This window comes from Burkholderia sp. 10_S31 (genome assembly GCF_056930375.1).
The window spans coordinates 3,672,032-3,754,339 of record NZ_JBXOWK010000003.1; the positions used below are offsets into that span (position 1 = coordinate 3,672,032).

Genomic DNA, 82,308 nt, shown 5'->3' on the forward strand with positions numbered 1-82,308 from the left:
GATCTTCGCGGGCGACGGCGTGTGCACGGAGAAGCTGGCCGACCTGGCCGGCGACGCGACCGACAACGTCGTGTGCTCGGAAGCGGGTGCTTCGCTCGAGAAGATGCCGGGCGGTGCCGCGTTCAAGGCGAAGTACGAGAAGCGCTTCGGCCAGCCGATCCAGATCTACGCACCGTTCACGTATGACGCCGTGTACATCATCGTCGACGCGATGAAGCGCTCGAACTCGACGGATCCGGCGAAGATCCTCGCGGCAATGCCGGCGACGAACTACACGGGCGTGATCGGCAAGACGACCTTCGACTCGAAGGGCGACCTGCAGCACGGCGTGATCTCGCTGTACAACTACAAGAGCGGCAAGAAGACGCTGCTCGACGAAGTGAAGATGTAAGCCGACAAGCGGCCGACAGAAGGGGTGAAAGCGCGCCTGCGGCAACGCGGGCGCGCTTTCTTTTTGGTGGCCCGCGGCAGGCGGGGGGGCGCCGCGGGTCAGATCTTCAGGTGCGCAAGCACCTTCGGCGCGACGGCCGCGACGAGCGCCGCGCACAGCGCGACGACCGACAGGCCGACCGTCAGGTTCGCGGTTTGCGCGACCGCGCCGATCACGACCGGACCGAACAGCAGCCCGAAATACGCGAGCCCGGCTACGTGCGCGAGACCTTCGGCCGCATGGATGCCTTTCACGCGCGCGGCGGCGGCGAACAGCACGGGCATCATGTTCGCGAGGCCGAGGCCCATCAGCGTGAAGCCTGTCAGCACGGCGATCGGATTCGGCAACAGCAGCGCACCGACCATCCCGGCGCACGCGAGCGACGCGCTCGCAAACACGAGCTGCGGCGCGCCGAACCGCGCGCGCACGGCGTCGCCCGCGAAACGCGCGATCGCCATCCCGCCGGAGAATGCCGCATACGCGGCGCTCGCGAGCGCGGGGCTCGCCGCGACGACGTCGCGCATGTAGACCGTCGCCCAGTCGTACATCGCGCCTTCGGCGATCAGCGCGATCAGCGCGATGCCGCCGAGCATCCACAGCGCGGGCGAGCGCCAGCGGTTGCCGCCGCCGTGCGCGTGTTCGTGATGCGGGACGTGCGGCAGCACGGCCGGGCTCGCGGCCAGCAGCACCGCCGCGTTGATGGCGGCTGCGAGCGCGAGATGCACGGCCGGTGCCATGCCGGCGGACAGCAGCGCGCCGCCGATCGCCGCCCCCGACATCCCGCCGATGCTGAACATCCCGTGCAGCGACGACATGATCGGCTTGCCGAGCGCGATCTCGACCGCGCTCGCCTCGGCGTTCATCGCGACGTCGAGCGTGGCCATCGAGAAGCCGAACAGCGCGAGCACGACGAGCAGCATCCAGTAGTCGGGCACGACGAGGATCAGCGCCGCGCACGCGGACATCACGAGCCCGCCCGCGAGGCATGCGGTGCGCGAGCCGACGCGCGCGATCCAGCGCGCGATCGTCAGCATCGCGGCGATCGAGCCGCCCGCGACCGCGAACAGCGCGATCGACAGCAGCCCGGGGCTCAACGCGAACTTGTCGCGCACGGTCGGCACATGCACGCCCCACGACGCGTACATCATGCCGGCGACGAAGAACAGCGCCATCGTGGCCGTGCGTGCGCGCTGGCGAACCGGCAAAGCCAGCACGCGGTGCGCGTCGGGCGGTGCGGCGAAGTTGGACGAGGATCGGGAGGAGGATTCGGACACGGAACGCTCTTGAATGGACGATGCGCGGGCGCGTCGCGCCCGTCGGATTCGTCCGATTCTATCGAACCGCTTACGGACTTGCCGGCGCGCCGGCCGTCCGGCCGATCGCGATCGCCGCGACGCCGTTCGCGCGGGTCGCGTCCGCCATCCGGCCGATGCCCGGCGGGACGCCGCCACAGGTAACATCGAAGCGCGGGCGGCGTGCCCGAAGCTTGCCCGTGCCGGGCGCCTTCGCCATCCTTGCCGCCGCCCAGGCCTTCCGACCGCAGGAGTCACCGTGAACATCGATCCCGCCCTTGCCCTACACCTGCTGCATCGCTGCGCGCTCGGCACGCTCGCGACCCACGCGCGCGATCCGCAAGGTTTTCCTTATCCGACGGTCGTGCCGTTTGCACCCGATGCGAATCATCGGCCCGTGATTCTCGTGAGCGGCCTCGCCGAACACACGCGCAACCTCGCGGCCGATCCGCGCGCGGGCTTCCTCGTCGTCGACGCGCCCGACGGCGACGTGTTGAACGCCGAGCGCGCGACGCTGCTCGGCCGCTTCGTGCCACTCGGCGACGATCCGCACGTCGTCGCGCGCTACACGCGCTACGAACCCGACGCGGCGCGCTATCTCGCGCTCGGCGATTTCACTTTCTGGGCGCTCGACATCGAGCGGCTGCGCTATATCGGCGGGTTCGGCCGAATGGGCTGGGTGGAGGGCGCCGGGCTCGATACGCTGCCGCCGCTCGGGTTCGACGACGAACGGGCGTTGTGGGACGCGTACGACTCGAGCGACGCGCGCCGCGACGGGTTCGACCTGCTCGGTGTCGACCGCCACGGCGCCGACTGGCGCTGCGACGGCCGCCGCGTGCGCACGCCGTTCGACCCGCTGCCGGGCGACGCCGGCGCGTTGCGCGAGCGATTGATGGCCTGCGCGCGCGATGTGACGTGACGCCGCGGATGCCGTTTTGTCCGTTTAGCGAATCGCGCCATACGATTTATGCCAACTTGTCACCTGATGAAAGCTTTGATTTTTCCGCATGCAGGGTAATTGCGTAGACTGATAGGCCTATTACCGGATCGGTAATGTCCTAATCTCTATGCAAGCGCATGAAAATTTGAGATAAGGCCGTGGCCGGTCGGAATGACATGCGCGAATTACAATTGGTCTCAGGATTTTCATGAATCCCGCTTCTATCAAATCTTTTTTGTGCTAATCTCTGCCTTCGAAAATCCGAGGCACCAATACTCAATGAATGGTGAGCCGGCTGCAGACCGGTGCCATTGGTCATATAGAAAGGGAAACTATGTCTTCTTACAAGGACCTGCTGGCTCAGCGGGAGAAGCTGGAGAAGCAAATCGAAGAAGCGAAGTCGCGCGAATACGCCGAAGTGCTGAATGACGTGAAGCAGAAAATTGCCGACTACGGCTTTTCGCTCGCCGACCTCGGCCTCAGCCGCGCGAAAGCCGGCAAGGTCGGTCGCCCGCGCGCAGGCGTGGCAGCCAAGTACCGCGATCCGGAAACGGGCGCGACGTGGTCGGGCCGCGGCAAGCCGCCGCGCTGGATCGCCGGCAAGAACCGCGAACAGTTCGCGATTTAAACGATTGTTTAAGTCGTCGCTTCAAAAAGAGCCGCGTATCCGTCGAGGAGCGCGGCTTTTTCGTATTCCGGCGTCGATGCCTATGCGCGTTGTCATGAAAATGTCAGAAACGGCGCGTGAATGAAAATGCGACCCGTTCGCATAAGCGATTGATTTAAATGGAAAATTTGAGGTTATCGGAATGCCTCGCGGGGTTCGTTTGATAGAATTCCGTATCCCAACCGATATCTCGTATTTCATGTCCACGTTTTCTGGCGACGCGCAAAGCGCGGATAAGCATGCGGTCGCACGCAAGAGCACCTTCGTCAGTATCGTGCTGAATGTCGTGCTCGCGACGTTTCAGATCGTCGTGGGTGTGGTCGCGCATTCGCAGGCATTGATTGCCGACGGCATCCATTCGATTTCCGATTTGATCTCGGATTTTGTCGTACTGGTTGCGAATCGGCATAGTGGTGCATCGCCGGATGCCGATCACAATTACGGACACAGCCGTTACGAGACCGTCGCGTCGCTGTTCCTCGGCGCGATCCTGATCGCGGTCGGCATCGGCATGCTCTGGCGCGCCGGCAACCGTCTCGTGAACCTCGAGAACATCCCGGCCGTCCATTTTTCCGCGCTGATCGTCGCGCTGACCGTGCTCGTGTCGAAAGAGGCGCTGTTCCGCTACATGCTGCGCGAGGCGCGGCGCGTGCGCTCGGCGATGCTCGTCGCGAACGCATGGCATGCGCGCTCGGACGCCGCGTCGTCGCTCGTCGTCGCGATCGGCATCGTCGGCAGCCTCGCCGGCGTGCGGCTGCTCGACCCGATCGCCGCCGCGATCGTCGGCTTCATGGTCGCCCGGATGGGCTGGACGTTCGGCTATGACGCCCTGCAGGACCTGTCGGATCGCGCACTCGACACCACCGCGTCGGCCGAGATCCGCGCGCTGCTCGCGGCGACGCCGGGCGTGCGCGACGTGCACGACCTGCGCACGCGCAAGATGGGCGATGCGGCGCTCGTCGACGCGCATATCCTCGTCGATCCGATGATCTCCGTGTCCGAAGGGCACTACATCGCGGAAACCGCGCGTGCGCGCGTGCTGAGCGATCCGCGCGTGCTCGACGCGCTGATCCATGTCGACCCGGAGAACGATGCGGCGCGCCGTCCGGCGCTCGCGCTGCCGCCGCGCGACGAGATCACGGCGCGGCTCGAGGCCGCGCTCGCGCAGCGCGGGCTGCATCCGGCCGCGATCAACCTGCACTACCTGAGCACGGGGCTCGAGATCGACGTGACGCTGGACGCCGGCGCAGGCGAGACCGACGCGGCGCTGGCCGGCCGGCTCGATGTCGACACGCTGAAGCGCCAGTTCGGCGCGCGCCGGATCGGCTTCACGCGCGGGCTGCCTGCGCAGGCGTGAGCGGTGCCGTCGAACGCGGGGCGTGCGTTACAGCGGCAGTTGCGTGTCGAACTTGATTTCGCGCAGCACGACGCTCGTGCGCACCTGCGACACGGCCGGGATCTTGAAGATCCGTTCGTGCAGGAACACGTCGTACGCCTTGATGTCGGGCGCGACGATCTTGAGGATGTAGTCGGCTTCCCCGGTCGTGCTGTAACACTCGGTGACTTCCGGGCAGGTCGCGATCTCGCGTTCGAACTGCTCGACGCCGCCTTCGTTGTGGCGGGTCAGGTGCACGTGCGCGAGCGCGCACACGTGCAGGCCGAGCTTCTCGCGATCGAGCAGCGCGGTGTAGCGCTGGATCACGCCGGACTGTTCCATGTCCTTGATGCGGCGCCAGCACGGCGTGCTCGACAGGCCGACCTGGTCGGAGATTTCCTGCACGGAGCGGCGCGCGTCGAGCTGCAACAGGCGAAGGATTTTTTGCGAAAAGGAATCGAGCGTCACCTGCGCCTCCATGCGGCAGCTACAACACGCTGAATGTTAGAGGGCCGGGGAAGGAAAGGCAATCTGGCAGCGTGCCGGTGAGCGAGATTCGCTAATTTGCGCGCGGATCCGTTGGGTTTTGTCCCGCCCCTGCCTGTTCCGACCGGTCGGTGTCGGCCACCGCGAGGCCCGCGAGCGCTGCCTGCTGACGGCGCAGGTCGGCGAGCATGTTGCAGAACAGCGCGCCTTGCTCGATCGCGTCGTCGAGCGCGACGTGCGTGTGCGGATGGTCGTCGAACCAGTGCTTCGGAAAGCGCGGCTTGATCGCCTTGCGGTACGGCAGGCCCGTCATCGCGAACGCGAGCGTCTTGATGTCGAGCGCCGACCACGAGAACGGGCAGCGTCCGGCGAAGCGCATCATGTACCAGAACATGAACGTGAAATCGAAGCCGGCCGGCATCGCGACGAACACCGGCTTGCCGGGCAGCGCCTCGACCCACTCGACGTACGCGACGAGCGCGGCCTCGGGCGCCTGCAGGTCGCGCCGGCATGCGGCCCACGCTTGCGGCTCCGTCTTCCACCACGCTTCCTGCACCGGATGGGCCTGGGCGCCGGGCAGCGTCTCGAGGTTTGCCGAGAACGTCGCGATCAACTGCTTGTCTTCGGTATAGGCGGCCGACGCGAAGCTCAGCATCGAGTGCGGGCCGGGAATCGGGCCGTCGGCCTCGACGTCGGTGCTGACGTAGATTTCGGGGATGGCGGTCTGGTTCATCCGAACACCTTGTCGGACACGAACGGATTCGTGCGACGCTCGTCGCCGAACGTCGACACCGGGCCGTGGCCCGGCACGAACGTGACGTCGTCGCCGAGCGGCCACAGCTTCTCCTTGATCGAGCGCACGAGGTCCGCATGGTTGCCGCGCGGGAAATCGGTGCGGCCGATCGAGCCGGCGAACAGCACGTCGCCGACGATCGCGACGCGATGCGCGCGGCTGAAGAACACGACGTGGCCGGGCGTGTGGCCCGGGCAGTGATAGACCTCGAGCGTCTCGTCGCCGAACTGCACGGTGTCGCCGTCGTTCAGCCAGTGGTCCGGCTCGAAGGCTTCGGCGGCCGGGAAGCCGAAGCGCTGGCTCTGCATCGGCAGTTGCTCGATCCAGAAGCGCTCGTCTTCCTGCGGCCCCACGATCGGCACGCCGTAGTGCGTCGCAAGCGCCTTCGCCCCCGCGCAGTGATCGACGTGGCCGTGCGTAAGCAGCACCTTCTCGACCTGCACGTTCTGCCGCGCGATCTCCTGTTCGATCCGTTCGAGATCGCCGCCCGGATCGACGACGGCGGCACGGCCGGTCTTTTCGCAGACGAGCAGCGAGCAGTTCTGCTGGAACGGCGTGACCGGAATGAGCGTGACTTTCATGGAGGCACCGGCGGCTAAAAGGAGCGATTGTACCGGTCGCGCGGGCCGCTTGTCGGTCGCGCGACGCACGCCCCAGCGTACGGCTACGGGCATTCCCGGAGCATGTCGATTGTTACGGCCATAGTGAGAATCAATGGTCCGAAGGGGGTGCTTTTCGGGGCGACCTTTTGGTTTATGTATAATGCGCCCCATTGAGCGTGAGTTTCACGCAATTCGCTGGTGTTTCGGCCCCGTTAAAAAGGGGGCGTCGGAAGCACCGTCAAGCATCAGCCGCCGGGGAGTCCGGCGGTGTATCCAGCACCGAATATTCGGTGCTCACGTCTTGTCCGGCCGGGTGCTGCGCGCCCGCCAGCGGCCCTGCTGCCGCGCCGCCGGATGAGGCCTGTGCCGCCGTTCCTGTGAGTCGGTCGTTTCGACGCGCGCGAACGTGAAGCCATGTTCGATGGCGGCATGTGGGGTCTGGTCAGGCTGCCGGGGACAGGTTGCGCCAGACGTGAAAACTAATCAGGACGGTTGCGGCAGAGACGAAAGCCGCGCCCATGCTAGCCGCCTGCTCGCATCCGAGCGGGGCGTGCACGCATTTGCCGTCCGGGCCGCGTATCTGCGTTGTTGAGCAGCGTTGTAGCGTGCGGCCCGAACCAGAAGGCGACACGTCGATGAATTTTCGTTTTCCGACTCGATTCGGGACCATCGCATTATTTTTTGCGCTGACGGGCTGTGCGGTGCCACCCAGCCAGACCACCGGCAGCGCCAACCAGAAGAACGCGGTCAACAAGACGGCCGCGGCCGCCAAGGCGGACGACGACAAGCAACTGAATTTCGATTCCGCGCTGGCATCGATGCCGGCTGCCGACAGCAAGGACGCGAAGAAGTCGTCGCTGGCGGACGCCGAGCCGATCGACGGCAAGGACGTGTCCGACTTCCGCCAGACGGGTCGGGCGTCGTGGTATGGCCGGGATTTCCACGGCCGCCGCACCGCGAACGGTGAGCGCTTCAACATGAACGCGCTGACTGCCGCGCACCGCACGCTGCCGCTGTCCTCGTACATCAGGGTGACGAACGCATCGACCGGCAAGTGGGTCGTCGTGAAGGTCAACGATCGCGGGCCGTACAAGCGCGGCCGCGTGCTCGATCTGTCGTATGCGGCCGCCAAGATGATCGGCCTCGTACATGCCGGCACGGGCCGCGTGAAGATCGAAGGGCTGTCGCCGCAGGAAGCGCGCGAGGCCCGCGACGAAATGTTCGCGTCGCTGTCGTCGAAGTAACGCGGCGGCTCGTCCGCCCATGCAAAAGGGCTGCCTTCGGGCAGCCCTTTTGCATTTTCGCGGGCCGGGCGGCGGGTGCCGCCCGCGCTCGCCCGTCAGCCGTCCTTCAGCACGAGCGCGCGTGCATACAGCGCGTTGCGCGATGCGCCCGTCAACGCGGCCGCGAGCTTCGCCGCGCTCTTCACCGGCACTTCTTCCAGCAGCAGCTTGAGCAGCGCGTCGTGCGCGGTGTCGTCGGTTTCGCCGCCGTCGGCCGGCGCGCCTTCGACGACCAGCACGAACTCGCCGCGCTGCCGGTTCGCATCGCCCGCGAGCCAGCTCTGTCCTTCGGCCAGGGTGCCCTGGAACAGCTGCTCGTGTAACTTGGTGAGCTCGCGCGCGATCAGCAGCCGGCGCGCGGGGCCGAACGCGTCGGCGAGTGCGGCGACGGTCTCGGCGATCCGGTGCGGCGCTTCGTAGAACACCAGCGCGTACGGGTGCTGCACGAGCGCCTGCAGCGCGCTCGCACGCTGCTTCGCCTTCGGCGGCAGGAAGCCCGCGAACGTGAACGCACCGGCCCAGTCGCCCGCCACGCTCAGCGCGGTCACGGCCGCGCTCGCGCCCGGCAGCGGAATCACCGCGAAGCCGGCCGCGCGCACGGTGTCGACGAGCCGCGCGCCCGGGTCCGAGATGCCGGGCGTGCCGGCGTCCGACACGTACGCGACGCGTTCGCCCGCGCGCAGCAGCTCGATCACGCGCAGCGCCGCTTCGCGTTCGTTGTGCTCGTGCACGGCGACGAGCGGTTTCGAGATGCCGTAGCGGGCCAGCAGCTGGCCCGTGTTGCGGGTGTCTTCGGCTGCGATGCGGTCGGCGAGGCCGAGCACGTGCAGCGCGCGCAGCGTGATGTCGGCGGTGTTGCCGATCGGCGTCGCGACCACGTAGAGCGCGGCGTCCGGGTAATGCTGCGTTTGCGCGAGTTCGAGGAGGGCAGTCATGGCAGGCAATGCGCGCAATCGCGGCGCAAGCGGAACAAGGACGGCATTGTGCCACGCGGAGCCGGTCGCGCCGGGCGACGGGTGCGGTTCGCCGCATGGTAGCGGCAACTTTTCCTGCCCGGCGCGATCCAGATCGGTGGGGGCGACATTCGAGCAGCGCGCGCGGCAGTTCCTGGAACGCCGCGGTCTCGCGTTCGTCGCGGCGAACGTGACGATGCGCGGCGGCGAGCTCGATCTCGTGATGCGCACACCCGACGGCACGCTCGTGTTCGTCGAGGTGCGCGCGCGGCGCAGCACGCGGCACGGCGGCGCTGCCGCGAGCGTCGGCTGGCGCAAGCGGCGGCGCCTGGTCGCGGCCGCGCTCCATTTCTGGGTGCGGCACGGTGCGGGTGCCGCGTGCCGTTTCGACGTCGTCGCGTTCGAGGCCGGCCGGCTCGAATGGCTGCGCGACGCATTTCGTGCCGATGATGCATAGCCGCGAGCTGTGACGAGATGTAAAGAGTTCTTGCCATACCCTCGGGGAGTGTGCCGGAGTGCGGTAAACTCGCCGCACCCATGACGTTGCGCGCGGCGTGCCACGCGCCCAGTTCACCAGGAATCGATGTCAGTCGAACGTATTCAGCAACATTTCCGCGACAGCGCCGCGCTTCACGCCGAAGCGGCCGACGCGCTGCCGCTGCCGATCGCAGCCGCGGTCGACGCGATGTTCGCCGCGCTGGCGAACGGCAACAAGATCGTCGCGTGCGGGGACGGCCCGTCGGCCGCCGCCGCGCACTACCTTGCTGTGTCGCTTGTCGGCGGCTTCGAGCGCGAGCGTCCGGGCCTGCCCGCGATCGCGCTGGCCACCGATGCGTCGCAGGGCGGCCTCACGGGGGCCGCCGCTGCGGACCAGCTGTTCGCGCAGCAGGTGCGCGTGCTCGGGCAGACCGGCGACATCCTGCTGGTGCTCGACGCGAGCGGCGCGTCGCCGCGCGTGCTGGCCGCGATCGACGAGGCGCACGAGCGCGAGATGACCGTCGTCGCGCTGACCGGCGGCGACGGCCACGCCGTCGAGGCCGCGCTGTCCGACACCGATATTCCGATCAGCGTGCCCGCCTCGCGCGCGGCACGCGTCCACGAAGTCCATCTGCTGACCATCCACTGCCTGTGCGACGGCATCGACGCGATGCTGCTGGGTGAGGATTGAACGAAGGAGAGCCGTCGATGAATCAAAGCCGCGTCAAACAGACGCTCGTCAGAACCACGTTGCTCGCCGCGCTGACGGCGGGCCTCGCGTTGTCGCTGCAGGGGTGCGTGCTCGGCGTGCTCGGCGCGGCGGCCGGCGGCGGCGCGCTGATCGCGACCGATCGCCGTACGCTCGGCGCGCAGACCGAGGATCGCGAGATCCAGGTCAAGTCGCTCACGCAGATCAACAACGGGCTGCCGGACCAGTCGCACGTGAACGTGACGGTGTTCAACCGCCGCGTGCTGCTGACGGGCGAAGTGCCGAACAATGCATCGAAGCAGCGCGCCGAGGAAATTGTGCGCGGCATCAACAATGTGAACGCGATCGTCAACGAGCTGTCGGTCGAGCCGGCATCGTCGCTGTCGTCGCGCGCGAACGACTCGTACCTCGAAGGACGCGTGAAGTCCGAGTTCATCGCGACGAAGGGGCTGTCGGCGAACTACTACAAGGTCGTCAGCGAGCGCGGCAACATCTACCTGATGGGTCTCGTGACGGTCGACGAAGGCAATCGCGGTGCCGATGCGGCAAGCCAGGTGCCGGGTGTCGAGAAGGTCGTGAAGGTGTTCCAGTACATCCAGCCGCAGGACGCGCAGGCCTTGCAGGCTGCGTCGCCGAGCGATGCGTCCGGCGCGCAGGCCGCCGCCGCGCCCGTGGATTCCGCGACGGTCGGTGCGGTGCCCGATGCGTCGGTCCAGTCCACGCCGCTGCAACCGCCCGCGCCGATCTCGAATTCGTCGAGCGTGCACCCGGGCAACCCGAAGGCAACGCCGCAATGAAGTCGACGCAGATGAAGTTCACGCAATGGATGGTGCGGGGCGCCGCGGCCGCGGCGCTCGCGGCTGGTGCGCTCGGCACGGCGCATGCGGATGTCGGCGACGGCCTGAAGGTCGCGCGCAGCAACGCATGCATGGGCTGTCACGCGGTGGACCGCAAGCTCGTCGGCCCGTCGTTCAAGGATATCGCCGCCCGCTATAAGGCCGATCCGCAGGCCGTCGCGAAGCTGTCGAAGAAGGTGAAGGACGGCGGATCCGGCGTCTGGGGTGCGATTCCGATGCCGGCGCACCCGCGCATGAGCGACGCGGATCTGCATTCCGTGGTCGAATGGGTGCTGGCCGGCGCGCCATCGAAGTGACGCGTCGGGGTGACTGAAACCCTATTGCCAAGCGCGGAAATGGATGTGTATGATGGTTGTCTGTTGGGGCGGTAGCTCAGCTGGGAGAGCGTCGCGTTCGCAATGCGAAGGTCGGGAGTTCGATCCTCCTCCGCTCCACCATTCGATATACCTAGCAGTTCCAAAGAAGTCCGCAAACCCCGCAACCAGTAAGGCTCGCGGGGTTTTTTGTTTCCATTCCAGGATCATGGGTTCCGTTGACAGCCGGGGGCATTTCGGAGCACGGTTGGGGAAATCAGGTCATTTTCTCGCCCTTGGCGAGAATTTATGCCCCCCACAGACCGGGAGAGCCCCATGCCACTTACGGATCTGGAAGTTCGCCGCGCGGTTGCCAAAGAGAAGACGTACCGAATTTCGGATGGCCGCGGGATGTATCTGGAGATTTCGCCGTCTGGCGGAAAGTACTGGCGCCTGAAGTATCGATTCAACGACCGGGAGAAGCGGCTGGCGCTGGGCGTTTATCCGGATGTCACGCTCGCTCACGCCCGCAGGAAACTCGACGAAGCTCGCGCGATGCTCGCGGATGGTATTGACCCCGGCCAGGCTAAGAAAGACAAGAAGCGCATGGCGCGGCTCAACGCCGCCTGCACGTTCGAGGCCGTGGCGCTCGAGTGGTTCGAAAGGCAGGAACCCACTTGGGCAACAAGCCATTCGGAAAAAATAATGGGGCGCCTTAAGAAGGACGTTCTTCCGTGGCTGGGTCCTCGTCCGATCGCGGACATCACCGCGCCTGAAGTGCTCGAAGTGCTGCGCCGAGCTGAAAAGCGCGGGGCGAATGATACTGCGCATCGCATCCACCAGAACTGCGGACAGATCTTCCGTTATGCGGTCGCGACTGGCCGTGCGCTGCGTGATGTGAGCGCCGACTTACGTGGGGCTCTGCGGCCCAACCAGCATACCCATTTTGCGTCGATCACGGACCCCGAGAAGGTCGGCGAGATGCTGCGCTCGTTCGATAGTTTTTCGGGCACGTTCGTCGTGCGCGCTGCGCTCCAGTTGGCGCCGCTGCTGTTCGTGCGGCCCGGTGAGCTGAGGCAGGCCGAATGGATGCAGTTTGACTTGGAGCAGCGCGAGTGGCGTTATACCGTTTCGAAGACGAAGACCGAGCATCTGGTGCCGCTGGCAACGCAGGTGGTCGAGATACTGAAAGAGCTTCAGGCACTGACAGGACAATGGCGCCATGTTTTTCCGGGGCGCGATCGCAGAAAACCAATGAGCGGCGCGGCGATCAATGCTGCGCTCCAGCGGCTCGGCTATGACACAAAAACCGAAATCACCGGTCACGGTTTTCGGGCGATGGCGCGAACCATCCTTCACGAGCGCCTCCGCTTCCCAGCCGAGGTCATCGAGCACCAGCTAGCCCACCGAGTGCCAGACGCACTCGGTAGCGCCTACAACCGGACCCGGTTTATCGACGATCGGATCTTGATGATGCAGGCATGGGCCGATTACCTGGATCGGCTGAAGGAGGGGGCGAACGTGGATCAGCAGAACAGCCGTTAATTCACTCCGTAGTGGCCGTTGGGACCGCCGATTGATTTTCGCCAACGGATCGCTCAGCCTGATGCAGGGCGATACCTTGGAATTCCAGTTGATATGGCAACTTCAATCAAGCTCGATGCACTCCTGCAGGAGCGAGTATGGCATTTGGCCAAGCGGCCCCGGCGCACGCCGCACTGGATCATGCGCGAAGCAATCGCACAGTATGTCGAGCGGGAAGAAAACCGCGAGTCGTTCAAGCAAGAAGCGATGCAGACGTGGCAGGCCTATCAGGCGACCGGCCTGCACGTCACTCACGAGGAAATGGACGCTTACCTTGCTAAGCTCCAGGCCGGTGAGGACGCGGAGCCGCCCGCATGCCTCGAGTGATCTGGAGCCGAACTGCACAACACACGATCGCTCGCCTCCAAAGTTTTGTTGCCTACAAGGTGCTGCGCAGCCAGGCGCAATCCAATCGATTCGCGCCGGCGTTAACGTGCCGATTCGCCCGCCCCGGCTAACCGCCCTGTTCATGATCTCGACGAGGCCTTCCTGAATGGCTTATCGATTGGCGACGGCCAGTATGAGGTCCGGTACCGTGTCGATACCGAAGCCGTGACGATCTTGATCATCCGGCGTCAACGCGAAGCGGATATGGAAACGGAACAAGTCGTCATCGCGCGCGTTGACATCGACGTGGAAAATTCCCTTTTCTGTGACGTTCACATCTGCACGCTGCTGGATTTCAACCACTGGTGGAGAACCACTATGAAACGCAGCGAAGCCAATCACAAAGCCAACCAGAGCAATCCGAACAATAAGACTCACCAGCAGGCGAGGGACAACACGGCGAATCAGCGCAATCCGCAGCATCGGACGTATCAGCAAAGCCGGGTTGGCGGGAAGTCGGGCTCGGATCGATAACATCGCGGATACGGGGGCGTGCAGGCGCCCCTTTTACGGAGGCTCAATGGCTAATAAGAAAGATCCGAACGGAGTTCTCGCGACGATTGAACGGTTGACCGGACAGGCACCGTGTCCGGATGGCCTGCGCGTTACCTTGGTCAAGTATCTCTGGGAGGGGGAACTGTTCGAAGGCGGCTGCAAAACGCCAGAGAAACAGCAGGGCAAGTTGGAAAGAGGGAAGACCGACGCCTTGGTGATGAATGTCCTCAACCTAGACGAAATCTTCGTTGGCAGCACACAAATCGTCCGCAAGATCGTGTTGGGCGAATTCTCCGATGCCGACTTGACCGCTCGACTGAAGTTCGCCGCTGACAACTTGCAGCGGCGCCGCGATGCCTACGATTACTGGGCACGGCGCATGGATGCGCTGAGCGCCCTGCTCGTCGGTGAGAAGCCGGACTTGAGGAAGGTGCGCATCGACGACGCGCTTCGATCGGTGCCGGAGTTCGTCGAGTCGCGTGGCGCGTTGCCGTTCGCGCTGCATGCGGTGCAGCGTCTCGAGCGTTTGGAGGAACGCGGACGCCTCGGCGCACCATCGGCTAATGAACTGACTGAGCAGGCCGACGCGTATTTTGCGCTCGGCGACTATGTTACTGCGAACGAGAAAGCGATGCGTGCAGTAGAGATCGATCCGAAGCAGTCGCGGGCTTGGTTCATCCGCGTGATGGTCCTATTGCGGCAGCGCAAAGCCGCCGTCAGCCTGATGCGGCGTCATGAAATCAATGCGGTCGAAATGGCCGAGCCGATGTCCGCACACGAATCAATGGAGCGCGAACTTGCCGACGAAGCCGGTTCCAGGGCGTACGAAGCTCACGTCACCTTAAACGAGGTCGTGCCTAGTGCCCTACTGAACTGGCCAAAGACCGATGACGGCGCGTTGTCGTACGAGCACGAGGATCGGTTGAGCATGATCCGTAACCTGTTCGTTGATGCCGTGTTCACCAAAGTTGTGGGCCAGCGCGGGGCCTTGCTGGACTCGGTGCCTGAGGCCATCGAGGTGAGCTCGTCGCTAAGGCGGCCTTGCGACTACTGGCGACAGGAAGATGCGGAGAGCGGGAGCGTGCCAGTGCTGACGCCGTTCGAACAACAGGCGCTCGAACTTTTGTTCGACGAGCGGCGGCGTCACGTGGGACGCTATACCGAGATGCGCACGTACATGGATACCGCGCGCGAATTCAAGCTGCTACACCTGAGTTGGGCATTACGGCTCGACGGCTACGACGCACAGTGGGAGAGCCTCCGCGAGCGGTTCGTGACTTGGAAGTCGGTCGACTTCAGGAAGCACATCCTATCCGACGACATGATGATTCGCCTGTGGCAATTCCATGCGGTGAATATCGACGGGATGCGTGGCGTGCTGGCGTCGCTGGATCACTGGCATGCCACATCGCTGGAAGAACGGAAGACGCGCAGCGACTCGCTCGGACTGCGGACGCTGGCCTACCTATTCCACGATCGTCTCGTGCGCGGCGAACTCGCTCAGTGCGCGGACATTGCGTTGCACGCGCAATCGTTGACCAGCGAAAAGACGGGCATCATTGGTTACCAGCAGGCCCGCATGGAGAGCCCGGACGACGATTCGTTAGGGATGCCCATCGGCTGCGAGCTCTACTGGAAGTATCTTGAAGCGCTCGCTGTTGTGTTGATGCCGCCAGCGCAGGCCGGCGATCGTGCGCTGTCACTGCTGCTGGATGCGGAGCGATGGATGGCTGACTTCCGCGACACGGGGCGTTGCTTCTGGGTCTGGGAGGATTACGACTTTCCGGGCGAATGCGAATCCGCGCCGTACGAGGTTGATCTTCGGGACACGGAACCGTGGTTACGGGCGGTCAGGGCCTACGTCGAGGCGTTCCCGGAGCGCGACGATATGGAGCGTTTGTGCGGGGTGATCGGGAGGCTCGAAATCGCTGAGCGTCCCTTCGCACCGAGGGAGCTGACAGTCTTTGATCCCGAGAACCCGGAGCACTGATGTTTCACGTCGAGACGATTTCGCCGCGTTATCTGCGCATGGCGTCCAAAACCGGCGCAAGCCAATCCTGCCATCACTTCTGCAATACCGTTTTTTCGCCAAGAAGCGCGATATTTTCTGCATGGTCAACGTGTTGAGTCTGTGAGGTCATTCGTGCAATTCCTTAGTCTCTTGCCGAAAGTCCGCGAGCATATTCGGTCGATGCAGATCATTGTGCCGGCCGAGATTGCTAGAGCGATAGTCTTGGTATGTTCGCTCGAGGGTTGCAGTTCGCGAGATCCCGCAGACGAAATTTCAAAGGAGAAGACTGTGCGTCGCTTCGATCGGCAGACTCAGTTTGACCGGTAGCGATCAGATGTCCGCTCGTCCGCGTATCTCAGTTTGTGATGCGCGCGTAAGCAGCCCGTGGCCGTATCCGACTAAGTCTCTCTGTCGGCATGCGTAAGTTCGCCAGCGTCTCCCTTAACGATTGTGCATTCGGCGATCTTGGATTCTGCGTGTGTGGTGCCTGTGGTAACTCATCACTATGCGGTAGTTTGTCGAGTCACTCGTCCGATTCTGCGGCTCGCGTTCTTCGAAGCACGTTGCTCGGACGGGACGTCAAAAATATTTTCTGTTCCACCTATTTCCTTCGCGTTCCGAGCGCATCCGAGCATACAGATTGAGCGTTGGTGAGGGTATTGACGAGCTGTCTTACCATTCGCATGATGACCTCGACGGCGATGTTTGGGAGCGAATCGTGCCGGGTGCAAAGAGCTATACGCGCGCGCAGTGGGATGAGTTTGTCCATGCGCTCGAGGCATTGCCGGTAAAGCCACGAAACGAGCAACGCGTCACGGTCAGCGATGCGATGAGGGAGATGCGCGCGCAGATCGCTGACACACAGGCGAAGGGCTATACGCTCGACGAGATCGTCAAGGAGGCGGGACGTAATGGGCTCGATGTCAGCATTGGTGCGGTTAAATATGCGCTGTATCGTCCAGCGCCTGCCAAGACCAACTCCGAAGCGACCGACCGACGAGGCAAGAACGGAAGCGAATCGTCTTCCGGTCAAAAGAAGCCTGCAAGGCGAGCGAACAACGCGCGCGATGATGGACGACAAACTGGGGGAAGGAGTGTAAGCCAGCCGGGCGCAATGCAGACTGAGGATGCGTTCTCGTTTGAGATCCGCCCTGACATCGAAAACCTGTAGGAGGTCGAGCATGGACGTGAGCCAACCCATTTATCTGGTCGGGGGTAGCAAGGGCGGCGTGGGAAAAAGCATGGTGACACTCGCGCTAGCCGATTATCTGCAGCGGCACGATAGCCGTGCCGTAATGGTTGAAACCGACACATCGAATCCCGATGTCATGAAAGCGCTTCGGGATGAAATGATGTGTGCCGCGTATGACCTCGACGATGCGGACGGCTGGATCGGATTCGTTAACTTCTGCGATACGCACCGGGGGGCAGCCGTGATCGTCAATACGGCGGCGCGCAATCAGACAGGGGTTGCACGTTACGGCGGAACACTAGCGCGGACGCTCGATGAACTGGAGAGGCAACTCGTCGTGCTGTGGGTGATCAACCGGCAGCGCGACAGTTTGGAGTTGTTGCATATTTTCGGGCAGACGTTCCCGAATACCGTGACACATGTGGTTCGTAACGGCTATTTCGGGGCGCCCGACAAATTCACGCTGTATCAGGAATCGCAGCTTCGCAAGTCGATCGAGATGAAGGGCCGGTCGCTGGATTTTCCCGATCTCGCGGATCGCGTTTCGGATGAACTGCGTAGCCAGCGTCTCTCTGTCCATAGGGCGGTGGAGACCATGCAGATCGGGCAGCGTGCGGAGCTGTTCCGCTGGCGGGAGTTGTGTGACGCCATGTTCTCGAAGGTGATCAGCGCCGAAGGGGCAGCCCATGAGCAATAAGCGGTCGAGGCCAGTCGACCCGCTGATCCGCCTGTTTCACGAAGTGTCAGGCGATGTTCCGGACGAGGCCATGGGGTGCTGCTGTCTGCTGAGTCGCTTCCTAGGCTCAGGGGCTGAAGTTGCGCGATGCGAGGGTCAGGTTGCGCCGCGTTCAGCATAGTGCGGTTGGGAAGGGCCGCGTCGGCCGTTCGGTGTGGGTAGTGCAACGCGCTTCCGAGTAACTCGGTGTGTTGTTGACGTGCTCGTTGCCGTTGCCGGAATTCGGCTCAGGGGCCTCGTTGTCCTGTATGCCCCGCAACAGGGCGTGACGCGATGGGGGCATGGCGCAATGGCTGACAACCGAGGCGGCGCGGGTGCGCCGCCCCTAGGGCGTTATGCTTTCATCCGGAGCATCGCGTCCGCGAGCATCCACAGAGCACGGTTGAGTTTCACATTCTGGTCAATGCCGGTGATGGGGCGCGTGGACATGGAGCGGCCTGCGCGCGAGCGTCCATGCAGGCCGCCCTTCGTGAGGTTTTCCTGCACGCGGTTGAAGACGGTCCAAAGGTCGTCGCGGCGATCCTCGAAGCGACGTGGGGTGAGCACTTGACTTTCGGTGACTGGAGCGGGTGCTTCGGCGTCGTTCGGGTCGTAGCGCAGTGCAAGCGTGGAGCGGGCAAACTCGTACTGTTCGTCGCGGTCGAGCATCACAGCGCGCATGCCGTCCTTCTGCTCGCTGATCAGCGCGAAGCCGTCGAGCACATCGAACGCGCCATTGATCACGTTCTGGACGATGTTGCCTTTGTGCGGCACGCGGATATCGGCGATGTTGTCGCCCGCAACCATGCCGTTCTGGCACACAAACCGGAACGTGCCTGCGAGCATCTGGTAAATGCTCGCTCTATCATTGCGAGGTCAGCAGCACGATTTGATTGGCTTCCTCGCCAGTGAACTGGTCCGCTTTGCTGCCGCAATGCTCCCGGGTTCCAGCCCGTGCGACTGTTGGAGCCGACGGCGGGCAGGTGTCAAGGAAAGAGGTGAGGGAGGGGGCGGGGAACACGGTCCCTCGCCCCTTGACGCCTGTCCGCCGTCGGCTACGATCGCGGGTAAAGGGCGAGAAGACGGGAGTCGGGTGCGGGCCATGGGCCGGGTTCGCGAGGCAGGGAAAAGCGCGACCACAGGCGCCAACGCCGGTCGCGCGTGGAGAAAGAGTTGGCTGACCTTGGATGAATCGCTGTCGTCAGCGTTGATGGGCGACGGGAAGGGAAGCACTGTGCAATTCCACAGGATCCGGTGCGGATACGTTCGACAAGCAAGCGCCTTCAATCTGGATCAGAATCGTGGCTCCTAACCTACTTTCTGTTGGCGACTGCGCGCGTTGGCCGGGATGATCAGCCCTGACCAGACGCGCGGGCAAACCGCGTAGTTGGGCTGTCGAGCGGCCGTCACTTGGTCTTACATCGCTTTGGCTGCAAAATCACTTTTTCTAAAAGAAGTCAGTTTCAGCCTTCTGCGCCGGTGGGTAGCGCCCGCCGGAAACGGGGGAAAGCGGCGAGAGTTTTGCCAAACGTTTTCAGATTCTGCGAGCTGCACTTCTGCTGGTTCAGGCCAGCAATTCGTTCTAATATAACGACCATCGCGATGACCGGTTACTGGTCTGGGACGATTTGTGAAAAAGTAAATAATAAGGGGGGCCGCAGGTGAACAGTGAGCAATGGATTAACTTCCTGAGGCAATACGGGCCCATTCCCACAAAAGATAACCTGTACGACGAGAACCTTCGGCGTCGATCGCGCAAGGCGGGTATCAAACCGATACTCTTTGCACATCCGTACGAGAACCGAGTTGTGCGATGGTTTCAGGCGGGGGCGTTATCTAGGTCTGTCATCCTCACCGGTACCGCCGGTGACGGCAAAACCTTTCTTTGTGGACGGGTCTGGGAAGGTCTTGACGGCGACCCGGATCAATGGGCGACGCAAGAACCCTATCTCTCTCTTCAGATCCCTGTTCATCAGCAAAACGATCGACCCGCAAGAGTGGTTATCTTACACGTTCTTCGCGATCTTAGCGCATGGGTGCCCCCCCAAGGCAGCGATTGGCCAGAAGGCAAGCTGTCGTTGATGATGCAATTTTGCAATTCCATTTTCGATCCAGACGCGAACGACATCTTCTTGGTGGCCGCGAACGACGGGCAACTGGCAGAAACCTTGAGGCGACTTCCACCTTCGTCAATCGCCACGCGGGCGAAAGACATCGTTGAAGAATTGCTGGTTTCGGAACGCGAAGAGATTGATGGGAGTTCGCTGTCATTGTTCAATCTGTCACGCGGGAGTTCAGCCGAACTTTTTGACTTGGCACTGGATTCCTTTCTTGCGCACGAAGGGTGGGACAAATGCCGGCAGGAAGCGGGTGCCGACGACCAGCTTTTTGGTGCTGAATGTCCTATCAAGCGCAATGTGGAGCTGCTGGCCGAGCCTCTGGTGCGCAATAGGTTGCGTGCGCTCCTCGAGCTTTGCGACCAGAACGGACTTCACGTACCGGTGCGGCAGATTCTGATTTTGCTCACCAACGCTGTACTCGGGCACCCCAACGCCAAGGATCACTTAATGTCCGCGGCAGACGTGCCTCGCATCATTGCCGATGGCGAGCGTCGGCACGCCAGCGTATATAGCAATATTTTTGGACATAACATTCCATCGGGGCGACGTGGGGGGAGTGCGATATTCGAATACTTGGAGCGTTTCCAGATCGGCTACGAGACGACTAATCGTATCGATAACATTCTGATATTCGGTGAGTCGCACGAGCGACTGCAGCAACAGTTTGAGACCTTGGTGAAAGCCGATGATTTTTACGGTGCTGACAATGCGTATATCGCCGCCAGGCGCGAGTACATCGAAGGAGGCGGTGAGGGCAATGATACCGGCGAAGAATTTCTGAATCTGCTCGTAGCGCAACGTCAAGCGCTATTTTTCAAGGTGCCTGATTCTCAGGTGGACGAGGTATGTCTGTGGGATTTGACCGTTTTCCGCTATGGTGGAGAGTATCTGGATCAGGTCCTGAGCCCGTTGCGAGAAAGCAGGACAGTGAAGCGAGGGTTGATCGGCAGACTAGTCAAAGGCATAAATCGGATTTTTACCGGAATGCTAATGACCTCAGAAAGAGAACTCTACCTGGCCTCCAGTGCATCACTATCCCAGGCGAGAGTGTCGCGATTCCTGGAGGAGCGTATATCCGTTCCGCCAAAACACACCGGTGAGTCGGTGGACTTAGTCTTCGATGGACGACAGCCCGCGCTACGCGTGTCCTTAGGCAACGGTCGGTCGACCGATTTTACGATGACGCTTACGCGATACGAATATTTAAGTCGGGTGGCAGAGGGGGCGATGCCCAGTAGTTTTTCGAAGGAATGTTTTGAGGACGTGATGGCTTTCAAGAGTCAACTAATGCGCGAACTACAGGGCAGAAATGGACAGCTCACGCGTGATGGCGAGATTACATTTACCACGCTTGAGCTAGACGCAACAGGGGCGGCGAAGGATCGTCAAATTGCGGTGCTGATATGAGCTACACACCCACAAATAAAGCTCCCACGTCCACAAATGGCGACCGTGATCGTGAGGACATATGGCTCGAAGAGCAATATTGGGGACATCGACTCTGGGATCAACAGTCTCCCTGGCTCACGTTCCTGGAATTTCTAGGCGTGGCCGCGTCTGCGCATCGTACGGGTCACCTGTTTGATTTCGATCAATCGCAATACCCTTCGGATTATGTCGCATTCGGCAGAGTCCACTTGCGCAATATTCTGTTCAATAACGAACAGCAAATTGGACGCATTGCCGATACGTATGGAGATAATTCAAGCGCCTGGGAGAAGTGGCTCGAGTGGATCGAAGCAAATGCCCGCGGACTTGATGCGGCTCAGCGTTCGTTCCGGTACCTGCGTGACCGGTTTGAGTCATTTCACGATTTTGCGACGCTGATCAAAGCACTCCGATCGTGCATTGTTGAAGGCAACACCAATAAGCGTTGGAGTTCGCGTTTCATATTCCCTTTTGGGCCTGCTGCCATCTTTGAGGATCTATCAATCAAGGATGAGGTGATCTCGCGGGACTATGTCAATTTCGGCAGGAGCGGTGAGCTGCTCTATCACATGATTGCGCGCTCGAGCCGCCGTGAGGAACTGTCGGCGATCTTTTCCTCGCGCGTACTTGACGGCAGCAACAAATGGAATCTGCTAATCGATCGATTGCAGCCGAACGGTCAGGAGACCGGTAGCCGTCGCGGAGCGGCAACTTTTCTTCCATACGATAGCCATCCGGTTTTCGACATGATTTCGGAGGACTGGCTTCGGTTGTTGCAGCTTCGACTGCCAGGATTCGACGTTATGCCTTATATGGTAACGGCGGGCGCATTCGGCTTGCTGTTATATCAACTTCATACAAGCGCATACATTCTCGGTGGTCCGGACAAGCCACCAATCATCTGCGAGATAGTTGCGCCGCGCAAAGGCCTTGTTCGTGAACTGTCAATCGATAGCTTCGAAGATAACAGTTTCTTGTCGCTTGAGGCCATCGAAAAGTTGATTTCTGGTGTAGAAAGTGAGACTGGGTGGAACATCGAAGGATCGCCCATGGAGCGGTTGAACAGTCGATACGCGCTGCTGCGGCAGCGATTCCGCTGGAGCCCCGACAATGCGGTGAATGACCCCGACGATGTTTTGAAGCAGTTCCGTCAGGAAGCAAAAGAGCGTCACCGCCGGCACTTCGGCCAGGTGCACCGTAGTTTTGGTCGCGGAGTAGGACTGGTTTCTCGTCGCGGGACGAACCGCTTCCGCTATGCTCCGTCCGACCATTTTCTCAAATGCATGATCTTTTCGAACGTCAGTAAACGGATTGAATTTCGCGAGTTTCTGGCAATGCTTTACGAGAGATACGGGCTCGTATTCGGGGAGCGCGAAGCAGGGCAGGCGAAGTCGCAACTGGCAATCGATAAGAAGCCGTTTCAACAAAATGCTTTGAGACTCGAGCATCGGCTGGGGAGTCTGGGGTTACTGAAACGCTTGTCGGACGCTTGCGCGTACGTAGAAAACCCTTACGCGGGCTAATATGAAGACCAACGAACTGATTGGGCGCGTGGCTGCAGCCTGCCTTACCGAGCAGCTGGACAACGCAGATGCAACAGCGACGGCTCGTTATCTGATCGACTCCCTGTCGGCGGAGCAAACGGCCGCGGTTGCAAACGCGATACTCGGATCCCCGAACCTCGCGTCTCGCATCGAAATAAAACTCCCTGAACAGTGGCTAGCCGGATTTGGATTGCCAATCGAGTGCCTGACTTCGGAGCGGGCTACGTATTTTCGAAATGCCGAATGCAGCAAACCAGCTATGCTGCTTGCTACACCGGGCGACGACGAGAGGCAATCTCTCGCTGATTTGACCGTCATTGATACAACGCTTCTACGCTCTCAGGTGGAATTGTGGGTCAAGGAGGCTTCGGCTGGACTGCCAATAACGGACCAGCAGCGCAGAATATGGATTGCCGCATTGCAAGGCCTGCACGACGTCGCGCCCGTTACTCTTGATGTATTTGCATCGTATGTGCTTCGTGTGCGAGACGAGATCGATGCGGGAAACGTTTTTCCGGATGTAATGGGCATCTCGCTGCCAATACTACAGTGGCCAAGAAATCCAGCGCTTTTTCGCTCTCTCAATGAAAAGACCGTAAATCACCCCAGCAAATGGAAGCTGCTATTCGCGTCTGTGCAAAAAAAGCAGTCCTGTTACCTCAAAAAATACACACCAAACAATCAGGTACTTTCCGTCGATGACCTAGGGGCAGCGTTCGAGAAGGTTAAGGATGCCATTCCTCAGGTTCACCACGATGTGATCCTCGCTTTCATTGCAGCACCAAGTAAATGGAATCCGCAAGCCGAGAAACTCGCCAATATCGATTGGGAGCTGGTTAAGCCACTTTTTGATGGACTGAGGCCAGAGAAATTCAATCTTGGACGGGCGACGCTGGATTTCTTTGACGAGCAGGAGGCCGACTCCCTGACCAAGGATGAACGGGCTTATCTTGAGGCGCTTGAGAGGCGGCGCTCTTCCCAGGCGATCGCGGATGATGTGGCCTTCTATCGCGCTCATCGGCTTGACCTCAAGGACGATCCTCGCCTGAAGTCAAAATGGGATCGCTACGTTTTTGGATCACCTATTGAGTCAACGGATTTCCTCAGCGGCCTCGCCTCCTGCCTCGAATCCTTGTTCGACCAAAATCTCCCTGAAGGTTCGACCCGGGCATTGCTGATTTCGTGCGATCGGCGCACTAAGGCAGATTTAAGAAAGCTCAACGTTGACGCGGGAAAATACTTCGCATTCCGATATCGTGGGATCCGGGACCTGATTGGCCGCGGCCGATTTGAAGTAGGCGATCTTTTCGAGTTTGACCACATTCACGATGAATGGCTGCGCGATGCACGGAACGGTAAGAAAAAATACAAACCGAACGACTCCACTGCTCGAGCAGCGCTCGAGATCAAGTTTTACGTTTACCTGAGCGTCGACGATGGGGAGATCGAGAATCATCGCCAATTGATCTGGCGATACGATCCGTCGTCGATTAGTAGTGGGTTCGTTTCGGATTGGGAGCGACTTGCTGATCACGCACTCCCTCTCAGTGAGGTTGCCCGTGAGGTGGTGGGTTCGAAAGGGCAAGCGCAGGTATTGGATCTGTGCGATATCCGGACTTTTGCGGCAGCCTTTGGGCAGGATCGCGGCTCGCTTGTGCGGGCCTATCGTAAAGAATACGACTTGACCATGCAGTGGGAAAAGGATCTCAAGACGCTTTTAGCGCAGGGGTCGATAAGCGATACTGTTGCGGGGGAGCTTCGCCAGCTGTTTTCGGAATTCGAGCAGAGTTATTCGGGCGCAATAGATACCTTCAAGAAGGTAGGCGTTGCAGCAACCGAAATTCGTGAGCAATATGAGAAATATGGCAGATTAATCGATGCAGTGACGATCAAAGCACGGGGGGACCGGCTTCGGGACGCGTTGCTTAAGCCGTTGCTCGCAATTGGTGTTGTGCCCGTCGTTGGAGCAGCGCCAGCCGCGATTGTTGCGCCATGGAATCCCCTGCGGATGATGGCGATGTCGGTAAAGGCTGACAGGCTTGCGCGGCTCCTGAAACATCTGCTCAAGGCGCCAGCAATTCTGTTTGGTGACCCCGCGCTCTATTTCAAAGAGCTGAAAGACGAGCTTGTGCATCCTTATTTTCCGGAACTCGCTATCGGTTGGCGGGAGCGCAAACCAGAACTATTAAGTCTTACTGATACTGTAGCTGATTACACCCTACACGAACTCCCGTTGCGCGGTACTTCTGAAGAGTCGGAGACAAACGAGAGTCCCCTTCAGACTGCAAACCAGATTGTAGACATGGTGCAGCGCTATGTGGAATTGTTTCCGCACGAGCGCGCAAATCTGTCGACCGTCTTGTACAACTGTGACTCCGCTAGCCTGCCCCAAGCTGTCGTTGACCGAATCAGCGAATTGCACGATGAAGAGGAGGACATGCGGTGCGAGGTTGTACTCAGGCACAGAGATAAAGAGAAGCTGCATCGACTGTATGAACAGATATTGGAGGCATCCGATGCGGATGCTGACGGCTTTATCGCCAGCGAGGCGAGCCGGGACTTCATGGCCAGGCTGCGTATCGGAATCATGGCTGACGAAGCTCCGGTTCCCGATCTGAAGGATGGTCCGAGCAAGGACATCGTATTCCTTCATGATGTGATTTCCCGCCATGCGGTGCTTGAATGGTATCGCGAGGATGCGACGCCAGTTACCGTCGATGAGGTGGTGCCAGCGCAATGGTCTCGGCGGCGACCATCTGCGCGGGACGAGGAAAAGTCGATCGTCTATCTGACATGTCCGGTTCAGACGCCCGAAGGATGGGCCTATGTCACCGCCATTACGAGTTTCTTCCGGCCCGACTGGCATGAGGATCTCAGCCGTCGTTATCTTCCAGCGAGGCAGCTCGACTTCCATGATCCGTCGACCTCTAAGATTTTTGAGGAAACACACAATCTCGGTAATTGGGTGGTCAATTTTGATGAACTGCTAGATCGGCGACAACTCATCAATCAAGGTGTTCGAGTCATTCGCTATAAGCAATCGGCGTCGCAGGGGCGCAATCTTCTTGTGTCCTCTAACGCGTCTCTTGGGCTGCTGCAGATGATGATCATTGGACGGATCAAAGATCTTGCGCCTGAGCTGCCTGAGCAGAGGATACGAGAACTCGCGAAACGGTTCATCGATGATGCCAATCAGATATCTGGAGATCTCGTACTTCGGGCCGCAAAGAGGGGCCGGAATGCAAGCGAGCTTATGGGCGTGGTACTCAGCTACTTCCTTGTGCGCCAGGAGTTAGGGGAAGATCGGCGAATCGGTTGCTATTTTCTCGACGACTACGCAGAGTGGCTTGGCGCCGACGGGCAGCAAATAGCTGATCTCATGCTGATAAGTCCGGAGATTCTGCCGAATGGCTCCCGCCAACTTTCCGTAATTATTACGGAGTCGAAATACATCGGGGAAAATTCACTGGCTGACAAGCGAAAAGAGTCGCAGAAGCAAGTACGCGATAGTATCCGCAGGATCGAGCAGGCGCTTTTTGCTAATCCGCCCAGACTGGATCGCGAATTGTGGCTGGCTCGTTTTTCCGATCTTCTTCTATCCGGAATTCCGTACTCTGCTAGCGATCCGATCGATCTTGTCGCATTCCGCCGGGAGCTTCGCGAGGGGCGGTGCCGTGTTTTCCTGCGGGGATATTCGCACGTTTTTGTGTCAAGTCCGGGATCTGAAGAGGTTAGTGACTTTGCGGTAGTTGCAAATTGCGATGGTGCATATCAGGAATGCTACTCACGCGCGAAAACGCGACTTCTTCTTTTGGCTTACGAGGAAAGGGCACGATCTGACGCAGTACGCTTTTCGGTTGCTCAACAGTCGCTCGTCCAGAAGCGCGAATACAAGGCGATCGGCAATGACGAAACCTCCCGCCCCACGGTGCAGCGTTCGTCTCACATCGATGGCGCCGGTTCGCGGCACCAAATCGACAGCGACAATGGAGCGGAGGCCACATTGTTGAATGTGCCTGCGCCCGCGCCAACCCGGGCAAGAGCAACTGACCAAGAATCGGGGGCGCACGAGAGTGCGTCGGGCCGTGGGTCCGTAGAAGGCGCTCCGCAACAGGAAGCCCCACATCAGAAGGGTTGGAGTACTGACGCCATTGAGAGGATCGTGGCTGGCCGGCAAACGACGTCGGCAGTGTCAGAGACCGACGCCGCGTGGTTGCGCGAGGTGACAATGGCAACCCGAACCGCGCTGCAACAGTTCCAGTTGGCCGCAAAGGTTATCGGCGAACCGCGACTCACCCCGAACGCTGCGATCATACGGTTCCAAGGGGCGGCGAACATGACAGTTGAGCAGGTCCTGAAGCGTCGATCGGAGATGCTGACTACACACGCGCTCAACATCATATCGGTGCGTCCCGAGCCCGGCGCTGTTTCGATCTCGATCGAGCGTCCGCAGCGGCAGACGCTGCATACACTCGATGTATGGAAGCAATGGGCGCCACAATCAGCAAGCGGGAATCATCGATTGCTCGTCGCAGTTAAGGAGGACGACGGCAGTCTTCTGTTTGTCTCGCCTACGGAAAACGCACCACATACGCTCATCGCGGGTTCAACCGGCAGCGGGAAGTCGGTGCTCATGCAGAACATCATATTGTCCATCGCCTGTACCAACACGCCGAAACAGGCTCGCATCATCCTAATTGATCCAAAGATGGGCGTGGACTACTTCGCCTTCGAAGGGTTGCCGCACCTTGGCGACGGAATCATCGAAGAGCAGGAGCCAGCCATCGTGGTCCTGAACGGACTGATCGAAGAAATGAACCGGCGATACTCGATCATCAAGGCGAACCGGTGTTCCAACATTTTCGAACTTAACGGCAAACCGGACGCTACTGAGCACTTGCCGTGTCTTTGGGTCATCCATGATGAGTTTGCTGAATGGATGATGACGGAGGCCTACAGCCAGACAGTGGCGAATGTGGTCAGTCGTCTGACGGTCAAGGCGCGAGCAGCAGGTATCTTTCTCATTTTTGCCGCGCAGCGCCCAGATAACCAGGTTATGCCGATGCAGCTACGGGCGAATCTCGGCAACCGGTTGATCCTGCGCGTTGACTCAGAGGGAACATCGGAAATTGCGCTGGGCGGGGAGAAAGGCGCAGAGCGACTGCTAGGAAGGGGTCACATGGCGGCAAAGCTGGAGGGACATGTAGGGCTCATCTACTGCCAGGTGCCGATGCTTTCCTCCGCTGAGATAGCACAGATGGTGGAGGCGGCGCGATCAAGCTGAGCACCGGATGATTCCACCCGGAGGGTCGCCGGGAAGACTGGTACCATATAGTGTTTACCTCAGTCCGCGTTCCGGATGTAAGGGGATTCGAGCGGGTCTTTTCGGGCAAGAGAAGGGCTAGGTGTAATCGGGTAGCAAGGGCGCATGCTGGCCGGCTCCTGCCCGCGTGTCGGTGAGGGCGTTCGTTTCGAGGCGGTCGCCCCACGCGACCTCGAACACAATCCAACTCGCTGCCACTAAGGCGAAGCGTCGCTCGCCTAGCCGGCGGACGCGGCGAAGCAACAAAATGGAGTATAGGTATGAGCGGGCGTACTGAAGAGCGCTTTTCCGGTCACGAATCGTTTGTCTGCCGATATGGCTGGTTACCAAAGGTTTTCCGTGCCGTTGAGGAAGATCATCAAATCCTTCGCGATGAAATGCGTGCGATGCATGCCCTTGGCATCGGGCGAAACATGGTGAAATCCATTCAGTTTTGGGGGGAGTGTACCGGTGTCATCGTCCCTAAAACCGGTGGCGGACACGCGGCTGGACCACTAGGCCTCAAGCTGCTGGGGGATGACGGATGGGATCCTTATCTCGAGACCTTAGAGTCCTTGTGGCTTATTCACTGGTGGCTGTCGACACAAGCGCGCCTGGCGGCTTGGTGTGAGGTGTTTGGAGTTGGTCGCTTGCAGCGATTTGACCGAAAGCTCCTTGTCGAGCGGCTCGCCCAGCGGGGCGCGGAGAATGCCCGTGCGCTTGCGGCTTCAACTCTTGAGCAGCATGGGGGCATTTTCTTGCAGACCTATTACCAGGAAAAGCGCGGACTCGACGATACGTCGTGGTGTCCGCTGCAAGACCTAGGACTGGTGAGCGCTTCCAGCAGTGAGAATGGTCCGGTCCTCTTCAGCGTTGCCAGCCGGTCCCCGATAGGACTCACGGAGCGCGCTTTTGCTATGGCGCTTGTTCACTATATCGATCAACGGGGCGGAAGTCAGCGCACTGTGTCGCTTGTCGATGTTTTGCGGGCCGAATTTTCGCCTGGTATCGTCTTCAAACTGGACGAAGGGAGCTTGCGCCAACATTTGGACTCGGCTCAATCAGGCCTATTGCGGCGCGCGTTGAAGTTTCACGACACGGCCGACACACAGACACTTGTTCTCGATCTAGCACGTGTACCTGTCGAACTACGTTTTGCCAATTTAGAGGTAGCAAATGTCTAAACGAATTCTCGACGCCATCGACATTGGCAACGGTGGCGTTCGCTCCATCTCGCTAGAGCGCGACCTGTATGAACCACGATCTCTCGATCAATACATGGTTACGCCAACGGCGGTCGGCGCATTGGAGCAACTCGGACGGGCACTTCGCGATGGCTCACCGCAACGAGCATGGAAGATCGTAGGCCCTTACGGAAGCGGTAAGTCGGCGCTAGGCGTGGCGATCGGACAGCTTTTTGCAGGGGAGGTTCATTTTCCCGGAATCGCAGAGAAACTTCGTAAAGCGTCGAAGGGGACGTACGAACTCTTCCAGAAGTCCAGTCGATATCCGATATCGCTCGCGGGCTCTCGAGTGTCGCTCGGAGCGGCGTTGGCTCGTGCTTTGCGGAATGTCGTTGATAGTTGGTCGGAGTCCAGCGCAGGTACAACCTTTCGCAAGCGCCTTGATGAGCAGTCAGGGACCTACAACGGTGTGCCGCTGAACGCGGCTGTCGCTACGATGTCGACAGATTTCGCCGACGCCGCTGGCGAAGCGGGCTTCGCCGGGGTGGTCCTTTTGATCGATGAACTCGGAAAGTTCGTCGAGCATGCCGCGCTAAAGCCAGAGGAAGGCGATCTCATGGCCTTGCAACAGCTCGCGGAGCGGGCCAGTGGTCACGGGGACGGACGGATTTCGGTTGTTGCTTTCCTTCACCAGCACCTGACCAGCTATGCAGATAACGTCGGCAAGTCGCTTTCTGATGATTGGGAGAAAGTCGCGTCCCGATTTGAGGAAATTCCTTTTGACGAACCTGTGGAGCGATACGCGCACTTTGCTGCGAATGTATTGAATGTGCGGGAGTCGGTGACGCAAAATTCACATATCCGCAAGGCTGCCGATTCGTTATTTAAGGGCTCATTGGAGCTGGGGATCCTCCGCTCACAATACGAGTCTGATGCCGACTTGTTCGCCGAGCCCGAAAGACTGTATCCCCTGCATCCAGCAGTTATCGCAGCGCTTGGAATTGTGTCCAAAAGGCTTGGCCAGAGCGAGCGTTCATTCCACGCTTTTCTACGCGGCGATGAGCCGTTTGCGCTCCGGCATTATGCAGAGTCGAACGCTGTCGATGCTGAAAACTGGTATCGCCTTGATACTCTTTACGACCACTTTGCTTCCGGCTATGCCTTGCGCTTTCGGGAGCGCAATGCTGAGCGCCGCTGGGCGTTTGCTACTACGTGCGTCGAAAGAGAAGATCCCAAAAAGGTTACGTCCATCGTTCTGAAGGTTGTCGCAGTTCTGGATCTGGTGCAAAGCGGATTGCGTATCCCGATTACCGCTGCGCTCGCCCGGTACGCACTTGATCATCTCGACTCCCGCGCCGTCGACGAAGCGCTGGATGACCTCGTCAGCCGCGGCGTGTTGCTGGCTCGGCGCGATGAAAAAGAATACAGCATCGCCGTCGCGGAGGTGGCCAACATCGACGCCCTGATGGAAGAGGCTGCTCGGGACGACGAGGGTAAATTGCTGGTTCGCGCGCTGTCGTCTGCCATTGCCAGCAGACCGGTCGTGGCTCACAGACACTATGACAAGACGGGCACGTTGCGGACCATGGGAGTGTTGGTCGGTACGGCCGAATCTTGGCCGACGTCGCCAAAAAACAGTAACGACGAGGTTTCTCCTGACGGATGGCTGAAACTTCTGCTCGCCACGTCGAATGGACGTGAGATCAAAGCTTGCCAAGAGCGCTTTAAACGGGAAGATGACGCGCTCATTCTCCACGCGTGCTTCGTTCTTGATTCTGAAAGTCGTACCGCATTTGTGGAGTACGCAATGTGGCTATCCGTGCAGGAGCGGCTTCGGGTGACCCACCTCGACCCTTGGGCTACTCAATATGTCGAGCGTCAGCTGACGGCGATTCGGGAGCAGGTCGATCGGGTATTGGCGGCGCAGTTCGCGCAAGCGGCGAAGCGCCCCAAAATCCAGTATTGGTACCGCGGGGCAGCAGTCGACGGTGCTTCGGAAATGAACCTAAGTCAACTCGCCTCCTGGCTTTTTGACAAGGAATTCTCTCAGACTCCCCGCATCGTTAACGAGCTCGTTAACAAAGATCGTCCAGCGTCGGCTATCGTTCTCGCGCGGCAGCGCATGTTTGATGTGCTGATGGGCAGCGATAACACAAAGCCTATTTGTGGAGAGACCGAATATCCTCCTGAGCGACTCATTCACCAGACTTTGCTGCGCGACACGGGAATCTGGCAGGAGACCGGTGGCCGCTGGTTTCTGGAGGCTCCGACCAATACCGCGCTCGTCCAGCTGCAGCCGATATGGAATGCCATCGGCGAGGCGTTGCAGGCGGGAACTGGAGTCACCGTGGCGGCGCTGCTTGATAAGCTCTCAGCCCCTCCTTACGGGGTTCGGGCTGCACCGGCTGGTATCTGGATCGCGATCTATCTGCTAGTTCAGCGGAGTAGCTGTGCCGTCTTCGAACGGGGAAGCCTAGTACTTGAATTGACCGCAGAGCACCTTCAGCGGTTGTACAAGAACCCCGGCGTCTTCGAATTGCGTGAGCTTGCTGCGACCGACGACAACCAGCAGCTCCTCAACGATTACCGGGCCGCGTTGGCGACGGTAGGATGCCCTGTCGACGGGCTGCTGACACAGTTTGAGGTGACGCGTGCTATTTATCGATGGCTTGCGCGACTTCCTCAGTTTGCGCATGAAACCGGTCGATTGGGCAAGGACGCCAGTTTGCTTCGGACACAACTGCACCGTTCGAGAGACCCGATCGATCTCTTGACGAGAGCCATACCCAAAGCACACAGAGACTCAAAGTCACAAGGCACCTTTAAAGAGTGGCTATCCGCAGTACTAGGAGAAATCGGATCAATTCAACGTCGTCTTCAGGACGACGTCTCGAACGTCCTTAGCTCGTCATTTGAGATTGCAGGCACCCTCAGTCGAGTCCGATCCCAGTTACAAAAAGAATGTCGCGATGCGGCCACCGACTTGGCAGAGGCTCATCTGAAGGCATTTGTCCTCAGATGCGCTGATCCGACTTTATCCGACGAGCGGTGGCTTGATTCCGTCGCGAGTCTCGTCGTTCACCGCACGTTGGATGTATGGACGGATAGCACACTCGGACAGTTCGAATCTGCGGTGATCGAGCTGTGTGCGCAGTACAAGCGCTGGGTTCGGGTTGTGAATCACCGTGTCCGGCATCCGGCCATAGGCGAGCGCTTTGTTTCTCTCACGATGACCATGCCGAACGGCAGTGAGTCGGCAGTGTTTGTTGTGGCAGACGATCGGACCAAGAAGATGGCGAATGATCTGCTCGCTCAACTTGGGCGGGTGACCTCTGTCAATCGCGAACTGATGGTATCCACACTTGGACAGGCGCTTCTGCAATGTCAGATTGAAGCGATGCAGACGGACGCACAGGAGGAAAGGCATGGACGACAATAAGCGAGTTAGACATATTCTGAGCCTTTCGGGGGGCAAGGACAGCGCCGCACTCGCGATTTACATGCGGGACCGGGTACCGGAGATGGAGTACATCTTTAGCGACACAAAAAAAGAACTTCGGGAAACTTACGAGTATCTGGACCGTATCTCTAGCTATCTGGGCAAGGAGGTCGTGAGGCTCAATGCGGACTTGGGATTTGATCACTGGTATCACATGTACGGGGGAATGATTCCCTCGAACCATCGGCGTTGGTGTACCCGCGCTCTGAAGTTGAAGCCGTTTGAGCAGTATTGTGGTGATGACGAGGTCATCAACTACGTCGGACTACGTGCCGACGAAGACCGCAGTGGTTATATCAGTCACAAAGGAAACATCAAAGCGGTCTATCCATTCAAGGAGGACGGGTTGGTGCTCCGGGATATCGAAGGAATCCTTCGCACATCGGGTGTAGGGATGCCTCCTTACACGAAATGGGGACGAACGCGATCAGGCTGTTATTTCTGCTTTTACCAGCAAAAGATTGAGTGGGTGCGCTTGAAAGAAACCTATCCTGACCTGTATGCGAAGGCTAAGGAATACGAGCGGCCTTACGAAAAAACTGGAAATTTTTTCACCTGGAGTCAAGGTGAAAGCCTGGAAGAGCTGGAAAAGCCAGAGCGCATGGAGCAGATCAAGCGCGAACACGTGATCCGAATCGAGCGGCAGGCTAAACGCCGAGAAAACGCGACGTTAATGGAGGTGTTTGCCAGTGCGGAAGTGGCAGAGGAGCCTGACGAGGATGACGATCAGGGTTGCTTGGTTTGCCAACTATAAGGCCGTGGCATGTCATTTCTGATCACGGCGCGAACCATTCTACATCTTGGCTCCGAGCTAATCTCGTCTGACGCGGTTGCACTCTACGAACTGATAAAAAATGCCATTGATGCCAGATCGAGAAACGGCGTAGACGTTGAATTTGACATTGTAATTCGTCAATCTGATTTCGTGGCCGCGATCAGCCTTCTAGAAGAGGACGATGAAGGCGTGTCTCTTGAAGCGGTCAAGGAGGCGCTTCTTTCTCGAATAAATCCGGAGAGTAGCCAAGAGCTTAAGGATATATTTATCACCGCCGTTGGTGAAGCTCGTTCCAAACGAACTTTGAAGGAGGCAGCTCACCAAGCCTATCGAAAATGCAATCGGATCGTCGTCAGTGACACTGGCCACGGTATGAGCCGGCGAGACCTGAAGGACATTTACCTTACGATAGGCACGGTCAATCGGGCGAAGGCGGTAAGACAAGCGCTGGCGGCGGGCGAGGAACGGCCCCCTTTCCTCGGCGAAAAAGGCGTGGGCCGGCTGTCGGTGATGAGATTGGGCTGGAAAGTGCACATCGAGACAGTGACAGCCGATGAGAACGAGACGAGCGTGCTCGAGATCGATTGGAAAAAATTCGAAGAAGCCGACGATGCGGACGCCAGCTCCATCCAGATTAAACCCCGACCGGGTAGACCTAAGGGGGGCGAAGAATCGTTCACTCGTATTACGATATGCGATCTTCGGTCTAGCTGGTCGCTCGCACGTCTGAAGCAAATTGCCACTGAGCAAATTGCTCGAATGACCGACCCATTCTCGTGGTCTGGACGGCGATTCCAGATTCGCCTGAGCCTCAATGGCGTCCCCGTCCAACCAGTACGAGCGGTGGTGCAGGAACTACTGCAGCAGGCGCATGGGAAATGCGTCGGGGAGTTCAGCGTCGACGGCGGACGGCCCGTTTTGACCGCCCGTATCGAGTCAGCGTTTTACGGCGGCGACCCAACCGAAATTCGATTTGACCTTGTGGATTTGATGTCCATGATGGGGCTGCGGGAGTCAGGTCAGCCGATATCAGTGTTCCGGACACTTGGGCCATTTTCGTTTGAAATGTATTGGTTCAACCGGCAGCGTTTGCGTGCTCTGCCGGGTGTGGGGGACAGGGAAACGGTCCGTCAGTTAGTAAAAACCTGGGCAGGCGTATGTTTGTTTCGCGACGGGTATCGAGTGCTACCGTATGGCGATCCGGGCGATGACTGGCTTGGGCTTGATCTTACAGCGCTGGCTTCGAGTGGATATAAGCTTAATACCAAGCAAATCATTGGTCGAGTGAGTATTGGCCGACTATCCAATCCGCGTTTGCTTGATCAAACGAATCGGCAAGGACTCGTCGAGACACCAGAAAAGGAAGTTTTGATTAGTTTGTTGCGGGAATTGGTGTCGCATTGGTGGCACGACTACCTCAATGAGGCGTCGCATGCGCAGAAGCGGTCTGAATCTCTTTCTTTTGATTCTGGCGAAGAGAGCTCCGCGGTTTCATTGCTGGAAGCGAGGGCCACGCAGTCACTGAGGGAAATTCGAAAGGAATACAACGGCGAAGCGCAGCTTTTGCGTGAGGTGAAAGACGCATTTCTGGAAATCAAGGAGGCTCACCAGAGAGCTGTCCAGCGTATCTCAGCGATCGAAGAAGAGAAGGAACGGTTGACGCAATTGGCGGGAGTTGGGCTTATGGTGGAGGTCGTTGCCCATGAACTCACGCGTGCGACAGAGTTGACGCAGTCAACCTTGAAGGAATTGGGAGGGCGCAATATCGGAACGGATGCCGCTGCAGCGCTTCGCACCCTCGGGCAACAGATAAAGGTAATTCAAAAGAGGTTGCAGTCGCTGGAACCCCTCGCGATTTCGGCCCGGACAAGGCGATCCAGGATGCGTCTTGCCGAAATTGTCAAATATGTGTTTGAGGGGCACGGAGCGCAGTTCGAACGCCATAAAATCAATTATGTGCTCAGCGAGAGCTCTGATTTGGAAGCCATCGCGTTTGTAGTAGAGGGGCATGTTGTCCAGATCCTTGAAAATCTCATAAACAATTCGGTCTATTGGCTTGATCTCGAGCGCAAAGAGCATCCATCATTTTTCCCAGGAATTCAGGTGGAAATCCTCAGTCATCCGACACGAATCGTCTACTGTGACAATGGGCCTGGGATTCCGGTGAGTCGAAGAGACTCTGTATTCGAGCCATTCTTTTCGACGAAATCAGGTTCGAATTCACGGCGACGTGGGCTAGGTCTTTACATTGCACGGCAGAATGCCGAGTCGCTTGGCGGTACTCTGGAACTTGTCAATTTAGGCAAGTTCCAAACAAACCGATTCAATTCGTTTCAGTTACAACTCAAAGAGGGACCAGATGAGCCTTAAGGAGCTCCTGGCGCAGAGGGGCATCGCTTGCGCACATATCGTCGACGACGCATTCGATGAAATTCCAACCTATGCACTGACGCCGGAACAAGCACAGCACGTCCTCGAGTGCTTGGATGACGAAGGTCTAAATGCAATTTGCCAAGTGTTTGGGTTGCCGGACGGTAGTGAGGATGAGGTCAGGCCTTGCCTTCAACGCGTAGAAGACGTTCAGAAGCTCTATCGGTTTAAGGACGGGGTGTCGGTTTCAACCGTCGGGATTTTGTCTGAATTGTTAAATGGTATCGATTTTGCTGAAATTCCGAGATGCGGACTGACTGAGGAGCAGGCGCATCGCGCCGTCGATCGGTTGGATGAGAGTGACGTCGCCTCCATTTGCCGAATGCTTGCGCTGGACCGCATTGACAAGGATGGTGTGAGGGTTAAGCTCCAGGATGTGGTTTCGGTCGAAACGATATTTAAGTATCGATCCGGACTACCAGCGAAGACGGCACAGATTTTGTTTGAGTCGTTTGAGAGAGACAGAGAGGGCAAGCTTTCCCAATTGCTACCGCTTACATCGTTACTCGAGAGCAGCGGCGTTAAATGCCAGCGATTCGGTGCTGAATATAATCCGCAAGGCTCGGAAATCCCGCAGCTGTTCTTCGTGGACTTGCGATTGAGGGAGGGTTCTGCTGATGTGAACCACGAAGACGCAGTGGGTGCGTTTCGAACCCTGAAAGCAGTACACAAGGCGTCGAAGCCGTTTGTTTTTCTCATGTCATCTCGCCCAGGTGCTCTTGGATTGAATCGAGAGAGCTTCCGACGAGAGGTCGATCTGTTCCAGTCGGAGTTCGAGGATATCGACAAATCGATCTTCGTGGATGGAGATGAGCTTTCGAGGATATTGACCCGCTATACGGACACCATGCCGCAATTGGCCAAGCTCAGAGAGAGCATGGAGCAGGTGAATGTGGCGGTGCAAAGAGCCGCAGACAATGTGATGCGTGAGTTGCGGGCGCTCGATCTCGCCGATTATTTTGTTTTGTTCAAGAACACTACGGCGATCGAAAAGGTTAAATTAGGCCCGTACGTTGTCGAAATGCTTCTTGAGTTCTTGGCGCATGAAGTAGAGGGGCAGGAGCAGGTGTGGAGTTTGGCGCGGGAGCTAAATACCCTGGAGCTTGAGAAGCTCCCTCGGGTGCGCTTCGGTTGGTCTCCCGCCGCAACGCGGCTTTATTCGGCAAACATGTTGCATTCCAAAGCGATGTTGCTGGCCGAGGACCAAATGAACAACGGTCCGTCGCAGGGTTATTTTTTCACTGGAGACATCTTTTTCGAGGCTCAGTCGGTAAATAAGGCCGAACCAAGCAGAGCGTTTGCGATTATTACGCCGGCATGTGATCTGGCGAGGCCGAATGCATTGAAAGGACGAAGCATCTTGCTTTGCGAGGGCGACGTCAAGCCTCTAACATCGGGGTCACCGCTTGTCGCAAAGGATGGTTTTCCGTTGACCGTGATGGAGCATCCTCGAGGTACAGGTCGTCACATTACAATCGAATGGAATAAGAAGAAGCTTCACATTTGGGATTACACAGATGTAGAAAAAATTATGGACCCTCAAAAATGTCCGTACGTGCTTGAGGGACGTTTGCGCCCGCTATATGCACTTCAGCTTCAACGAGCGGTCACCGCCGATCTGAGTCGTGTCGGGACGCAGAGGCCGCCAAGCGCGCTGGTGCCACACGGCGTAAAATGCTTCGTGTCCGACGGTGTGTTGTGGCACGAGATATATTCGGATATCCAACCCGACGCTGCTGCCTTGTCGGATGTTGAGGTCAAAGACAAAAAGGTGACGACTTTCATGCTGTCGGACCCGAGCGTGCAAAATGCGTTGGCTGCGGTGAAGACCTGGCTTGCGGGTAATGCCAAATTACCGGCAAAACGGAAAGGCGCCATGGAGAAGATACTGTCTGATGAGGCCCGTGATTGTCTTAGGGCTTTTGAGCAGAAGGTGCCAAAGCCAGGAAAGGACGGAGTACTCGACATCACGGCTTTCCCCTTTGCGGACCGGTGGAAGGATGCAGACGGTAAGCTTGTGGCACTCGTTCGAGGCTCGAGCTGTGCTTCCCCTTATGCTGAGATTGAGCATGGAAAGTCGGTAGGCGAAAAGCAAGAGTCGTTAGTTATCTTTCGCTGGGAGGCGGTGGCGAATGCGCACAGTGATCAGACACATAAATGAGCGAGCCCGTGATTCAGGCATAGTAGTCGGACTCCCGAGCAGGTGTGCTTTGCACCGTAGCAGAACGGCGAGCTAGAGCCTTGCCGTTCTACACGGATAGAATTCGCTGAACATCGTCACGGAGTAAACGAAGCGCAGATGTGCTGACACTGGCTCGAACGCACCGAGCAGCTCAAACCGCCGCCGCAGGCGAGGAATTCGTATTGGCTCAGGTCAATGGCTCTGAGCCAATCGCTTACCGCGGAGGCGGGCTTACCTTGTTCGCCGTCGACGTTATCTGTGATCGCCGAATTGATCGGGGCTCTTCATGAGGCGCGGTACCAATCTTCCATTTTTAGCTGGTGTCATCGCATAAGCTAGGCCAGCGGGATCATCGGCATAACTAATATGTAAAGGGCGATTGCGACCGTAGTAGTAGAGCCTATCGAAGGGAAGTTGATCGATCACCCACTGTGCGACTTCAAGCATGTCTTCGTCTTCTACGAGGAAGTCACATGCGGCTCCTTTTCGGTCACAGATCGGTTTGCCGGTCGCGTTACCTTCGCAACTGGCATGCTGATCTAGTTTGGGGGCAATTCTGGAATGAATGTGTTTGGTGAGGGGCGAGGAAGCAAAACCATAAGTTAGCCGAATAGGCCCGTAATACTCGATTATGGGATCAAGCAACTTGGCCGCAAGATCGTGCAATGCGTTGTAGGTCTCGGGGTTTAGCGGAAGATTCTTCAGGCCGAGCCTTTGTTGCGTCTCTCCACACTCGATCAGCGAGCGATACGTCAGATGAGTGCCGCACATTGCATCTAGATCGGGAATCGACCTGCTTCGAGCTAGATGAAAGCCATCAATACTTAGCCGACGATCTTCAAGTGTCGCCCGGAGTGACTCTGCGCTCGGCCCGAACGTCCCATCGCCCGGAATTCCTATGCCTTCAAGGGAATCATCAAATGCAGTCTGTTCTGCGTAACCGGGATGCTCTTCATGGAGATAGCGGCTCTTCTGATAGAGCAACGGAGCAGGATACTCCGTGCTGCCATACTCGAAGACGTCATAGTCAAGTTTGCGTAGGTTGATCTTTATGCGGCGTTTCAGCTGCGGCAGCGGAGCGCTATCGAAATCATCGAATTCCATCAGGCTGAGTTTACTTGAGCCGATGTGAATCTTAATTAATTGAACTTCGCTGAGCGCGTCCCATAATCGCAGTCCGCACGCGACGTATGCCCGCAGTATCGCGGGCAGCCGATCGACGAGTGATAAATGCAACTGAAGGGAGCTAGTCCCATCCAGATATCCGATCCCTTTAGACGACGCCTGCTGGCACGCTTGGAGGATCTGCGCGGGATCGGCTGCGTCCAGCAATAAACGGAAGCCGGCTTCCCGTGCCGCCGTGTAGCTTCCGAAGAAGGCTTTTATATCACGCTGGAGCCGCTTTTCAAGTTGAGCATAAGGCGGTCGTCTTCCAAATTGCTGAATGGCAAGCGCCAGACGAAGGTCATCGGCGCGGATGCGGGTCGCAGATGCTAGTAGCTCGAGATCGAAATGCGCTTTAAGCTCCCGGATCGCTCTATTGAAGGTTCCGAACTTTTCGGCGATGTCCGACAACTCCAGAACTTCATCCGGTTCGGGAATGCGGCCAAGATCCAATGCCGTAGTCCATAGCGAAGACAACAACGCCCTGTTCTCCGTGAGACGTTTTTCAGCACGTGACTGTCGATCGGCAGTAGATGGTGCGATGCTGGCACGTCTCAAGCGCACGCGCTGGATTTCGACGAGGGTTCGTGCCACGCCGCGGCGCCTGTAACGGGTCGATGCGAAGCGTTGTTCTCCTTCATGTGTTGCGAACAAAAACGCAATTCCGGGACCGACCATGAACGCTTCACGACCAAGAGCCTGCTCGAGATAATCCCGAAACTCGCTCTGTGTGAAGTACTTCTGGAACGTGTTGCGCGAAGTGAGTAGGCCGTCTCCGTACGGACGACCGGTGGCAGCACTCGAGTAAAGCATTACGCTCACGCAAAGAACGACCTTCGCTAATGAGAAGGCTCGAGTTAGCGCCTCAATGCGTTCCGCGGGATCCTCTATGACATTAATCACAAAGCCCAGGTTGACCACGTCCGCTTCTTTAAGTGGGGCATTAGGAAGGTAGTGAGGATCCCATCCGGACGCGGCTATTCCCAAGCTATTCAATGCCTCCACATCGCCTTTCCGACCGCAGCCATAGTCGAAAAAACTCTGCCCTGACTCGATCAATCCGTGCCTTTGGAGGAGCTGAACGGGGGCAGAAAGGTTTGTGCGAGCGAGTGCAGTAAGGTGTCGTTGGATGCTTGTAATCTCGGTTGGCTCGTCTTGGCTTTCCTCGATAGATACGTTGTTTCCTACTGGTATAAGCGAGTTATCCACCACCCTGAATCCTTTGCGTTGCAGCAGTCGCCTCCAATTCAGCAAGAAGCCTATGGTCGTGGTGTCGTCGAACAATCCGATGGCTTCTGCGGATGCTGTAAGCTCAGCCCATGCTGCAAATTGAGGGTGCTGTTTTCCTACAAGTAACTCTTTTCTATGCAATATTGGTGGGTTGAGAGATTCGGCATAATTGCGGACTGACGTTGGAGCGGCGCTGCCCTTCGGAAAAACCCACGAAGAACTGAGCGATGGAAATGGATCCTCGAAAAACTGCGGATAGGAAAGAAGCGCTACACGGCCGGTTCTAAGGTTGTATTTGGCAACGTTTGGTGCCTCGTCAACTTCGAGTGGCATTGAATCGAGTGCAGCTTGAATTCCAGATCTAGCTGCCTCGTCTTCTACTTCTGTTAGCGCGGATAGATGAACGTAAAATTCGTCGGCTACCCTTTTACCTAGAGAATGCATGGTCTGTCTCGCGGCGACGTAATGAACAAGAAGGATAGTCCGGTTATCGCGAGAGGTGTGGAAACAGCAGCATCATTGCCGAGTCGGACGCAACATTTGCTATGCAGGACGGTCGATTGACCGCAAAGTCGTGTGCATAGTCGAGCGAGTAAGCCAGAAAAATCTACGCTGACGCGTGGTTCGGTGCGCGCGATGAAACGCAGGACGTGTTCGTAGCCCGAATTGCCGTGCTGGCAATATGCCGTTGGTCAGGTTCGTCGGCCCTGGCCTTGCCGTAACACTGCTGGGCAAACATCCCTTCGTGGCATAGTTGTATGGAGTCACACCTACGCGAGCGCCGCGCGAGCCGAAGTGGTTTTGCAGAAGCGGGGTACCGATTCGTAGGCTATCGAGCGCGGGAGAGCACTACCTTCACCCATAGAACACCGCCACGATGCAACGAATCGCACGATGGACGACCGACGTAACATGGTCTAAGCCCTGGCTCAGCTGCTTGCAGCACTAGTTCGCGGCTCGAGACAGGAAACATGATTTGCTCAGGATCTGGAGTGCCAAGACACAGTGTTATCGCCAGATTCCCATCAGGCTCTAAGAGTTCAGAAAGCGTTTTCAAAGATTCGGCGCGGTCATTTGGGGATATGTGCATTCACACAGCGCTCATCAGGATAAACGCATACCGTACGCCTTGCACCCTTGACGATACTAAGCTCAGGAAGCGAGTCGTCGAGCCATTCAATCGAAAGTCCGCTATGGTGTTGCTCAGCCATGCTGAATCCGGTCGCGATGAGCCGGCAAAGGGGGGTGCCCCTATGTCCTTCGTCAAGCGTTAAGGGCTGACTTGGGTTGGTAAATGGTGCCGTCACGCAGCATGGCGAACAGAACGTCGCAGCGTCGCCGTGCGAGCGCGATGAGCGCTTGGTTATGACGCTTGCCTTGCTGGATCTTGCGCGAGTAATAGGCCCGTGAGACTGGGTCCCGTAAGGCCGCGAAGGCGGATAGGAACAAGGCGCGCTTGAGCACCTTGTTGCCCCGTCTGGATGGGTGCTCGCCACGGATCGACGAGCCTGAGCGTCGGGTGACTGGCGCGAGGCCTGCGTAGGCTGCTAGGTGTGCAGCCGAGGCGAAGGCTTTGTGGGCAACTTCGGTCAGGAGTCTGGCGGCAGTCCTGACGCCGACTCCCGGCATGCTGGTCAGGACCGGCCAAAGAGGGTGAGCAAGCACCAGTCGCTCAACTTCGGCAGCGACCTCGTCGCGTTGCTGACGCAAGGCCGCAAGCTGTTGGGCTAAACGGGGCATGACGATGGTAGCGGCTTGCGTGCCGGGCACGGTCACGGCTTGTTCGCTCAGTGCCTGAACGATCTCGGCCGCTAAGCCTTTGCCCATGCGAGGAGCGAGCTTGGTCAGGCGATTGGCGAGCGTTTTCTCGCTGGTGCCGGCAAGCGCGGCGGGCGACGGATAGCGCTCAAGCAGATCGAGTACCGCCGGATGGTCAAGGCGCGGTCCGAGAACACGCTCGAGCGCTGGATGGATCTGAGTAAGCAGGCCGCGAATGCGGTTGCTGGTTTGCGTGACCTGAGCGGCGAGGTCGTCATCGAAGCCGCAGAGCATGGTGAGTTCGGCGAGCTGCTCGTCGGCCAGGCGAAGCGAGCGCAGCGTATGCGGCATCGAACGAGCGGCTTCGGCGATGATCGCGGCGTCGCGGGCGTCGGTCTTGGCTTCGCCAGCGTGCAAATCAGCGATGCGGCGCATGGCCAGTCCGGGCAGATAGGCGACGAGTACGCCTTCAGCGCGGGCGACGGCTACAGGAAGCGCGCCGATGGTGGAAGGCTGATCGACGACGAACAGCAGTCGACCGTGAGTCTTGAGTTCGGCGATGAGGGCGCGCAGCTTGGCCTCGTCGTTGGGTAGAGCCTTGTTGTACAGGCGCTTACCGTTCCGATCGAGTGCCACGGCGTGATGGTGGCCTTTACCGACATCGACGCCGACAAAGATATCGACGGCGTCACGTTGTTGAGTGTCTTGCATCGAAGTTTATGCAGAGTGAACGGATTGGCCTGCAACAACGGTGGCAAGTCTCGGCATCCACGTTACGGACGGCGTCGGGATATCCCGGCCAAACCCCTATCAGCGATCACCAGCCACCCACCAGGCCCGGTGACAACACCCCCCGGATCATGACTGCGACTGGGGGCGAGAATCATGCCGGGCCTGGCTGGCCAAAGCCCCAATTATCGGGGCGTGAAGATAGTAACGGGGGCGGTCGCGGCACTTGGATGTTGCTTGGTCGGCTCGGATCGCAACGCCGGAATCTCCGGGAAGAGGCTCAATCACAAGATGAGTTTGGATATGGAAATGATTTTTGATTTTAAATTGGCGCGCGCGACGCCCTTTTTTGGGGGCATTTTAAAAGGGCGATATGCGCAGTTGCAGTATCCGTCTGGGACGTGTCAGGAATTTCGTGTGCTGAGGTCGGTTAAAAAATCTCAGCTGATGGCGGCAGTGAATCGCTCGCCGAACAGAATGGCGAACTGATTGACTGCTTGCCGCCAAGTGATAGGCGGCATCTTCCAATCCTTTTCGATGTTGCGCAAGGCGAGAAACAGCAGTTTGCTGGCGGCTTCGTCGCTCGGGAAGTGGCCGCGATTCTTCACGATCTTGCGCAACTGCATGTGCATGCTCTCGATGGCGTTGGTCGTATATACGATTCGACGCACCTCGGGCGGATAGGCGAAGAAGGGAATCACCTGCTCCCATTGGCGCTGCCACATGGCCGCGACGGTAGGGAATTTGCGGCCCCACTCGCTCTGCGCAAAGGCATCCAGTGCCGCTGCTGCCGCCTCGGCCGTGGCGGCCTGGTAGATCGGCTTGATTGCGGCAGCCAGCGGCTTGCGGTCCTTCCAACTCGCCAGATTCAGCGAATTTCGGATCAGATGCACGATGCAGGTCTGAATTTGGGCCGCCGGATAGACCGCCTCGATCGCCTCGGGGAAACCGCGCAAGCCGTCGACCACCGCGATCAGAATGTCGTGCAAGCCGCGATTCTTCAGCTCGTTGAAGACCTTCAGCCAGAACTTGGCGCCTTCGGTTTGCTCGATCCACAGACCCAGCACTTCCTTGCGGCCGTCGGCGCGAATACCCAGCGCCAGATAGACCGCCTTGTTCTTGACCGTGCCTTCGTCGCGAATCTTTAGCCGCAGCGCGTCGAAGTACACGATCGGATACATGGCCTCGAGCGGGCGTTGCTGCCACTGCTCGACGTCGGCCAGCACCTCGTCGGTGACCGTCGAAATCAGATCGGGCGACACCTGCAGTCCGTACATTTCCAGCAGATGGCCCTGAATCTCGCGAACGCTCATGCCGCGCGCATACATGCTGATGACATGATCGTCGAAGCCGGGCAGCCGGCGTTGATACTTGCCGACCAATTGCGGCTCGAACGTCGCCTGCCGATCGCGCGGAATATCCAGCTTCAGTTCGCCGTTGGGTGTCAGGACCGTCTTGGGGCTCGTGCCGTTGCGGTGATTGCCGGCCTTGCCTTGCTCGGTCTCGGCTTCCAGATGGTGGCTCAACTCGGCCGCGAGCATGCGCTCGGCCAGCTGCTTCTTGAGCTGGCCGGCCAAACCCGATTCGCCGAGGATCGACTCGGCATCCTTGCCCTGCACCTGGGCAAGCAACTGATCGATCAGCTCATCGGGAAACAGCTTCGGCGCCTTCGGGTTCTTGCTCTTCTTGGTCACGGTTGCATCGGTCATAGGACGTTATTTCCGTTATCGTCTCATGACCTCGGCACACTAAAAATCTGACAGGCTCTCCGTCTGCGATTAGCGTGGTTGTTTCATCCTCCTCCGCCCAACAGAATCCGAAGGGCTCGGTCGCAAGACCGAGCCTTTTTGTTTTCTGCGGGGTTGCCGGTTTGTCGGCTAGTCGCAATCCGCGCGCCGCTCGCGGTATCAATCACTGGCACCCGCCTCGCTGCGCGCCGATGCAGCCCACCATCCAGCCTGCGCCGGGGCCCCCGCCATCACCCCCGCCCGAAACTCGGCCGCTTCGGATCGTACGTCCATCCCGGCACCAGATAACGCATCGCCATCGCGTCATCGCGCGCCGTACCACCAACCTCCCGATAAAGCGCATGCGCTGCCTCGACCTGCGCCATGTCGAGCTCGATCCCGAGCCCCGGCCGCTCGGGCACGGCCACCTGGCCGCCGACGATCTCGAGCGGTTCACGCGTGAGCCGCGCGTCGCCTTCCTGCCAGATCCAGTGCGTGTCGATCGCGGTGATCGTGCCGGGCGCCGCCGCGGCCGCATGCGTGAACATCGCGAGCGACACGTCGAAATGGTTGTTCGAGTGCGAGCCCCACGTGAGCCCCCAGTCGCGGCACAGCTGCGCGAGCCGCACCGAGCCCTGCATCGTCCAGAAGTGCGGATCGGCGAGCGGGATGTCGACGGCCTGCAGCCGCACCGCATGATCCATCTGCCGCCAGTCGGTCGCGATCATGTTGGTCGCGGTCGGGATGCCGGTCGCGCGGCGGAATTCGGCCATCACTTCGCGTCCCGAATAACCGCCTTCCGGCCCGCACGGATCTTCCGCATACGCGAGCAGGTGGCCTTGCCCACGGCACAGTGCGATCGCTTCGTCGAGCGACCACGCGCCGTTCGGGTCCAGCGTCGCGCGCGCGTCGGGAAAGCGCGCCTTGATCGCCGCGATCGCTTCCATCTCGTCCGCACCGGCCATCACGCCGCCCTTCAGCTTGAAATCGACGAAGCCGTAGCGCTCGACCGCAGCCTCCGCCTGCTGCGCGATCGCGGCCGGCGTGAGCGCGGCTTCGTTGCGCAGCCGGAACCACGGATCAGTTGCACGCGTCTCGTCGCGATACGGCAGGTCGGTGCGGCGCCGCTCGCCGATATAGAACAGGTACGCGAGCATCGGCACCGCGTCGCGCTGCTGGCCTTCGCCGAGCAGCGCCGCGACCGGCACGTCGAGATGCTGGCCGAGCAGGTCGAGCAGCGCGGCCTCGATCGCGGTGATCACGTTGTCGAGCCGCAGGTTGATCTCGTGCGGCTGGCGCAGCACGGCCGCTTCGCCGGCCGACGTCACCTCGTGCCGGATCGTGCGTCCCGCACCCGCACCCGCCCCGGCGCCGGATAGCGCCGCGCGCACCGCGTTGAGCGTCGCCTGGTAACGCCCGATCGACTGGCCGACCACGAGGTCGGTCATCCGTTCGAGCGCCTGGCGGATGCCTTCGCCGCCGGGCACTTCGCCGACGCCCGTGTGGCCGCTGCTGTCGTCGAGGATCACGAGGTTGCGCGTGAAATACGGCGCGTGCGCGCCACACAGGTTCAGCAGCATGCTGTCGCGGCCGGCGACGGGGATGACCTGCATGCGCGTGACGCGCGGCGTGCCGGCACGGCGGGATTCGGACATCGGTGGGCTCCTGGTTCCGTTGATGCGCAGGCCGCCGGACACGCCGGCGTGGCCCGCGCTGTTCAGTTCAGCTCGACGCGGCGAATTTCGCCGACGACGAACAGGTAGCAGATCACGGCGACGAGCGCGTGCGCGACGACGTACACCAGCGCGCCGTTGAACGAGCCGCTGCGGTCGACGATATAGCCGATCGCGATCGGCGTCGTGATGCTGGAGAGATTGCCGCAGGTGTTGAGCAGCGCGCCGCTCAGGCCGGCGATCTGGCGCGGCGCGGTGTCGGCGTTGACGGCCCAGCCGAGCGCGCCGAGCCCCTTGCCGAAGAACGACAGCGCCATGAACAGCACGACGAGCACGTGCGAGTCGGTGTAGTTGCAGACGATCATCGACATCGACAGCAACATGCCGATCACGATCGGCACCTTGCGCGCGACCGACAGCGACTGGCCCTGCTTGAGCAGCGCGTCGGACACGATGCCGCCGAGAATCCCGCCGAGAAAGCCGCACACGGCCGGGATCGACGCGACGAGCCCGGCGTTGAGGATCGACATCCCGCGCGCCTGCACGAGATAGACGGGAAACCACGTGATGAAGAAGTAGGTGAGCGCGTTGATGCAGTACTGCGCGACGTACACGCCGACGAGCATCCGGTTTCTCAGCAGCGCCTTCACGTGATGCATCGACGGGCCGCCGTCGCGCGCGCCGGTCGCCTGGTCGATGTTGACGAGCGCACCGCCTTCGGCGAGGTAGTCGAGCTCCGCGCGGTTGATGCGCGGGTGCACCTTCGGGTCGTACATCGTGCGGTTCCACACCAGCACGAACGCGAAGCCGAGCACACCCATCACCGCGAACACCGATTGCCAGCCGAACGCGTGCACGAGCCAGCCCATCAGCGGCGCGAACACGACGGTCGCCGCGTATTGCGCGGCGTTGAAGATCGCCGACGCGGTGCCGCGCTCCGAGGCCGGGAACCAGGTGGACACGATCCGGCTGTTGGCCGGGAATGACGGCGCCTCGGCCGCGCCGACCAGGAAGCGCAGCCCGAACAGCAGCGCGAACGCGGCCGCGCCGCTGAAGAAGCCGATGCCGCCCTGCAGCAGCGTGAACAGCGACCAGAAGAAGATGCTGAACGCATAGACGATGCGCGACCCGAAGCGGTCGAGCAGCCAGCCGCCCGGCAGCTGCGCGACGACGTACGACCAGCCGAACGCCGAGAAGATGAAGCCCATCTGCACGTGGCTCAGGTGCATCGCGCGGGCGAGGGCGGGGCCCGCGATCGCGATCGCGGCGCGATCCGCGTAGTTGACCGTCGTGACCGCGAACAGCACGGTCAGCACGAGCCAGCGCACGCGGGTGCGCTGGGCCGTTGCCGACGCGGACGCCGGCAATGCGTGAAGCGGATTCATGACTGTCTCCTCCGAAGGGCGGAAGGTGCCGTCGTGCGGCTGCGCGTTATATGCGCGCGTTTTTTCGTGGTGACGTTGCCGGCCGGAGGCCGGACGCCGATACCCCGGGACGGGGCGTCCGGATCATTCTGTCATGTCGAAATTTGCGCTTTCATGCCAATTGCTGACTTGATCGATTCAGGATTTGAATCGATCGAGTGCACCGAGGCATCATGTTTTTACCCGGGTGATATTGACAATCAATTTATACCCGGATAAAAATGATGCCACTGCGATTCCTGCCCACGGGCAAACCACGATGACTCTTTCCACGCTTTTCCCTTCCTACACGGCATTTGACGGCCACCGCCGCGTCGCGTCGGGCCCGCTCGCGACGGTGGCGGTAGCGGTGCAGCAGGCGTCCGGCGACCCGATGTCCGGCACGATCGTGATCTTCGACGACGCGACCGGCCGCGCGATCGACCTCGACCTGCGCGGCACGGCGGACGAGGTCCGCATGCGTTACGCGGCTGCACCGGCCGATGCGCCGGCGCCCACCGCCGAGCCGGCCGGTGCGGGCGCGGGCGCGGGTGAACAACGCGGTCGCGGCCGCCCGAAGCTCGGCGTCGTGTCGCGCGAAGTCACGTTGCTGCCGCGTCACTGGGACTGGCTCGCCGCGCAGCCGGGTGGCGCGTCCGTCGCGCTGCGCAAGCTCGTCGAGGACGCGCGGCGCACGCATGCGGCGGACGACCGGCGTCGCGACGCGCAGACGCGGGCCTATCACTTCATGTCGGCGATCGCGGGCGACCTGCCGGGTTTCGAGGAAGCCGCGCGTGCGCTGTATGCGAACGACCTTGAGCGAATGGCCGAACTGATCGCCGGCTGGCCGGACGACGTGCGCGACCATGCGCTCGCGCTGGCACGCGGCGATCTGCCGCCGTCGACCGAAGACTGCTGACGGAGCGCCGCTGCGATGACCGGATTCGATCTGAACCGCGGCGCGATCGCGCCGGTCGCCGACGAGGTCGATCTCGTCGACCTGCGCGTGACGGGCACGATCCCGCCCGAACTCGCCGGCACGCTGCTGCGCAACGGCCCGAATCCGCCGGGCGGCCGTTTCGAAGGCAATGACGTGCTGTCGTGGTGGCCGGAAGCGGCGATGCTGCACGCGATCGCATTCGAAAACGGCCGCGCGACCGGCTACCGGAACCGCTGGGCGCGCACGCAGCGCTGGGCCGCCGTGCATGCACCGGCGCAGGTGCCGCACCTGCCCGACACGAATCCGAACGTGAACGTGCTGCAGCACGCGGGCGAATTGCTCGCGTTGGCCGAGGGCGGCGCATCGCTCGCGATCACGGCGGCACTCGACACGCTCGGTGCGCCCGCGCGGCACGCGGCGTTCGGCGGTGCGATGACCGCGCATCCGAAGATCGATCCGGTGACGGGCGAACTGATCCTGTTTCGCGCGGACTGGCGCGAACCCTGGCTGCGCTACGGCGTCGCGGACGCGCAGGGCGTGCAGCGCGTCGACCTCGTCGTCGACGTGCATGCGCCGTCGATGATGCACGACCTCGCGATCACCGAAACCCGCAGCCTGCTGCTCGACCTGAACGTCGGCTATGACTTCGCGATGCTGAAGCAGGGGCACCGGATGCCGCTGCGCTGGCACGACGACCGCGACGCGCGGATCGGCGTGATGCCGCGCCACGGCGGCGATGTGCGCTGGTTCGGCATCGAGCCGTGCTTCATCCAGCACGTCGTGAACGCGTACGACTGCGATGAATCGTGCATCGTGCTCGATGCGGTCCGCTATCCGTGGTTCTTGCGGCTCGATGCGCGCACCGGCCGCTTTGCCGACAACCCGGTCGGCGAGCTGTGGCGCTACGTGATCGATACCGCGAACGGTCTGGTCGACGAAGGGCCGCTCGCCGACGGCGGTATCGAGCTGCCGCGCATCAACGAAAGCCGCACGGGGCGCCGCTACCGGTACCTGTATGCGGTCGAGCAGCCGAACCCAGCCGACATGCGCGGCGTGACGCGCTTCGACCACGTGCACGGCACGACGACCCGTTATGCGGTGCCGGCCGGCGACCAGAACGGCGAGCCGGTGTTCGTGCCGCGCCCGGGCGGCACCGACGAGGACGACGGCTGGCTGCTGGTGGTGGTCTACCGCGCGGCGACGGATACGAGCGACGTCGTGATCCTCGATGCGCGCGCGATCGATGCGGTGCCCGTCGCGACGGTACACCTGCCGCGTCGCGTGCCGGCCGGGTTTCACGGCGCGTGGGTGCCGCGCGAGCGCTGACAGTGAGCAGCCGCGCGCGTCACTGCGCGCGCAGCGCGTCGACGATGTTCAGGCGCGCGGCGCGCATCGCCGGCAGGAACCCGCCGACGAGCCCCATCACGAGCGAGAACAGCAGCGTCTTCACGACGATCGCGGGCGTCAGCACGAAACGGAACGACAGGTCGGAGAAGGTCTGGAAGTTGGTCGTCGAGAACGACGCGAACGCCATCAGCGACGCGCATGCGAGCCCCGCGACGCCGCCGACGAAGCCGAGCAGCAGTGCTTCCAGCAGGAACGCGGCGAGCACGTTCATGCGCTTGAAGCCGAGCGCGCGCAGCGTGCCGATCTCGGCGGTGCGGTTCGAGACCGACGCATACATCGTGATCATCGCGCCGATCATCGCGGCGATCGAGAAGATCGTCGACAGCGTGATGCCGAGGATGTTGATGAAGGTCGACAGGGCCTTCGACTGGTCGCCGTAAAACGTCTGCTCCCGTTTCGCTTCGTCCGTCAGGCGCGGGTCGACGTCGATGTCGGCCTTGAAGCGCGCGAAGCCGTCGGCGCTCGGGATGCGCAGCACCATCGACGAGTAGCTGGTGCGCCGGAACGACTGCATCAGCTGGTCGACGTCGCCCCAGATCTCCGAATCGAAGCCGCTGCCGCCGGCGTCGAACACGCCGACGACGGTCCAGTCGCGCTGCGCGAAATGCAGGCTGTCGCCGAGCTGCGTGCCGCTGAAGCCTTTCGCGATCGCGCTGCCGACGATGATCTCCGACGAACCCGGCGCGAACGTGCGGCCGGCCACGAGCTTCACGCGCGGCCGCAGCGCGAGGCCGGCCGGCGACACGCCGCGGATCACGACGTTCGACGGCTTGCCGGTCGACGTCTTCACGAGCGAGATCAGCACGACGGCTTCCTTCGACACCAGCGGCCGGCCGTCGGGGCCGAGCGCGACGGCCGGATGCATCTCGAGCGCATTGGCCTGCTGGTGGTCGATCGAACTCTGGATCTCGGTTTCGGCGCCTTTGCGGATCACCACGGCGTTGTCGGGTTCGCCGGTCGACACGAGCGTCTGCGTGAGTCCCGCATCGAGCATCTGCACCGTCGCGAACACGAAGATCACGAGCGCCATCCCGCCCGCGGTGAGCGCGGTGGTGAGCCGGCGGGTCCACAGGTTGCGTGCGATGTAAGTGAGAGGAATCGCCATGCGCCTACCCGATCGCCCGCAGGCCTTCGACCACGCGAACGCGCGCGGCCTGCCATGCCGGCACGAGCGCGGCCGCGAGGCCGACCGCGACCGAGCACGCGGCCTGCAGCGCCATCGTCTCGGCCGACACCTTGAACACCGGGAAGATGCCGCCGGCAGCCTGCTTGAAGAGGATCGCGGCCGGCGGCGTCGCGAGCATTGCGAGCCCGCCGCCGACCACCGCGATCACGACCGATTCGCCGAACACGATCAGCGCGAGAAAGCCGGGGCCGAAGCCGAGTGCCTTCAGCGTCGCATATTCGGCGGTCCGCTCGCGCGCGCTCATTGCCATCGCGTTCGCCATCACGGCCATGATGATCAGGATCACCACGTACGACACGACACGGATCGCCGCGATGATCTGGTTCGACATCGCGACGAAGCCGAGCTGGAACGCCTGCTCGGTCTCGGTCAGCGTTTCGGCGAGCGAGTTCTTGAACACCGCGTCGACGTTGCGCGCGATCACGGCGCCGTCGTCCGGATTCGCGACGCCGAGCACGAACACGCCGACCTGGTCGGCCTGCTTCGGCGTGCGCTTGCGCACCGTCTCGTTCAGGTAGTCCCAGTGAAATACCAGCTGGCGCGTGATCGTCGAGTCGTCGCGGCCGTCGAGAATGCCGCGCACGACGAAATCCCACGTGCCCGGATAGATCGTGCCTTTCAGCGGGATCACGTCGCCGATCTTGAAGCCGAACTGCGTCGCGAGCTGGCGCCCGACGAGGCAGCCGCGGCGGTCGCGATCGTAGTCGGCACGCTGCTGCGCGGGGAGGATGAATTCGGGATACAGGTCGAGGTAGTTCTCCGACACCGCGAAGCTCGCGAAGAAGTTCTTCGGATCGCGGTACACGCCGCCGAACCAGTTCGAGCGGACTACGGCCGTCACGCCGTCGACGCCGCGGATCCGGTTCTCGTAGCTGACCGGCAGCGGGAACACGAGCGAGATCGCGTTGCGCGTGACGAGCCGGCCGCTCGACGCGGCGGCCGCGCCCGCGTACCACGCGTCGACGACGGTATGCAGCAGCCCGAACGCCAGCACCGCGATGGTCAGCCCGAGCACGGTCAGCAGCGTGCGCAGCCGGTGCCGCAGTGCATTGCGCGCGATCAGCTTCAGCACGTACATTGCGCGCGCTCCCGTCCGTCAGACGGCGTGCCCATCGATCAGCTCCCCTTTTTCCAGATGCACGAGCGACTGCGCGGCGCCGGCCGCGTGCGCATCGTGGGTCACCATGATGATCGTCTTGCCGAGCTCGGTATTCATCCGCTGCAGCATCGCGAGCACGTCGGTGGCCGACGCGCGGTCGAGGTCGCCGGTCGGCTCGTCGGCGACGATCAGCACCGGATCGGTGATCAACGCGCGCGCGATCGCGACGCGCTGCTGCTGGCCGCCCGACAGCTCGGACGGGTAATGACTCATCCGGTCGCCGAGGTTCACCATGTCGAGCACCAGCTCGACGCGCTCGCGCCGTTCGCGGCGCGACAGGTGCGTGAGCATCAGCGGCAGCTCGACGTTCTCGAACGCGGTCAGCACCGGCATCAGGTTGTAGAACTGGAAGATGAAGCCGACGTTCGCCGCGCGCCATTCGGCCAGCTGCGCCTCCTCGAGCCGCGTGATGTCGAGGCCGCCCACGCGCAGCTCGCCGCTGTCGGGCCGGTCGATACCGGCGACGAGATTGAGCAGCGTGCTCTTGCCGGAACCCGACGGCCCCATCAGCGCGACGAAGTCGCCTTCGCCGATGTCGAGCGTGATGTCGGTCAGCACCGGCACGACCTGGTTGCCGCGCCGGTACGACTTCGCGACGTGACTGATCTCGACGAGGGGCGGCGAGGCGTCGTTCATGCGCGCCACGCTACTTCTTCGCGACGGTCACTTTCGCGCCGTCCTTCAGCTTCGCGCCCGGCGCGAGCACGACCGTATCGCCGGGCTTCACGCCGCGGATCGCGACGAGTTCGCCGATCCGCGCGCCTTGGGTCACCGCCGCCGCATGCACGGTGTCGTCCTTCACGACGAACACGACCGGCCGGCCGTCGCGCTCGACCACGGCGCTTGCCTGTACGGCCGTCACCGGCTGCCGGTCCTGCGGCGACGCGGGTTTCGACAGGAATGCGATCTTCGCGCTCATGTCGGGCAGCACGCGCTCGTCGCGCTCGACGAAGCGCACCTTCACGAGCACCGTCGCCTTCGAGCGGTCGACGGTCGGCACGATGCGCGACACACGGCCCGCGAAGCGCATGTCGGGCAGTGCGTCGAGCTGGACCTCGCACGGCTCGTCCGCGCGGATCTTCGCGATGTTCGATTCCGCGACGTCGGCCTCGACCTCGAGCGTGTCCATGTCGGCGATCGTCACGACCGCGCCCTTGCTGTCCGACGCGGATGAGAACGGCGTGATGTTGTCGCCGACGTTCGCGTGCTTCGCGAGCACGATCCCGTCGAACGGTGCGCGAATCACCGTCTGGTCGACCGCGACCTGCGCGGCTTGCGCATTCGCTTCGGCGGACGTGATTGCGGCCTGGTCGCTGCTGACCGTCGCACGCGCCTTGTTCACGCGGGCGGTGTCGGTGTCGAGTTGCGCGGCCGGCACCGCGCCCTTCGGCGCGAGCACGGCGGTGCGGCGCAGCGCGATCTCCGCGTCCTTCAGTTCCGCCTGCGCGACGCCCAGGTTGGCGCGGGAGACCTGCACCTGTGCGCGGGCCTGCGCGAGCGACGCTTCCACGTCGCGGCTTTCGAGCCGCGCGATGATCTCGTCCTTCTTCACGCGCGTGCCTTCGAGCACGCCGAGCCATTCGACGCGCCCCTGGCCCTTCGACGCGACCGCGGCCTTGCGCTGCGGCACGACGTAGCCGGTCGCGTTGAGCTGGGTGTCGTTCTGGTACGGGTAGGCGGACGTGACGGAAGTCGTGTCGACCGTCGGCCGGCGGGTGAGCGCGAACGCGGCGACGAGCGCGAGGATCACGAGTACGGCGGCGGCCGCATAGCGGACCCACCGGCGTCGGCGTGGCGCGGGCGCGATCGGACGCCGGTCGATTTTCAGTTTGTCCAGATTGTGGTCGGGCAATTTGGGCGCCTCGCGACGGCGGCGGTCTTGTGACCGGCCGCGATCCGGTTGGAACGGAAGGAGGCCAGTATAGCGTTGCCGCGGCGGGCGCGAGAGCGGGTTTGTCGGACGATTGACGCAGGTCCCGGTGGCGCGTCGGGCGGGCCGGAAGCCCGCGCCCCCGGGGAAACCCGAGGATGCAGGCAACGTGTCAACTTGACGCGCGTGCGATGCGTTATGGAGCCAGTGCATCAGTATTTGCCGAGGCGGAAAAGGCGAGAGCCGACCCGCCCGGCGGCGACCGGCAACCCGGCGCGACTGATGTTCCGATGCGGATGCCTCGCATCTTTTACCGGTACGTTTGACTTTTTCTCCGCTAAAGGAAGAACAATGAAGAAGACGCTCGCTTCGATCATGACCGCAGCATTCGCTCTCGCATCGGTTTCGGCATTCGCACAGGCGTCCGCGCCGGCAGCCGACACGTCGGCCGCGGCACCGGCACCGGCCAAGAAGGATCACAGCAAGCCGAAGCACCAGCTGAAGCACCACGGTTCGGTAAAGGGCAAGGCGAAGGCCGCAGCCGCTTCGGCAGCCGGCACGAACGACTCGGGCGCAGCAAACTAAGCCCGCTTCGCCGGGGCCGGCATGGCCGGCCGTCCGTCACGAAACCCCGCACGCTTCGGCCTGCGGGGTTTTGTTTTTTTCAGGTGTCCGCCGCGTCCGGCGCACCGGGCGGCGGCGCGCGCATCGCGTCGACCACCGCGCGCATGCGCCGCCAGTGCGACCCTTCCCAGAACACGCGCCGGCACACGTCGCACGCGGCGAAACGCCGGTGCCGCTGGCGGACGCCGGCCGGCACGCGCGGCGCGGCGTCCGCCGCATCGAGTGCGTGCAGCGGTGCGTTACAGCGCAGGCACAGCCGGAACGGCCGCATATGCGGTGCGAGGTCGAGCCGCGCGAACAGCTCGCGCAGCTGCGCGTCCGGCTGCTGTGCGTGCAGGTAACAGCCGCGCACGACCGCGCGGCGTTTCAACAGCTCGCGGTCGCGGGTCAGCACGATCCGGCCTTCGCGCGCGGCGAGCGCGACGAGTTCATCGTCGCGATAGTGGTTGTCGTAGCAGGTGTCGAAGCCGGCGAGGCGCAGCAATTGCGCGAGGCCGCCGAGGTGCGCGTCGGCCACGAAGCGCCAGCGGTCCGGTTGCGGCAGCGGCGACGCGGCTGCCCGCTGCGGGCGTTGCGGATGGATGTCGACGCGGTCGCCGTCGCCGAGCGGCCGGTCGAGGGTGGCCGGCTCGCCGTTCACGCAGAGCCGGCCGATTTCCGTATGCGGGACCCCGAGCGCCTCGACCGCGTGCTTGACCGTCGCATCGCGCGCAAACACGTGCGCGAACGCGCACTCGCGCTGCGCGCGTGCGAGAAACGCATTCAGTTCGCCGTGGAAACGGAAGGTCGCGGTCGCCATCCGCGCAGTATCGCACCGCGCGTGGCCGGTCGCGGTGGCTGCAGGCCGCCGCCATCTGTGTTTAACTCCCCGCTTCACGGGTCGAAGGAGCGGGAAATGGATCTCGGATTTATCGGGCTGGGCGAAATGGGGCAGGCGATCGCGACGAACCTGCTGAAGGCGGGGCATGCCGTGCGGGTCTGGAACCGGTCGCGCGAGCGCGCCGAGCCGCTCGCCGCGTTGGGCGCGCAGATCGTCGATACACCGGCCGATGCGTTTCGCGGCGATGCCGTGTTCTCGATGCTTGCCGACGATGCGGCCGCGCGCGAAGTATTCGACGACGCGCTGCTTGCTCAGGCGCCGCGCGGCCTGATCCACGTGAACATGGCGACGGTGTCGGTCGCGCTTGCCGAATCGCTCGCGCACGCACACGCGTCGCGCGGCCTTCAGTATGTCGCCGCGCCCGTGATGGGACGCCCGGACGTCGCGGCCGCCGCGCGCCTGACGATCATGGCCGGCGGCCCGGCCGAGGCGATCGACCGCGTGCAGCCGCTGTTCGACGCGATCGGCCAGAAGACCTGGCGGTTCGGCTCGCTGCCGCAGCACGCGAACGTCGCGAAGATCGCGGCGAATTTCACGCTCGCGTCGGCGATCGAGACGCTCGGCGAGGCGTCCGCGCTGCTCGGCGCGCACGGCGTCGCGATGCGCGATTTCCTCGACGTGATCACGAACAACGTGTTTCCGGGGCCGGTCTACGAAGGCTACGGCGGGATGATCGCCGAGCGCAGCTACGAACCCGCGCGTTTCAAGGCGCGACTCGGGCTGAAAGACGTGCGGCTCGCGTTGCAGGCCGGCGATGCGGTGTCGGTGCCGCTGCCGGTGGCGAGCGTCGTGCGCGACAGCCTGCTCGATGCGCTCGCGCACGGCGGCGGCGAACAGGACTTCGCGGTGCTCGGCGAAGTCGCGCTGCGCCGCGCGGGCCGCTGAGCCGGCGCGGGACAGACACGCCGCGCACGCGGCATAATCAACATTTCGTTTCTCTTTCGGTCGGAGCGGTCATGAACCTGCATACGTGGTGGCTTTTCGTGGCGACGGTGTTCGTCGTGTCGGCGATTCCGGGTCCGAACATGCTGCTCGTGATGACGCACGGCGCGCGGCACGGGCTGCGCCGCTCGTCGGCGACGATGGCCGGCTGCCTGAGTGCGCTGGTGCTGATGCTGGCGGTGTCCGCAGCGGGGCTCGGAGCGGTCCTCGAGGCCTGGCCGGCGATGTTCGATGCGTTGCGCTTTGCGGGTGCCGCCTACCTGATCTATCTCGGCGTGAAGGCGTGGCGCGCGCGCGTCGACGACGCGCCGGCCGCCGACGTCGATGCAATGCTGCAGGGCGCCTCGGCATCGCGCGGGGCGCTGTTCCGCAATGGCTTCCTCGTCGCGGGCAGCAACCCGAAGGCGATCCTGTTCGCGGCCGCGCTGCTGCCGCAGTTCATCAACGCGTCCGAACCGACGCTGCCGCAGTTCGGCATCCTCGTCGTCACGTTCGCGGTGATCGAGGTGAGCTGGTATCTCGTCTACGCGTCGTTCGGCACGCGCATCGGCGCGACGCTGAAGAGCCAGAGCGTCGCGAAGGTCTTCAACCGGCTGACGGGCGGTATTTTCGTCGGCTTCGGCGCGATGATGGCGCTGGTCCGTCACTGATTTCGGTCCGCGTTGCCTGCCGGACGCCCCGCACCTCGTCAGAGGGCGGGGCGTTCTCCTATCCGGGCCCGCGTCACGCGCGCGGCCGGGTTCAGCAGGTTGATTCCGCGACGGCCGATCGTCTGGTCGACGATCACGCCCGCGTCGAGCAATGCCGCGCCGGCATCGGCATCGCACCGGCGAACGCGCTGGCGCGCAGCGCGCATCGCGATGCATTGCGGGGGAAGGGTGGGGGGAAACCCGGATCAACGTGTGGATCGTGCACGACAGCGCTGCTGCGCGACGCACTGGGAGATGTGTTCAACCGTGAGAACAACAGGGGGTCAGATTCCATCTAGTAATCTAGAGTGCTCGTTCAAGGGAAAATCCTTATTTTCTCTACGGAAATGTTGCAATGCGGAAACTGATTCGCTATAGTTACACCTGTCTCCTCCATGTCTCCTCTGATATGGATTCAGCCCGCCTCTTAGGCGGGCTTTTTTTTGCCCGCGATTTTGCCGCGGGCCATCCATTCGTCCTTCGTCCCTTTCCCTTCCCCGACGTCAGAACTTGTAGGTCATTCCGACATAGCTGATGATCGGATCGGCCTTCAGGTCCGATTTCGACTCGGAGAGCACCGTGCCGTCGGCCGCCTTGATCGTCACCGTCGACGTCGTCTTCAGCGGGATGTAGGTCACCGACGCGATCAGCCCGAAATGCTCGGTCATGTTGTACTGCAGGCCCGCGTTGAACACCGGCTGCCATGACGACGACGCCTTCGCTTCCACCGATGTCGTACCCGGCTTGCCCGCGCCCGCCGCGAGAATCGCGCCGAGGTTGTCCTGCGTCTGCTTGATGAAGTTCGTGTTGAGCTGCAGGTCGCTGAACCAGTTGTACGACACGCCGAGGCCGAGGAACGGCCGGAATTTCGCGGTCGCCTGCCCGAAGTAGTACTGCAGCAGCACCGCCGGGCTCCACTGCCGCACGCTCTTCACGATCGGGTTCACCGATGCGAGCCCGATGTTCTGTGTGCCGAGCGCGCCGGCAGGTCCCGGTGGCTTGATCGTGCCCTGGCCCGACACCTTGAACACCGGCGGCACGCCGGCCACCGACGTGACCGCGATGTGGTCGGTCAGGAAGTGGCTGACCGTCAGGCCGACCGTATCCGCGCCGCTCGTACGCAGCCCCGTGCCCGGCGACGTGAACGACGGCGGCAGCCGCAGCGGCGTGTTGATCGGCGTCGGCGCGACGTTGGTCGTCATCGGCGTGCTGCTCTGCTGCGGCATCACGTGGAACCAGCCGAGCGTGACGACGTTGCTGCCGGCGCTCTGCGCGTGCGCCGCGAGCGGCGCCAGGGTGGCGGCGCCGGCCGCCGCGCAGAGAAGGGTCTTCTTCATCACGGCTTGTCTCCGCTTACTGGACGAACGCGCCGATCGTGAAATACGGCGTCGAACCCGCGTTGTCGAGGAAACCGAACACGCCACCCGTGAAGATGAACTTGCCGGTCGGCGACGTGCTGCCCGAACCCGTATGGATCGTCGTGACCGTGCCCGGCACCTTCTGCGTGTAGTCCAGGTCGAGCGCGGTCGCGAGCGAGGCCTGCGACGGCTGGAACGGATCGAGCAGCGTCGCCTGGTTGTTGATCAGCGCGGTGGTCCGGTAGTCGAACTGGCTGTCGACGCCGATGTACTCGCCGTTCTGCGAGCCGGCCGCGATGGCGGTCTGCGGTGCGAGGATCGAGATACTCGATTCGTCGTCGGCGGTCAGGCCCGGCACGCCGTTGCTGTCCGGCGTCGGGTTCGGGTTCGCGACACCCGTGCGCACGAGAATCGGCACCAGCTGGTTGCGCAGCTTGCCGACGATCATGAAGCCCTTGCCCTGCGGCGTCGCCGACAGCGTCGGCTTCAGCTGGCTCGCATAGTTGTTCGACTGGAACGCACCGCTGCCGTCGGCCGACTGCACGAAGTTCGTGCCCTGCTGCGTGCATGCGCCGCCGGCGAACTGGCCGGTCGAGTCGCACTTGGTCCAGGTGCCGTCCGCGTTGATCGTCACCTTCGCGTCGATCGACGCCGGCGCGAAGTTCTGCGACGGCACTTCGCCGAAGCCGACGTGGCTGTACGTGCCCGCGACCTTCGTGATGTCGGTTTCGATCGACGAGAAGCCGATGAACGGGTAGTACGGGAATTTCGTGTCGGGCACGGCAGCCTGGCCGAGCACGCCGCCGAACTGGATCTCCTTGCCGGGGATCGTGCCGCCCGCGACGCCGAAGCCGACGAAGATGCGCGCCGGACGCGACGCATCGAGGCTTGCGCCGTTCAGGCGGAACGCGCACTGGTTGAGTTTGTTGGTCGGCAGCAGCGTTTCCTGCGTGAGCGTGCCGCTGTCCACGGTGCCTGCGCGCGTCGGTGTGACGGTGCCGGTCGTTTGCGGCACCGGCGATTCGACATAGGTGACCTGCCAGGTCATCTTGGTCGTGTCGAGCTGGACCTTGGCCAGTTCGCCGCTGCCCGCACCGCCCGTAAACACGGTGCTGTAGTCGAGCGATGCCGGGCACAGCCGGTCTTCGACGAGCGGAGGCGGATTGTCGCCGCCACCGCCGCATGCGGAAAGAAGGGGGGCGGCAAGGGCCGCCACCAGAATGAGGTTGCGCTTCATGTTGCTCCTCCGGATTTGTCTTGTCAGGCGGCCGGCTCCCTGTCGACCGCTTCTGTTGTTCGTGCCGTGCTGCCCGCGCCGTGCCGGACGCCGTCGTGTCGTGCCTTCCCTGCATCCCGCGGCGGCGAACCGCTCGCCGCCGCGTCCCCGCTCGTTACTTGCTGATCTGCGCGCCCACGCCGAAGTACGGTGCCGACGACGTGCTCGAGTTCGCCGACGTCGACGTGACGCCGCCGTTCACCGTGCCCTGGATCAGCGCCGCATACAGGCCGCCCGTCGCGATCACCACGCCCGATGCGGACGAGTAGGTCGCACCGCTCGCCGGCGTTGTCGTCGTGTTCAGCAGGCCCGGTGTTCCCTGGCCGTAGTCGAGCGTGAAGGCGTCTTCCTCGGCTTGCGTGGTCGGGTTGATGAACGACGCGTTGCTGCCGCGGATCAGTGCTGCCGTGTACTTGAAGTTCGAATCCGCGCCCGCGTAGCCGCCGTCGATCGCGCCCGACTGGATTGCGCTCGCCACGCCGAGCACCGCGATGCCCGATTCATCGTCGACCTGCGCGTCGGTATGCAGCGGCGGCGTGCCGAGATTCACATTGCCCGTGCGCACGACCACCGGCACGGTCGCGCCGTTCAACTGGCCGATCACCATGTGCGCGGTCGCCGACTTGCCGGTCGCGCCGACGATCGGCAGCGACGTCTGCGGCAGGATCTGCGGTGCCTTCGTGCTGTCGAGGTAGCCGCCCGCCGCGTTCACCGTCCACGGATTGCCGGTCGTCTGGCAGCCGCCGGCATTCGTCGACGTGCATGCGCCGTTCGCATCGAACGTCTCGCTCGAATTCGTGCCCTTGGTCGCGTAATTGCCCGACGGCACGAGGTGGTAGATCAGCGCGTTGTAGGTGCCCGGCAGCTTCGAGAGATCGGTCGTCGTGTTCGCAAAGCCGAGGAACGGATAGAAGTCGAAGTGGCGGTTCGGCACCTGGCCGACGTTCTGGATCACGCCCGGGACGATCGTCAGCCCGTCGTACTGCACCGTCGCGCCGGGGATGCCGCCGCCCGCGACACCCATGCCGACCAGCAGCATCGGCGGGTTCGCCTGGTTGAAGTCGGCGGCCGTCGAATAGGTCGAGCCGTTCGGTGCCGTGCCCGAACCCGGCGTGAGGACGAAGGCGCAGCGCGTCTGTTCCGCGGTCGGCAGCGTGCCGGTCGGCGGGTGGGCGACCTTGCCGGTGATCGTGGTGCCAGCGCGGCTCGGCGTGACCGTGCCGGTCGCGAGCGGGATCGGCGATTCGAGCCACTTGAGCGTGTACGTCATCGCGACCGCGTCGATGTTGACGCTGACGATCTCGCCGCTACCGGCGCCGCCGAGGTACGTGCTCTTCACGATGTCGGCATCGGCCGGGCACAGCGCGCCGTTGACGGGCTGCGACGGCGGCGGCCCTTGCGTGCCGCAGCTCGATCCGGAACATTGGGGGGCGTCGATCGGCGCGGGCGAGCCGCCGTCTCCACCACCACAGGCAATCAGGAAAGGTGCGATGGCAAAGGCCGTTGCCACCCCCTTCGATAAGGCGTGCGACATGCCGCTGTCTCCAGTCGTTTAATTGTGCGAGCTAATGTCGCTGCCCGGATTTTTGCTGTCAATTGATGAACTCGTCTAAAAAAGGCGATTGAAACAAAAGGCGAGTCATGAATCCTTGCGGATTGGGGCTTTCAGTAAGAATTAAAACGGACGGAGGGGGGTAGAGTGCTGCTGAAGTGGGGCGGATGCCACGCGCGTTCGGCTCTCGCGGCCCTCCCGCGTATAACGGTAGTGTTTAAAGCGGCGGTATCCGGTTTATCCCTATTCGGGATTGACTGGAGAAAAAAGGGCGAAATTAATTAACGGCTAATCGCGCAACGGAAAGCTTGTAAATATTTGTAAATGCGTTATCCGGATTTTATATATTGCCTGATGCGGATAAATAAAAAGCCGGCCAGCGGCCGGCTTTGCATCGCGTGCAAGCGGGATCAGCGCTTGAGGCCCGTATCCTCGGCGGCACCGATGTTGAGGTTCATGCACTGGATCGCGGCGCCCGATGCACCCTTGCCCAGGTTGTCGAGGCGCGCGACCGTGACGAACCGCTCTTCGTTGCCGAACACGAACAGGTCGACACGGTTCGTGTCGTTGTTCGCCTGCACGTCGAAGAAGCCGCTGTCGAGATTCGCATCCGCGTTGAACGGCGCGACACGCACGAACGGTTCGTCCGCGTAGTATTCGGCGAACACGCGCTGCACGTCCTGCGGCGTCGCGCGTTTCGCGAGCTGTTCGGGCGAGAAGTAGGTCGTCACGGCGAGGCCCTTCAGGAACGGCCCGACGATCGGCGTGAAGATCGGCGCGTGCGCGAGGCCCGTGTGTGCGGCCATTTCCGGCAGGTGCTTGTGTGCGAGTGCGAGCGCATACGGACGCGGGCTCGCGAGCTTGCCGCCCGGCGCCGCGTTTTCGTATTCGGCGATCATCGACTTGCCGCCGCCGCTGTAGCCGGTGATCGAGTAGCTGTGCGCGGCGAAGGTCGGCGCGACGATGCCCGCGTCGACGAGCGGCCGCATCGCGAGCACGAAGGCCGATGCGTGGCAGCCCGGCACGGCGATGCGCTTCGACGTGCGAATCTTCTCGCGCTGTGCGCGGGTCAGTTCCGGCAGGCCGTACGCCCAGTCGTCGTTCGTGCGGAACGCGGTGCTCGCATCGATCAGCGTCGTGTTCGGGTTCTCGACCAGCGATGCCGATTCGCGCGACGCGACGTCCGGCAGGCACAGGAACGTGACGTCCGACGCGTTGATCAGGCGGCGGCGCTCATCGACATCCTTGCGCTTCGCTTCATCGATGCGCAGGATCTCGATGTCGTTGCGCGCCGACAGGTATTCGAAGATCTTGAGGCCGGTCGTACCTTCCTGGCCGTCGACAAAAACTTTGGTGCTCATTTCGCTCTCACTGAATGAAACGGGAGCCGCGGCGCCCTGAAACCGCCATTTTAAGACGTCATCCGGCGGGCCTGCACCGCACGGGGCGAAAAAAACGGCCCGCGGGCCGTCTTATGTCCCTTTGGCGCTCGCTGGCGCGGGCGTTCGGGCGTGTTCAGCCGCGGCCGGCGACCCAACGGGCGGTCGCTTCGGCAACGCGCCGGCCGAATGCCTTTCCGGTCTCGAGGTCGCCCGGCAGCGGGCCTTCGTCGGGCGTCGCATCCGCCGGCGACTGCGCGAGCAGGCCCGTCGAGCCACCCAGGTAGTTGATGTCGTTGCGCGTGGCCGCCTTCGAGTTGGCCGGCATCAGGCTCGTGCCGACCCACACCATCCCATGCTGCATCGACAGCGTGACGAAATATTGAATTGTCGAGAACTTGTCGCCGTTCATCGTCGCGGAGTTCGTGAAGCCTGCGGCGATCTTGTCCTTCCATTTCTGCGTGAACCACGCTTTCGACGTTGCATCGGCGAATTGCTTGAACTGCGCCGATGGTCCGCCCATGTAGGTCGGCGCGCCGAAGACGATCGCGTCCGCGGCGTCGAGCGCGGCCCAGCCCGCGTCGTCGACGTCGCCGACGGCGAGCAGGCGTACGGTCGCGCCGGCGTCCTGCGCGCCCGCGTGCACGGCCTCGGCCAGTTTCTGCGTGTGACCATAGCCGCTGTGATAGACGATGACGATGTTCGACATGAAGCGTTCTCCGGAAAGGAACGGAAACGGCGGCCGCAGCGGCGCGCCGCGTCACGCGTCGCCGGCGGGCGACGCGACGGATGCGGCGTGGCGCCGCGACCGGTGACGACGAGTCTAGCAAGCCGAAATGACGGGAAAGCGCGCGGGCGCGGAGTACGTCATTTCGCGGCAGGCAACCGCCGTGCGGCGGCGCGCGATGCCCGGCGCCCGACGCTCGTTACTGCCCGTAGTTGACCGTGAGTTGCGCGGTGCCGATCGTCAGCGTGCCGATCTCGTGCTCGAACATCGGGGCGGGGTGCCCTTGCGCGACGCGCAGGTCCGTACCTTTCAGCGCATAGACGGTGATCACGTAGCGGTGCGGCTTGCCGGGCGGCGGGCAGGGTCCGCCGTAGCCGTCGATCCCGAAGTCGTTGCGTGCCTCGCTCGCGCCGATGCGCCGCAGGAAGCCCGACGCGCTCGCATCGGCCGGCAGGCTCGTGACGCTCGCCGGGATGCCGGCGACGGCCCAGTGCCACCAGCCGTGCCCCGGTGCATCGGGATCGAAGATCGTGATCGCGTAGCTGCGCGTGCCGGGCGGTGGATTGCGCCAGCTCAGCTGCGGCGACCGGTTTTCGCCCTTGCAGTCGCCGCGGTCGAACACGTTCGCGGCGCCGACGCGCCCGCCGGGCGTCAGCTCGTTGCTCGACACGGTGAACGGGCCTTCAGCCCGCGCGGGCAGGGCGGCGAACGCCGCGCAAGCGGCGGCGCCGAGAAGGGCGGCGATGAACGGAGACGGACGACCCGGGGACGCAGGCGAAGTGATCCGGCGATCCACACGCATATGGCGCTTCTCCCGTCACGTGGGCCGGGCCGATGCTCCCGGCGTTGTTGGCGTTGTGCGTTGGCCGTGCAGCTGATGGCGGCGATGGATCAAGTCTAGCATTAGGGTTCGATGAGCGATGCATGCCGTGGCCCGCGATTCGGACCGACCCTGATGCGGATCGACCGACGAAAAAAAGCCGCTCGCGATCGGGCGAGCGGCTCTTTCAGCCAGGGTGCCGGCCTGCGTGCCGGCGCGGCGTCATTCCTTCGGGGCCGTTGCACCGCCGTGCGCGGCCGACCACTCGGCCGGCGCGTGCAGGAACTTCTCGACTTCGTCGAGCGTCTTGGTCTCGAAGTAGCCCGACGCCTTCGCGACGCGCAGCACGTCCCACCACGTCGCCAGCGCGTGCAGGTCGACGTCGATGTCCTTCAGGACCGACACGCTTTCCTTGAAGATGTTGTAGTGGAACAGCACGAAGCAGTGGTTCACCGTCGCGCCCGCGGTGCGCAGCGCGTTGACGAAGTTGATCTTGCTGCGGCTGTCGGTCGTCAGGTCTTCCACCAGCAGCACGCGCGAGCCTTCTTCCAGATGACCCTCGATCTGCGCGTTGCGGCCGAAACCCTTCGGCTTTTTGCGCACGTACTGCATCGGCACCATCATGCGGTCCGCGAGCCATGCCGCGAACGGGATGCCGGCCGTCTCGCCGCCCGCCACCGAGTCGATCTGCTCGAAGCCGACGTCGCGCATGATCGTCGTTTCCGCCATTTCCATCAGCGCACGGCGCACGCGCGGATACGAGATCAGCTTGCGGCAGTCGATGTAGACGGGGCTTGCCCAGCCGGACGTGAAGATGAACGGTTTTTCGGCGTTGAAGTGCACCGCCTGCACTTCGAGCAGGATTTTGGCGGTCGTATCCGAGATCGACTGACGATCGTAGCCTGTCATGGGCATTCCTTGGGTGATGAGCGAAGAGCGGGCGCGGGCCCGGTGGCGCAGCAAGGGGAACCTGCCCGAGGGGCCGGGGTGCGATCGGCGGGCCAATCGCATCGCTGCGCGCGTAGCCGGCTATTTTACCCGATTCAGGCCGGTTTTCGGCGGAATTCGCGCAGGTTCGGCGCGCGGCTCGCCACCGGCGAAACAAACGGGGCGCGAACGGCTCGATGTTGATACCGAGGATGCGGCGCCGCACCAACGGACGTCATTTAGGGGGTGTACACTAGGCGACCCTTAGAAATCGTTCAGGACTTTGTACTTTCTTCTTGCCACTACCCGCCAAGGTTCGATGGCGTGCCGACCCGGCGCGTCGCGTGCCGTCTCGCAGTCGACCATCCCCTCGATTCAAGCAGACACGGCTGAAGGTGCTGTGTACTGAACCGTCAAAATTTCGCATGTCTCTCGCAGGTCAATCATGGACGAACAACTGAAGCAGGCCGCTCTCGCTTATCATCTGAACCCGAAACCCGGCAAGATTTCGGTCACCCCGACCAAACCGCTGTCGAACCAGCTCGATCTGTCGCTCGCGTATTCGCCGGGCGTCGCCGCTGCGTGCGAGGCGATCCACGCGGATCCGCTCGACGCGCAGAAGTACACGTCGCGCGGCAACCTCGTCGGCGTCATCACCAACGGCACGGCCGTGCTGGGCCTCGGCAACATCGGCCCGCTCGCCGCGAAGCCGGTGATGGAAGGCAAGGGCTGCCTCTTCAAGAAGTTCGCGGGCATCGACGTGTTCGACATCGAGCTGTCGGAGTCCGACCCCGACAAGCTCGTCGAGGCGATCGCGATGCTCGAGCCGACGCTCGGCGGCATCAACCTCGAGGACATCAAGGCGCCTGAGTGCTTCTACATCGAGCAGAAGCTGCGCGAGCGCATGAAGATCCCCGTCTTCCACGACGACCAGCACGGCACCGCGATCATCGCGTCGGCCGCGATCCTGAACGGCCTGAAGGTCGTCGGCAAGAAGCTGTCGGAAGTGAAGCTCGTGTGCTCGGGCGCCGGCGCGGCAGCGATCGCGTGCCTGGACCTGCTGGTGAACCTCGGCCTGACGAAGTCGAACATCCTCGTCGCCGATTCGAAGGGCGTGATCTACGAAGGGCGCGGCAATCTCGATCCGTCGAAGCAGCGCTATGCGGCGACCACCGACGCGCGCACGCTCGCCGACGCGATCGTCGGCGCGGACGTGTTCCTCGGCTGCTCGAGCGCGGGCGTGCTGAAGCAGGACATGGTCAAGACGATGGGCGAGCGCCCGCTGATCCTGGCGCTCGCGAACCCGGAACCGGAAATCCGCCCGGAAGACGCGAAGGCCGTGCGGCCGGACGCGATCGTCGCGACCGGCCGTTCGGACTACCCGAACCAGGTCAACAACGTGCTGTGCTTCCCGTTCATCTTCCGCGGCGCGCTCGACGTCGGCGCGACGACGATCACGGAAGAAATGAAGCTCGCGTGCGTGCGCGCGATCGCCGAGCTGGCCGAGGAAACCGACCAGAGCGAGGAAGTCGCGAAGGCGTATGAAGGCCATTCGCTCGAGTTCGGGCCGGAATACCTGATCCCGAAGCCATTCGACCCGCGCCTGATCATCAAGATCGCACCGGCCGTCGCGCAAGCCGCGATGGATTCGGGCGTCGCCACGCGTCCGATCCAGGACATGGACGCCTACCGCGAGCAGCTCGGCGCGACCGTCTACCGCACCGGCATGGTGATGCGTCCGGTGTTCGCGACCGCGAAGAAGAAGCAGGCGCGCATCGTGTTCGCCGAGGGCGAGGACGAGCGCGTGCTGCGCGCCGCGCAGTTCGTGCTGCAGGAAAAGATCGCGAAGCCGATCATCGTTGGCCGCCCGTCGGTCGTCGAGATGCGCCTCGTGAAAATCGGCTCGAAGCTGAAGGCCGGCGTCGATTTCGAGATCGTGAATCCGGAAGACGACACGCGCTACCACCGCTACTGGCAGGCGTACCACGAGATCGGCGCGCGTGACGGCGTCACGCCGGAAGTCGCGAAGGCCGCGCTGCGCAAGTTCAACACGCTGATCGGCGCGATGCTCGTGCACCTGGGCGATGCCGACGGCATGATCTGCGGGATGATCGACACGTACCACACGCACCTGAAGTTCATCGAGCAGGTGCTGGGCCGTGCGAAGGGCGCCGAGCACTACGCGGCGATGAACCTGCTGATGCTGCCGGGCCGCAACCTGTTCCTGTGCGACACGTACGTGAACGAACTGCCGAGCGCGGAACAGCTCGCCGACATGACGATCCAGGCGGCCGCCGAGATCGAGCGCTTCGGCATCGCGCCGAAGGCCGCGCTGCTGTCGAACTCGAACTTCGGCAGCGCGCCGTCGGCGTCGTCGCGCCGCATGGCCGAAGCCCGCAAGCTGATCAGCGAGCGTGCACCGAACCTGGAAGTCGACGGCGAAATGCACGGCGACGCGGCGCTGTCCGAAGCGGTCCGCAAGGCTGCGTTCCCGGGCACGACGCTGTCGGGCGAAGCGAACCTGCTGATCATGCCGAACGTCGAAGCGGCCAACATTGCGTACAACCTGCTGAAGATGGTCGGCGGCGAAGGCGTGACGGTCGGCCCGTTCCTGCTCGGCGCGGCGAAGCCGGTCCACATCCTGACGCCGGCTGCGACCGTGCGCCGGATCATCAACATGACGGCAGTCGCCGCCGCGAACGCGAACACGAAGTAAGTTCGCGCCCGCGTGTGCCGCGCTTCATGCGCGGCGCAATGAAAAACGCCACGGAACCTGCGTTCCGTGGCGTTTTTTTTGAACCGCCGGCAGAGCGGGGGCGGGCGTCCGGACCGCGAACGCCCGCCGCGCGCCGTTACGCGACCTGCTGGTGCGACTGGCCGCCCGTCGGCGAACGCCACTGCGCGAGCAGCGTGCTCCACTTCTGGCGCACCGCGCGCAGGTTGTTCTCCTTCACATGGCCGTAGCCGCGAATGCCGTCCGGCAGCGCCGCGAGCTCGAGCGCGAGCGGGCGGTTGGCCGCGTTCAGCTTGGCCGACACTTCGCCGATCAGCGCTTCGTACTCGTCGATCAGCGCGCGCTCGGTGCGGCGCTCCTCGGTGCGGCCGAACGGATCGAGCCCCGTGCCGCGCAGGAACTTCGCCTTCGCGAGCAACCGGAACGCCGATAGCATCCACGGGCCGTACGCCTTCTTCACGAGATGGCCGTGTGCGTCCTTCTTTGCGAACAGCGGCGGCGCGAGGTGGAATTTCAGCTTCCAGTCGCCTTCGAATTGCGACGACAGACGCGCGAGGAATGCGGGATCGGACTGCAGCCGCGCGACCTCGTATTCGTCCTTGTACGCCATCAGCTTGAACAGGTTGCGCGCGACCGCTTCGGTCAGCAGTTCCTGCACGGCGTCGCCGTCCGCCATTGCGCGTTCGGCCGCTCGCACCTTGTCGACGAAGGCCGCATAGCGCGCTGCGTACGCGGCGTTCTGATACGCGGTGAGGAAATCCACACGCTTCGCGATCAGGGCATCCACCGCCTTCTTCGTGTGCAGCGCGATTACCGTCGCACCCTGCGCGGGGCGTGCGTCGCCCGCCGCTGCCTGCTGCACGCTGGCGAGGTCGTGTGCGGCGCGCCGGCCCCAGTCGAACGCCGCGCGGTTCTTCTCGACCGACACCGCGTTCAGCTCGATCGCGCGTTCGAGCGACGCGAGCGTAAGCGGCAGCCAGCCCTTCTGCCACGCGTAGCCGAGCACGAACGGATTCGTGTAGATCGCATCGCCGAGCAGTGCGACCGCGAAGCGGTTTGCATCGATGAAGTCGACGGCAACGCCTGCCGCCGCGCGGATGTCATTCTCGGCGGACAGGCCCGGGAACGCCCAGTTCGGGTTCTTGATGAACTCGGCCGTCGGCGTCTGCGCGCTGTTGACGACCACGCGCGTCGTGTCGTGCCGCATCCGCGACGTGCATTCGTCGCCGGCCGTGACGATCGCGTCGCAGCCGATCACGAGGTCGGCTTCGCCCATCGCGATCCGCGTCGCATGGATGTCGGTCGGCGTGTGCGAGATCTGCACGTGGCTCATCACGGCGCCGCCCTTCTGCGCGAGGCCCGTGACGTCGAGCACGGTCACGCCCTTGTTCTCCAGGTGCGCGGCCATGCCGAGCAGCGCGCCGATCGTGACGACGCCCGTGCCGCCGACGCCCGTGACGAGCACGCCGTATGCGCGGTCGATTTCCGGCAGCGTCGGCTCGGGAATCGGCGGCAGCGCACCGCCGTCGACCGACACGGCCTTCGGCTTCTTCAACTGGCCGCCTTCGACCGTCACGAAGCTCGGGCAGAAGCCCTTCACGCACGAGAAGTCCTTGTTGCAGCTCGACTGGTTGATCTGGCGCTTCGTGCCGAATTCGGTTTCGAGCGGCTCGACCGACAGGCAGTTCGATTTCACCGAGCAGTCGCCGCAACCCTCGCACACCGCGTCGTTGATCACGACGCGTTTGGCCGGATCCGGATACGTGCCGCGTTTGCGGCGACGACGCTTCTCGGTCGCGCAGGTCTGGTCGTAGATCAGAATCGTCGTGCCGGCGATCTCGCGCAGCTCGCGCTGCACGTCGTCGAGCTGGTCGCGGTGATGGATCGTCACGCCCGGCGCAAGCAGTGCCTTCTGGCTGTCGTACTTTTCGGGCTCGTCGGTGACGATCACGATCTTCTTCGCACCTTCGGACGCGAGCTGGTGTGTGATCTGCGGCACCGTCAGTACGCCGTCGACCGGCTGGCCGCCCGTCATCGCGACGGCGTCGTTGTAGAGGATCTTGTAGGTGATGTTCGCCTTCGACGAAATCGCCGCGCGCACCGCCAGCAGGCCCGAGTGGAAATAGGTGCCGTCGCCGAGGTTCGCGAACACGTGCTTCTCGTCCGTGAACGGCGCCTGGCCGATCCACGGCACGCCTTCGCCGCCCATCTGGCTGAAGGTGCTCGTGCTGCGGTCCATCCATACCGTCATGTAGTGGCAGCCGATCCCGGCGATCGCGCGCGAGCCTTCCGGCACGGTGGTCGACGTGTTGTGCGGGCAGCCCGAGCAGAACCACGGCTTGCGCTCGGTCTGCACATGCGGCTTCGCGAGCGCCATTTCCTTCGCGTTGATCACCGCGAGTCGCGCGGCGATGCGCGCGCGCACGTCCGACGGCAGCTCGAACTTTTCGAGGCGCGTCGCGATCGCCTTCGCGATGATCGCGGGCGACAGTTCATAGTGCGCGGGCAGCAGCCAGTTGCCCATCGGCACCGACCATTCGCCGCCTGCACCGTCCTTCTCGTCGAACTTGCCGAATACGCGCGGGCGCTGCGCATCGGGCCAGTTGTACAGCTCTTCCTTGATCGCGTATTCGAGGATCTGGCGCTTTTCCTCGACGACGAGGATTTCGTCGAGGCCGCGCGCGAACGCCTGCGCGCCCTGCGCTTCGAGCGGCCACACGCAGCCGACCTTGTACAGGCGGATGCCGATCCGCGCGCAGGTTTCGTCGTCGAGGCCGAGGTCGGTCAGCGCCTGGCGCACGTCGAGGTACGCCTTGCCTCCCGTCATGATCCCGAAGCGCGCATTCGGCGAGTCGATCTCGATCCGGTCGAGCTTGTTCGCGCGCACGTAGGCGAGCGCCGCGTACCACTTGTAGTCGAGCAGCCGTGCTTCCTGCACGAGCGGCGGGTCGGGCCAGCGGATGTTCAGGCCGCCTTCCGGCAGAATGAAGTCCGTCGGCAGCACGATCTCGGTGCGATGCGGGTCGATGTCGACCGACGCAGACGATTCGACCACGTCCGTCACGCACTTGAGCGCGACCCACAGGCCCGAATAGCGGCTCATCGCCCAGCCGTGCAGGCCGAAGTCGAGATATTCCTGCACGTTGGACGGGAACAGCACCGGCAGCCCGCACGCCTTGAAGATGTGTTCGGACTGGTGCGCGAGCGTCGACGATTTCGCCGCGTGGTCGTCGCCGGCGAGCACGAGCACGCCGCCGTGCGGCGACGAGCCGGCCGAGTTCGCGTGCTTGAAGACGTCGCCGGTACGGTCGACGCCCGGGCCCTTGCCGTACCACATGCCGAACACGCCGTCGTGCTTCGCGCCGGGGTACAGGTTCACCTGCTGCGAGCCCCACACGGCGGTGGCGGCGAGATCTTCGTTGAGACCGGGCTGGAAGACGATCTGGTGGGCCGCGAGGTGCTGCTTGGCTTTCCACAGCGAGAGGTCGAGGCCGCCGAGCGGCGAGCCGCGATAACCGGAGATGAAGCCGGCCGTGTTGAGGCCGGCGGCGCGGTCGCGTTCCTGCTGGAGCATCGGCAGGCGGACGAGCGCCTGGATGCCGCTCATGTACGCGCGGCCGCGTTCGAGCGTGTATTTGTCGTCAAGCGTGACGGACTTCAGCGCGGCTTCAAGCGACGCGCGTTGGCCTGCGTCTAGCGGGGCATTCATTGAACTGTCTCCTCCACCCAGTTTGGGATCACCAAAGCTTCAGTTGCTTCGACGTCTTGTGGACGTGTCGGCAGTGGCCGGCATATTGGCCGGTTTTAAGCGATGGTAGCACTGGGATAAACCCGTCGCCCACCGGCCGGCGCGCCGCGGCGCATCACTGAAATCGCGCGGGACGCTGAGTTACATCATGTAAAAGCCTGTAAGGCCGGTCCCATCTTCGTACAAATGCCGTTAATCTTGTCGGCCTGCCGGAGGTGCCCGGCCGCGTCGGCCCGTTTCGACGCAACCGGGGAGGCGCCGGCAGTCTTAAAGGAGGTGCAATGAACACACGTCATATCCAGAGTTTCCTGATCGTGTCCGCGGCGTTTTTCGCGATGACCGGCCCGGTGCACGCGCGAGGCGCGAGCGCACTGGCGGCAGCCGGCGCGCAGATGCGTCAGATCGCGCCGGCGCAGGACGCCGATGCACAGCCGGCGGCCGAGCGTGCCGTCGCGCTGAAGGCGAACGTGCGTTGATCCGCTCGCGCGGCCGCCGGGCCGCGCCGGAACGAGCGAAACGACAAAAGGGCGGGAATCGCAAGATTCCCGCCCTTTTTCGTTGTGCCGCCGATGTTCGCGGTCGCCCGGGCTGCCGGGCGCCACGCGGCCGTCTGCGTCAGGCCTTGTCCTGGACCACGCCGCGGCGGATCTGGTCGAGCTCGATCGATTCGAACAGCGCCTTGAAGTTGCCTTCGCCGAAGCCCTGGTTGCCCTTGCGCTGGATGATCTCGAAGAAGATCGGGCCGATCTGGTTCTCGGTGAAGATCTGCAGCAGCAGGTCGTCGCGGGCGCCGTCGATCAGGATCTTGCGCTTCTTCAGTTCGTCGAGCGATTCGCCGTGGTTCGGCACGCGGCGGTCGACCAGCTCGTAATACGTGTCGATCGTGTCGAGCAGCTTCACTTCCTTGCCGCGCAGCCCGTCGACCGCACCGTAGATGTCGTTCGTGCCGAGCGCGATGTGCTGGATGCCTTCGCCGTGATACGCGTCGAGGTATTCCTGGATCTGGCCGGCCGTGTCCGAGCCTTCCTCGTTGATCGGGATTCGGATCTTGCCGCACGGCGACGTCATCGCCTTCGACTTCACGCCCGTCACCTTGCCTTCGATGTCGAAGTAGCGCACTTCGCGGAAGTTGAACAGGCGTTCGTAGAACTCGGCCCATTCCTGCATGCGGCCACGATGCACGTTGTGCGTCAGGTGGTCGATGTAGGTGAGGCCGTGGCCCACCGGGTTCGGGTTCGCGCCGGGAATCGGCTCGAAGTCCACGTCATAGATGCTGATGTCGCCGATCGCACCCGGCTGCGCGCCATTCTTGCCGCGCCAGCGGTCGACGAAATAGATCAGCGAATCGCCGATGCCCTTGATTGCCGGGATGTTCAGCTCCATCGGCCCCGTCTTGTTGTCGAAGCCCCACGCGCCGAGTTCGAGCGCGTGCTTGTAGGCCTTCACCGCATCCTGCACGCGGAACGCGATCGCGCAGATCGACGGGCCGTGCAGGCGCGCGAAGCGTTGTGCGAACGAATCGGGTTCGGCGTTGATGATGAAGTTGATATCGCCCTGACGGTAGACCGTCACGTCCTTGTGGCGATGGCGTGCGATCGCGGTGAAACCCATCCGTTCGAACAGTTGTCCGAGCGCTTTCGGATCCGGGGCCGTGTATTCGATGAATTCGAAACCGTCGGTGCCGACGGGATTGTCCCAGTTGGGGATCTGCATGCCATGTCTCCTGTGTGCTGTGCGATCGGCCGAAACGAGGTGGGGGCCGGCCGGTTTCAAGTCGAAGGTGACGCGTGCCGCGGTGCGTGCAACGCATCGGTCCATGCGACAGAGTGTAGCGGGCAGGGGGGAGCGTAAACTTGCGAACTTGATTGTCCGTGCCTACGATGACGCAATTTCCAGTCTCAAAGTAATCATTGGAGGGCAGAAAATGGCGCAAGCCGAATTGGATTCCATCGACCGGCGAATTCTCGCGATTCTTCAGGAGAACGGCCGCCTGTCGAACCAGGAGATCGCCGAGCGCGTGAACCTGTCGCCGAGCCCGTGCCTGCGGCGGATCCGGCGGCTCGAGGAGATTGGCGTGATCACCGGCTACGTCGCGCTGCTCGATCCGCAGAAGCTCGGGCTCGATCTGCTCGCCTATGTGAGCGTGCGGCTCGAGAAGCGCGGCGGCCTCGCGCCGGTCCGTGCCGACGAGACGTCCGCGCGCGCGGGCGCGACCCATGCGGAATTGTTCCGCGCGGCCGTGCAGGCTTGGCCGGAAGTGGTCGCATGCCATGCGATGACGGGCGACATGGATTATCTGCTGCGCGTGCAGGTCGAGGACATGGCACATTTCTCCCGCTTCGTGCAGGAGCACTTGCTGCACCATCCGTCGGTGATCGACGTGAAGACGAGCTTCTCGCTCGAATGCTTCAAGGAGACGACGGCGTTGCCGATCAGATCGGTGCGCTAGCGCGCTGCGCCGGAAAGGAGAAGGAGGGCCGGACGCCCGCGGGGCGGCCCGGTCGGCCGACGTTACGCTGTCAGCGCGGCGGGCATCAGCGATTCGATGAACTTCGACGTGCGGTGCGCCTGGCGCTTCAACGCATAGTCGAACACCGCGGCCTGTTCCTGCAGCATCTCGGCGAGGATCGTCGAGTGGTCGGCCGGCGGCAGCGACAGGTACGCATCGGCTTCGCCGTATGCGTACTCGATCCGCATCCCGGACTTCTTCGCGATATGCATCATCGTCGCGTTGCGCGACAGGCAATGCATGTACAGCATCGTCACGCGGGTGTTGCGGCTGCGGATCGCCGCGCGCTCGAACAGCTTCGAGCCGACACCGCGGCCGCGGGCGCTTTCGAGCACCGATACGCCAAACTCGGCCGTACGCTTGTCGCCGTCGGCGGGCAGGTACGCCAGGTGGCCAACGCCAATCAGTTCGAGCGTATGGTCGAACACGCCGAACACGGTGTCGCGGCCGAAGTCGATCGTACGGACATAGTTCTCGATCACGTGGTCGGGCACCATCTGGCCGAAGCGCAGCAGGCGGTCCTCTTCGTCGAGCGAGAGAAAGTGAGTGAGCATTCGCTCACGGTCTTTGGAAGCCAGTTCCCTGACGAGAACCGGCGCAGTACCGGCGTCGCCGACAGCCTCGGCACGGCGGTTGAATTGCGTGGTCATCGTGGGTTCCTCAGTGTGTAGCTGCACAAGCGACTTGTGCGATGCAGCAGCATTTTACCTGAGAGGATTGGGGAAAACCCGTATTTGACGTTCTTTGTGCCGAGGATGAATTCTAAATCCGCTTAGTTAATTCTCTATCTATTTGATTTATAACTGATTTAAAATTCATCACATGAAATACGCGACGGCCTGTCGCAGTGTGCCCGCCGCGCAACGCATGCTGCTTCGCGGCAATCACGCGCGGGGCGACAGCCCGTGCTCCATCAGGTCGATCACCTGTTCGGCGAAGTCGCGGTAGCCGAGGCGGCCGCCCGGCTTGAGCCACGTGAACGTCCAGTTGATCATCCCGAACACCATCATCGTGACCGATGTCTGGTTTTCCTTCGAGATCCGGTCGGGATACGCGCGTGCGAGCTGGCGCGCGAATGCCGCGACGATGTCGCGCTGGCGGTCGAGCACGATTTCGCGCTGCGCATCCTCGAGATACTTCACGTCGTTGAGCAGCGCGACGTGGCGGCTGTGCGACGTCTCGTACTCGGCGAGGAACGCACGCACCAGTTCGGCGAACGCGTCGCGCTCGCCGAGACCGCGCCGCTGGCTCGCGCCTTCGACCTCGGCGATGATCAGCATCAACCGCTTCGTGTAGCGGTCGAGCAGGTCGAACAGGATCGCTTCCTTGCTTTCGTAATAGTGATAGAGACGTGCCTTCGACGTGCCGCTCGCGGTCGCGAGATCGGACATCGACGTGCTCGGGTAGCTCGTCTGCGCGAACTTTTCGGCGGCGAGATCGAGGATCTGCTCGCGCTGGGATTCGTGGTCGGGCGCTCGGGTACGGGCCATGGTCGAATGCGAAAGAGGTGGCGTTAGTGAGGCGCGGCAGCTGCGCGCATCTGCGTGGAAGAGAGGGCGGCCGGCGTGTCGTCCTGCAGCTCGAGCCGGCCGGATGCCGCGAGTTCGCGGCAGCGCCACCAGGCGATCGAGTCGCTGACGAACAGCCCGCCGCGGTCGGCGCCGGCCATGATGCCGCCGACGACGCGTCGCGCGGGCAGCCAGCTGGTTTCGGCGCGCGCGACGATCAGCGCGTCGAGGTCCGCGTACTGGCCGCTCTTGATCGTATTGCTGACCCAGTAGCGCAACTCGGCATTCAGGTGTTTCGCTTCCTGCCATTCGAGTGCGAGGCGGCCGATGCGCAGCACCGAGATCGGCGCGGCCACCGGCCGTTTGCGGGCGAGCGCCGCCGGCGAGAACATCCCGGTTGAACATGCCTGGTCGGTGCGGGTCAGCGCCGCGCGCTGCGGCGCGTCGAGGTCGGCGGCCGACAGCCGCACCTCGTTCAGGCGCTGCGGCACGTTGCGCAGATGATAGGCGACGCGACGCAGCAGCAGCTTGTCGCCGACGCTCGGCGCATGCCAGACGACCACCTGGCCGGTGTCCATCGCGAGCTGGTCGAGCCGTGCGAACTCGCCCTCGATTTCCGCGTTCCAGTCGGGAATCTGATCGCCGAGCACGCGCTGCCAGAAGGCGGCGCGCGTGTCGGGCGTCTCGTCGGCGTCTTTCAGCGGCCCGACTGCGAGATCGTCGAGCAATCCGACGACGCGTTCGTCGCGTCCGGCTTGCGCGAGCGCCTCGCGCAGCGACGCGGCGGCGGTGCCGCCCTGAATCACGTGAATGGTACTCATCGGCCTGTCATCAACAAAAGAAAACCGCCGACGGGCGGACGTTGCGACGTCCAGCCGGCCGGCGGCCCCTAGTGTAAGCGAGATGTGTGACGACGAGAAACCGGACCGGCGTGCCGATCCGACGCCGCTCAACGCTCGTCGAAGCTCACGACGACCTTGTCGCTGATCGGGTGGCACTGGCACGTGAGCACGAAGCCGTCCTTTACTTCCTGTTCCTCGAGTGTGTAGTTCTTCTCCATCCGGACTTCGCCCTCGATCACCTTTGCGCGACACGTGCAGCACACGCCGCCCTTGCACGCGTACGGCAGCGCGAGGCCCGCGCGCAGGCCGACGTCGAGCAGGCTCACGCCTTCGTACGGCAGGCGCAGCTTGCGCTTCTTGCCGTCCAGCACGATTTCGAGGTCGGCGGCCGGCGTCTGCTCGGTAATCTCGACGACCGGTGCGCCGGCCTGCGGCAGCGGCGTGCCGAAGCGCTCGACGTGCACCTTCGCCGGCGGCACGCCGGCCGCCTTCAGCGCGGCTTCGGCCGCATCCATCATCGGCGCTGGGCCGCAGATGAACGCTTCGTCGATTGCGTCGGCCGGCGTCAGCGTGGCGAGGAATTCCGCGCATTTCGCCTGGTCGAGCACACCGTTGAACAGCTCGACGTCCTGCTGGTCGTCCGACAGCACGTGATACAGGACGAAGCGGTTCATGTAGCGGTTCTTCAGGTCCTCGAGTTCTTCGGCGAACATGATCGCGTCGACGCTGCGGTTGCCGTAGATCAGCGCGAACGTGCTGCGCGGTTCGAGTTCGAGGGTCGTCTTCACGATCGCGAGCACCGGCGTGATGCCCGACCCGCCGGAAAACGCGACGTACTGCTTGCCGTGATCGGCGTTCAGGTGTGTGAAGAAACGACCGTCCGGCGTCATCACGTCGATCGTGTGGCCGGGCTTCAGCGTGTCGAACGCGAAATTCGAGAAGCGGCCGCCGCGCACGCGCTTGATGCCGATGCGCAGCTCGCCGTCGCGGTCGTAGTCGGTCGTGCCGACGCAGATCGAGTACGACCGGCGCGTTTCCTCGCCGTCGATATGGGTCTTCAGCGTGACGAACTGGCCCTGCGTGAAGCGGTACGCGTCGCGCAGCTCGGGTGGCACGTCGAAGGAGACGGTAACGGCGTCGGCGGTCTCGGGCCGCACGTCGCGGATACGCAGCGGATGAAATTGCGGGGTCGCCATATTCAGTAGGGTTTGAAGTAGTCGAAGGGTTCGCGGCAGTCGACGCAGCGATACAGCGCCTTGCAGGCCGTGGATGCGAATTGCGCGAGACGCTCGGTGCGGGCCGAGCCGCAGCGCGGGCAAACGGGCGCCGCGACGGGCCGCGGCACGAAGCGCACGACGTTTTCCCGTGGCGCGGCGCTGCCGCACTGGCCGACGGGCGGCGCGATGCCGTACGCACGCAGCTTGTCGCGCGCTTCCTGTGTGATCCAGTCGGTCGTCCACGCGGGGGCGAGCACCGTCTCGATCCGGTGCGGCGGCAGGTCGGCGGCCTGCATCGCTGCGGCGATGTCCTCGGCGATCTGCGACATGGCCGGGCAGCCGGAGTAGGTCGGCGTGATCACGACTTCGAGCAGGCCGTCGTCCGCGCGACGCACGTCGCGCAGGATGCCGAGCTCGCGGATCGACACGACCGGGATTTCTGGATCGGGCACCGCTTCGAGAACGTCCCACGCGCGCGCAAGCAACGGATCGTTGCGGTGCGCGGCGGGCGCGGCATCGGCGGGGGCGGCGGTCGGGACGGACATCGTCGGGCTCCGTTGGGTCGGCCGGTTACCAGGTTGCGCCGGGATGCTGGCGCGCGAGGCTCTGCATTTCCGCGAGCAGGTAGCCCATGTGCTCCGAGTGCTCGCCCTGCTTGCCGGTCGTTATGTGCTGAACGGGTGCCGGCAGGGTGAGCGTCGCCTCCGCGAGCGCATCGTCCACGTCCGCGCGCCATGCGGCTTCGAGCGCGGCCGGTGCCGGGCCGATGCCCGGTGCGGCGACCGCGTCGTCGATCGTGTCGGCCGCGAAGAATTCGCGCGTGTACGGAATCAGGTAGTCGAGCGCGGCCTGCGCGCGGCGGTGCGATTCGTCGGTGCCGTCGCCGAGGCGCACCAGCCATTCGCGCGCATGTTGCACGTGATAGCGGGTTTCCTTCACCGATTTCGCGGCGATCGCTGCGAGTTGTGCGTCCGTCGACGTTTCGAGCGCGGTCCACACGTGCAGCATCAGCGTCGCGTAGAGGAAGTTGCGCACGATCGTCACCGCGTAGTCCTTGTCGGCGTGTGCGGTGCCGGCGATCGGGCCGTAGTGCGGCAGCTCGGCGAGCGTGAAGTTCGCGAACTCGCGCTCGGTGCGGAAGTAGGCGTAATCGTCTTCCGTCTTCGTCGCGCCGTTGAGCTGGCGCTCGAGTTCGGCTGCGTGCGTGTACAGCATGCGTGCCTGGCCGATGAGGTCGAGGCTCATGTTGGTGAGCGCGATGTCTTCCTCGAGGACGGGGCCGTGGCCGCACCATTCGGCGTTGCGCTGACCGAGGATCAGCGCGTTGTCCGCAAGGCGCAGCACGTAGGAGAGGTGTTCGGGCGTGATCGTCATGGCGCGGCGTTACATGTGGTTGACTTCGTCGGGCAGCGTATAGAACGTCGGGTGACGGTAGATCTTGTCGCCCGCCGGTTCGAACAGCTCGGCCTTTTCGGCCGGATCCGACGCGGTGATCGCCGACGAAGGCACCACCCAGATGCTCACGCCTTCCTGGCGGCGCGTATAGACGTCGCGCGCCATGCGCAGCGCCATCGACGCGTCGGCCGCGTGCAGGCTGCCGCAATGCTTGTGGTCGAGGCCCTGCTTGCTGCGCACGAACACTTCCCAGATCGGCCATTCCTTGTTCATCACTCTCTCCTGAATCCTGTATTCGATGGTTGCCGCTCAGGCGGCGTGCTGTTCGGCACGGGCGCGGCGCTTCGCTTCGTGTGCGAGTGCAGCCTCGCGTACCCATGCGCCGTCGTCGTGGGCCTTCACGCGGGTCGCGAGGCGTTCCTTGTTGCACGGGCCGTCGCCGTTGACAACGCGCCAGAATTCATCCCAGTCGATCGTGCCGTAGTCGTGGTGGCCGCGTGCTTCGTTCCATTTCAGGTCCGGGTCGGGCAGCGTCACGCCGAGCACCTTCGCCTGGTCGACCGTCGCATCGACGAATTTCTGCCGCAGGTCGTCGTTCGAGATCCGCTTGATGCCCCATTTCGCGGACTGGCTGCTGTGGACCGAATCGGCGTCGCTCGGGCCGAACATCATCAGCACCGGCCACCACCAGCGGTTCACCGCCTGCTGGACCATCGCGCGTTGCGCGTCGGTGCCCTTCATCATCGACAGCAGCGCGTCGAAACCCTGGCGCTGGTGGAACGACTCTTCCTTGCACACGCGGATCATCGCGCGCGCATACGGCCCGTACGTGCAGCGGCACAGCGGGATCTGGTTCATGATCGCGGCGCCGTCGACGAGCCAGCCGATCACGCCGACGTCGGCCCAGGTCGGCGTCGGGTAATTGAAGATGCTCGAGTATTTCGCCTTGCCGGCGTGCAGGGCGTCGATCAGCGAATCGCGCGAGACGCCGAGCGTTTCGGCTGCGCTATATAGATAGAGGCCGTGGCCGGCTTCGTCCTGGACCTTCGCGAGCAGGATCGCCTTGCGCTTCAGGCTCGGTGCGCGCGAGATCCAGTTGCCTTCCGGCAGCATGCCGACGACTTCCGAGTGCGCGTGCTGCGAGATCTGGCGGACCAGCGTCTTGCGATAGGCGTCGGGCATCCAGTCCTGCGGTTCGATCTTGCCGTCCGCGGCCATGACCGCGTCGAACCGCGCTTGCTCGGGCGACTCGGCTGCGGCGTCGAGCGGCGCGACGTTGCCGGGGATGTCGAGGGATTGCGTGTACATGGCGGAGGTTCTCGTCCGGTTGAATGTGTGCGAAGTATAAACCAACCGACCGGTCGGTTAATAAATTTCTTGCGGATTTGCAGCGAGACTCGGGTAAACGAGGGGCGTCGGGGTGCGATCGCCCGGGGCGGAATGCGGTCCGGCGCGTGAGAGGAGCGCCTTCTACGGCACAATGCCCGCTTTCCGATGAGGATTTCGCCGATGTCATTTCGAAGCAGTTTCGTCGCGACCGTGCTGGGCGCGTCCGTGTTCCTGTCGCCGGTCGCGGTCGCGGCCTCGCCGGCCGGGTGGGTCGCCGCATGGGCGACGGCGTTGCAGCCGATTCCCGATCTGGCTGCGCCGCCGCCGCTCTATCGCGCGCCCGACGTGGCCGGACGGACCGTCCGGCAGATCGTCTACCCGACAGTATCGGGACATGCCGCGCGGATTCGTGTCAGCAATGCATACGGTCGCGCGCCGCTGGTGATCGAGGCGGCCGGCTTGGCGCGCGCGGGCGACGGCGCGGCGCTTGCCGGCGGGACGAGCGCTGCCGTGCGTTTCGGCGGCAAGGCGTCGGTGACGCTCGCGCCGGGTCAGGAGCTCGAAAGCGACCCGGTGGCGATCGACGTGACGGCCGGGCGGCCGTATGCGGTCAGCCTGAGGATGGGCGCGAACCAGCGAATGACGGTGTGGCACCGTGTGTCGAACCAGCTCAATTACGTGTCGGCGCCGGGTGATCACGTGAACGACCCGGGCGCAGATGCGTTCCGCACGCGCTTTACCCAGTATGCGTGGGTGACCGAATTGGCCATCGAGGCCGGTGTCGCGCGGGCGAGTGTCGCGGCGATCGGCGATTCGATCACCGACGGGCTGCGCTCCAGCCTGAATCGCAACCATCGCTGGCCGGATGCGCTCGCGCGCCGGCTGAGCGCGACAGGTTCGGATTCGGTCGGCGTGGTGAATCTCGGGATCAGCGGCAACCGGCTGCTCAGCGATTCGGCGTGCTACGGCACGTCGCTGGCGTCGCGGTTCGAGCGCGATGCGCTGTCGCGCTCGGGGGTGAAGGCGGCGATCGTGCTGATCGGCATCAACGACATCAACTTTGCCGCGATGTCGCCGCGTGCGGGGCTCGACTGCGACAGCCCGCATACGCAGGTCACGGCCGCATCGTTGATCGACGGCTATCGGCGATTGATCGAGGCGGCGCACCGCCAAGGGGTGAAGGTCTTCGGTGCGACGCTCACGCCGGCGGCGTTGCCGGCCGGGCGTGAGTCGATCCGGCTCGAGGTGAACCGGTGGATCCGGAGCGGCGGCGGGTTCGACGGCGTGGTCGACTTCGACGCGGTGCTGCGCGATCCCGCGCGCCCGAGTGTGCTGCAGCGCCGGTACGACAGCGGCGACGGCATTCACCCGGGCGACGCCGGCTACACGGCGATGGCCGAGGCGGTGCCGGTGGAGCGACTGCAGGCCATGGTCGGTAGCAAGTGACATCGCCATATATATAGCGCGACGGCCCGCCGGCTGCTTCAGGATCGCCGGCGGCGCGTAGTCCATCGAGCTCCGAGCCCCCGTGCGCGGCAGCGCACGGGGGCTTTTTCAAAATATTTTCACAAAGGGGGTTGCGGAGACGGGGTGGGGTGCTT

Annotated in this window: 66 protein-coding genes, 1 tRNA gene and 2 pseudogenes (1 of these 69 running past the window's edge); 33 read left to right on the top strand and 36 right to left on the bottom strand. The window is 62.5% G+C overall.

Features of this window, described 5'->3' with window-relative positions; translation table 11 throughout:
• On the top strand, positions 1–391 hold the final stretch of the coding sequence (locus AC1Z3W_RS37230) for a branched-chain amino acid ABC transporter substrate-binding protein (protein WP_057930021.1). 752 nt of this gene lie to the left of the window's left edge; 391 of the gene's 1,143 nt are visible here — the last part of the coding sequence; its start codon lies off the left edge, out of view; it ends in the stop codon at positions 389–391.
• A 98-nt stretch (positions 392–489) separates the two neighbouring features.
• Here AC1Z3W_RS37230 and AC1Z3W_RS37235 read toward each other — a convergent pair whose 3' ends face one another.
• Together AC1Z3W_RS37235 and AC1Z3W_RS37240 are read right to left on the bottom strand one after the other, a co-directional pair.
• Complete coding sequence (locus AC1Z3W_RS37235) at positions 490–1,704, bottom strand: MFS transporter (protein ID WP_057930020.1); 1,215 nt, start codon at positions 1,702–1,704, stop codon at positions 490–492.
• A 70-nt stretch (positions 1,705–1,774) separates the two neighbouring features.
• Entirely contained in the window at positions 1,775–1,942 is a 168-nt protein-coding gene (locus tag AC1Z3W_RS37240) for a hypothetical protein (protein ID WP_483509520.1), read from the bottom strand.
• Between the two features lie 39 nt (positions 1,943–1,981).
• Between AC1Z3W_RS37240 and AC1Z3W_RS37245 the strand changes: the two genes are divergently transcribed.
• The 3 genes from AC1Z3W_RS37245 to AC1Z3W_RS37255 all read left to right on the top strand — a co-directional run bounded on the left by AC1Z3W_RS37245 (position 1,982) and on the right by AC1Z3W_RS37255 (position 4,686).
• Positions 1,982–2,641 (top strand): HugZ family pyridoxamine 5'-phosphate oxidase, encoded by a 660-nt coding sequence (locus AC1Z3W_RS37245; protein ID WP_483509521.1) that lies wholly within the window; start codon positions 1,982–1,984, stop codon positions 2,639–2,641.
• A 355-nt stretch (positions 2,642–2,996) separates the two neighbouring features.
• A complete protein-coding gene (locus tag AC1Z3W_RS37250; RefSeq protein WP_039324408.1) occupies positions 2,997–3,290 on the top strand; it encodes an H-NS histone family protein in 294 nt (97 codons plus the stop codon).
• A 238-nt stretch (positions 3,291–3,528) separates the two neighbouring features.
• Positions 3,529–4,686, top strand: a complete 1,158-nt coding sequence (locus AC1Z3W_RS37255; protein ID WP_124834607.1) for a cation diffusion facilitator family transporter — start codon at positions 3,529–3,531, stop codon at positions 4,684–4,686.
• 27 nt (positions 4,687–4,713) lie between these two features.
• Here the strand turns inward: AC1Z3W_RS37255 and AC1Z3W_RS37260 are convergent, their stop codons facing one another.
• From AC1Z3W_RS37260 to AC1Z3W_RS37270, 3 genes are all read right to left on the bottom strand, one after another.
• Positions 4,714–5,184 (bottom strand): Lrp/AsnC family transcriptional regulator, encoded by a 471-nt coding sequence (locus AC1Z3W_RS37260; protein ID WP_006477376.1) that lies wholly within the window; start codon positions 5,182–5,184, stop codon positions 4,714–4,716.
• A 79-nt stretch (positions 5,185–5,263) separates the two neighbouring features.
• Entirely contained in the window at positions 5,264–5,923 is a 660-nt protein-coding gene (locus AC1Z3W_RS37265; RefSeq protein ID WP_057930016.1) for a 3'-5' exonuclease family protein, read from the bottom strand.
• The gene (locus AC1Z3W_RS37270; protein ID WP_057930015.1) at positions 5,920–6,564 is read right to left on the bottom strand and encodes an MBL fold metallo-hydrolase; all 645 of its coding nucleotides are present in this window, start codon (positions 6,562–6,564) and stop codon (positions 5,920–5,922) included. The genes AC1Z3W_RS37265 and AC1Z3W_RS37270 overlap by 4 nt, the downstream gene beginning before the upstream one ends.
• A 656-nt stretch (positions 6,565–7,220) precedes the next feature.
• Between AC1Z3W_RS37270 and AC1Z3W_RS37275 the strand changes: the two genes are divergently transcribed.
• Positions 7,221–7,829: a septal ring lytic transglycosylase RlpA family protein gene (locus AC1Z3W_RS37275; RefSeq protein WP_124834606.1), complete on the top strand. Its 609-nt coding sequence runs from the start codon at positions 7,221–7,223 to the stop codon at positions 7,827–7,829.
• A 95-nt stretch (positions 7,830–7,924) separates the two neighbouring features.
• On the opposite strand, the gene rsmI is transcribed toward AC1Z3W_RS37275, so the two are convergent.
• Positions 7,925–8,803 carry a 16S rRNA (cytidine(1402)-2'-O)-methyltransferase gene (gene rsmI / locus AC1Z3W_RS37280; RefSeq protein ID WP_124834605.1) on the bottom strand — a complete coding sequence of 293 codons (879 nt, stop codon included), beginning with the start codon at positions 8,801–8,803 and terminating at the stop codon, positions 7,925–7,927.
• 46 nt (positions 8,804–8,849) lie between these two features.
• On the opposite strand from rsmI, the gene AC1Z3W_RS37285 reads away from it, so the two are divergent.
• The 7 genes from AC1Z3W_RS37285 to AC1Z3W_RS37315 all read left to right on the top strand — a co-directional run bounded on the left by AC1Z3W_RS37285 (position 8,850) and on the right by AC1Z3W_RS37315 (position 13,068).
• Positions 8,850–9,278 carry a YraN family protein gene (locus AC1Z3W_RS37285; RefSeq protein WP_483509643.1) on the top strand — a complete coding sequence of 143 codons (429 nt, stop codon included), beginning with the start codon at positions 8,850–8,852 and terminating at the stop codon, positions 9,276–9,278.
• A gap of 126 nt (positions 9,279–9,404) precedes the next feature.
• On the top strand, positions 9,405–9,989 hold the full coding sequence (locus tag AC1Z3W_RS37290; RefSeq protein ID WP_057930012.1) for an SIS domain-containing protein: 585 nt from the start codon (positions 9,405–9,407) through the stop codon (positions 9,987–9,989).
• A 17-nt stretch (positions 9,990–10,006) separates the two neighbouring features.
• Positions 10,007–10,804, top strand: coding sequence for a BON domain-containing protein (locus tag AC1Z3W_RS37295; RefSeq protein ID WP_124834604.1), 798 nt, complete (start codon positions 10,007–10,009; stop codon positions 10,802–10,804).
• Positions 10,801–11,160 carry a c-type cytochrome gene (locus AC1Z3W_RS37300; RefSeq protein ID WP_057930011.1) on the top strand — a complete coding sequence of 120 codons (360 nt, stop codon included), beginning with the start codon at positions 10,801–10,803 and terminating at the stop codon, positions 11,158–11,160. The genes AC1Z3W_RS37295 and AC1Z3W_RS37300 overlap by 4 nt, the downstream gene beginning before the upstream one ends.
• 65 nt (positions 11,161–11,225) lie before the next feature.
• Positions 11,226–11,301 (top strand) — tRNA-Ala (locus tag AC1Z3W_RS37305).
• A gap of 192 nt (positions 11,302–11,493) precedes the next feature.
• Complete coding sequence (locus AC1Z3W_RS37310) at positions 11,494–12,702, top strand: tyrosine-type recombinase/integrase (RefSeq protein ID WP_483509522.1); 1,209 nt, start codon at positions 11,494–11,496, stop codon at positions 12,700–12,702.
• 93 nt (positions 12,703–12,795) lie between these two features.
• Entirely contained in the window at positions 12,796–13,068 is a 273-nt protein-coding gene (locus tag AC1Z3W_RS37315) for a CopG family ribbon-helix-helix protein (protein WP_483509523.1), read from the top strand.
• Positions 13,069–13,239: 171 nt separating this feature from the next.
• Here the strand turns inward: AC1Z3W_RS37315 and AC1Z3W_RS37320 are convergent, their stop codons facing one another.
• Entirely contained in the window at positions 13,240–13,551 is a 312-nt protein-coding gene (locus AC1Z3W_RS37320) for a hypothetical protein (RefSeq protein ID WP_483509524.1), read from the bottom strand.
• A gap of 97 nt (positions 13,552–13,648) precedes the next feature.
• On the opposite strand from AC1Z3W_RS37320, the gene AC1Z3W_RS37325 reads away from it, so the two are divergent.
• The 3 genes from AC1Z3W_RS37325 (at position 13,649) to AC1Z3W_RS37335 (ending at position 17,523) form a co-directional block, all read left to right on the top strand.
• Positions 13,649–15,613 carry a hypothetical protein gene (locus AC1Z3W_RS37325; protein WP_483509525.1) on the top strand — a complete coding sequence of 655 codons (1,965 nt, stop codon included), beginning with the start codon at positions 13,649–13,651 and terminating at the stop codon, positions 15,611–15,613.
• Positions 15,614–16,274: 661 nt separating this feature from the next.
• Positions 16,275–16,805 (top strand): hypothetical protein, encoded by a 531-nt coding sequence (locus tag AC1Z3W_RS37330; protein WP_483509526.1) that lies wholly within the window; start codon positions 16,275–16,277, stop codon positions 16,803–16,805.
• Positions 16,806–16,815: 10 nt separating this feature from the next.
• A complete protein-coding gene (locus AC1Z3W_RS37335; protein WP_483509527.1) occupies positions 16,816–17,523 on the top strand; it encodes a nucleotide-binding protein in 708 nt (235 codons plus the stop codon).
• Positions 17,524–17,895: 372 nt separating this feature from the next.
• On the opposite strand, the pseudogene AC1Z3W_RS37340 reads toward AC1Z3W_RS37335, so the two are convergent.
• Positions 17,896–18,463: pseudogene (locus AC1Z3W_RS37340) on the bottom strand (DUF932 domain-containing protein); the annotation flags it as partial.
• A 739-nt stretch (positions 18,464–19,202) separates the two neighbouring features.
• On the opposite strand from AC1Z3W_RS37340, the gene AC1Z3W_RS37345 reads away from it, so the two are divergent.
• The 8 genes from AC1Z3W_RS37345 to AC1Z3W_RS37380 all read left to right on the top strand — a co-directional run bounded on the left by AC1Z3W_RS37345 (position 19,203) and on the right by AC1Z3W_RS37380 (position 37,984).
• Complete coding sequence (locus AC1Z3W_RS37345; protein WP_483509528.1) at positions 19,203–21,068, top strand: hypothetical protein; 1,866 nt, start codon at positions 19,203–19,205, stop codon at positions 21,066–21,068.
• Positions 21,065–22,612 carry a hypothetical protein gene (locus AC1Z3W_RS37350; protein ID WP_483509530.1) on the top strand — a complete coding sequence of 516 codons (1,548 nt, stop codon included), beginning with the start codon at positions 21,065–21,067 and terminating at the stop codon, positions 22,610–22,612. The genes AC1Z3W_RS37345 and AC1Z3W_RS37350 overlap by 4 nt, the downstream gene beginning before the upstream one ends.
• A 1-nt stretch (position 22,613) precedes the next feature.
• On the top strand, positions 22,614–27,917 hold the full coding sequence (locus AC1Z3W_RS37355; protein ID WP_483509532.1) for an FtsK/SpoIIIE domain-containing protein: 5,304 nt from the start codon (positions 22,614–22,616) through the stop codon (positions 27,915–27,917).
• A gap of 299 nt (positions 27,918–28,216) precedes the next feature.
• The gene (locus tag AC1Z3W_RS37360; RefSeq protein ID WP_483509534.1) at positions 28,217–29,119 is read left to right on the top strand and encodes a DUF4007 family protein; all 903 of its coding nucleotides are present in this window, start codon (positions 28,217–28,219) and stop codon (positions 29,117–29,119) included.
• Entirely contained in the window at positions 29,112–32,558 is a 3,447-nt protein-coding gene (locus tag AC1Z3W_RS37365; RefSeq protein ID WP_483509536.1) for a hypothetical protein, read from the top strand. The genes AC1Z3W_RS37360 and AC1Z3W_RS37365 overlap by 8 nt, the downstream gene beginning before the upstream one ends.
• Positions 32,545–33,372, top strand: a complete 828-nt coding sequence (locus tag AC1Z3W_RS37370) for a phosphoadenosine phosphosulfate reductase domain-containing protein (RefSeq protein WP_483509538.1) — start codon at positions 32,545–32,547, stop codon at positions 33,370–33,372. The genes AC1Z3W_RS37365 and AC1Z3W_RS37370 overlap by 14 nt, the downstream gene beginning before the upstream one ends.
• A 9-nt stretch (positions 33,373–33,381) precedes the next feature.
• Entirely contained in the window at positions 33,382–35,763 is a 2,382-nt protein-coding gene (locus AC1Z3W_RS37375; protein WP_483509540.1) for an ATP-binding protein, read from the top strand.
• Positions 35,753–37,984, top strand: coding sequence for a hypothetical protein (locus AC1Z3W_RS37380; protein ID WP_483509542.1), 2,232 nt, complete (start codon positions 35,753–35,755; stop codon positions 37,982–37,984). Before AC1Z3W_RS37375 ends, AC1Z3W_RS37380 begins: the two co-directional genes overlap by 11 nt.
• 273 nt (positions 37,985–38,257) lie before the next feature.
• Here the strand turns inward: AC1Z3W_RS37380 and AC1Z3W_RS37385 are convergent, their stop codons facing one another.
• The 5 genes from AC1Z3W_RS37385 to AC1Z3W_RS37405 all read right to left on the bottom strand — a co-directional run bounded on the left by AC1Z3W_RS37385 (position 38,258) and on the right by AC1Z3W_RS37405 (position 47,671).
• Positions 38,258–40,843: a DNA phosphorothioation-associated putative methyltransferase gene (locus tag AC1Z3W_RS37385; protein ID WP_483509544.1), complete on the bottom strand. Its 2,586-nt coding sequence runs from the start codon at positions 40,841–40,843 to the stop codon at positions 38,258–38,260.
• A gap of 819 nt (positions 40,844–41,662) precedes the next feature.
• Positions 41,663–42,868: an IS110-like element ISBma3 family transposase gene (locus AC1Z3W_RS37390; protein WP_124618186.1), complete on the bottom strand. Its 1,206-nt coding sequence runs from the start codon at positions 42,866–42,868 to the stop codon at positions 41,663–41,665.
• Between the two features lie 458 nt (positions 42,869–43,326).
• Positions 43,327–44,595: an IS256 family transposase gene (locus tag AC1Z3W_RS37395; RefSeq protein WP_483507115.1), complete on the bottom strand. Its 1,269-nt coding sequence runs from the start codon at positions 44,593–44,595 to the stop codon at positions 43,327–43,329.
• A gap of 269 nt (positions 44,596–44,864) precedes the next feature.
• Complete coding sequence (locus AC1Z3W_RS37400) at positions 44,865–46,268, bottom strand: enolase C-terminal domain-like protein (RefSeq protein WP_483509546.1); 1,404 nt, start codon at positions 46,266–46,268, stop codon at positions 44,865–44,867.
• 62 nt (positions 46,269–46,330) lie between these two features.
• Positions 46,331–47,671: an MFS transporter gene (locus AC1Z3W_RS37405; RefSeq protein ID WP_057930005.1), complete on the bottom strand. Its 1,341-nt coding sequence runs from the start codon at positions 47,669–47,671 to the stop codon at positions 46,331–46,333.
• A 298-nt stretch (positions 47,672–47,969) separates the two neighbouring features.
• Here AC1Z3W_RS37405 and AC1Z3W_RS37410 point away from each other — a divergent pair, with 298 nt between their 5' ends.
• Positions 47,970–48,608, top strand: a complete 639-nt coding sequence (locus AC1Z3W_RS37410) for a DUF2239 family protein (RefSeq protein ID WP_483509548.1) — start codon at positions 47,970–47,972, stop codon at positions 48,606–48,608.
• A 15-nt stretch (positions 48,609–48,623) separates the two neighbouring features.
• Entirely contained in the window at positions 48,624–49,955 is a 1,332-nt protein-coding gene (locus AC1Z3W_RS37415) for a carotenoid oxygenase family protein (RefSeq protein ID WP_483509550.1), read from the top strand.
• 19 nt (positions 49,956–49,974) lie between these two features.
• On the opposite strand, the gene AC1Z3W_RS37420 is transcribed toward AC1Z3W_RS37415, so the two are convergent.
• Genes AC1Z3W_RS37420 through AC1Z3W_RS37435 form a run of 4 tightly spaced genes read right to left on the bottom strand, consistent with a single transcriptional unit; the run spans position 49,975 to position 54,233 of the window.
• On the bottom strand, positions 49,975–51,141 hold the full coding sequence (locus AC1Z3W_RS37420) for an ABC transporter permease (RefSeq protein ID WP_124834588.1): 1,167 nt from the start codon (positions 51,139–51,141) through the stop codon (positions 49,975–49,977).
• A 4-nt stretch (positions 51,142–51,145) separates the two neighbouring features.
• Entirely contained in the window at positions 51,146–52,300 is a 1,155-nt protein-coding gene (locus AC1Z3W_RS37425) for an ABC transporter permease (RefSeq protein WP_483509552.1), read from the bottom strand.
• A gap of 18 nt (positions 52,301–52,318) precedes the next feature.
• Positions 52,319–53,017, bottom strand: a complete 699-nt coding sequence (locus AC1Z3W_RS37430; RefSeq protein WP_057930007.1) for an ABC transporter ATP-binding protein — start codon at positions 53,015–53,017, stop codon at positions 52,319–52,321.
• Between the two features lie 10 nt (positions 53,018–53,027).
• Positions 53,028–54,233, bottom strand: a complete 1,206-nt coding sequence (locus AC1Z3W_RS37435) for an efflux RND transporter periplasmic adaptor subunit (RefSeq protein ID WP_483509554.1) — start codon at positions 54,231–54,233, stop codon at positions 53,028–53,030.
• 369 nt (positions 54,234–54,602) lie between these two features.
• Here AC1Z3W_RS37435 and AC1Z3W_RS37440 point away from each other — a divergent pair, with 369 nt between their 5' ends.
• On the top strand, positions 54,603–54,836 hold the full coding sequence (locus tag AC1Z3W_RS37440; RefSeq protein WP_057929999.1) for a hypothetical protein: 234 nt from the start codon (positions 54,603–54,605) through the stop codon (positions 54,834–54,836).
• A gap of 79 nt (positions 54,837–54,915) precedes the next feature.
• On the opposite strand, the gene AC1Z3W_RS37445 is transcribed toward AC1Z3W_RS37440, so the two are convergent.
• Complete coding sequence (locus AC1Z3W_RS37445; protein WP_057929998.1) at positions 54,916–55,674, bottom strand: Mut7-C RNAse domain-containing protein; 759 nt, start codon at positions 55,672–55,674, stop codon at positions 54,916–54,918.
• A 57-nt stretch (positions 55,675–55,731) separates the two neighbouring features.
• On the opposite strand from AC1Z3W_RS37445, the gene AC1Z3W_RS37450 reads away from it, so the two are divergent.
• Complete coding sequence (locus AC1Z3W_RS37450) at positions 55,732–56,640, top strand: NAD(P)-dependent oxidoreductase (protein WP_483509556.1); 909 nt, start codon at positions 55,732–55,734, stop codon at positions 56,638–56,640.
• Between the two features lie 71 nt (positions 56,641–56,711).
• Entirely contained in the window at positions 56,712–57,347 is a 636-nt protein-coding gene (locus tag AC1Z3W_RS37455) for a LysE family translocator (protein WP_057929996.1), read from the top strand.
• 38 nt (positions 57,348–57,385) lie between these two features.
• Here AC1Z3W_RS37455 and AC1Z3W_RS37460 read toward each other — a convergent pair whose 3' ends face one another.
• Entirely contained in the window at positions 57,386–57,553 is a 168-nt protein-coding gene (locus tag AC1Z3W_RS37460; protein ID WP_483509651.1) for a hypothetical protein, read from the bottom strand.
• Here AC1Z3W_RS37460 and AC1Z3W_RS37465 point away from each other — a divergent pair.
• A pseudogene (locus AC1Z3W_RS37465) lies at positions 57,506–57,685 on the top strand (LysR family transcriptional regulator); the annotation flags it as partial. The gene AC1Z3W_RS37460 and the pseudogene AC1Z3W_RS37465 overlap by 48 nt on opposite strands.
• A 204-nt stretch (positions 57,686–57,889) precedes the next feature.
• Here the strand turns inward: AC1Z3W_RS37465 and AC1Z3W_RS37470 are convergent.
• From AC1Z3W_RS37470 to AC1Z3W_RS37500, 7 genes are all read right to left on the bottom strand, one after another.
• Complete coding sequence (locus AC1Z3W_RS37470) at positions 57,890–58,723, bottom strand: OmpW/AlkL family protein (protein WP_057929995.1); 834 nt, start codon at positions 58,721–58,723, stop codon at positions 57,890–57,892.
• Positions 58,724–58,739: 16 nt separating this feature from the next.
• Positions 58,740–59,981 (bottom strand): DUF2957 domain-containing protein, encoded by a 1,242-nt coding sequence (locus AC1Z3W_RS37475; protein WP_483509558.1) that lies wholly within the window; start codon positions 59,979–59,981, stop codon positions 58,740–58,742.
• Positions 59,982–60,135: 154 nt separating this feature from the next.
• Entirely contained in the window at positions 60,136–61,554 is a 1,419-nt protein-coding gene (locus tag AC1Z3W_RS37480) for a DUF2957 domain-containing protein (RefSeq protein WP_057929993.1), read from the bottom strand.
• A 428-nt stretch (positions 61,555–61,982) separates the two neighbouring features.
• The gene (gene argC, locus AC1Z3W_RS37485) at positions 61,983–62,933 is read right to left on the bottom strand and encodes an N-acetyl-gamma-glutamyl-phosphate reductase (RefSeq protein WP_057929992.1); all 951 of its coding nucleotides are present in this window, start codon (positions 62,931–62,933) and stop codon (positions 61,983–61,985) included.
• A 154-nt stretch (positions 62,934–63,087) separates the two neighbouring features.
• Positions 63,088–63,660 (bottom strand): flavodoxin family protein, encoded by a 573-nt coding sequence (locus AC1Z3W_RS37490; protein ID WP_021158582.1) that lies wholly within the window; start codon positions 63,658–63,660, stop codon positions 63,088–63,090.
• A 217-nt stretch (positions 63,661–63,877) separates the two neighbouring features.
• Positions 63,878–64,480, bottom strand: coding sequence for a YbhB/YbcL family Raf kinase inhibitor-like protein (locus AC1Z3W_RS37495; protein ID WP_483509560.1), 603 nt, complete (start codon positions 64,478–64,480; stop codon positions 63,878–63,880).
• Positions 64,481–64,720: 240 nt separating this feature from the next.
• Positions 64,721–65,407, bottom strand: a complete 687-nt coding sequence (locus tag AC1Z3W_RS37500; RefSeq protein ID WP_006752465.1) for an orotate phosphoribosyltransferase — start codon at positions 65,405–65,407, stop codon at positions 64,721–64,723.
• A gap of 463 nt (positions 65,408–65,870) precedes the next feature.
• Here AC1Z3W_RS37500 and AC1Z3W_RS37505 point away from each other — a divergent pair, with 463 nt between their 5' ends.
• A complete protein-coding gene (locus tag AC1Z3W_RS37505) occupies positions 65,871–68,141 on the top strand; it encodes an NADP-dependent malic enzyme (protein ID WP_057929990.1) in 2,271 nt (756 codons plus the stop codon).
• Between the two features lie 136 nt (positions 68,142–68,277).
• Here the strand turns inward: AC1Z3W_RS37505 and AC1Z3W_RS37510 are convergent, their stop codons facing one another.
• Complete coding sequence (locus tag AC1Z3W_RS37510) at positions 68,278–71,868, bottom strand: indolepyruvate ferredoxin oxidoreductase family protein (protein ID WP_483509562.1); 3,591 nt, start codon at positions 71,866–71,868, stop codon at positions 68,278–68,280.
• Between the two features lie 320 nt (positions 71,869–72,188).
• Here AC1Z3W_RS37510 and AC1Z3W_RS37515 point away from each other — a divergent pair, with 320 nt between their 5' ends.
• On the top strand, positions 72,189–72,383 hold the full coding sequence (locus AC1Z3W_RS37515) for a hypothetical protein (protein WP_057929988.1): 195 nt from the start codon (positions 72,189–72,191) through the stop codon (positions 72,381–72,383).
• 139 nt (positions 72,384–72,522) lie between these two features.
• On the opposite strand, the gene hppD is transcribed toward AC1Z3W_RS37515, so the two are convergent.
• Entirely contained in the window at positions 72,523–73,620 is a 1,098-nt protein-coding gene (hppD, locus tag AC1Z3W_RS37520; RefSeq protein ID WP_483509564.1) for a 4-hydroxyphenylpyruvate dioxygenase, read from the bottom strand.
• A gap of 211 nt (positions 73,621–73,831) precedes the next feature.
• Between hppD and AC1Z3W_RS37525 the strand changes: the two genes are divergently transcribed.
• Complete coding sequence (locus AC1Z3W_RS37525) at positions 73,832–74,356, top strand: Lrp/AsnC family transcriptional regulator (RefSeq protein ID WP_057929986.1); 525 nt, start codon at positions 73,832–73,834, stop codon at positions 74,354–74,356.
• A 62-nt stretch (positions 74,357–74,418) separates the two neighbouring features.
• Here the strand turns inward: AC1Z3W_RS37525 and AC1Z3W_RS37530 are convergent, their stop codons facing one another.
• The 8 genes from AC1Z3W_RS37530 to paaA all read right to left on the bottom strand — a co-directional run bounded on the left by AC1Z3W_RS37530 (position 74,419) and on the right by paaA (position 80,686).
• Positions 74,419–75,066, bottom strand: a complete 648-nt coding sequence (locus AC1Z3W_RS37530; RefSeq protein ID WP_057929985.1) for a GNAT family N-acetyltransferase — start codon at positions 75,064–75,066, stop codon at positions 74,419–74,421.
• A 234-nt stretch (positions 75,067–75,300) separates the two neighbouring features.
• Positions 75,301–75,906: a TetR/AcrR family transcriptional regulator gene (locus tag AC1Z3W_RS37535; protein WP_057929984.1), complete on the bottom strand. Its 606-nt coding sequence runs from the start codon at positions 75,904–75,906 to the stop codon at positions 75,301–75,303.
• Positions 75,907–75,929: 23 nt separating this feature from the next.
• A complete protein-coding gene (locus AC1Z3W_RS37540; RefSeq protein ID WP_057929983.1) occupies positions 75,930–76,745 on the bottom strand; it encodes a DUF1835 domain-containing protein in 816 nt (271 codons plus the stop codon).
• A gap of 128 nt (positions 76,746–76,873) precedes the next feature.
• Positions 76,874–77,962: a 1,2-phenylacetyl-CoA epoxidase subunit PaaE gene (gene paaE, locus AC1Z3W_RS37545; protein WP_483509567.1), complete on the bottom strand. Its 1,089-nt coding sequence runs from the start codon at positions 77,960–77,962 to the stop codon at positions 76,874–76,876.
• A gap of 2 nt (positions 77,963–77,964) precedes the next feature.
• Positions 77,965–78,528: a 1,2-phenylacetyl-CoA epoxidase subunit PaaD gene (paaD, locus tag AC1Z3W_RS37550; RefSeq protein WP_124834581.1), complete on the bottom strand. Its 564-nt coding sequence runs from the start codon at positions 78,526–78,528 to the stop codon at positions 77,965–77,967.
• A 25-nt stretch (positions 78,529–78,553) separates the two neighbouring features.
• Positions 78,554–79,357, bottom strand: a complete 804-nt coding sequence (gene paaC, locus AC1Z3W_RS37555) for a 1,2-phenylacetyl-CoA epoxidase subunit PaaC (protein WP_057929980.1) — start codon at positions 79,355–79,357, stop codon at positions 78,554–78,556.
• A gap of 9 nt (positions 79,358–79,366) precedes the next feature.
• The gene (gene paaB / locus AC1Z3W_RS37560; RefSeq protein WP_006752453.1) at positions 79,367–79,651 is read right to left on the bottom strand and encodes a 1,2-phenylacetyl-CoA epoxidase subunit PaaB; all 285 of its coding nucleotides are present in this window, start codon (positions 79,649–79,651) and stop codon (positions 79,367–79,369) included.
• Between the two features lie 36 nt (positions 79,652–79,687).
• A complete protein-coding gene (gene paaA, locus AC1Z3W_RS37565) occupies positions 79,688–80,686 on the bottom strand; it encodes a 1,2-phenylacetyl-CoA epoxidase subunit PaaA (protein WP_057929978.1) in 999 nt (332 codons plus the stop codon).
• 201 nt (positions 80,687–80,887) lie between these two features.
• On the opposite strand from paaA, the gene AC1Z3W_RS37570 reads away from it, so the two are divergent.
• Positions 80,888–82,153, top strand: a complete 1,266-nt coding sequence (locus AC1Z3W_RS37570; protein ID WP_483509569.1) for an SGNH/GDSL hydrolase family protein — start codon at positions 80,888–80,890, stop codon at positions 82,151–82,153.
• The last annotated feature ends 155 nt before the right edge of the window (positions 82,154–82,308 follow it).

Coding starts and splice junctions, on each gene's coding strand:
- AC1Z3W_RS37395 (WP_483507115.1), bottom strand. CDS start 44,595: ATGACCGATGCAACCGTGACCAAGAAGAGCAAGAACCCGAAGGCGCCG.
- rsmI (WP_124834605.1), bottom strand. CDS start 8,803: ATGACTGCCCTCCTCGAACTCGCGCAAACGCAGCATTACCCGGACGCC.
- AC1Z3W_RS37240 (WP_483509520.1), bottom strand. CDS start 1,942: ATGGCGAAGGCGCCCGGCACGGGCAAGCTTCGGGCACGCCGCCCGCGC.
- AC1Z3W_RS37480 (WP_057929993.1), bottom strand. CDS start 61,554: ATGTCGCACGCCTTATCGAAGGGGGTGGCAACGGCCTTTGCCATCGCA.
- paaA (WP_057929978.1), bottom strand. CDS start 80,686: ATGTACACGCAATCCCTCGACATCCCCGGCAACGTCGCGCCGCTCGAC.
- AC1Z3W_RS37460 (WP_483509651.1), bottom strand. CDS start 57,553: ATGCGCGCTGCGCGCCAGCGCGTTCGCCGGTGCGATGCCGATGCCGGC.
- AC1Z3W_RS37295 (WP_124834604.1), top strand. CDS start 10,007: ATGAATCAAAGCCGCGTCAAACAGACGCTCGTCAGAACCACGTTGCTC.
- AC1Z3W_RS37570 (WP_483509569.1), top strand. CDS start 80,888: ATGTCATTTCGAAGCAGTTTCGTCGCGACCGTGCTGGGCGCGTCCGTG.
- AC1Z3W_RS37500 (WP_006752465.1), bottom strand. CDS start 65,407: ATGACAGGCTACGATCGTCAGTCGATCTCGGATACGACCGCCAAAATC.
- AC1Z3W_RS37540 (WP_057929983.1), bottom strand. CDS start 76,745: ATGAGTACCATTCACGTGATTCAGGGCGGCACCGCCGCCGCGTCGCTG.
- AC1Z3W_RS37440 (WP_057929999.1), top strand. CDS start 54,603: ATGAAGAAGACGCTCGCTTCGATCATGACCGCAGCATTCGCTCTCGCA.
- AC1Z3W_RS37455 (WP_057929996.1), top strand. CDS start 56,712: ATGAACCTGCATACGTGGTGGCTTTTCGTGGCGACGGTGTTCGTCGTG.
- AC1Z3W_RS37425 (WP_483509552.1), bottom strand. CDS start 52,300: ATGTACGTGCTGAAGCTGATCGCGCGCAATGCACTGCGGCACCGGCTG.
- AC1Z3W_RS37510 (WP_483509562.1), bottom strand. CDS start 71,868: ATGAATGCCCCGCTAGACGCAGGCCAACGCGCGTCGCTTGAAGCCGCG.
- paaD (WP_124834581.1), bottom strand. CDS start 78,528: ATGTCCGTCCCGACCGCCGCCCCCGCCGATGCCGCGCCCGCCGCGCAC.
- AC1Z3W_RS37385 (WP_483509544.1), bottom strand. CDS start 40,843: ATGCATTCTCTAGGTAAAAGGGTAGCCGACGAATTTTACGTTCATCTA.
- AC1Z3W_RS37290 (WP_057930012.1), top strand. CDS start 9,405: ATGTCAGTCGAACGTATTCAGCAACATTTCCGCGACAGCGCCGCGCTT.
- AC1Z3W_RS37265 (WP_057930016.1), bottom strand. CDS start 5,923: ATGAACCAGACCGCCATCCCCGAAATCTACGTCAGCACCGACGTCGAG.
- AC1Z3W_RS37320 (WP_483509524.1), bottom strand. CDS start 13,551: ATGCTGCGGATTGCGCTGATTCGCCGTGTTGTCCCTCGCCTGCTGGTG.
- AC1Z3W_RS37250 (WP_039324408.1), top strand. CDS start 2,997: ATGTCTTCTTACAAGGACCTGCTGGCTCAGCGGGAGAAGCTGGAGAAG.
- AC1Z3W_RS37370 (WP_483509538.1), top strand. CDS start 32,545: ATGGACGACAATAAGCGAGTTAGACATATTCTGAGCCTTTCGGGGGGC.
- paaE (WP_483509567.1), bottom strand. CDS start 77,962: ATGGCGACCCCGCAATTTCATCCGCTGCGTATCCGCGACGTGCGGCCC.
- AC1Z3W_RS37375 (WP_483509540.1), top strand. CDS start 33,382: ATGTCATTTCTGATCACGGCGCGAACCATTCTACATCTTGGCTCCGAG.
- paaC (WP_057929980.1), bottom strand. CDS start 79,357: ATGACGATCACGCCCGAACACCTCTCCTACGTGCTGCGCCTTGCGGAC.
- AC1Z3W_RS37515 (WP_057929988.1), top strand. CDS start 72,189: ATGAACACACGTCATATCCAGAGTTTCCTGATCGTGTCCGCGGCGTTT.
- AC1Z3W_RS37380 (WP_483509542.1), top strand. CDS start 35,753: ATGAGCCTTAAGGAGCTCCTGGCGCAGAGGGGCATCGCTTGCGCACAT.
- AC1Z3W_RS37470 (WP_057929995.1), bottom strand. CDS start 58,723: ATGAAGAAGACCCTTCTCTGCGCGGCGGCCGGCGCCGCCACCCTGGCG.
- AC1Z3W_RS37275 (WP_124834606.1), top strand. CDS start 7,221: ATGAATTTTCGTTTTCCGACTCGATTCGGGACCATCGCATTATTTTTT.
- AC1Z3W_RS37490 (WP_021158582.1), bottom strand. CDS start 63,660: ATGTCGAACATCGTCATCGTCTATCACAGCGGCTATGGTCACACGCAG.
- AC1Z3W_RS37400 (WP_483509546.1), bottom strand. CDS start 46,268: ATGTCCGAATCCCGCCGTGCCGGCACGCCGCGCGTCACGCGCATGCAG.
- AC1Z3W_RS37325 (WP_483509525.1), top strand. CDS start 13,649: ATGGCTAATAAGAAAGATCCGAACGGAGTTCTCGCGACGATTGAACGG.
- AC1Z3W_RS37535 (WP_057929984.1), bottom strand. CDS start 75,906: ATGGCCCGTACCCGAGCGCCCGACCACGAATCCCAGCGCGAGCAGATC.
- AC1Z3W_RS37495 (WP_483509560.1), bottom strand. CDS start 64,480: ATGCGTGTGGATCGCCGGATCACTTCGCCTGCGTCCCCGGGTCGTCCG.
- AC1Z3W_RS37255 (WP_124834607.1), top strand. CDS start 3,529: ATGTCCACGTTTTCTGGCGACGCGCAAAGCGCGGATAAGCATGCGGTC.
- AC1Z3W_RS37430 (WP_057930007.1), bottom strand. CDS start 53,017: ATGAACGACGCCTCGCCGCCCCTCGTCGAGATCAGTCACGTCGCGAAG.
- AC1Z3W_RS37260 (WP_006477376.1), bottom strand. CDS start 5,184: ATGGAGGCGCAGGTGACGCTCGATTCCTTTTCGCAAAAAATCCTTCGC.
- AC1Z3W_RS37365 (WP_483509536.1), top strand. CDS start 29,112: ATGTCTAAACGAATTCTCGACGCCATCGACATTGGCAACGGTGGCGTT.
- AC1Z3W_RS37505 (WP_057929990.1), top strand. CDS start 65,871: ATGGACGAACAACTGAAGCAGGCCGCTCTCGCTTATCATCTGAACCCG.
- AC1Z3W_RS37300 (WP_057930011.1), top strand. CDS start 10,801: ATGAAGTCGACGCAGATGAAGTTCACGCAATGGATGGTGCGGGGCGCC.
- AC1Z3W_RS37350 (WP_483509530.1), top strand. CDS start 21,065: ATGAGCTACACACCCACAAATAAAGCTCCCACGTCCACAAATGGCGAC.
- AC1Z3W_RS37475 (WP_483509558.1), bottom strand. CDS start 59,981: ATGAAGCGCAACCTCATTCTGGTGGCGGCCCTTGCCGCCCCCCTTCTT.
- AC1Z3W_RS37315 (WP_483509523.1), top strand. CDS start 12,796: ATGGCAACTTCAATCAAGCTCGATGCACTCCTGCAGGAGCGAGTATGG.
- hppD (WP_483509564.1), bottom strand. CDS start 73,620: ATGCAGATCCCCAACTGGGACAATCCCGTCGGCACCGACGGTTTCGAA.
- AC1Z3W_RS37410 (WP_483509548.1), top strand. CDS start 47,970: ATGACTCTTTCCACGCTTTTCCCTTCCTACACGGCATTTGACGGCCAC.
- argC (WP_057929992.1), bottom strand. CDS start 62,933: ATGAGCACCAAAGTTTTTGTCGACGGCCAGGAAGGTACGACCGGCCTC.
- paaB (WP_006752453.1), bottom strand. CDS start 79,651: ATGAACAAGGAATGGCCGATCTGGGAAGTGTTCGTGCGCAGCAAGCAG.
- AC1Z3W_RS37310 (WP_483509522.1), top strand. CDS start 11,494: ATGCCACTTACGGATCTGGAAGTTCGCCGCGCGGTTGCCAAAGAGAAG.
- AC1Z3W_RS37355 (WP_483509532.1), top strand. CDS start 22,614: ATGAAGACCAACGAACTGATTGGGCGCGTGGCTGCAGCCTGCCTTACC.
- AC1Z3W_RS37525 (WP_057929986.1), top strand. CDS start 73,832: ATGGCGCAAGCCGAATTGGATTCCATCGACCGGCGAATTCTCGCGATT.
- AC1Z3W_RS37335 (WP_483509527.1), top strand. CDS start 16,816: ATGGACGTGAGCCAACCCATTTATCTGGTCGGGGGTAGCAAGGGCGGC.
- AC1Z3W_RS37420 (WP_124834588.1), bottom strand. CDS start 51,141: ATGGCGATTCCTCTCACTTACATCGCACGCAACCTGTGGACCCGCCGG.
- AC1Z3W_RS37415 (WP_483509550.1), top strand. CDS start 48,624: ATGACCGGATTCGATCTGAACCGCGGCGCGATCGCGCCGGTCGCCGAC.
- AC1Z3W_RS37530 (WP_057929985.1), bottom strand. CDS start 75,066: ATGACCACGCAATTCAACCGCCGTGCCGAGGCTGTCGGCGACGCCGGT.
- AC1Z3W_RS37405 (WP_057930005.1), bottom strand. CDS start 47,671: ATGAATCCGCTTCACGCATTGCCGGCGTCCGCGTCGGCAACGGCCCAG.
- AC1Z3W_RS37360 (WP_483509534.1), top strand. CDS start 28,217: ATGAGCGGGCGTACTGAAGAGCGCTTTTCCGGTCACGAATCGTTTGTC.
- AC1Z3W_RS37445 (WP_057929998.1), bottom strand. CDS start 55,674: ATGGCGACCGCGACCTTCCGTTTCCACGGCGAACTGAATGCGTTTCTC.
- AC1Z3W_RS37270 (WP_057930015.1), bottom strand. CDS start 6,564: ATGAAAGTCACGCTCATTCCGGTCACGCCGTTCCAGCAGAACTGCTCG.
- AC1Z3W_RS37390 (WP_124618186.1), bottom strand. CDS start 42,868: ATGCAAGACACTCAACAACGTGACGCCGTCGATATCTTTGTCGGCGTC.